Origin of the sequence: Pseudovibrio sp. JE062, from assembly GCF_000156235.1 — a bacterium.
Taxonomy (GTDB): Bacteria; Pseudomonadota; Alphaproteobacteria; order Rhizobiales; family Stappiaceae; genus Pseudovibrio.
This window is the reverse complement of record NZ_DS996805.1, coordinates 932,926-1,048,268: the sequence shown is the minus strand read 5'-3', so window position 1 is coordinate 1,048,268 and position 115,343 is coordinate 932,926. Positions and strand designations below refer to the sequence as shown.

The 115,343-nt window shown below is 52.9% G+C and carries 93 protein-coding genes (2 of these 93 only partly in view); 44 read left to right on the top strand and 49 right to left on the bottom strand.

What is annotated here, in order from left to right:
- Window positions 1-57: the 3' end of an ABC transporter ATP-binding protein gene (locus PJE062_RS04350; RefSeq protein ID WP_008547139.1), read on the top strand. The gene continues 705 nt to the left of window position 1, outside the view; the window shows 57 of its 762 coding nt (coding positions 706-762); the start codon falls outside the window, past its left edge; its stop codon occupies window positions 55-57.
- A gap of 9 nt (window positions 58-66) precedes the next feature.
- Here PJE062_RS04350 and PJE062_RS04345 read toward each other — a convergent pair whose 3' ends face one another.
- The 8 genes from PJE062_RS04345 to cofG all read right to left on the bottom strand — a co-directional run bounded on the left by PJE062_RS04345 (window position 67) and on the right by cofG (window position 7,431).
- On the bottom strand, window positions 67-696 hold the full coding sequence (locus PJE062_RS04345; protein ID WP_014285378.1) for a TetR family transcriptional regulator C-terminal domain-containing protein: 630 nt from the start codon (window positions 694-696) through the stop codon (window positions 67-69).
- Between the two features lie 203 nt (window positions 697-899).
- Window positions 900-1,934, bottom strand: coding sequence for a TIGR03842 family LLM class F420-dependent oxidoreductase (locus PJE062_RS04340; RefSeq protein ID WP_008547329.1), 1,035 nt, complete (start codon window positions 1,932-1,934; stop codon window positions 900-902).
- A gap of 33 nt (window positions 1,935-1,967) precedes the next feature.
- On the bottom strand, window positions 1,968-2,636 hold the full coding sequence (gene npdG / locus PJE062_RS04335; RefSeq protein ID WP_008546587.1) for an NADPH-dependent F420 reductase: 669 nt from the start codon (window positions 2,634-2,636) through the stop codon (window positions 1,968-1,970).
- Window positions 2,633-3,403, bottom strand: a complete 771-nt coding sequence (gene cofE / locus PJE062_RS04330; protein WP_008547125.1) for a coenzyme F420-0:L-glutamate ligase — start codon at window positions 3,401-3,403, stop codon at window positions 2,633-2,635. The genes npdG and cofE overlap by 4 nt, the downstream gene beginning before the upstream one ends.
- The gene (gene cofC / locus PJE062_RS04325) at window positions 3,403-4,053 is read right to left on the bottom strand and encodes a 2-phospho-L-lactate guanylyltransferase (protein WP_008546404.1); all 651 of its coding nucleotides are present in this window, start codon (window positions 4,051-4,053) and stop codon (window positions 3,403-3,405) included. The genes cofE and cofC overlap by 1 nt, the downstream gene beginning before the upstream one ends.
- Window positions 4,050-5,024: a 2-phospho-L-lactate transferase gene (gene cofD, locus PJE062_RS04320; protein WP_008546994.1), complete on the bottom strand. Its 975-nt coding sequence runs from the start codon at window positions 5,022-5,024 to the stop codon at window positions 4,050-4,052. Before cofD ends, cofC begins: the two co-directional genes overlap by 4 nt.
- Window positions 5,021-6,295, bottom strand: a complete 1,275-nt coding sequence (cofH, locus tag PJE062_RS04315; RefSeq protein ID WP_008547104.1) for a 5-amino-6-(D-ribitylamino)uracil--L-tyrosine 4-hydroxyphenyl transferase CofH — start codon at window positions 6,293-6,295, stop codon at window positions 5,021-5,023. Before cofH ends, cofD begins: the two co-directional genes overlap by 4 nt.
- A complete protein-coding gene (gene cofG, locus PJE062_RS04310) occupies window positions 6,292-7,431 on the bottom strand; it encodes a 7,8-didemethyl-8-hydroxy-5-deazariboflavin synthase CofG (RefSeq protein WP_198136816.1) in 1,140 nt (379 codons plus the stop codon). The genes cofH and cofG overlap by 4 nt, the downstream gene beginning before the upstream one ends.
- A gap of 840 nt (window positions 7,432-8,271) precedes the next feature.
- Between cofG and PJE062_RS04305 the strand changes: the two genes are divergently transcribed.
- The 4 genes from PJE062_RS04305 to PJE062_RS04290 all read left to right on the top strand — a co-directional run bounded on the left by PJE062_RS04305 (window position 8,272) and on the right by PJE062_RS04290 (window position 13,104).
- Complete coding sequence (locus PJE062_RS04305; RefSeq protein ID WP_008546730.1) at window positions 8,272-9,543, top strand: Zn-dependent hydrolase; 1,272 nt, start codon at window positions 8,272-8,274, stop codon at window positions 9,541-9,543.
- Between the two features lie 31 nt (window positions 9,544-9,574).
- Complete coding sequence (hydA, locus tag PJE062_RS04300; RefSeq protein WP_008547102.1) at window positions 9,575-11,029, top strand: dihydropyrimidinase; 1,455 nt, start codon at window positions 9,575-9,577, stop codon at window positions 11,027-11,029.
- A 210-nt stretch (window positions 11,030-11,239) separates the two neighbouring features.
- The gene (locus PJE062_RS04295) at window positions 11,240-12,739 is read left to right on the top strand and encodes an NCS1 family nucleobase:cation symporter-1 (protein WP_008546312.1); all 1,500 of its coding nucleotides are present in this window, start codon (window positions 11,240-11,242) and stop codon (window positions 12,737-12,739) included.
- Between the two features lie 77 nt (window positions 12,740-12,816).
- Window positions 12,817-13,104 carry a DUF1330 domain-containing protein gene (locus PJE062_RS04290; protein WP_008546710.1) on the top strand — a complete coding sequence of 96 codons (288 nt, stop codon included), beginning with the start codon at window positions 12,817-12,819 and terminating at the stop codon, window positions 13,102-13,104.
- Window positions 13,105-13,181: 77 nt separating this feature from the next.
- Here PJE062_RS04290 and PJE062_RS04285 read toward each other — a convergent pair whose 3' ends face one another.
- Window positions 13,182-14,816 carry an AMP-binding protein gene (locus PJE062_RS04285; protein WP_008546313.1) on the bottom strand — a complete coding sequence of 545 codons (1,635 nt, stop codon included), beginning with the start codon at window positions 14,814-14,816 and terminating at the stop codon, window positions 13,182-13,184.
- Window positions 14,817-14,875: 59 nt separating this feature from the next.
- On the bottom strand, window positions 14,876-15,544 hold the full coding sequence (locus PJE062_RS04280) for a TetR/AcrR family transcriptional regulator (RefSeq protein WP_008546516.1): 669 nt from the start codon (window positions 15,542-15,544) through the stop codon (window positions 14,876-14,878).
- 133 nt (window positions 15,545-15,677) lie between these two features.
- On the opposite strand from PJE062_RS04280, the gene dctP reads away from it, so the two are divergent.
- The 6 genes from dctP to PJE062_RS04250 all read left to right on the top strand — a co-directional run bounded on the left by dctP (window position 15,678) and on the right by PJE062_RS04250 (window position 22,356).
- On the top strand, window positions 15,678-16,676 hold the full coding sequence (gene dctP, locus PJE062_RS04275; RefSeq protein ID WP_008546933.1) for a TRAP transporter substrate-binding protein DctP: 999 nt from the start codon (window positions 15,678-15,680) through the stop codon (window positions 16,674-16,676).
- Between the two features lie 52 nt (window positions 16,677-16,728).
- The gene (locus tag PJE062_RS04270; protein ID WP_037035911.1) at window positions 16,729-17,217 is read left to right on the top strand and encodes a TRAP transporter small permease; all 489 of its coding nucleotides are present in this window, start codon (window positions 16,729-16,731) and stop codon (window positions 17,215-17,217) included.
- Window positions 17,214-18,476 carry a TRAP transporter large permease gene (locus PJE062_RS04265; RefSeq protein ID WP_008546774.1) on the top strand — a complete coding sequence of 421 codons (1,263 nt, stop codon included), beginning with the start codon at window positions 17,214-17,216 and terminating at the stop codon, window positions 18,474-18,476. Before PJE062_RS04270 ends, PJE062_RS04265 begins: the two co-directional genes overlap by 4 nt.
- Window positions 18,477-18,488: 12 nt before the next feature.
- Window positions 18,489-19,910 carry an amidase gene (locus PJE062_RS04260; RefSeq protein WP_008547090.1) on the top strand — a complete coding sequence of 474 codons (1,422 nt, stop codon included), beginning with the start codon at window positions 18,489-18,491 and terminating at the stop codon, window positions 19,908-19,910.
- Between the two features lie 185 nt (window positions 19,911-20,095).
- Window positions 20,096-21,466, top strand: a complete 1,371-nt coding sequence (locus tag PJE062_RS04255; protein WP_008546998.1) for an alpha-glucosidase/alpha-galactosidase — start codon at window positions 20,096-20,098, stop codon at window positions 21,464-21,466.
- A gap of 119 nt (window positions 21,467-21,585) precedes the next feature.
- Window positions 21,586-22,356 (top strand): SDR family NAD(P)-dependent oxidoreductase, encoded by a 771-nt coding sequence (locus PJE062_RS04250; protein WP_008546924.1) that lies wholly within the window; start codon window positions 21,586-21,588, stop codon window positions 22,354-22,356.
- 28 nt (window positions 22,357-22,384) lie between these two features.
- Here the strand turns inward: PJE062_RS04250 and PJE062_RS04245 are convergent, their stop codons facing one another.
- Complete coding sequence (locus PJE062_RS04245) at window positions 22,385-23,272, bottom strand: helix-turn-helix domain-containing protein (protein ID WP_208608690.1); 888 nt, start codon at window positions 23,270-23,272, stop codon at window positions 22,385-22,387.
- 222 nt (window positions 23,273-23,494) lie between these two features.
- Between PJE062_RS04245 and PJE062_RS04240 the strand changes: the two genes are divergently transcribed.
- The 4 genes from PJE062_RS04240 to PJE062_RS04225 all read left to right on the top strand — a co-directional run bounded on the left by PJE062_RS04240 (window position 23,495) and on the right by PJE062_RS04225 (window position 29,378).
- Window positions 23,495-25,519 carry an ABC transporter substrate-binding protein gene (locus PJE062_RS04240; protein ID WP_008546725.1) on the top strand — a complete coding sequence of 675 codons (2,025 nt, stop codon included), beginning with the start codon at window positions 23,495-23,497 and terminating at the stop codon, window positions 25,517-25,519.
- A gap of 76 nt (window positions 25,520-25,595) precedes the next feature.
- Window positions 25,596-26,621, top strand: a complete 1,026-nt coding sequence (locus tag PJE062_RS04235; RefSeq protein WP_008547168.1) for an ABC transporter permease — start codon at window positions 25,596-25,598, stop codon at window positions 26,619-26,621.
- Window positions 26,621-27,763, top strand: coding sequence for an ABC transporter permease (locus PJE062_RS04230; protein ID WP_008547233.1), 1,143 nt, complete (start codon window positions 26,621-26,623; stop codon window positions 27,761-27,763). The genes PJE062_RS04235 and PJE062_RS04230 overlap by 1 nt, the downstream gene beginning before the upstream one ends.
- The gene (locus PJE062_RS04225) at window positions 27,717-29,378 is read left to right on the top strand and encodes an ABC transporter ATP-binding protein (protein WP_371256225.1); all 1,662 of its coding nucleotides are present in this window, start codon (window positions 27,717-27,719) and stop codon (window positions 29,376-29,378) included. Before PJE062_RS04230 ends, PJE062_RS04225 begins: the two co-directional genes overlap by 47 nt.
- A 41-nt stretch (window positions 29,379-29,419) precedes the next feature.
- Here PJE062_RS04225 and PJE062_RS04220 read toward each other — a convergent pair whose 3' ends face one another.
- The gene (locus PJE062_RS04220; protein ID WP_157039041.1) at window positions 29,420-30,718 is read right to left on the bottom strand and encodes a DUF3422 family protein; all 1,299 of its coding nucleotides are present in this window, start codon (window positions 30,716-30,718) and stop codon (window positions 29,420-29,422) included.
- Window positions 30,719-30,930: 212 nt separating this feature from the next.
- On the opposite strand from PJE062_RS04220, the gene PJE062_RS04215 reads away from it, so the two are divergent.
- Both PJE062_RS04215 and PJE062_RS04210 read left to right on the top strand, forming a co-directional pair.
- Window positions 30,931-32,427, top strand: coding sequence for an alkaline phosphatase (locus PJE062_RS04215; RefSeq protein WP_008546226.1), 1,497 nt, complete (start codon window positions 30,931-30,933; stop codon window positions 32,425-32,427).
- A gap of 152 nt (window positions 32,428-32,579) precedes the next feature.
- Window positions 32,580-33,272 carry an HD domain-containing protein gene (locus PJE062_RS04210; RefSeq protein WP_008546636.1) on the top strand — a complete coding sequence of 231 codons (693 nt, stop codon included), beginning with the start codon at window positions 32,580-32,582 and terminating at the stop codon, window positions 33,270-33,272.
- Window positions 33,273-33,275: 3 nt separating this feature from the next.
- On the opposite strand, the gene PJE062_RS04205 is transcribed toward PJE062_RS04210, so the two are convergent.
- On the bottom strand, window positions 33,276-34,328 hold the full coding sequence (locus PJE062_RS04205; protein WP_008546830.1) for a LacI family transcriptional regulator: 1,053 nt from the start codon (window positions 34,326-34,328) through the stop codon (window positions 33,276-33,278).
- A gap of 206 nt (window positions 34,329-34,534) precedes the next feature.
- Between PJE062_RS04205 and PJE062_RS04200 the strand changes: the two genes are divergently transcribed.
- From PJE062_RS04200 to PJE062_RS04185, 4 genes are all read left to right on the top strand, one after another.
- Window positions 34,535-35,785, top strand: coding sequence for an ABC transporter substrate-binding protein (locus PJE062_RS04200; protein WP_008546428.1), 1,251 nt, complete (start codon window positions 34,535-34,537; stop codon window positions 35,783-35,785).
- Between the two features lie 64 nt (window positions 35,786-35,849).
- A complete protein-coding gene (locus PJE062_RS04195; protein ID WP_371256224.1) occupies window positions 35,850-36,794 on the top strand; it encodes a carbohydrate ABC transporter permease in 945 nt (314 codons plus the stop codon).
- Window positions 36,794-37,675, top strand: coding sequence for a carbohydrate ABC transporter permease (locus tag PJE062_RS04190; RefSeq protein ID WP_008546447.1), 882 nt, complete (start codon window positions 36,794-36,796; stop codon window positions 37,673-37,675). Before PJE062_RS04195 ends, PJE062_RS04190 begins: the two co-directional genes overlap by 1 nt.
- Window positions 37,676-37,680: 5 nt before the next feature.
- Window positions 37,681-38,796, top strand: a complete 1,116-nt coding sequence (locus PJE062_RS04185) for an ABC transporter ATP-binding protein (RefSeq protein WP_008546540.1) — start codon at window positions 37,681-37,683, stop codon at window positions 38,794-38,796.
- 54 nt (window positions 38,797-38,850) lie between these two features.
- Here the strand turns inward: PJE062_RS04185 and PJE062_RS04180 are convergent, their stop codons facing one another.
- Window positions 38,851-39,492, bottom strand: coding sequence for an MBL fold metallo-hydrolase (locus PJE062_RS04180; protein WP_008546349.1), 642 nt, complete (start codon window positions 39,490-39,492; stop codon window positions 38,851-38,853).
- A gap of 92 nt (window positions 39,493-39,584) precedes the next feature.
- Between PJE062_RS04180 and soxR the strand changes: the two genes are divergently transcribed.
- Window positions 39,585-40,052 (top strand): redox-sensitive transcriptional activator SoxR, encoded by a 468-nt coding sequence (gene soxR, locus PJE062_RS04175; protein ID WP_008546811.1) that lies wholly within the window; start codon window positions 39,585-39,587, stop codon window positions 40,050-40,052.
- 55 nt (window positions 40,053-40,107) lie between these two features.
- Here the strand turns inward: soxR and PJE062_RS04170 are convergent, their stop codons facing one another.
- The 8 genes from PJE062_RS04170 to PJE062_RS04135 all read right to left on the bottom strand — a co-directional run bounded on the left by PJE062_RS04170 (window position 40,108) and on the right by PJE062_RS04135 (window position 48,574).
- Complete coding sequence (locus PJE062_RS04170) at window positions 40,108-40,836, bottom strand: SDR family NAD(P)-dependent oxidoreductase (RefSeq protein ID WP_008546911.1); 729 nt, start codon at window positions 40,834-40,836, stop codon at window positions 40,108-40,110.
- Window positions 40,836-41,642, bottom strand: a complete 807-nt coding sequence (locus tag PJE062_RS04165) for a cyclase family protein (protein WP_008547106.1) — start codon at window positions 41,640-41,642, stop codon at window positions 40,836-40,838. Before PJE062_RS04165 ends, PJE062_RS04170 begins: the two co-directional genes overlap by 1 nt.
- Window positions 41,643-41,644: 2 nt before the next feature.
- Window positions 41,645-42,904, bottom strand: a complete 1,260-nt coding sequence (locus PJE062_RS04160) for an SDR family NAD(P)-dependent oxidoreductase (protein WP_008546285.1) — start codon at window positions 42,902-42,904, stop codon at window positions 41,645-41,647.
- A complete protein-coding gene (locus PJE062_RS04155) occupies window positions 42,904-44,082 on the bottom strand; it encodes a thiolase family protein (RefSeq protein ID WP_008546989.1) in 1,179 nt (392 codons plus the stop codon). Before PJE062_RS04155 ends, PJE062_RS04160 begins: the two co-directional genes overlap by 1 nt.
- The gene (locus PJE062_RS04150; protein ID WP_008546174.1) at window positions 44,079-45,698 is read right to left on the bottom strand and encodes an AMP-binding protein; all 1,620 of its coding nucleotides are present in this window, start codon (window positions 45,696-45,698) and stop codon (window positions 44,079-44,081) included. The genes PJE062_RS04155 and PJE062_RS04150 overlap by 4 nt, the downstream gene beginning before the upstream one ends.
- A 16-nt stretch (window positions 45,699-45,714) precedes the next feature.
- Entirely contained in the window at window positions 45,715-46,197 is a 483-nt protein-coding gene (locus PJE062_RS04145) for an aromatic-ring-hydroxylating dioxygenase subunit beta (RefSeq protein WP_008546673.1), read from the bottom strand.
- Window positions 46,178-47,533, bottom strand: coding sequence for an aromatic ring-hydroxylating dioxygenase subunit alpha (locus tag PJE062_RS04140; protein ID WP_008546532.1), 1,356 nt, complete (start codon window positions 47,531-47,533; stop codon window positions 46,178-46,180). The genes PJE062_RS04145 and PJE062_RS04140 overlap by 20 nt, the downstream gene beginning before the upstream one ends.
- An 81-nt stretch (window positions 47,534-47,614) precedes the next feature.
- Window positions 47,615-48,574: a 2Fe-2S iron-sulfur cluster-binding protein gene (locus PJE062_RS04135; RefSeq protein WP_008546861.1), complete on the bottom strand. Its 960-nt coding sequence runs from the start codon at window positions 48,572-48,574 to the stop codon at window positions 47,615-47,617.
- Between the two features lie 199 nt (window positions 48,575-48,773).
- Between PJE062_RS04135 and PJE062_RS04130 the strand changes: the two genes are divergently transcribed.
- The 10 genes from PJE062_RS04130 to PJE062_RS04085 all read left to right on the top strand — a co-directional run bounded on the left by PJE062_RS04130 (window position 48,774) and on the right by PJE062_RS04085 (window position 61,061).
- Window positions 48,774-49,802 carry a TRAP transporter substrate-binding protein gene (locus tag PJE062_RS04130; protein WP_008546330.1) on the top strand — a complete coding sequence of 343 codons (1,029 nt, stop codon included), beginning with the start codon at window positions 48,774-48,776 and terminating at the stop codon, window positions 49,800-49,802.
- Entirely contained in the window at window positions 49,799-50,308 is a 510-nt protein-coding gene (locus PJE062_RS04125; RefSeq protein ID WP_008546461.1) for a TRAP transporter small permease, read from the top strand. The genes PJE062_RS04130 and PJE062_RS04125 overlap by 4 nt, the downstream gene beginning before the upstream one ends.
- Window positions 50,308-51,594: a TRAP transporter large permease gene (locus PJE062_RS04120; protein ID WP_008546800.1), complete on the top strand. Its 1,287-nt coding sequence runs from the start codon at window positions 50,308-50,310 to the stop codon at window positions 51,592-51,594. Before PJE062_RS04125 ends, PJE062_RS04120 begins: the two co-directional genes overlap by 1 nt.
- A gap of 32 nt (window positions 51,595-51,626) precedes the next feature.
- Window positions 51,627-52,100, top strand: coding sequence for a MarR family winged helix-turn-helix transcriptional regulator (locus PJE062_RS04115; protein WP_008547272.1), 474 nt, complete (start codon window positions 51,627-51,629; stop codon window positions 52,098-52,100).
- 119 nt (window positions 52,101-52,219) lie between these two features.
- Window positions 52,220-52,741, top strand: coding sequence for a MarR family winged helix-turn-helix transcriptional regulator (locus PJE062_RS04110; protein ID WP_008546380.1), 522 nt, complete (start codon window positions 52,220-52,222; stop codon window positions 52,739-52,741).
- 62 nt (window positions 52,742-52,803) lie between these two features.
- The gene (locus tag PJE062_RS04105) at window positions 52,804-54,957 is read left to right on the top strand and encodes an indolepyruvate ferredoxin oxidoreductase subunit alpha (protein ID WP_008547247.1); all 2,154 of its coding nucleotides are present in this window, start codon (window positions 52,804-52,806) and stop codon (window positions 54,955-54,957) included.
- Window positions 54,957-56,519 carry an indolepyruvate oxidoreductase subunit beta family protein gene (locus PJE062_RS04100; protein WP_008547171.1) on the top strand — a complete coding sequence of 521 codons (1,563 nt, stop codon included), beginning with the start codon at window positions 54,957-54,959 and terminating at the stop codon, window positions 56,517-56,519. The genes PJE062_RS04105 and PJE062_RS04100 overlap by 1 nt, the downstream gene beginning before the upstream one ends.
- Window positions 56,520-57,099: 580 nt before the next feature.
- Complete coding sequence (locus PJE062_RS04095) at window positions 57,100-58,377, top strand: aromatic amino acid transport family protein (RefSeq protein WP_008546652.1); 1,278 nt, start codon at window positions 57,100-57,102, stop codon at window positions 58,375-58,377.
- 70 nt (window positions 58,378-58,447) lie between these two features.
- A complete protein-coding gene (locus PJE062_RS04090; RefSeq protein ID WP_008546484.1) occupies window positions 58,448-59,818 on the top strand; it encodes an L-serine ammonia-lyase in 1,371 nt (456 codons plus the stop codon).
- 154 nt (window positions 59,819-59,972) lie between these two features.
- The gene (locus tag PJE062_RS04085; RefSeq protein ID WP_008546527.1) at window positions 59,973-61,061 is read left to right on the top strand and encodes an endonuclease/exonuclease/phosphatase family protein; all 1,089 of its coding nucleotides are present in this window, start codon (window positions 59,973-59,975) and stop codon (window positions 61,059-61,061) included.
- 80 nt (window positions 61,062-61,141) lie between these two features.
- On the opposite strand, the gene PJE062_RS04080 is transcribed toward PJE062_RS04085, so the two are convergent.
- From PJE062_RS04080 to tssA, 23 genes are all read right to left on the bottom strand, one after another.
- Entirely contained in the window at window positions 61,142-64,291 is a 3,150-nt protein-coding gene (locus tag PJE062_RS04080) for a hypothetical protein (protein WP_008546409.1), read from the bottom strand.
- Between the two features lie 30 nt (window positions 64,292-64,321).
- Window positions 64,322-67,585 carry a hypothetical protein gene (locus tag PJE062_RS04075; RefSeq protein ID WP_008546208.1) on the bottom strand — a complete coding sequence of 1,088 codons (3,264 nt, stop codon included), beginning with the start codon at window positions 67,583-67,585 and terminating at the stop codon, window positions 64,322-64,324.
- A 46-nt stretch (window positions 67,586-67,631) separates the two neighbouring features.
- On the bottom strand, window positions 67,632-70,370 hold the full coding sequence (locus tag PJE062_RS04070) for a hypothetical protein (RefSeq protein ID WP_008547205.1): 2,739 nt from the start codon (window positions 70,368-70,370) through the stop codon (window positions 67,632-67,634).
- A gap of 51 nt (window positions 70,371-70,421) precedes the next feature.
- Complete coding sequence (tssM, locus tag PJE062_RS04065) at window positions 70,422-74,051, bottom strand: type VI secretion system membrane subunit TssM (protein WP_008546403.1); 3,630 nt, start codon at window positions 74,049-74,051, stop codon at window positions 70,422-70,424.
- Window positions 74,048-75,469: a type IVB secretion system protein IcmH/DotU gene (gene icmH, locus PJE062_RS04060; protein ID WP_008546594.1), complete on the bottom strand. Its 1,422-nt coding sequence runs from the start codon at window positions 75,467-75,469 to the stop codon at window positions 74,048-74,050. The genes tssM and icmH overlap by 4 nt, the downstream gene beginning before the upstream one ends.
- Window positions 75,470-75,497: 28 nt before the next feature.
- Window positions 75,498-76,835 (bottom strand): type VI secretion system baseplate subunit TssK, encoded by a 1,338-nt coding sequence (gene tssK, locus PJE062_RS04055; RefSeq protein WP_008546392.1) that lies wholly within the window; start codon window positions 76,833-76,835, stop codon window positions 75,498-75,500.
- Window positions 76,835-77,329 carry a type VI secretion system lipoprotein TssJ gene (tssJ, locus tag PJE062_RS04050; RefSeq protein WP_008546270.1) on the bottom strand — a complete coding sequence of 165 codons (495 nt, stop codon included), beginning with the start codon at window positions 77,327-77,329 and terminating at the stop codon, window positions 76,835-76,837. The genes tssK and tssJ overlap by 1 nt, the downstream gene beginning before the upstream one ends.
- Window positions 77,319-78,134 carry an FHA domain-containing protein gene (locus PJE062_RS04045; protein ID WP_208982128.1) on the bottom strand — a complete coding sequence of 272 codons (816 nt, stop codon included), beginning with the start codon at window positions 78,132-78,134 and terminating at the stop codon, window positions 77,319-77,321. The genes tssJ and PJE062_RS04045 overlap by 11 nt, the downstream gene beginning before the upstream one ends.
- A gap of 4 nt (window positions 78,135-78,138) precedes the next feature.
- Window positions 78,139-78,429 (bottom strand): PAAR domain-containing protein, encoded by a 291-nt coding sequence (locus tag PJE062_RS04040; protein ID WP_037035904.1) that lies wholly within the window; start codon window positions 78,427-78,429, stop codon window positions 78,139-78,141.
- Window positions 78,426-79,019, bottom strand: a complete 594-nt coding sequence (locus tag PJE062_RS04035) for a hypothetical protein (RefSeq protein WP_008546483.1) — start codon at window positions 79,017-79,019, stop codon at window positions 78,426-78,428. Before PJE062_RS04035 ends, PJE062_RS04040 begins: the two co-directional genes overlap by 4 nt.
- 8 nt (window positions 79,020-79,027) lie before the next feature.
- Window positions 79,028-81,136 (bottom strand): type VI secretion system Vgr family protein, encoded by a 2,109-nt coding sequence (locus tag PJE062_RS04030; RefSeq protein ID WP_008546309.1) that lies wholly within the window; start codon window positions 81,134-81,136, stop codon window positions 79,028-79,030.
- A gap of 41 nt (window positions 81,137-81,177) precedes the next feature.
- Window positions 81,178-81,459 carry a hypothetical protein gene (locus PJE062_RS04025; protein ID WP_008546758.1) on the bottom strand — a complete coding sequence of 94 codons (282 nt, stop codon included), beginning with the start codon at window positions 81,457-81,459 and terminating at the stop codon, window positions 81,178-81,180.
- Between the two features lie 21 nt (window positions 81,460-81,480).
- Window positions 81,481-83,478, bottom strand: a complete 1,998-nt coding sequence (locus tag PJE062_RS04020) for a type VI secretion system contractile sheath domain-containing protein (RefSeq protein ID WP_008546252.1) — start codon at window positions 83,476-83,478, stop codon at window positions 81,481-81,483.
- Window positions 83,471-84,358, bottom strand: a complete 888-nt coding sequence (locus tag PJE062_RS04015) for an ion transporter (RefSeq protein WP_008547162.1) — start codon at window positions 84,356-84,358, stop codon at window positions 83,471-83,473. The genes PJE062_RS04020 and PJE062_RS04015 overlap by 8 nt, the downstream gene beginning before the upstream one ends.
- Window positions 84,359-84,488: 130 nt before the next feature.
- Window positions 84,489-87,170 (bottom strand): type VI secretion system ATPase TssH, encoded by a 2,682-nt coding sequence (tssH, locus tag PJE062_RS04010; protein WP_008547131.1) that lies wholly within the window; start codon window positions 87,168-87,170, stop codon window positions 84,489-84,491.
- A gap of 8 nt (window positions 87,171-87,178) precedes the next feature.
- On the bottom strand, window positions 87,179-88,345 hold the full coding sequence (tssG, locus tag PJE062_RS04005; RefSeq protein ID WP_008546470.1) for a type VI secretion system baseplate subunit TssG: 1,167 nt from the start codon (window positions 88,343-88,345) through the stop codon (window positions 87,179-87,181).
- Entirely contained in the window at window positions 88,342-90,219 is a 1,878-nt protein-coding gene (gene tssF / locus PJE062_RS04000; RefSeq protein ID WP_008546297.1) for a type VI secretion system baseplate subunit TssF, read from the bottom strand. Before tssF ends, tssG begins: the two co-directional genes overlap by 4 nt.
- Window position 90,220: 1 nt before the next feature.
- The gene (tssE, locus tag PJE062_RS03995) at window positions 90,221-90,727 is read right to left on the bottom strand and encodes a type VI secretion system baseplate subunit TssE (RefSeq protein WP_008547231.1); all 507 of its coding nucleotides are present in this window, start codon (window positions 90,725-90,727) and stop codon (window positions 90,221-90,223) included.
- A complete protein-coding gene (locus PJE062_RS03990) occupies window positions 90,720-91,571 on the bottom strand; it encodes a type VI secretion system accessory protein TagJ (protein WP_008546690.1) in 852 nt (283 codons plus the stop codon). Before PJE062_RS03990 ends, tssE begins: the two co-directional genes overlap by 8 nt.
- A gap of 85 nt (window positions 91,572-91,656) precedes the next feature.
- On the bottom strand, window positions 91,657-92,187 hold the full coding sequence (locus PJE062_RS03985; protein WP_008546218.1) for a type VI secretion system tube protein Hcp: 531 nt from the start codon (window positions 92,185-92,187) through the stop codon (window positions 91,657-91,659).
- A gap of 133 nt (window positions 92,188-92,320) precedes the next feature.
- Window positions 92,321-93,826, bottom strand: a complete 1,506-nt coding sequence (gene tssC / locus PJE062_RS03980) for a type VI secretion system contractile sheath large subunit (protein WP_008546363.1) — start codon at window positions 93,824-93,826, stop codon at window positions 92,321-92,323.
- The gene (gene tssB, locus PJE062_RS03975) at window positions 93,819-94,352 is read right to left on the bottom strand and encodes a type VI secretion system contractile sheath small subunit (RefSeq protein ID WP_037035899.1); all 534 of its coding nucleotides are present in this window, start codon (window positions 94,350-94,352) and stop codon (window positions 93,819-93,821) included. Before tssB ends, tssC begins: the two co-directional genes overlap by 8 nt.
- A gap of 42 nt (window positions 94,353-94,394) precedes the next feature.
- The gene (tssA, locus tag PJE062_RS03970) at window positions 94,395-95,441 is read right to left on the bottom strand and encodes a type VI secretion system protein TssA (RefSeq protein ID WP_008546940.1); all 1,047 of its coding nucleotides are present in this window, start codon (window positions 95,439-95,441) and stop codon (window positions 94,395-94,397) included.
- 251 nt (window positions 95,442-95,692) lie between these two features.
- On the opposite strand from tssA, the gene PJE062_RS03965 reads away from it, so the two are divergent.
- A complete protein-coding gene (locus PJE062_RS03965) occupies window positions 95,693-96,451 on the top strand; it encodes a protein kinase (protein WP_157039038.1) in 759 nt (252 codons plus the stop codon).
- Here the strand turns inward: PJE062_RS03965 and PJE062_RS03960 are convergent.
- The 4 genes from PJE062_RS03960 to PJE062_RS03935 all read right to left on the bottom strand — a co-directional run bounded on the left by PJE062_RS03960 (window position 96,405) and on the right by PJE062_RS03935 (window position 101,498).
- Entirely contained in the window at window positions 96,405-97,355 is a 951-nt protein-coding gene (locus tag PJE062_RS03960; protein WP_208982127.1) for a hypothetical protein, read from the bottom strand. The genes PJE062_RS03965 and PJE062_RS03960 overlap by 47 nt on opposite strands.
- Before the next feature lie 140 nt (window positions 97,356-97,495).
- On the bottom strand, window positions 97,496-98,671 hold the full coding sequence (locus tag PJE062_RS03950; RefSeq protein ID WP_008546935.1) for a hypothetical protein: 1,176 nt from the start codon (window positions 98,669-98,671) through the stop codon (window positions 97,496-97,498).
- A 29-nt stretch (window positions 98,672-98,700) separates the two neighbouring features.
- A complete protein-coding gene (locus PJE062_RS03945; protein WP_008547119.1) occupies window positions 98,701-100,086 on the bottom strand; it encodes a cytochrome P450 in 1,386 nt (461 codons plus the stop codon).
- Between the two features lie 365 nt (window positions 100,087-100,451).
- Entirely contained in the window at window positions 100,452-101,498 is a 1,047-nt protein-coding gene (locus tag PJE062_RS03935) for a LacI family DNA-binding transcriptional regulator (RefSeq protein WP_157039037.1), read from the bottom strand.
- A gap of 459 nt (window positions 101,499-101,957) precedes the next feature.
- Between PJE062_RS03935 and PJE062_RS03930 the strand changes: the two genes are divergently transcribed.
- The 11 genes from PJE062_RS03930 to kduI form a co-directional block, all read left to right on the top strand.
- Entirely contained in the window at window positions 101,958-103,859 is a 1,902-nt protein-coding gene (locus PJE062_RS03930; RefSeq protein WP_008546306.1) for an ABC transporter substrate-binding protein, read from the top strand.
- Between the two features lie 97 nt (window positions 103,860-103,956).
- Window positions 103,957-104,943 (top strand): ABC transporter permease, encoded by a 987-nt coding sequence (locus PJE062_RS03925; RefSeq protein WP_008546926.1) that lies wholly within the window; start codon window positions 103,957-103,959, stop codon window positions 104,941-104,943.
- Window positions 104,944-104,949: 6 nt separating this feature from the next.
- Window positions 104,950-106,092, top strand: a complete 1,143-nt coding sequence (locus tag PJE062_RS03920; protein WP_008547204.1) for an ABC transporter permease — start codon at window positions 104,950-104,952, stop codon at window positions 106,090-106,092.
- A 12-nt stretch (window positions 106,093-106,104) separates the two neighbouring features.
- Window positions 106,105-107,103, top strand: coding sequence for an ABC transporter ATP-binding protein (locus PJE062_RS03915; protein WP_008546906.1), 999 nt, complete (start codon window positions 106,105-106,107; stop codon window positions 107,101-107,103).
- A 13-nt stretch (window positions 107,104-107,116) separates the two neighbouring features.
- Window positions 107,117-108,157, top strand: coding sequence for an ABC transporter ATP-binding protein (locus tag PJE062_RS03910; protein ID WP_008546281.1), 1,041 nt, complete (start codon window positions 107,117-107,119; stop codon window positions 108,155-108,157).
- Entirely contained in the window at window positions 108,147-109,382 is a 1,236-nt protein-coding gene (locus PJE062_RS03905) for an HAD family hydrolase (RefSeq protein WP_008547054.1), read from the top strand. Before PJE062_RS03910 ends, PJE062_RS03905 begins: the two co-directional genes overlap by 11 nt.
- A 37-nt stretch (window positions 109,383-109,419) precedes the next feature.
- On the top strand, window positions 109,420-111,933 hold the full coding sequence (locus PJE062_RS03900) for a hypothetical protein (protein ID WP_050773828.1): 2,514 nt from the start codon (window positions 109,420-109,422) through the stop codon (window positions 111,931-111,933).
- Window positions 111,926-113,017, top strand: a complete 1,092-nt coding sequence (locus PJE062_RS03895; protein ID WP_008546419.1) for a glycoside hydrolase family 105 protein — start codon at window positions 111,926-111,928, stop codon at window positions 113,015-113,017. The genes PJE062_RS03900 and PJE062_RS03895 overlap by 8 nt, the downstream gene beginning before the upstream one ends.
- The gene (locus PJE062_RS03890) at window positions 113,007-114,392 is read left to right on the top strand and encodes a glycoside hydrolase family 28 protein (protein WP_008546792.1); all 1,386 of its coding nucleotides are present in this window, start codon (window positions 113,007-113,009) and stop codon (window positions 114,390-114,392) included. Before PJE062_RS03895 ends, PJE062_RS03890 begins: the two co-directional genes overlap by 11 nt.
- 11 nt (window positions 114,393-114,403) lie before the next feature.
- Entirely contained in the window at window positions 114,404-115,162 is a 759-nt protein-coding gene (gene kduD, locus PJE062_RS03885) for a 2-dehydro-3-deoxy-D-gluconate 5-dehydrogenase KduD (RefSeq protein ID WP_008547196.1), read from the top strand.
- Window positions 115,163-115,253: 91 nt separating this feature from the next.
- On the top strand, window positions 115,254-115,343 hold the beginning of the coding sequence (kduI, locus tag PJE062_RS03880; RefSeq protein WP_008546953.1) for a 5-dehydro-4-deoxy-D-glucuronate isomerase. 747 nt of this gene lie beyond the right edge of the window; the window shows 90 of its 837 coding nt (coding positions 1-90); the start codon lies at window positions 115,254-115,256; its stop codon lies off the right edge, out of view.

Genomic DNA, 115,343 nt, shown 5'->3' with positions numbered 1-115,343 from the left:
GCACATATTCTGGAAACAGAGCAGGGGCCAGTCATCACCCCCACGACACGCTTGTAAAACAGTGACTTATTCAGCTGCAAGGCTTTTGCGGAACATCCGGTCCAGGTAAGACGCTGCTTCTTTGAAGCGGTCCTTGGACTTGTCTGCAGGTAGCAGCGTTTGCACCTGACTGTCAAAGTCAGCGTAATGCTGTGTGGTGGACCAGATGGAAAACAGCAGATGGTAAGGATCTGTTTCCGCAATCTTGCCAGCGTCCATCCAGCCCTGAATGACAACGGTCTTCTCGTCTACCAGTGACTTCAATGGTCCAGCAATCAGAGATTTGATACGTGGAGCACCCTGCAGGATCTCATTAGCGAACAGACGGCTCTCACGCGGATAATCGCGCGCCATCTCCAGCTTGCGCCGCACATATGCGCAAATCTCTTCAATCGGCTCGCCTTCAGGGTTGAGCTGATGCAGAGGATCCAGCCACACATAAAGCAGACGCTCAATCAGCTCTGCATGAATGGCGTCTTTGCTGTCGTAGTAATAGAAAAGGTTGGGTTTGGATAAACCCGCTTGCTGAGCCACCTGATCAATCGTAGAGCCACGAAATCCATAGGTTGAGAACACATCCAACGCCGCAGCGAGGATCTTCTCGGTCTTTTCCATCTGAATTCGTGTTTTACCTTTTGCCTCAGAAGCTTTAGCCATACTCTTTTCCAAAATTACATAGGCGCCGAGCCTCAAATACACGCTCAGCTAATAAGTAAGTTAGCACCTACGAAAACAACGTGCTCTTATCAAGCTAAACTCTGGTAGAAAAGTTGTGATGCGACAGCTCACTCTAATGATTGTTGTTTTTCTGCAATAGATAGAGAAAAGGCCGAGCTCACGTGGAGCCCGGCCTGTTTTTATCAGCTGACAGCTTCCGGTGTTTTCGCGTTGTCCGCGTTAAAAGCCGGAATGATCTTTTCGCCATAGTCCGCGATGATCTTCTCTTCATCGCCGCTGTCCAGATAGATGTTGAATTGCGTGATGCCTGCATCCTTCAGCTTATTCAGCTTCTCGATGTGGTTCTCAGGTGGGCCAAGCACCGCAAAGCTCTCGACGATATCATCGGTAATGAAGTCCAGGAACGGGTTGTCGCTCTGACCGTGCTTGGAATAATCGTAACCACGACGGTTCTCGATGTAAGAGGTCAGAGAAGCTGGTACCTGATCGGTGTTAGAACCGTACTTCTCAACGATATCCGCCACGTGGTTGCCCACCATTGCTGGGAACCACTTGGTTTTCTCAATGCCTTCTTCCAGAGTACCTGTATGCGCTGGAGCAGCTGCCATGATGCCGAAGTTGCTCATGTCACGGCCAGCTTCTTCACCAGCTGCAACAGCCTGATCACCCAGCCATTTACAGATGCCTGGTTCTGCGATTTGCAGAATAAGACCATCACCAACGCGGCCAGCAGAGCTCAGTGCTTTCGGGCCATAAGCAGCAACCCAAACAGGCAGCTCATAGCCATCTGCCCAAGGGAACTTCACTGGCTCAGGGCATTCGCCGTATTGTGCTTCATCGCCGCGCACCAATGCTTTGACCACATGGGTGAACTCTTCCAGACGCTTCAGTGGCGCAGGCTTTTTGCCCATAACGCGCACAGCACTGTCACCACGGCCAAGGCCGATATCAAAACGACCACCGGACTGCTTGGCAAGGGAGCCAAACAAGCTGGCAGCATGAGACCAGTCACGGGTGTTTGGGTTGGTTACACAAGGTCCAAAGCGCATGTTTTTGGTGTGTTCCATGCACATTGCCATGGCCACGAAGCTCTCACGCCACAGAATATGGCTGTCATAGAACCAGCAGTATTTAAAGCCGGCATTTTCGGCCTGACGAACCAGCGCTTTTGCGCGATCAGGTTCCACAAACCCTTTAAAGCAAATACCAAAATCCATGTGTCTCTCCTCCACGAAAGTTAAGTTCTGGAATTAATGATCCGGTGCCCAGATGCGGATGCCCGCATGCGTAAATGGCACGGCTTTTGAAATATTCTGACGAATGAGAATTGGGGTGATCGCCTCAATGCAGCGTGCTGCTTTTGCATTGCCGCTGTTGTAGGTTGTCACATCCAGTTTATTGACCAGCTCCATCACCACCTTGCGGGCAGCAAGGCTGTCACCACAAACAAGGATGTCGCAGTTGATCGCCCAATCCAGATTGTTCAGTGTTGTGGCAGAAACATTGTGCAAAGCGCCTACAACAGGAATATCCGGGCCAAGCAACGCCTGAGCAGCCTCAGTGGCTGAGCCTTCTGGTGGCATTTCAACCGTCTTTGGATCACCCGGCGCCAGCGGCACAACAATGTCGATGAGGATCTTGCCAGAAAGATGCGGTTTCAGAGCTTCCAGCGTTGCATCATGTGCCACATAAGGCACAGCCAGCATTACGCATTCGGTGGATGCAGCCACAGCTTCTTCATTGCCCATACCTTCAATCTTTGCAGAGCCTTCCGGAAGCTTTGTCATAAGCTCATCAGCAATGTCCTTGCCGCGGGCCGCATCACGGGAGCCAAGTGCAACGGGCACCCCAGCCCGGGCAAACCTGAGCGCAAGCCCCTGACCCTGCGGCCCGGTTCCTCCGATAATCGCTAATGTCATCGGAACATGTCCTCCTTCTTCGATCTTATTAAATCCTGTGCTGAACTTGCTTCAAACGACCAGTTGAGCCCGCGAAACAGAACCACGGGTGTCTGTCCGGCCTTGCTGATCACCAATCCGGAGGCCGCTGCCAACTCATCTGCAAAGGCAGGCTCTGTCACACTGAGCAAGCGCCCATGCGCATCCGAGTTGCCTTGTTCTTTGATGGTGGCCGGAACACCTGCAAGGCCTACCGCCACATTCACCTGACCAAGCCGCCAGGGACGTCCAAATGTGTCGGTTATGGCAAAACCGATCTGCGCATTGAAGCGCTTGGAAAGGGCTTCCTGCATGCGGGCAGCGCTGGCATCGGGATCTTCCGGCAGCAAAATCAGCGTCTCATCCGCGCCGCTGTTGGATTCATCCACCGCGGCATTGGCGGAAATGAAGCCCAGACGATGCTCACAAATCATCGTTCCTTCATTCTGTGTTGGCCGCTTGAAATGACGAACCACACGCGCGCTTTCCTGCAGGATCACCTCAACCTTGCGGGGATCCTTGTTCAGCTCATCCGCATAACCTTGGGCTTCTTCAGAAGGGGTAACTTCCGCCAGATTGACAATGCGCCCCTCGGCCTTGGAGAAAATCTTGTGCGCCGAGGTCAGAACGTCTCCGTCCTGCAAGGAAAGACCAGCCGCTTCAATTGCATCACCAAGAATAACTGCCAGATCATCGCCCGGCTTGATCTCCGGAATGTTCGGAATCGCGTGTAAAGATAAAGTATGCATCAAACAGCTCTCCGGTCGCCATGTTTTGCAAGAAGCCGGGGCTGAAGGTCTGCTAGATCTTCCATATAGTCGATATCTTTTGAAAAGGAGGAGGAGGGGGCAATCACACAGTCCAGACCATGTTCCGCAGCCTGAGCCTGATGCTTCTGGAAAGAAGCATTGCCATAAGTGAAGGTGATCGCATCCGGTGGCGTCGCAATCAGCACGTTGGTGCCGTAGTCATGAGCAGGGCACAGCACGAGAGAACGCGGTGAACCTGCAAGGCTCAAAAGCCGCTCAAACTCATCAAAGTCAGGTGCAGCAATATCCGCTGGCAGAACGCAAAGCGTCTCATAATCATGAGCCTTAGCCCAAAGGGCTGCAGTCGTCAGCGCAGAGTTTAGCCCATCTTCCTGACCTTCAAGGATCAGATGAACAGAGCATTCGTTCACAGTACCTGCGATCTCAAGCGAACTGGTCACCACAGCAATATCAAAGGTTATGCTGCACTGTTTCTGCGCGTCCTGCAAAAAGCAAAGGGTCTGCGCGAACAGGTTCGCCGCCACAGTTGCGCGTTCAGTGGCATCAAGATGTGGCCCAAGACGAGACTTCGCTTTGGCAAAATCTTTCACCGGCACAACAACCAGCGTTTTAGGAGCTGATCCGGTCATGCGCTCAGCTCCTCGCCAGAGCGATCAACGACGCCGGAAATAGTAAGCAGCTCAGCAGCAAGCCTTACCTTGTCTTCCCGCGTCTTCATCAGGATTGCATCTTGTGACGTGCTCAGACCCAATCCGTTGATGGCAGAGATGTGCTGCTCATCCGCATGATCAATGACAAAGCAGTCCAGAAAATCAGCATAAATCTGCGCAACACCAAACGCCGTGGATTCGAAGCCAAGGGAGGCCAACATCCGGTCCGCTGGACCTTTCACAACGCCGCCATTAATGATGGGCGAAACACCAATCTTCGGGGCTTTCGCAGCCTTCACCGCTTCTAGAATGCCTGGAACCTTGAGGATCGGCAGAATGCTCACCAGCGGGTTGCTCGGTGCAATCACAATCAGATCAGCCTCTGCCAACACCTTCAGGGCTTCCTCGGTCGCATGAGCCTCTTCAATATGGTCGTAATGCAGCTCCCGAACCTCAGGGGCACAGCGCTCTTTGACAAAGTACTCCTGAAAACTCAGCCAACCCGCATCGGTTTTTACCCGTGTCTGCACCACATCATCCGTCGGCAGAATGAGGTCACAGGTCAGCCCAAAGCTCCTGGCGATATCCTGCGCAATCAGCGTCGGCCGATCGCCCTGGCGGCGGCGATGCGTGCGGTAGATGTGCAGACCGACATCGCGATCCCCCAGAGACATCCATGTATCGTCGCCAAGTTTGGAAAGTGTCTCCAGAGCGCGATGGCTCTCATCCGCCACACCCCAGCCTTGCTTGCGGTCAATCACGTCGGCCAGTGTGTAGGTGAGGGTGTCGATGTCCGGCGAAACCCAAAGGCCGTGGAAGGCATCATCATCGGCAATGTTGCCAATGATGGAGAGCTCCACATTCTCCAGATGATAAAGGCCTTCCGCCATCTTGGCGCCGCCAACACCACCGGCAATCAGGGTAACTTTAACAGGTGCGTTTTGCGTCATCCGGCACCTCCAACCACCTTTGCGGGAGCGCCATCCTCTTCTGTCAGGAAGCTGAGAAGAGTAGAGTTGGCGCGCGCAATCAGCGGTGCTTGTTGCTCTGGCAGGCCATCGGCAAAATCATTGATCACATCATAGACAGTATTGCGCTGGATCGGCTGACGGCCCGCATCCTGAATGATCTGGCACATCTCATGTGCGGTGATCTCCTGACCATGCGCTGCACCAGCAGAACGGGAGATGCTCTCGTTCATCAACGTGCCACCCAAATCATTAACCCCGCATTGCAGCAGATCAGAGGCAAACTCTGGTCCCAGCTTGGTCCATGACACCTGAATATTGTCGATCCAGCCATGTAGCATGATCCGAGAAACCGCATGCATCTTGCGTACTTCCAGATCTGTCGGGCCGGGGCGTACGTTCTTTGGATCAAGCGTATAAAGCGGGCTCTCTGAATGGACGAAACTCAACGGAACCAACTCCGTGAAACCGCCAGTTTCCTTCTGAATGTCGCGCAACAAGGCAATGTGTGCGGCCCAATGCTCAGGCCCATCAATATGGCCATACATAATGGTCGCCGTGGTGGGAATGCCCACCTCATGAGCGGCCTTGATGATCTCCACCCACTTCTCGGTGCTCAGCTTGTTGCGTGTCAGCTGCTGGCGAATGTCGGTATCCAGAATCTCTGCAGCCGTGCCGGGCAGGGAGCCAAGGCCGCAGTCTTTCAAATCCTGTAAAAACGCATGATAAGACTGTTTGGTCTTGGCCGCGCCATACCACACCTCAAACGGTGAAAACGCATGGATATGCATATCCGGCAGGGCTTTTTTGATCGCCAGAACAATCTCACGGTAGTAGGTGCCTTCCATCTTCGGATGCAGACCACCCTGAATGCAAACCTCTGTCGCGCCGCGATCCCAGGCTTCCTGCGCGCGAGCGACGATCTGCTCAGGCACCAGCCATTCCGCGTCGGGATCTTCCGTTCGCTTGGCAAATCCGCAGAACTTGCAGCCCATGTAGCAGATGTTGGTGAAGTTGATGTTCCGGTTGACCACAAAGCCAACCTTGTCGCCATTCACTCGCTGGCGCAGCGTGTCCGCCACATAGGCAATGGCTGGAAACTCTTGCGCCGGAGCGCGGAACAGGTGCTCACCATCTGCCTCTGAAATTTCAATGCCAGCCAGTGCCTTGCTCAAAATATCGTGTGTTGGTGCGCTAAGCTCATGTGAGCGCAAGGCATCACTGGCAGAGTGAGGGAAACTGTGAAGCGTCATAGGGAGCCTCCTGACTGAACTGCGGCGGAGGAACCCATTTGCTCCCAAAGCCCCTTGGATTTTGAAAGCACGACAGGATCCACAAACTCGGTCTTCTCACGCAGATAGCTCGGGTAGACGGTCAACCGCTCCTCCAGCTTCTGCCCGGCTTGCTGCGTTGACTGGGCCAGCTCGTCAATCACAGGCCAGCGATGCTGCGGGTTGATGAAATCAATGGTCACCGGAGAAATTCCGCCCCAGTCATTGATGCCAGCGCTCAGGTACTCCATATGCCGTTCGCTCAGGTTCGGCGGTGCTTGCAGGCTGATGTCTGGCGACAGGATCAGGCGCGCAACGGCAAGCGTGCGCAGCATGTCATCCAGTGATGGCTCCGGATGGTTCTCCATTCCGATTCCTGGCTTGCGCTGGAAGTTCTGGATGATCACTTCCTGAATATGCCCGTGACGTGCATGGCTTTCGTTGATCGCCTCCAGCGCCTCAATACGCTCTTCCCACGTCTCGCCAATGCCAATCAGCAAGCCAGTGGTGAACGGGATCTTCTTCTGACCAGCCCGCTCCAATGTCCGCAAACGCTGAACCGGTGCTTTGTCCGGGCACCCATAGTGCGGTTGGCCCTTCTTCATCAAGCGGCGACTGGTCGTCTCAAGCATCATGCCCATGGAAGCTGCATAGGGGCGAAGCTGATCAATTTCCTCGTCGCTCAGCGTACCTGCATTCACGTGGGGCAGGAGGGTTGTTTCCCGCAAAACCATCTCGCAGACATCCGCTAGATAGCTGACCATGGACCCGTAACCCAGCTGTGCCAGCGCAGCTTTTGCTTGCTCGTAACGCAGCTCGGGCTTCTCACCCAGGCTGAAGAGAAGCTCTTTGCAGCCGGTCTCTTCACCTTGGCGCGCAGTCCGCGTCACCTGCTCAGGTGTCATGATGTTGGCTTCGGGCGAGCTGGGGTGTTTGACAAATGTGCAATACGTACATGTATCGCGGCACATGTTTGTCAGCGGTACAAAAACTTTACGGGAGTAGGTGACAGTATCGCCCCAATACTGGCGCTTTACTGTAGCGGCCTGTTGCATCAGATCCCGAAGATCTGAGCCTCGCACTTCCCCCAGGTGTCGCGCTTGGTCAGCAGTCAGCATAATTTTTTACCTCTCGGTCAAAAAAATATCTGCAACTATCAGTTAGTCAAGCGTGAAATATCTCTTGGGTAGAATAATTATGCTGCAATGCAAATAAAACAAGCACAATAAAAGGCGTATTTGAGCAAAGAAAATCTTTATTTTGCAATGCATTCTGTAAAGTTGCTCTGCAATATTTATGAAGTTTAAGCTCATTTGCGCAAAAGTTTAGCAGTACATGCAAAAATATGCACCTTTCCAGATTGCTATTTTTTTTTGTAAGCAAATGAGGAGGTTTTGATTCCGATAGATCGGATATTTTCATCGAAAAAACTTAGGAACCTGTGGAGTTTTCTTGTCTGCAATACGCTTATTGTCTGGATTTGGCAGGGCTTCTAAGTGTTTTACCTATTGGAATATCAGGAGAATTTTTGAAGTTGGCTGGTGAAATTGATCCATTTTTGAAGGTGGGTTGACAGATAATTGACTGTTTGGTCCAATTTACCCCAAGTTTTGGGAGGGGAATATCCAAGATTTAAGCTGAGTTAAGCTGTTGCAAGAGCGAAAGATCTCTGCAAACTACATCTATCTGTTCCAAATGGGAAAAATAACCCTGCGGGAAATCTAGAAGATTGAATTTTTGACATAATTTGCCTGCAACCTGTCTTTACGCGGTTGCAAACCGTCAGGCATGTCAAAAAAGAGATAGAGCTTGAATCCTGCGAATATCCTCATCGGTTTTATCAGTTTTATGCTCCCTCGGGAGATTAAATAACGACAGCTAACCCGTTGTATTTCAGAAGAATATTTCTCGGGTAAGTTAAATAAAACGGCGTTGAAAAGACGTTATCGGAGAGACCTATGAGTAAACTTGGCTCAAATCATCGTATTAATGGTGACAGACTGTGGCGTAGCCTGATGGATATGGCCCAGATCGGACCCGGCGTCCGTGGTGGCAACAACAGGCAAACGCTGACAGATGAAGATGCCGAGGGCCGTAAGCTTTTCACCAGCTGGTGTGAAGCCGAAGGCATGACAATGCACGTCGACACAATGGGCAACATGTTCGCCCGCCTAGAAGGGGAAGACCCAAGTCTCGATCCGATTATGATTGGTTCTCACCTGGATACGCAGCCGACCGGCGGCAAGTATGATGGTGTGCTTGGCGTACTCGCAGGTCTGGAAGTGATCCGCTCTATCCGTGAGCGTGGTATCAAAACCAAACGTCCAATCGAAGTGGTCAACTGGACCAATGAAGAGGGCACCCGCTTTGCCCCGGCCATGCTGGCCTCCGGCGTGTTTGCAGGCATGCATACGCAGGATTGGGCTTATGATCGTGAAGATGCGGAAGGCAAGAAGTTCGGTGATGAACTCAAACGCATTGGTTATGTGGGTGAAGAGCCTGTTGGCCAGCGCAAGCTGCATGCCATGTTTGAGCTTCACATCGAGCAGGGGCCAATCCTCGAAATTGAGGAGAAGGACATTGGCGTTGTCACCCATGGTCAGGGTCTCTGGTGGCTGCAGGTCACTTTGACAGGTAAGGACAGCCACACCGGCTCAACCCCAATGCCAATGCGCAAAAACGCAGGTCTGGGCATGGCACGCATCACAGAGCTGGTGCACCAGATCGCCATGGAAAACCAGCCGGAAGCTGTAGGCGCTATTGGTCACTGCGATGTCTATCCAAACAGCCGCAACGTGATCCCGGGTAAAACCGTCTTCACCATCGATTTCCGTTCCCCACATCAGGACGTTCTGGATGGCATGAAAGCCAAGCTGGAAGCTGAAGCGCCAAAAATCGCAGAAGAACTCGGCCTCGGCATTGAGATTGAAGCAGTTGGTCACTTTGATCCAGTCACCTTCGATGAAGGCTGTGTCACCGCTGTACGCAACGCAGCTGAGCGTCTGAACTATTCCCACCGCAACATCATCTCCGGCGCAGGCCACGATGCCTGCTGGATCAACCGTGTTGCGCCAACGGCCATGATCATGTGCCCATGTGTGGATGGTCTGAGCCACAATGAAGACGAAGAAATTTCAAGAGAGTGGGCAACTGCAGGTGCCGACGTACTGTTCCATGCAGTGCTTGAGTATGCCGAGATCGAGCAGGATACCACAGAGCCAGCCGAATAACCCTTAGATTTGAAAGAGTTGAGAGACCAAAATGTCTACAGTGATTAAAGGCGGCACGATTGTAACTGCCGATAGAACTTACAAGTCTGATGTCCTCGTAGATGGTGGCAAGATCATCGAAATCGGCGAGAACCTCTCCGGTGACGAAACGCTGGATGCCTCTGGCTGTTACGTCATGCCGGGCGGTATTGACCCGCACGTGCATCTGGAAATGCCGTTCATGGGAACGCATTCCGCAGACAACTTCGAGATCGGCACAAGAGCAGGGCTTGCGGGCGGCACCACCATGGTGGTGGATTTCTGTCTGCCAGAGCCGGGCCAGTCCATGATGGAAGCACTTGCCATCTGGCAGCAAAAATCCGGCGCAGCCTGTTCTGACTATTCCTACCACATGGCTGTGACCTGGTGGGGCGAGCAGGTCTTTAATGAAATGCAGGAAGTGGTTGATCGCGGCATCAACACCTTCAAGCACTTCATGGCCTATAAAGGCGCACTAATGGTGGATGATGACGAAATGTTCGCCTCCTTCCAACGCTGTGCAGCCCTTGGCGCAATGCCGCTTGTGCATGCCGAAAACGGTGATGTGGTCGCCACCATGCAGCAAAAACTGCTGGCGGAAGGCAACAACGGACCAGAAGCGCACTCATACTCCCGCCCACCAGAGGTGGAAGGCGAGGCAGCCAACCGCGCTATCATGATCGCGGATATGGCAGGTGTACCGCTCTACATCGTGCACACCAGCTGTGAGCAGGCCCATGAAGCTATTCGTCGTGCCCGCCAGAAGGGTATGCGTGTCTATGGTGAGCCGCTGATCCAGCACCTGACACTGGATGACAGTGAATACTCCAACCCAAGCTGGGATCATGCCGCACAGCGCGTCATGTCTCCTCCATTCCGCAACAAACAGCATCAGGACAGCCTCTGGGCTGGCTTGCAGTCTGGTTCCTTGCAGGTGGTGGCAACAGACCATTGTGCCTTCACAATGGAGCAGAAGCGGTTCGGCGTCGGCGACTTCACTAAAATCCCGAACGGCACTGGCGGCTTGGAAGACCGCATGCCAATGCTCTGGTCAACCGGTGTGCGCACTGGCCGCCTGACCATGAACGAGTTTGTAGCTGTCACTTCCACCAATATCGCCAAGATCCTGAATATGTATCCTAAAAAGGGTGCAATTTTGGAAGGGGCGGACGCAGACATCGTTGTCTGGGATCCTAACCGCTCAAAAACAATCACTGCAGCCAACCAGCAGTCCTGCGTTGAGTACAACGTGTTCGAAGGCAGGGAAGTGGTCGGTCTGCCGCGCTTCACACTCACCCGCGGCAAGGTCGCGATTGAGGAAAGCACGGTCAAGACTGAACCTGGTCACGGTGAGTTCGTTGGTCGCGAGCCAAATGCTCCGGTCGGCGCAGCTCTGTCAAAGTGGAAAGAAATCACAGCGCCGCGCAAAGTTGAGCGTCGGCCAGAATTGATGCCAGCAGGCGTATAAGCCTGACCACAGAGCGAACGGCGTATCTCCGAAAAGAGGGCACTGGCTTTCGGAACCAGATGCGCCTGGAAGCAATAATTAGAGCATGTCGCGGGCTTGAGAGCGCTGCGATATGCCATCAGGCCCACGTGGGGTACGCGGGCTGGTCATTAATCGCAGCGGTATTTTTAGAGGGGATTTGCTGCTTTTAAGCTGAGGGGGTAAAACTCAATGTCGGATTCAACTCTAGGCTCAACCGGGAATGTAGTACCGGACGAGTTTGGTATTATCCATCAGGAACTTGTCGGAATTGATGCCGATCTTTACAACGAAGATCAGTTGCCAACCGCACCTGTTGCACGCACATGGAACTGGGTTTCCATTTCCGCGCTCTGGGTCGGTATGGTGGTCTGTATCCCAACTTATTTGCTCGCGTCCTATCTGATTGGCGCAGGCATGAGCTGGGATCAGGCGGTCATGACAATCCTGCTCGCCAACGCGATCGTTCTCATTCCAATGGTTCTGATCGGCCATGCAGGCACCAAGTACGGTATTCCGTTCCCGGTCCTGCTGCGCTCGTCCTTCGGTCCAGCTGGCGCGAAATTTCCAGCTGTTGCCCGCGGTATCGTAGCCTGCGGTTGGTTCGGTATTCAGACATGGGTTGGCGGTTCCGCGATCTATGTGATCCTGAACACGCTCATGGGCGGAGGCCTTGCAGGTGATCCGCTGCCAATCCTCGGCATCAACGCAGGCCAGTTTGCCTGCTTCATGGCGTTCTGGGCACTGCACCTGTACTTCATCAAAAATGGCACAGAATCCATCCGCTGGCTGGAAACCTATGCAGCACCATTCTTGCTCGCAATGGGTCTGGCTCTGCTGGCATGGGCATACGTCAACGCAGGTGGTTTCGGCGCAATGCTCTCCACGCCAAGCCAGTTTGCTGAAGGTCAGCCGAAGGAAGGCCAGTTCTGGTCCGTCTTCTGGCCAAGCCTGACAGGCATGGTTGGCTTCTGGGCAACACTTGCTCTGAACATTCCTGATTTTACGCGTTATGCGAAGAGCCAGAAAGACCAGTTCATGGGACAGGCGATCGGCCTTCCAATCCCAATGGCACTGTTTGCGTTCATCGCGTCTGCTGTGACGTCTGCAACTGTTGTGATCTTCGGGGAAGCCATCTGGGATCCAATTGCGCTGGCCGAGAAGATGGGCGGCATGAGCATCATCATCGCTCTGTTCGCACTCATCGTTGCAACGCTGACAACCAACCTGGCAGCAAACGTTGTGGCTCCGGCACACGGGTTCTCCAACCTGGCACCAAAAGCCATCAACCTGCGCATGGGTGGTTACATCACCGCAGCGATTGGTCTGGTGATGTTCCCATGGATCCTCGTGAACCACATCATCGGCTGGCTGATTGCATACTCAGCGCTGCTGGGTCCAATCGCAGGTGTGATGCTGGCAGACTACTACCTGCTGCGCAAAACCAAGCTCAACGTGGAAGATCTGTTCAAGCACAACGGCATCTATGCTGGTTCCAACGGCTGGAACTGGGCAGGCGTGCTGGCGCTGGTCATCGGTATCCTGCCAAACCTTCCAGGCTTCCTGGCGGGCGTAGGCCTCACTGGTCCGGCATCTCCACTGTTCGCAACCATCTACACATACGCTTGGTTCGTCGGCCTGTTCGTGGCTGGCATCGCTTATCTTGCTCTGGCAAAAATCCTGAACAAGTAACAGCGAACTAAGCTAAATAACGAGAAGAGGGGGCGGCGTATCAAGCGCCGCTTCCTCCTGTTTTAAAGGAAGAGAAAATGCCAAAAGCCTATTGGGTCGCTCACGTCACAGTCACAGATCCTGAGCCATACAAGCTCTATGCAGACGGAGCCTCTGCCGCTTTCAAAAAGTACAACGCCAACGTTCTGGCGCGCGGCGGTAAGTTTGAGGATCTGGAAGGCACCAACCATCCCCGCAATGTAGTCATCGAGTTTGCTGATATGGAAACCGCGATGGCTTGCTACAACAGCGAAGAGTATCAGGCAGCCAAAAAACATCGCGAAAACGCTGGCATTGCCAACATCATCATTGTGGAAGGCGCATAACGCACACCATACCAGATGAAACGAAAAAAGCCGCAGCGATCAAACTGCGGCTCTTTTTATGTCGTCTGACAGGAAACTTACTTGTCCCGCAGCTCACGGCGCAGGATTTTACCCACGGTGGATTTTGGCAGCTCTTCCAAAAACTCCACGTGTTTCGGCACTTTATAGGCCGCCATCGCTTTATGGCAGTATTCCTGAACCGCTTCCGGCGTCACATCCTCACTGCTGCGCACCACAAAGGCCTTCACAGCCTCACCAGTCCGCTCATCGGATGTTCCTGCAACGGCGACCTCAACCACGCCCGCGATCTCGGCAATCACTGCCTCAACCTCAGCCGGATAAACGTTGAAGCCGGACACAAGCACCATGTCCTTCTTCCGTTCCACGATCTTGAAGTTGTTGCGCTGGTCCATGATCGCGATATCACCGGTGCGGAAGAACCCATCCGGGGTCATCACAGCAGCTGTTGCATCCGGCTTGCGCCAGTATCCCTGCATGATCTGCGGGCCGCGCGCGCAAAGCTCGCCCGGCTGGCCAAGCGGAACTTCATTGTCCTCCGCATCCAGCAACTTGATCTCCGTCATCGGCATGGACTGGCCGACAGTCTCGGTAAACTCGGTGCTGTCAAACGGGTTCACGGACAGGATTGGCGACGTCTCACTCAGGCCATAGCCTTCAATGATGTGATGGCCGGTCACCTGCTTCCATCTATCCGAAATCGCCCGCTGAATGGCAGAGCCACCACCCATGGCGAACTTGTAGTTGCTGAAGTCCAGCTCATCAAAGCCCGGCGTATGCAAAAGGCCATTGAAGAGCGTATTCACACCGGTAATGACACTGAACTTCCAGTTCTTCAGCTCACCCACAAACCCCGGCATGTCTCGCGGGTTGGTGATCAGGACGTTCTGAGAGCCAAGCCAGTAGAACGACAGGCAGTTCACCATCAACGCGAAGATATGATAGAGCGGCAGCGCCGTGATCACGATCTCTTCGCCCGCCCGCATAAAGCCATCAGTCGCCGCATCAAACTGCGCAATGTTTGCTACCAGATTGCCATGGCTGAGCGCGGCACCTTTGGATAGGCCAGTTGTGCCGCCTGTATACTGCAGGTAAATCAGATCGCTTGGATTGATTTGCGGGGGCGTAAACTCCAGCTGCTCGCCCTTCGCAAGCACGTCTTTGACCGTCAAACGATCCGCAAACATCTCATGCGCAGGCGGCGAGGGCATATCCACCCCGGTGGCATCTCCCACATTCGCGATTAGCACATTCTTGATCGGCGTATCAGCAACCACTTCTGCCAGAGTTGGGCTGGAGCCTGAGAAAATGAAGATGGTATCCGTATCCGCATCATTCAATTGATGTTTCAACTCGCGCGGTGTGTAGAGAGGGTTGACGTTCACCTGCACAAGTCCGGCGCGCAATATGCCGAACATGATAACCGGAAACGCCAGAATATTCGGTAGCATAATGGCGACGCGGTCGCCTTTTTTCAGGCCCAGCTCATTCTGCAAATAGGCAGCAACTGCGCGTGACTTCTCATCAACATCTTTAAATGTAAGTGACTGACCAAAGTTGGTGAAGGCTACATTATCTGCGAAGCGGCCATTTGCCTCCTCAAATATTTCCACGACAGATCTGTAGCCATTCACGTTGATTGGCTTGGTAAATACAGTAGGTGTCCACGCTGGAGCACTAAGTGTATCAGTCATAATTCCTCCCAAAATTAAAACTTATACGCGTATATTAGAATATTCTTTCAGCTTACGCTTTAGGAATATCGGTCATCCTTCAATATCTGATGGATTTTCTCTTTTTGGCTCTCAAACTCTTTTGATGGAGTACGCCCCAGCACGCCCATAGCGGCCAGGAAGAGCATGTCGACCATCGCTTGAGACCCAAAATGGGCAGGGCCTGCATCACGGATCGCCTGATTGGCCGTAAAGCCAGTGATCAGCTGAATCGCCTGACGCACCTGAAGCTCCCAATCTTCAAAAGGGATCTCATCTTTATAAGGCTCACAGAGGGTCAGAATACGCTCTGCAGTGGCCAGAGTCAGCTGTTGGAATCGCTTCCAGGTTTCAGGCTCTTTGGCGGAAACTTCATGGGCAGCACGGTAAAGCCCGACATTTTCCTGAAGCAGTTGCTGGTTCAGGGCTGTGACAAAGTAAATGGTGCTCTCCAAAGACCCCAACGGGTCCTGCAAGTCCTGAATAAGGCCTTGCGCATGCTCCTCGTATATTTCAAAAAGGCGCTCGAACAACATCTCTTTGTTCTTGAATCGAAAGTAAAAATTGCCCGTTGAAGAGCCCGCGAGTTGAACGATATCTGAAACCCGCGCCCGTGCCACACCTTCCTTGGCAAAAATCGTTTTTGCAGCTTGCAGGAAATTCTGCTCCGCCTCATAGCCTCGTTTTTGTTTTGGCTTATAAGATTTCATTTTACACTCAAACTAGACGATAAGTTCTGTTTTTGATAATGAGAATAGAGTTGCCAAACTATAGCATCTCTCAGGTTGGGGCCACCGATAATAGCAGAATGCATGTGTGATTTGGGAACATATAGGGGGGACGATGAAAATACATGGTTTATTGCTGGGTGCTGCCGCATCTATCGTTGCGTCAGTTGGGGGCGCTGAAGCCGCGAAAGAACTGAAGTTTGCAACAAGTGCACCTCTGGGTACCCCTTGGGTAAAACATGTTGATGCCATCGCCGAAAAGATCAGCACAAATTCTGAAGGTGAAATAAGCGCGAAATTATTTCATGCAGGCCAGCTCGGCACTGAACCTGTGATGGTTCAAAAGACCATTCGCGGACGTATTGATATTCTCGGCTCTTCCATGACTGCGTTTTCAACTGTGGTGCCCGAAATGGCGCTCATGGGCGTCCCGTTCTTATGGGACAGTTATGCCCAGATCGATTGCGCCATGGACAAGCACCTCACATCTGTTTTTGAACCGCTTTTTGAAAAGAAAGGCCTGAAGTTCCTCCAATGGAATGAACTCGGCTGGATCCACGCATTCGGAACTAAACCGCTGGTCACGCTGGATGATGTCAAAGGCGTCAAAGTGCGGGCCGCTCCTGCAAAATACTCCGCCAACTTCTGGCAGGGCATGGGTGCAAACGGGGTTGTGTTGCCATTGGCGGAAACCCCATCTGCCATCCAGACCGGAATGGTGGAGGGCGGAACACTGCCAGCCATGACCTATGTGGCCATGGGCATGGGCAAATTGGCACCCCATCTCACTCTTTCCGCCCACCTGCATCAGTCTGGCGCGCTCGTTATGAGCATGCGCACCTGGAAGAAGCTGAGCGCAACGGAGCAGGAGAGCATCACCAACGCACTGGTGCCTGTTCAGGGCTTGCGGGATGAAGTGCGCAATATGGCGGACGGCATGGTCGCAGGTTTTCAGGAAAACGGTGGTCACGTCCATAAGCTGTCAGCGGAACAGCGCGAATCTTGGAAGACAGCCGTTGTGCCACTGCGAGAGCAGTTGGTCAGCTCAATTGGTGGTCAGGCAGAAGAAATCTGGCCGAAAATTCTGGAGGCAAGACAAGCCTGCACACTTTGACTTGAACCAGAAAGGAAGAGCCCGCCCGTTTTAAGGGCTCTTTTCATTTTGCATGAAGCGATTTTTCCATCTGCTCTACCGCTTTGAAGCGACCTTTGCGGCACTGGCCTACATCATTGTTGTGGTAGCCATGCTGGCAGATGTGGTCGCGCGTGAGTTCTTTGAGACCTCGTTGATGCACAGCAGCAAAATCGCTTTGTTTTCCGCCATATTTGCAGGCATGCTTGGCTTGGGGCTGGCAACGTCCTCCGGCACCCACATCCGCCCCAAGTTCACGGATAATGTGCTGCCACACGCATGGCAGGCCCTGCTGCAAAAACTGGGAGATGTCTTGAGCGGATGCCTCTTCCTGCTTGCTGGCTACATCTCTTTTGAGCTTGTACGCTCGTCCTATGAGATTGGCTTTCTCGTGCCCGTTGTGGATTGGCCACTGTGGTGGTTCCAAACCATCATGCCCTACGCCTTCTATTCCAATGCGCTCCGCCATTTTGGCTTTGCCGTGATGCCCTCGTTGAAACCAGCGGAGGCTGATCTGGAATGAGCACCGCTGTCCTTCTAACACTCGCTGTCATCCTCATGCTGGTCTTGCGCCAGAACCTGATCGTGATCCTGATGGTTCTGGGCGGTGCTGTGCAGCTGTTTTACAGCGACGGCGAGCTGATGTTCATGGCAGAGGACTTCTGGGCGGCACTGGACCGTGAGGCGCTGCTCTCAATCCCGGTCTTCCTGCTTTGCGGGTCCATCATGAGCCGCGGTGCCATCGCAGAGCGTCTTGTAAATGTGCTAAAGCAGCTCACCGGCTCGCTGTCCGGCGGCCTTGGGGTGGCAACTATTTTGTCCTGCGCCTTCTTTGCAGCGATTTCCGGCTCTTCAATGGTCACACTGCTGGCCGTGGGCACGGTTCTTTATCCAGCTTTGAAGGAGCAGGGGTACTCAACCCCATACGCCCTTGGAGCGCTCTCCAGTGCAGGCACACTGGGTGTCGTTATTCCGCCCAGTATCCCGATGATCATCTACGGACTGGTTACGGAAACGTCGATCACCGACATGTTCCTGGCTGGTATTGTTCCGGGGTTGCTGCTCACACTCATTCTGGCCTCTTACTCGGCATGGGTGAACAGAACCATACCGCGCATTGGTTTTGACCTAGCAGAGGCAGGCTCAGCCATATCCAATGGCGTCTGGTCATTGCTCATGCCCGTCATTCTGCTCGGCGGCATCTACTCCGGCTACTTCACCGCAACTGAAAGCGCGGCCATTGCATTGGCATATGCGCTCGCTGTTGAGCTGTTCATCTATAAGGAACTGACGCTATCGCAGCTTTGGGACGCTGTCATTCACACCACCCAGTTACTCGGTGGTCTACTGCCCATTGTCGCCATCGCAGCAACTCTGAACATGGTGCTGACCACCGAGCAGGTGCCGGGCCAGCTGGCAGATTGGTTGTCTGCCCATGTTGAGGAGAAATGGCTCTTCCTGATTGGCCTCAATATCCTGCTCCTGCTGGTTGGTTTCTTTATGGAAATCATCTCAGCACTGCTGATCATGGCACCGATCCTGCTACCCGTTGCCGTCGCTTACGGCATCGATCCGGTGCATCTGGGCATCATCATGATCATCAATCTGGAGATTGGCCTGCTTACGCCGCCCGTCGGCATCAACCTTGTGGTGGCCTCGCAGGCCTTCAAAGAAAGCTTCTGGACAGTCACCAGATCTATCGTGCCGTTTGTCCTGCTTATGCTCATTGTACTGCTGCTCGTCACTTTCCTGCCAGAACTCTCCTTGATCTTCGTTAGCTGAGGAACCTGCAAAATGACCGACAACATCTTTAAACTGACAGCTACCGAAGTTGCAGCCGCGATCCGCAACCGCCAGATTTCCAGCGCTGAGGTGATTGATCAGCATCTGGCCCGCATAGATGAAAAAGCTCATCTGAATGCAGTGACCACCAGATATGACGATAAGGCCCGTAAAGCAGCTGAACTGGCAGATCAGGCCATTGAACGCGGTGATGAACTTGGCCCACTCCACGGCGTACCCGTGACTATCAAGGAAAATGTTGATCAGGAAGGTGCTTCAACCAACAACGGTGTCAAAGCCTTCGCAGGCCTGATCGCCAAACAGGATGCACCTCTGGTCGAGCGCCTGAAACGGGCAGGGGCCATCCCCATTGGCCGCACCAACACGCCGGAAATGTCGTGGCGCTTCCATACAGACAACGTCTTGTTCGGCCAGACATTGAACCCGTGGAACCCGGCTCTCACGCCGGGCGGTTCAAGCGGCGGAGCAGGCAGCTCACTAGCTGCTGGCATCGGCTATATCGCCCACGGCTCAGACCTTTCGGGCTCCATCCGCCTGCCAGCTTTTTGCTGCGGCGTCCTCGGCCTGCGTCCATCCCACGGCCGCATACCGTTTTACAACGCCACCAGCCCGGCAGAGCGCCCCATGACCATCCAGCTGTCATCCGCCCAGGGCCCGCTCGCACGATCCGTCGATGACCTCAAACTCGCCTACGATGTCATGCGTGGTTATTCTGATCTGGATACGTGGTCTCTGCCAGACATGGACGAGGATAAGTCCTATCCCAACACCGTCGCACTCATCACACCGCCTGATGCCGATCCGAAAATTAACGAGGTGCTGAAACAGGCTGGAGAGGTGTTGGCGCAGCGGGGATACAAGGTGGAGAGCAGCTCAATTGACTTCATTCAGGAGGCCTTCGACCGCTACTCTTCTTTGCTGATCACCGAAGTGGCGCTGCAAAAAGAGACAATCATCGACAAGTTCGCCTCAGAGCAGCTGCGCACCGTGTTTGAGTACTATACACAACTATCCCCGCCCATGGACTATCACGGCTATGCACGCGCTTTGGCCTCCAGATCCCACTACCACCGCCTGATTGACCAATTTCAACGCAAATATCCCGTAATCATTGCACCCGTTTGCACAAAAAACGCATTTGAGGCAGGCGCCGACGTCAAATCGGTTGGAAGCCTTGAAGAGATCATAAAAACAACCACTTACCTCGGATCGATGAATTTCCTCGACCTGCCGTCCATGAGTGTCCCAAGCAAAGAGAAACACGAGGGCATCCCAATCGGCATCCAACTCATTGGCCCGCGCTACGGCGAAGAGTATTTATTCAAAACTGCTAAAGTACTGGAGCGAAACGGCTTTATCTCTTCACAGCTGGCAGGTGAAGACGCTGCGTCAAGCATGGCAGATACTGCGTAACTTCCCTCATTTGCCGTGGTTTCCGGAAATTTAGAATAGAAAACGGGAAGAAATAGACGCCGCCGCCCCATAGGTTTTGCTCAAAGGTGAGCTGCAGGACGTTCGTCTCAAGGCTTTCCGGTTATCCCCTCAAGAACTATGCAACCTGAAGCGCTGGCGAGCCCTTCGGGAAATGGGAGAAAAGCATGGCCCGAAACCCCAAAATTACCTTTGTTGGTGCCGGTTCGACCACCTTCATGAAGAACATCATCGGCGATATTCTGCAGCGTCCGGCGCTGTCCGGAGCACACGTTGCTCTCATGGATATCAACGAAGAGCGCCTTGATGAATCTGAAATCGTTGCCCGCAAACTGATTGCGACGCTGGGAGTGAGCGCAACTGTTTCAACCCACACCAACCAGATGGAAGCTCTTGATTCCGCTGACTTTGTTGTGGTCGCCTTCCAGATCGGCGGCTACGAGCCGTGCACTGTAACCGATTTCGAAATTCCAAAGAAATACGGCCTGCGCCAAACCATCGCTGACACCCTCGGCATCGGCGGCATCATGCGCGGCCTGCGCACCGTTCCGCACCTCTGGAGCATCTGCGAAGATATGCTCAAGGTTTGCCCGGAAGCGGTCATGCTGCAATATGTGAACCCAATGGCGATCAACATCTGGGCCATCGCGCAAAAGTACCCACAAATCAAACAGGTAGGCCTCTGCCACTCTGTTCAGGGTACGGTGAAAGAACTGGCCCACGACCTTGATCTGGATCCTGCAAATATCCGCTATAAATGTGCAGGTATCAATCACATGGCATTCTACCTGTATCTGGAAGAGATCAAGGAAGACGGTACTTTCGAAGACCTCTACCCACGTCTGATGGAAGGCTATCGTGAAGGTCGCTATCCAAAGCCATCCACTTGGAATCCACGCTGTCAGAACGTGGTGCGCTACGAAATGCTCACCCGTCTTGGCCACTTCGTGACTGAAAGCTCAGAGCATTTTTCCGAGTATGTGCCGTGGTTTATCAAGCGCGACCGTCCCGATCTTCTGGAGAAATACTCCATTCCGCTCGATGAATATCCGGTTCGCTGCGTAGAGCAGATCGAACGCTGGAAGTCTCAAGTGGAAGACTACAAGAACGCCGAGAGCATCGAAGTGGAGCGCAGTCAAGAGTACGCCTCCACCATCATGAACTCCATCTGGACGGGCGAACCATCCGTAATCTACGGAAACGTACAGAACAAAGGCTACATCACCTCACTGCCTCAAGATTGCGCGGTGGAAGTGCCTTGCCTCGTTGATCGCAACGGCATTCAGCCAACGCATATCGGCAAATTGCCTGCACAGCTGGCCGCACTTATGCGCACCAACATCGGCCCGCAGGAGCTGACAGTTGAAGCTCTCATGACCGAGAACCGTGAGCATATCTACCACGCAGCCATGCTGGATCCGCACACCGCAGCGGAGCTGGATCTGGAGCAGATCTGGGCAATGGTGGACGAGCTTCTGGAAGCGCACAAGGACTGGTTGCCAGCATGGACGCAGAAGCAAGTGCTTGAAACTGCGTAAAAAGAACCTGTGCTTGTTAGAGTAATGCGATGACATAAGCGGTTGTCTGGAACGAGGCAGCCGCTTATGTATATTCTGATATATCAAAGAAGAGTGCCAAGCACTCCCTGGGGGAACAAATGTCTGGGAATGTCACCTTTCATGATCTGAAGGATGCAAGTGTATTCATCACGGGCGGTGGAGCAGGGATCGGCGCAAGCCTCACTGACGGCTTCATGCAACAAGGCGCCAAAGTCGCTTTCGTGCAGCGCTCAGATGCTTCCGACTTTGCTGAGCAGATGAAAGAAAAGCACGGCGTCGCACCTTTGTTCATCAAGTGTGATGTCACCGATGTTGATGCACTGCAGGCTGCCATCAAACAGGCTGAAGAAGCGCATGGCCCAGTCACCGTGCTGGTCAACAATGCTGCAAACGATACCCGCCACAGTCTGGAAGAGTTCACGCAAGATCAATGGGATGCATCCATGAACGTGAACCTACGTCCACACTTCTTCACTGCTCAGGCAGCAGCAGCCGGTATGAAAGCGGCAGGCGGTGGTTCAATCATCAACTTCTCCTCCATCTCCTACATGATGGGCAACGCTGGCTATCCTGCCTACGAGACCTCCAAAGCAGCGATCACCGGCCTGACTCGCGCACTGGCTCGAGAACTGGGGCCAGACAACATCCGCGTGAACGCTTTGATGCCGGGTTGGGTGCTCACACAGCGTCAGAAGGACCTCTGGGCCACACCGGAAGACCTGAAGGCACATCTGGGCCGTCAGTGCCTGAAGGAGCATCTGGAGCCAGACGATATCATTGATGCGACACTGTTTTTGGCGTCCAAGGCTAGCCGCATGATGACCAGTCAGGCACTTGTGATTGATGGCGGCGTCGTCGTCACTGGCTAAAAGTAAAGAACGGGTGGGAAACTGCCCGCTATATTTTTCCGATGTTCCGCGCCTGCTTTCGAAAGGCTGCAGGAGACGTGCTGAAGTGGTTCTGAAACGCCTCGTAAAAGCTTGAGAGCGAACGGAAGCCGGAGTCCATAGCGATGGAGAGGATCTTCATTTCAGACTCTGCAAGCAACATGCGCGCATGAGAAAGCCGCACACGGGTCAGATGCTCCTTGATGGGCAGCCCCACAATTCGCTTGAACAGCGTCATCGCATGGCTTGGCGATAAGCCAACAAACTCAGCAACATCTGTAACGGAAATATCGGAGGTGTGGTTCTCGGAAATGAACCGCAACATCTCTTCCACATGCAGCATGGACTTCCCGCGCCCCACCACCGTGCTTGACTGACGATAGTCATGATGCAGCGTGTTCCAGCCATCCAGTGCCAGTCTGGTAAAGCGCGATGAGATCTCACTCAACACCAGCTTGCGCCAGTTGATGTCATCTCTTTTGAACTCGTTTGCCCAATGTCCAAAGCGAACAGCATCAATCGGGCAGGGCGCTTTGTTGCAAATCACATCTCCGGAAATGAGTGCATCTGTGATGCGTGTTGGCAGCCCCCATTGCAATATTTGTGCAAAGGAGATGTAAAGGTTGACCATATCACCATCACCGCGCACATCCACAACACCGTGCGGCGCAGCCCCCCAGAAACAAATCATGTAACCGGGATGTACCGTCACATGACTTCCCGAGAAGGAATAGTCCATTTCACAGTTGATCAGGAAGTTGACTTCAATAGAAGCATGGTGATGGTACGGTCTTTTGGAGAATACATGAGGTTTATGGCGCATAATTAGGAAATTATCTGTCGACGGGATAACGCTCTGGTCCAGATATTGGCGATATAGATCGTCGCTAATACTCAATTATACATCCTCCTCTTACGTCAATATTCAAAGATCCTAATGAATCGATATTTATGCGAGAGTTCGGCTCTCTGTATTCTCCCATGTGTATAGTATAGAGAAATACGCAGTTTAAAAGCATCTACGAAGAAAATCGGAATTTTTGAGTAGAAAGCCGGAGGAAAATGAGCTGCACCGGTGGCCATGATGGTGTTGGGAGTAACGTAAAAGGGGGAGGAATTGATGTCTTCAACAAACCTTGTGTCTAAAATTTGCTTAGCTGCAGGCGTGAGCCTCTGCGCTGTCATGGCAAGTTCGGCACTGGCCGATAAGATGCCGGTTGAGCAGTCCATGTCCACATTGGAATATGAGCTGCTGTCACGCGGTGATCTGTGGACCTACAAAAAGCTGGATGGCTACAGCGAAGCACCATTCCTGAATGATCTGGTCAAAGCAGGCAAGCTGCCACCAGTTGAAGAGCGCTTGCCAGCAGAGCCGCTTGTCATGAAAACCATGGCAATGTCCGATGGTGTCGGCGTTTACGGCGGCGTGTTCCGCCACGTGATTGGCGGTCGTCCGGAAGGTTGGAACTGGCTCGCTGGCCAGCATCAGGGCTGGGGCGGCATCAACATGGCCGTTCAGGAATGTCTGGTCCGCAATGGCCCGCTCTGGCAGGTTAAAGCAGAAGAACAGTCTGGTCCGCTGCCAAATCTGGCTAAAAGCTGGGAGTGGAGCGAAGACAAGACCGAGCTGACCATGCATCTGGTTGAAGGTATCAAATGGTCAGATGGTGATCCGTTTGATACAGAAGACATCCGCTTCTGGTGGGAAGACAACGTTCTGGATGAAAACGTTGCATCTCGTTTGCCAAAAGGCGGTCTCGGTGACGGCACCACTCTTGAAGTGATTGATGCTTACACATTCAAGTTCACCTTCACCAAGCCGCAAGGCCCGGAAATCCTCAAATCTCTGGCTTACATTCAGGGCTGCCCTGGACCAGCACATGCTCTGAAGGCAAAGCATCCGAAGTACAACAAGGATGCATCCTACGAAGAATATCGCAATGCAATGCCAGCAGATGCGGTGCCACCAGCCGTGCTGGGCGCTTGGGTGCCAGTACGCCACAAAGCAGATGAGTTAGTTATTCTGCGACGCAATCCGTTCTACTGGAAGACGGATGAAGCTGGTAATCAGCTGCCATATCTGAACGAAATGCACTTTAAGCTGACCACATGGTCAGACCGCACCACACAGGCAGTGGCGGGCACCGGCGACTTCTCCAACATGGAAAATCCGGGCAACTACGTGGAAGCGCTCAAGCAGACCCTTTCTGCAGATGCGCCAGTTAAAGCCAACTTTGGCCCGCGCGTTCTCTCCTGGCGTCTGGAGTTCAACTTCTCTGAGACCAACGGTGTTCAGGACGAAGTCGATGCAGAACTGCGCAAGTTTTTTAGAAACAAAGACTTCCGCGTTGCAGTCAGCCATGCGCTGGATCGTCAGGCAATCGGTCAGTCCGTTGCGCGTGGTCCGTTCATGTATCCGTACTCCGGCGGCTTCTCCAGCGGGTCTCCGTATTACGACTACGACAGCACCGTTTACTATCCATACGATCTGGCGAAAGCCAACGCCATGCTGGATGCTCTGGGCCTGAAAGATACAGATGGTAACGGCATCCGCAACATGCCGGGCACGGGTGCTGATCTGGAAATCGATATGATGACCGATCGCCAGCAGGTAACAGACAAAAAACAGGCAGACGCTGTCATCCTGATGCTGGCAGAAGCAGGCATCCGTGTCCTCATCCGCAATGTGGACGTGATCGACACAGCCTCCAAGAGCGGCGACTTCAACATGTTGATCCGCCGTAAGGAATGGAACCTGCCGACTCGTGAGACCTGCTATCAGCTTCCAATCGCCAACAGCTGCCCATCGCGGCACCTGCCGGGCTCAGATGGCTCACGCAATCTGATGGATTTCGAAGTTGAGATGGTCGACGCCTACAACACCATCCTGTCCAGCTGGGACGCCGTTGAAGCAGCTGAAGCTGCCAAGACAATCCAGCGACTGTGGACTGAAAATGCCTACACCATTGGCACCGTTCAGGCTCCTGCTGCGCTTCTCGTCAACAAGCGCATCAAGAACGCTCACCCTGGCACACCAGTCAACATGTTCGAATGGGCAGAAGACGGTGTGGTGCGTGAGCGCCTCTGGACACCAAAGGATCAGCAGTTGAAAGAACTCCTCCCAGGAACAATCGCTGAATACTAAGGAGAAAGGGCGGGCCGCTTCTGGCCCGCCCTCGAAATAATAAGTAAAAATGCTCATAGCTGGGAGGGCTAGACAGATGGGCCTGTTACGCTTTTTGGCGCAACGTGCAGCTGCAACACTGGTCTTGTTGATTGGGATCTCCATTGTATCCTTCGCAATCATACAAGCCGTACCGGGCGACTACGTTGACATGTGGATGTCAACCACTGCCGCACAAACCGGGCAATCCCGTGCAGCTTTGGAACCTCAAGCAGAAATTCTTCGCGCGCAGTTAGGGCTGGATCAGCCCGTTGTTGTGCAGTACTGGCGCTGGGTCGTCGGCATCGTCACCGCTGGCAACTTTGGGGACTCGTTCTTCTTCTCCAAACCAGTCACGGAAGTCATCGGCCTGCGTTTACCACGCACATTGGCTCTGGCATTCACCGCAATGGTACTCGCCCAGTTCATCGGTGGTGCGCTCGGTGTTTACGCAGCAATGAACCAGTACAAGCTTGGCGACACCATTTCGACCATCGTTGCTTTTCTCGGCATCGTTATCCCGAAATTCGTGATCTCGCTGATCATTCTGTATTATCTGGCCTTCGTCTGGCACTCACCTTATATCGGCGCGCTCCAGTCGCCTGAATATCTTCTGCAGGATCATTGGTCCCTTGATAAGCTTTGGGACTTCCTCAAACACGTCTGGCCAATCTTGCTCATCTCCATCTGGGCAGGACAGGCATACACGCTGCGCATGATGCGCGGAAACCTGCTGGACGTGATGAAATCCCAGTACATTGAAACCGCGCGCGCCAAGGGTCTGTCCCGCCGCCGCATCATCATGGTGCACGCCATCCCGAATGCGCTGCATCCCGTCATCATGAACATCGGCAGCCGCTTTGAGTACATGATCAAAGGTGAAATCGAGATTGCAATCGTTCTTGGCGTTCCAACAATCGGCCCGCTGATCCTGTCTTCAGTTGCTGAGCGAGACATGTATGTGGTCGCTGCCATCTTCATGCTCGTCGCCACCATCATGGTGGTTGGAAATCTGGTCGCTGACCTGCTTCTGGCCGTTGTAGACCCACGTGTCCGTCAGGCTGCAATGGAAGGAAACACGTGATGACCCAGATTGATAGCGATGCAATTGAACACGGCAGTGTAGATGCGCAGCAACTGGCAGAAGACCGGCCTTCCATTTCGTACTGGGGCCTCGTCGTTCGCCGCTTCGTCCGCAACAAATACGGCATGGTCGGCTTCATTGCCTGCATGCTGATCTTCCTGACGGCCATTTTCGCGGGCTTTATCGCGCCATATGGACCGCAGACAGCCAACCGTGCGGCGTTGTACTCACCGCCGCAAACACTGCATTTCTTCACACCAGACGGCAGTTTGACCACGCCATACGTCACTGGCTTCAAAGAAGAAATGAACATGCAGACCTTCGAGATCACATTCGTTCCCGATCTCGATAAGATCTCCTATGTCGCTCTGTTCGTGGAAGGGGAGCCCTGGCAGTTTCTGGGTATGACCTTCAACACCCACCTGTTTGGCACAACAGACGGCAGCAAGTTCCACATTCTGGGCACGGACAATCTGGGCCGTGATGTGTACTCCCGTATGATCTACGGCACTCGCATCACATTGCTTATGGCACTGCTGGTGATGGGTTCCGCTTGCGTGATTGGCATCATTATGGGCGTCAGCTCAGGCTATTTTGTCGGGCTTTATGATCTCGTCGTCCAGCGACTGGTGGAGTTCATCAAAGCGTTTCCGGATCTGCCGCTCTATCTGGCTCTTGTTGCCTTGCTGCCGCGCCGCGCTGAACCGATCACCATCTTCATCATGTTCGCATGCATTCTCGTGTTGCTAAGATGGGCGGACCTCTGCCGTGAACTGCGCGGTAAAGTCTTTTCTATGCGCAATCTGGAGTATGTCCGGGCCGCCGAAGCTGTGGGCGCATCCAACAGTCGTATCATCGGTGCTCATATTGTGCCGAACACATCGTCACACATCATCGTCTGGGCAACCTATCAGCTACCGGAAATCATCCTGCTGGAGAGTTTCCTGTCGTTCCTCGGTGTGGGCATCCAACAGCCGATGGTCTCCTGGGGCAGCATGCTCAACCAGATCCTCGACTTCCAGTCCTTCAGTGCAGCGCCATGGATGATGGCACCAGTTGCGATGATCATCATTTCCGTACTCGCCTTCAACGCCGCTGGCGATGGCCTTCGTGATGCAATGGATCCCTACAGCAATGCCTAGTATCGATCAAACACAACACAAAGACCTTCTCACCATCCGCGATGTGGCCGTCAGCTTCAAAACAGTGACGGGAACAGTGGAGGCAGTGAAAGGCGTCAGCTACTCCGTAGCAAAGGGCGAAACGCTGGCCGTGGTGGGAGAGTCCGGCTCCGGCAAGTCCGTCACCGCCCGCGCCATCATGGGTATGCTCGCTGAAAACGCCACATTGGCGGAAGGCTCGCACATCGAGTTTGATGACCGTGATCTGGCGAATATGAGTGAGCTGGAGCTGCAAAAGATCCGTGGCAACCGTATCTCCATGATCTTTCAGGAACCGCTCACCAGCCTCAATCCGGTCTATCGCATCGGTGACCAGATCATTGAGATGATCCGCTCTCACCGCAAAATCTCGAAGGCAGACGCTAAAGTCGAAGCCATCCGCATGCTGGATGAGGTGAAGATCCCGGATCCGGAAATCCGCTTCAGCCAGTATCCGCACCAGCTTTCAGGTGGCCAACGCCAGCGTGTCATGATCGCCATGGCACTGGCAAACGAACCGGACCTTCTGATCGCAGATGAGCCAACCACGGCATTGGACGTTACCGTGCAGGCCGAAATCCTGAAGCTCATGAAAGAGCTGCAGCAGCGCCACAACATGGCAATCATCCTCATCACCCACGACCTCAATGTGGTACGTCAGGTGAGTGATCGTGTTTGTGTTATGCGGGCAGGGAAACTAGTGGAGACCGGAACGACCAAAGAGGTCTTTGAAACGCCATCTCACCCGTACACCCGGCACCTGATCGCCAGTGAGCCAACAGGCTCGCCGGATGAGCTGGAAGAGGGGCTGTATGATCTGCTGCAGGCAGATAAAGTGCGGGTCACGTTCAAATCCAAACACGGCAGCTTCTTCAGTCGCAAGACCAAGGAACTGGTCGCGGTCAATGACATCTCCCTCAAGATCAAATCAGGTGAAACGCTTGGGATCGTAGGGGAGTCTGGATCAGGTAAATCCACTCTGGGCATGTCGATCCTGCAGCTTCTTAAAGCGGATGCTGGTGCCATCACCTTTGATGGCAGCCGGATCGATAACCTGACCAAGAAGGAGCTGAAACCGCTCAGAACAGACCTGCAAGTGGTCTTTCAGGATCCGTTTTCTTCGCTTAACCCGCGTATGGTCGTGGGTGAGATTGTGGGCGAGGGCCTCAAGGTCAATAGTATCGGCAGCAGTCATAAAGAGCGGCAGTCCATGGTCGCAGAAGCTCTGGACGCCGTACAGATGCCACGCAGCACCATGGATCGCTTTCCCCATGAGTTCTCTGGCGGTCAACGTCAGAGGATCGCTATTGCGCGCTCCATCGTTTTAAAGCCCAAGTTCATCCTGCTGGATGAGCCTACATCTGCTCTCGATCTGTCCATTCAGGCGCAGATTATCGACCTGCTGAAAGACCTGCGCAATAAGCTGAAGCTGAGCTATCTCTTCATCAGTCATGATCTCAAGGTGGTTAAAGCTTTGTGCCATAACGTGATGGTCATGCAGCACGGCAATGTGGTGGAAGCTGGCAAAACGCTGGATGTCCTACACAGGCCGCAAACCGAATACACGCAGCGTCTGGTTTCTGCGGCGTATCTCTAAGAGTTCCGATGGCGGCGTGCATCGTCGCCATCACTGCCCCTTCAGTGTGCTGCCTTGAGTTTTCTGAGGAAGTACCAAAGTACCCCAACCACCAAGGGCACGGATGCAGCCATGCCCACAGCGGGATCAATCGGCGACCCAAACGTCTTGGCACCTTTCAGCGCATACCCAATCAGACTGATCACATAATACGAGATCGCCGCGATGGAGAGACCTTCCACGGTCTGCTGCAAGCGCAACTGATACTTGGCACGCTGATCCATCGAGCTCAACAGATCCCGGTTCTGCCGTTCCAGCTCCACATCCACCCGGGCCCGCAGCAAACCAACCGCGCGCGTCAACTTGCGAGACAGATTGGCCTGTCGCTCCTCAATGGCCCGGCACGTCTGCATGGCAGGGGCGAGCCGACGGTTCAAGAAACGCCCGACCATGTCGTAACCAGAAACGCTGGCCTCTCCCAGTGTCTCAAGACGACGCCTCACAATGTCAGAGTAAGCTCGCGTCGCACCAAACCGGAAAAGGCTTTCCATGGCAGAGGCCTCCAGATCAGCGGCCAGCGAGGAAAGATCTGACAAAAGCTCTTCGTTTTGAGCCAGTGACTGCGGCTCTTTACTGCCGGAACTGCGAAGTTGCGAGGTGATCTGAACCAACTCACTCTCAATCCGGCTGACGATGACCTGCTGCTTACGCGCTTCATAAAGCCCTAGCAGAGAAAGCGTCTTGTAGGTCTCCAACTCCAACACTCGTCGCACCGTTGCACCGAGCTCCAATGGAGACAGCCCATGATCCAGCAGCAGAAAAGAAACAATGCCCTCATCGTTGGCTTGAAAGTCAGTCACCAACGTCGCGCGCCCTTCAATCACCTCAGAGACACTGAGACTTGCTGCGTCAAACTCTTCAAACAGGTCTTCTGAGAGTGGAGAGACTGCGGTTTTTACGGTGAGCTGAACGGCAGCAATCAGCTCGCCGGGAGGAGAGAGTTTGCCACTGGCGAACAAAGAGGAGTTGATAGACCGGCCATCGCTAAGAGCTGCTTTCAGAGACTTTTCAATGGCATAGGTGGAGAACTCGCTGTGTTGCTCCCAACGCAGTGAATAGCCCTCAAAGGCATGGTGCAAATAATGCTCTGAAGCCTCATCAGTAAACGTGGAAAGCGCTTGTCGTTCTGCGTGCTTCCGGTCCTGATCCACCATGAAGGCATACTGCACAATCTGCCATTCACCTTGGATCGGCACAAAGGGGCGTGCATGGACTTCTGCAAGAATTGCTTGCCGAAGCGGATGTTCAGCAAATAGCTGAGTTGTAGGTGTTGCCTCCAACAGATCGTCTAGTTCACTCAATGCGCCCCTCATGATCTTCATGCCCGAAAGGTTGAGTGTGAAGTAGACTGCTTTTGCGATCTACATAAAATTACGTATTGCGCGCGATTGTCGCAGGGCAGTCGTTGCAAACAATATGAAATCTAAGTCGAATTCTTAGGGTTCATCACAGTGAACTCTAAGACTTGTAAACTACACACTGCGCCCAAAATAACACCTGTTGAGGGCTGAATATGAGAGTGCCACTTGCTGCGGTCCTGTTGACCTGTTCCACCGCTCTGGCTTGGGCAGAGCCTGATTTTCCTCAAAAAAACAATCGATGGTTTGAAGCAGCAGAAGCTGAAATCCAGAGTAAACTGGCTCAGCAACCCATCACAAAGCCAGCTAAAAACATCATTCTGATGATTGCGGATGGCAACGGCATCGCAACCAACTACGCCACACGCATCTTTCAGGGTCAGCAAAACGGTTTGCTGGGGGAAGAAAACGTTCTGCCTCAGGAGGCCTTTCCTCACAGCGCACTGGTCAAAACCTACAACGTCAATGCGCAATCACCAGATTCAGCTGGAACGGGAACGGCCTTTCACTCAGGGGTCAAAACCAAATCCGGTGTGCTGGGTGTCGATGAAACAGTGAACTTTGCCGATTGCTCGGCAGTGAAAGCGGGCAGTGTCGCGACAATTGCAGAGGTTCTGGCTGCCCAAGGCAAAGCTGTCGGCATCATCACGACGGCCAGCCTGACAGATGCAACTCCAGCCTCAGCTTATGCTCACGTAGCCTCAAGGCGTTATGAGGATGATGCCAGCGTGCCGGACGGCTGTGATGTTCCAGATATCGCTGTACAGCTGCTGGATCAGATCAAAAACGGCACCATCGACATCGCTATGGGAGGAGGGCGCCGCCACATGCTCCCTGAAACGGCGACAGACAAAGACAGCAAAGATAGAAACCGCAGAGATGGCCGCAATCTCATTGACGAAGCCAAAGAGTTTGGCGCCACCTATGTCTGGGATGAGAAGTCCTTCAGCGAACTTGATCCCTCAGCTGGCAAGCCAGTGCTTGGTGTTTTTAGCTCAGGTCACATGGATTACGACTATGATCGAAAAGACCAGCCATCCCTCGCAGAAATGGTGAAACTGACCATTGAATCGCTGCAAGATAACGAAAATGGCTTCTATATGCTGGTGGAAGGAGGCCGTGTTGACCATGCCAACCATGCCGGAAACCTCTTCCGGGCGCTGACGGACGGCGTTGCTTTTGCAGAGGCTGTAGCTATGGCTGAGCAGATGACCAGTGATCAGGATACGCTGATCATCGTGACAGCGGACCATGCTCATACACTTTCCTTCAATGGCTATTGTGGACGTGGGTCACCCATCAACGGCCTGTGCATGGGCATCGACAACAACGGCGTCAAACACACTGATGAAATGCTTCTGGGGCTGGATGGCAAGCCCTTCACTGTTGCAGGTTACTTGAACGGCACAGGCTCCATTCTGACAGAAGAAAACAACTGGTTTGGCACACGTCCTGTTGTCTCTCAGGAAGAAGCGCTGGATCCGGACTACAAACAGCAATCGCTGCTTCCGCTGGACAAGGAAACGCATGCGGGAACGGATGTTGCTGTCTATGCCAAAGGCCCGTGGGCGCACCTGTTTGATGGTACAATTGAGCAGAACTACATCTTCAACGTCATGAACTACGCCGCCAACGCCAAAGAAGAGGAATGAAGGCGCCTGGTACCTTGGTGTATCATGCACAATATCGACTTTGGCGTCTCTCGGACCTCGCGAAAATTTGTCGGGGGATCAGGTTAGTTTAGCCTCGAAATGCACACTGACCTGACGTAGGTTTCGGGCTCATTTTGCAAAAGTGAGTTCCGATGATTGAGTTCGAAAAGAAGTTGGAAGCCGCGCTGAAAGCGCATGATCAGAGTGATGATGCCAGTCATGATCTCTACCACGCCCGCCGTGTAAAACTAGCTGCGCTGGATATCGCTGCACGCCGCGGCGAAGGGGACGAGGAAGTACTTGTCGCTGCGGCCTATTTGCATGATCTGGTCAACGTTCCCAAGAACTCCCCGGACCGTGCAAAAGCCTCCAAACTGTCCGCAGACGCAGCTGAGCCGATCCTTCAGGAACTCGACGTAGCTGCTGATAAAATCGAACGGATCAAACACGCGATCGAAGCGCACAGCTTCTCAGCGGAAATCGAGCCACAAACCATCGAAGCCAAGATTCTGCAAGATGCAGATCGTCTGGAATCCCTCGGTGCTATTGGTATCGCGCGCACGTTCTACATCGCTAAAACCATGAACTCCAACCTGTTCCATGGTGGTGATCTGTTCGCCAGTGAGCGTGAGCTTGATGACAAGGCCTTCGGTGTCGATCACTTCGCCCTGAAGCTCCTGAAACTGCATAAAACCATGCAGACCAAGGAAGGCTGCGAAGTCGCGCGCGAACGCACCGACTACATGATCGGCTTCCTAAAGCAACTGGCCGCTGAAACAGGCTTCACCTATCCTGAAAGTCACGATCTTTGGATTGAAGAAGAAACGTCGAAAGTCGCCTCCTGAATCTCAGTCCTGAAAGGACTTGAGAGACGGGAAAGTGATATCCGGATCCTGGATGGTCTGCTCAAACGGGCCATCCGGATGTTCCATGGTTTTCAGCAGGTTGGTACCCAGCAGAACGCCAGCTTCCTGAATGTCTTCACTGATGTTGTCGATGTGCGGATCAATCTGATGCAGCGTCTGCGAACTTGACTTCACCACCGCATCAAAATCCAACCCACGCGCTTTCCCGGCCTGACGATAACCGTTCGCAATCGCAAGGAATGATGTTTCACCCGGACAGATGAACCCATCAGGCGCTTCCGGTGAGCTGGCGATGTTCTTCGCCCACTCAAACACTTCCGGCATATCCGAATCCAGACTGATCCCACCCGGAATATAGCTCTGCAGCCCTTCCTGACGGATGGCGCGCATATAGCCGTAGTTCAGATGCTGGTGGAACGTGAACTGGTTAGGGGGCAGGATAATGCAAATCCGCCGCCGTCCTTTCTGCATCAATCGCAGCACGGACTCGTAGGCAAACTTCTCGTTGTCATAGTCAACGTAGGAGTGCTGATAACCGAATTCAGTCCGTCCATGCGTGGTGAACGGAAAACTGCGCTCCCGCAGAAACCGCACCCGCTCATCAAAAGGGCGCGTCCGTGAGAAGATGATTCCGTCCGCCAGCTTATTGCGCACGATGTACTCAACCGGCTCAATCGGGTCACCGCCAAGAAACTGCGGTGTCACGTTCAAATGATAATCCGTCCCCGCCAAAGCATGAGCCACACCGGTGATCAGGGAGTTCCCAAACCCAAGGATTTCGTTGTGTGGATCGAGAATCAGCGAAACAACTTTGGTCTTGCCCGTACGCAACCTTTGAGCGGCGCGATCAGGAACATAGCCGATTTCTTCAGCAACTTTACTTACGCGCAGGCGGGTTGCCTGTGCAATCTTTTCATCCCCCTGAAGCGCCCGCGAGACAGTTGTCACCGCAAGGCCGGTGATTTCCGCAATTGTCTTCTGCGTCGGTTTCGAAGCGGAGTGAGAGGAGGAAATTGTTGGTTTTTTCGTCGGCATATGAAACCAGTTTACCTACCGTAAGTCAGTCAGATCTTCATTATAACGATGCAACAAATTCAGTGAGTAGCATTTGATACAAAAAAGATCATTCAAGTCAATGGCTTCACTTTTGGCATTGACAGATCCGATATTTGTAACGTTATAAGTACTATGTTAGTCGTATTTTTGTGTAGAAATTTTAAGTTGTGATCGGGAGGCAACACATGCACAAACTACTAGTGAAAACCACATCCGCTCTGGCACTGCTGGCTGCAACAGCAACCACATCCGTAGCGGCAGACGTGGAAGTTCTGCACTGGTGGACTTCAGGCGGTGAAGCGGCTGCGCTGAACGTACTGAAGAAAGACTTGGAATCTCAGGGCATCGGTTGGGCTGATATGCCTGTAGCAGGCGGCGGCGGTGAATCCGCAATGACCGTTCTGCGTGCACGCGTTACAGCTGGCAACGCGCCAACTGCAGTTCAGATGCTCGGTTTCGACATCCAGGACTGGGCGAAAGAAGGCGCTTTGGCTGACCTGAACGCAGTTGCTGCAAAAGAAGGCTGGGACAAAGTTGTTCCTGCTGCTCTTCAGCGTTTTGCGAAGTACGATGGCAAGTGGATCTCCGCGCCAGTAAACGTACACTCCACCAACTGGGTATGGGCAAACAAAGCAGTGCTGGACAAGCACGGCATTGCAGCTCCAACCACTTGGGAAGAGTTCACCGCAGCGCTTGATAAGCTGAAAGCAGCTGGCGTAACACCACTCGCACACGGCGGTCAGGCTTGGCAGGACGCAACCCTGTTCGACGCAATCGTCATGAGCACCGGTGGCGCAGACTTCTATAAAGCTGCATTCATCGATCTGGACGAAGCTGCTCTTGGTTCTGACACCATGAAAGAAGCGTTTGATCGCATGGCTGTCCTGCGCGCAAACGTTGACGAAAACTTCTCCGGTCGTGACTGGAACCTTGCAACTGCAATGGTCATCAACGGCGAAGCTGGTTTCCAGATGATGGGTGACTGGGCAAAAGGTGAGTTCCTCGGCGCTGGCAAAAAGCCAGGCGAAGACTTCCTCTGTTTCCGCTTCCCAGGCACGCAGAACCAGGTCACCTTCAACGCTGACCAGTTCGCAATGTTCGATCAGGGCGGTGAAGTGTCCAAAGAGCAGGCAGCTCTGGCAAGCGCGATCCTTTCTCCAACCTTCCAGTCTGCGTTTAACGTAGTGAAGGGTTCTGTTCCAGCACGTACCGACGTTTCTGACGAAGCGTTTGATGCATGTGCAAAACAGGGCATGAAAGATCTGGCAGCAGCTGCAGCAAGCGGTAACCTCTTCGGTTCCATGGCGCATGGCCACTCTGCACCAGCATCCGTGAAAAACGCCATTTATGACGTTGTAACTGCACACTTTAACGGTGAGTACGACTCCGCTACTGCTGTTGAAGAGCTGGTAGACGCTGTCTCCATCGCGAAGTAATTTTAAGTGGGGCCGATGCGTCGGCCCCATTTTCGAAAAAACAACATAATATCTGGGGGCAGGGATCATGGTCGACCAGACCACTTCATCCGTTGCCATGGCCGCTGACTACCAAGCGCCAACGGCAGTAAAACCGGACCTGCGGACAAGACTCCAAAATCTCATTCCAAAACTGGTGCTATCACCCTCCTTGGCTCTGATCTTGGTCTTTGTCTATGGATTTATCATTTTCTCCGTATATCTCTCCTTCACAGGAAGCCGCATCCTGCCGGTTTACGATTGGGTAGGGCTGGAGAACTATGAAAAGCTATTCCAGCTGCGGCATTGGTCCATTGCCATCAAAAACCTCGGCATCTTCGCCGGTCTGTACATCGCAATCTGTACAGCCATCGGCTTGAGCCTTGCGATTTTTCTGGACCAGAAGATCCGCGGTGAGGGCTTCTTGCGTCCAATCTTCCTGTATCCGATGGCGCTCAGCTTCATCGTGACAGGTACGGCATGGAAATGGTTCCTCGATCCGGGCATCGGCCTTGAGCACACCATGCACCTGTGGGGCTGGGAAAGCTTCGAGTTCGACTGGATCAAAAACCGCGACTTTGCAATCTACACCGTTGTGATTGCTGCGGTCTGGCAAACATCCGGCTTTGTGATGGCCATGTTCCTTGCTGGTCTACGCGGCATCGATAATGAGATCCTCAAAGCAGCTCAGATCGACGGTGCGTCCAACTGGAACATGTACCGCCGCATCATCATTCCGCAGCTGCGTCCGGCATTCCTGTCAGCCTTTGTGATCCTGTCACACCTCGCCATCAAGTCCTACGACCTTGTCGTGGCATTGACTGGTGGTGGGCCTGGCCGCGCTACTGAGGTGCCAGCGACCTTCATGTACTCGTACACCTTCACGCGCAACCAGATGGGTATCGGTGCCAGCTCCGCTGTTATCATGCTTATGACCATTGCCGCGATCATGGTGCCGTACCTCTATGCCGAACTGCGGGAGAAAAAATAATGTCCGTAGCCTCGACAGATAATGCCATCAACACAGGGCGCATCACGCGCGCATTCATCTACCTGATGTTGATCCTGTTCGCCACGTTCTACCTGCTGCCATTCGGCATCATGGTCATCAACTCCGTAAAGCCGCTCTCTGAAATCACGGGTGGCAACATGATGGCGCTGCCTCAGGCCTTTACGCTGGAACCATGGCTCAAAGCCTGGAACAGCGCGCAGATCGGTGTTGAGCCAACAGGTTTGAAACCATACTTCTGGAACTCCCTGAAAATGGTATTCCCGGCAGTTGCAATCTCAACCGTTCTGGGTGCTTTGAATGGCTACGTGCTGACCAAGTGGCGCTTTAAGGGTGATACCATCCTGTTCGGTCTGATGCTGTTTGCCTGCTTCATTCCATTCCAGATCGTGTTGATCCCAATGGCGCGTGTGCTTGGTTTCCTCGGCATCGCGGGTTCTACACCGGGTCTTGTTCTGGTGCACGTGGTCTACGGCCTTGGCTTCACCACGCTGTACTTCAGAAACTACTATCAGGTGTTCCCGACAGAGCTGATCCGCGCAGCACAGATTGATGGAGCAGGGTTCTTCCGCATCTTCTGGCGCATCATGCTGCCAAGTTCAGGTCCAATCATCGTGGTTTCCGTCATCTGGCAGTTCACCAACATCTGGAATGACTTCCTGTTTGGTGCGTCCTTTGCGGATCTTGATAGTCAGCCAATGACCGTGGCTCTGAACAACCTCGTCAGCTCTTCAACGGGCGTCAAAGAATATAACGTTCATTTTGCCGGAGCGATCCTCGCCGCATTGCCGACATTGCTCGTGTACATCGTGGCTGGCCGCTACTTCGTAAGAGGCCTGATGGCCGGATCGGTGAAGGGATAAGTACTATGAGCTTTCTGAAAATCAACAATGCGACCAAGTCTTACGGCTCTACAAAGGTGCTTCACAACATCGATATCGACGTGGAAGAAGGGGAGTTCCTTGTTCTCGTCGGGCCGTCCGGTTGCGGTAAATCCACTCTGCTCAACATGATCGCTGGTCTGGAGGACATCACCTCCGGCACCATCGACATCAAAGGGCAGACTATGAACGGGGTCCACCCGTCCAAGCGTAACATCGCCATGGTGTTCCAGTCCTACGCGCTGTATCCAAACATGACCGTAGGCCAGAACATCACGTTCGGTCTGGAAATGCACGGCGTTGCCAAGGCTGAGCGCGACAAGTCCATGAACGAAGTCGCTGAAATGCTGCAGATCAAGCAGCTGCTGAACCGTAAACCGGGCCAGCTCTCAGGCGGTCAGCGTCAGCGCGTAGCCATGGGCCGTGCGCTTGTGCGCGATCCGGACGTTTTCCTGTTCGATGAGCCGCTTTCCAACCTTGATGCAAAGCTGCGTGTGGACATGCGCACTGAGATCAAGAAGCTGCACCAGAAGCTTGGCACCACTATTGTTTACGTGACCCACGACCAGATCGAAGCAATGACGCTGTCCACGCGCATCGCTGTGATGAATGGCGGTTACGTACAGCAGTTGGGCACGCCAAAAGAGATCTATGACACGCCTGCGAACCTGTTTGTGGCAAGCTTTATGGGTTCTCCAAGCATGAACCTGGTGCCTGCAAAGGTCGTCGCCAACGGCGATGGCATTTTCGCGCAGCTGCCAACCGGTTTGAGCGATCAGGTGAATCTCAAGTTCTCCAACCCGACCGAAGCTCTGAAGGGCTTTGATCAGAAGGAAATCGTGCTGGGCATCCGCCCAGAAGCGATCACTGATCCTGAAGGAGCGGACCGCAAGGCCAACCACATCGAGCAGATCACCAACCGCGTCATCGTCACCGAACCAGCGGGCTCAGACACCTACGTGATGTCTTCTCTGGGCGGAAAGGACTGCAACGCACGCATGCGGGCTGATGCGCAGGTAACTGCAGGTCAGGACGTCCCGTTCGCGATCAACATGGATAAAGCCATCCCGTTTGATCCATCCTCTGAAATGCGCATCGCGTAGTTTTAAAGGTAAGAGCATGTTCAAAAGCCGGAGTGGTTCACTCCGGCTTTTTTGTTAGTCCAAGATCTCCCAGATTTTCTCGTCGATCAGGTCGTGCCATTCAGACTGTGTAACTTCAACGATCTCATAGTGGCCCATGGCAACGCTGCAAAGGATCACGTCCACGGGCAGCTCTCTCAGTCTGCGCAATGTTGCCACCAACTCCTGTCTGTTACCCCCATCACTGGTCATCACCAGCGTTCTGAAACGGCCATTATCCAGATAGATCGTATCGCCGGTAAACAGGTAGTTCTTGCCAGTGGGCGAGGCATAATAGAAGCACAGATTGTTGTCCGTATGCCCGGGCGCATAAAGCGCCTGAAATCCGTCGTCTCCGGCAAATGGCCCGTTGCCTTTAAGAAGTCGATCTGGAGCGACATCACCAGAAAAGAACTTGGCAATGTTCTCATGCCCGATGAGCTTTGAGCCAAGCACGAAACGCAACTCTCCGAGACTCTCTGAGATTTCGTGATTGTGAGACAGATACTGCTCATCAACGCCGCCCATCTCACGTAACTGATGTGCGACATCCTGATTTTCAAAATGTGAAATCAGGATGTTCCGATCTGGTGTTTTCAGAAAATAGGCGTGGGAGAGCAATGTCGTAAATCGCTTCTCCAGAGGGACCTGCCACAGATCATCGTAAATCTTCTTCATCAGTTATTCCTTATTGGCTCTTGATTACTGCCATGATCTCTTCTAATTCCTCAAGTAATGTTGAGGTCAAGGCAAAAAATGAAGGAATGACAATGGTCTCCTTGCAAGGGCTAACCGTCGGGCAGGTCGCCGAGCGCAGCGGCATCGCAGTCTCCGCCGTTCATTTCTACGAAGAAAAAGGGCTCATCACCTCCTGGCGCAACAACGCGAACCACAGAAGATACTCCGCAGCCGTGCTGCGCAAGATTGCGGTGATCAAGGCCGCGCAGAAGCTGGGAGTGCCGCTTAAAGAGATCAAAGCGGCTATGGATCAGCTGCCCAATGAGAAGAAGATCTCAGCAGGTGACTGGGCCAAGCTCTCCACGTGGTGGCAGAAGGATCTGGACAAACGCATCGCGGAACTGCAGGATCTGCGCGAAGGTCTCAACGAGTGCATTGGCTGCGGCTGCTTGTCGATGACAGACTGCCATCTCCTCAATCCAGAAGATAAGATGAAAAGTCAGGGGCCAGGTGCGCACCTGCTGGGATGGCGCAGAAAACCATACACTGAGAACGCCTGACTCAGCGGCATCAAGTGGCTACACGCCCAACCTGAATCTGATTCAGAACTTTAAGTTAGAGCAGAGCTGTCCCCACGCTCATGCCACCACAGACAAACAGTGTCTGCCCAGTGATGAAGCTGGACTTGGGATCAGCAAAGAACATGAAGGCATTGGTGATGTCTTCCACCGTACCAATGCGTCCAATGGGAATGCCATCAGCCAACTTCTGCTCCTGTTCACTCCCCTTGGGAATGATGCCCCAAAAGTTGTCGGTCTTCACCGGACCAGGCGCGACCACATTCACAGTGATCTGATGCTGCGCCAGCTCCAGCGCCCATGTGCGCGCCATGCCAATCATACCCGCTTTGGAAGCACTATAAGCCGTCCGCGTTTTTGCCCCCAAGGCCGCACGCGACCCATTAAACAAAACCCGCCCAAACTGCCGCTCTTTCATGCTCGGCAAGAACGCCTTAAGCAGTGTCAGAGCTGATCCCAGATGAAGCTGAGCCAAGCCCGTAATGTCATCCGCTTCAGCCTCCTCAATCAGGTTGGGAAAGATCAGCCCTGCATTGTGAATGAGGTGTGTCACCTCATGCTCACCCGCAATCGCCTCCGCCGCCGCACTCACTTGCGCCTGATCCAGTAGGTCCGTCTTATAAAAATGCAGGTGAGGGTGCTCAAACTCAGGCTCTCGGCGTGACAAGCAAATCACCGTATAGCCAGCCTCCAGCATCTCCTTCGCCAAAGCCGCACCAATGCCCTTGTTGCCGCCAGTGATGACCGCAGTGAACTTTTCAGACATCAAGGTTTCTCCTTCGGCACCAACGCTAGCACACGCAGCGGGCTGCCAGTCCCGCCCTTAATCTTCAGCGGTGCACACAGGATCATGGCGCCTGTTGCTGGCAGCTGATCCAGATTGCACATGCATTGCAGCCCATACTTGCCAGCGCCATGCAGGTAAAAGTGAGCCGGATAGGGCGGCGTATAATGCGCGCCTTGGCCCGCATCCGTCCCCACAGTCTCCGTGCCAAACCCACGGATACCGCGCTCGTCAATCAGAAACCGGATCGCCTCTGGCGTTGGCCCCGGCGAATGCGGCCCGTCATCACGCATATTCAGGTAAGCCGCACCACTGCGCTTGCTCCAGTCTGTGCGCATGAACACCCAGCTGTCTGCTGGAATACGCCCGTGCGCAGCCTCCCATGCCGCAATAATCTCCGGTGTCAGCTCAAAGTCATCATCCTGCGCAGACCCTTGCGAGCAATCGATCACTACAACAGAGCCAACAAAATGCTCGGGAGGAATGGAGTCCACCGTATTGTTGGGCAGATCCTTCCCGGAAATCCAATGGATCGGCGCATCAAAGTGGGTGCCGGTGTGCTCTGAGCAGGTGAAGGTGTTCCACTTCCACGCCGGGCCGCGATGGTCATAGGAAGAAATCTCTTCCATCCGAAAGCGCGCGCACTGGCCAAACTCAGGCGGCAGAACGATCACCGGAAAATCCGGATCAAGCGTGTGCGTTAGGTCCACGACTTCCACGTCGCCAGAAAGCAAAGCAGAGCTAAGCATCTCAACCGGATTTGCCAGTTTCTCTTTCAAGGCTTCCATGGTCACAGCGCCTCCAGACTTGTCATTTCTTTTTCAAGCACCTTGGGGCTTTCCATGAATTTGCGCCGGATGTCCTTGGCAATGTCGCCCACATACACATCCTCCAACCCTGCTTGCAGCGCCTTCACCAACTCCCGCGCCAGCGTACCAGCAGGCACCTTGGGCGGCGGCAAAGGTTGATGCCACTCATCCTCAGTTGGGCCACAATACACATTCACCACCCGAACGCCAGATGCTGCCATCTCCGCCCGCAAACACTGCGAGAGGGAATGCGCGGCGGCATTAGAGGCGGAGAAGCTGCCAAAGCCGGGATTGTTCACCAGCGAGTAGACCGAGAGCACATTCACCCAGGCCACCGCGCTGTTCACCCCATCTGCACTGCGTCCCGCCATTGCTGGAGCGAAGGCCTGCGCCAGACGCATCATGCCGAAATAGTTGACCTGCATCTCATCCATGGCAAAGCCCACATCTCCGCGGCCCTGAATGCCACCGGGGCGCACAAAACGGGCGTTGTTGATCAGGATATCGACTTTGCCACCAAACTCACCAGCAAGCTCCTGAACAGAGGAGGTGTCAGTAACATCTAAAGAAACCAGCTCAACACCCTGAAGTGATTCAAGTTTTGCGCGGTCAGGGTAGGGCCGCCAACTCTCGGCTTCTCCCACAAACACGGTAGAGGCCCCAGCCTCCTGCAGGCTCTTTGCCAATGCATAGGCATTTGGATTGCGTGCATCCGTAATCAGAATGCGTCGGAACTTCGGATCACAGGTAAGCTCACGAAGCTGCATATCATCCTCCTGCAACTGGGCTCTCTCCAGCGGTAAAGCAAGCAGAACGCTTTGCCCGGATTTATCCAGCCGATTGATCAACTGAACCTCATCACCAACCGCCACTTCACTGTGCAGATGACACATAACGGAAGGCCCAATATCCAGATGTACCGTTCCCAACCGCCACGGCGTGCGTTCGCGGAAATAGGTGTTTGTGCTCGTACGCACCGTGGATGTCGCAATCAGCTTCCCGCGCGGCGAAACATCCTGCCAGACCAGCTTCTCTGATAAACAACAGGCACAAGCATCTCGTGCAGGGTATTGGACGGACTCGCAATCAGGTTCCGCACAGACCTGCAGCATAAACCGGCCCTCAGCAGCGGCTGTGGCCATAAACAGAGCAGAACGGCTGCGATAATGGGAAGGTAAGGTCGGTACACGGGTGCGCACCTGTGGGTTCTTTTTTGGAGGTTTTTGAAGCGGTGTCACCATCAGCTCGCGCCCTCCAGAAGTGCCGCACTGGTACAGACGCCGCGATCATAGTTGATCACTCCAAAGCCAGAGACCAGCGCACGCTTGGCATCCGCAACCTGCGTCGCCCCAGCCGTGCCCGTCACCTGCCGGATTGCTTCCACAAGCCCGATAAACCCGCCGGCAGCCCCGGCCTGACCAGCCGAAAGCTGCCCGCCAGAGGTGTTGTGCGGAAAGTCGCCGGAAACCGTCAGGCCTTTGTCTGCAATGAACCGCGCCGCTTCACCTTTTGCGCAAAAGCCAAGGTCTTCCATCTGCATCATCACGATGACCGGATAGTCATCATAGGTCTGCAACAGGTCCACGCTTTCTGGCCCATGTCCCGCCATGCCATAAAACTCATCAATATCCATCGCCCAGCCACCACGCATCTGGATCGGATCTTCAGGAAACGCATTGTGCCGCTCAATGGTCGCACTGATATGCGCGTATGGAATACCAGCGGCCACCGCATCTTCCTCCCGCATCACCAAAAATGCCTCAGCCCCAGCCACCGGCATCACGCAATCAAACAGGGTGATTGGATCGCTGATTTCACGGCCCGCCAGATAGGCATCCATAGTGAGCGGCTTCTTCATCACCGCATTCTCGTTGCGCAAAGCATTGTCTCGCTGAGAAACGCAGATCCGGCCAAAGTCCTCGCGGCTTACCCCAAACTCCCGCATGTAATAGTCAGTCAGTAGCGCAAAGCAGGCATTCGGTCCACCAGAGCCATAAGGGTAGGAGGCATCCTGTGCGAACCGCGAAAAGCTGGAGAGCATACGGCGGAAGCTGTCTACGTGATTGGTATCGCCCGCAACGCAGGCCACCACAGAGGCATCCCCGCATTGCACCGCCCGCGCAGCCCGGCGTAGAGCGCTCGGCCCACTGGCACCGCCTTGCGGAATGTGATCCAGCCAGCGCGGAACCAGCCCCAGATGCTGTGTCAGCCCCACAGCCGTGTCAGGAAACAGCGAAAAGCTGGCGACAGAAAACCCATCAATATCGCGCGGTGTCAGCCCAGCCGCTTGAATGGACTGCCGCAGCGCCTTGGCAATCCACCAGTGGGCGGTTTCAGTAGAATAGCGCTCATAAGGTGTACTGGCTGGTGCCGCGACCACAACCCCATCATACCCCATGCGTTTGCGTGGCTTGATCATGAAACCAACTGCCTCCGCTTCAAATGGATGGTATCGAACGCCTCGGATTTCTCGAGCAACTCCAACGCCATCTGCTTCTGCGCGGCCCGCTGGATTTTCTGTGTCCCCGTCAACTTCAATGAGCTGCAAAACGCGATGTAGCCGGGCACTTTGTAGTACGCCATGCGCTCCAGCCCCCAGCGCACAATCGCTTCTGCTGCGTCCTTGCTTTGCTCGCCGTGCCAGACGATGGAGGCAAACACCTCATCGCCGCGCATGGCATCCGGCACCGGACAAACAGCGACCGCTTCAATGTCCGGGTGCTGCATGAGCACGGACTCCACATCCACCGCTGCAATGTTCTCGCCACTACGCCGGATCACGTTCTTCTTGCGGTCCACAAAGAAGAAATCACCATCCTCATCACGGCGAACAATGTCACCCGTATGGAACCAGCCGTCCGCCCAAGCCTCATTGGTGGCTACTTTATCCTTGAAGTAATGAGAGAAAAAACCGACGCGCGGATCATCTCCCTTACGTCGCACCAGCAACTCTCCGGGCTCGGTGCCTGCAATCGGCACACCATCATCACCCATGATGCACACATCCATCTCAGGGCCGGGCTTACCAAGGCAGTTCATGCCACGTTTGCGCGGCTCCTGATTAGCAGCAATTACAGAACCTGCGCCAGATTCTGTCATGGCCCAGGCTTCCACCAGAGGAGTGCCAAAACGCTCCTCAAACGGAATGTGCAGCTTGGCATCAATACCAGCGCCAAAGCCGAAACGAACCGAATGCACCTTATCTTCCGGCGCTTCCGGCAAACTCATTAGAATGGAGGGCATCACACCCAGATAGTGCAGACAGGTCGCACGGCTATCGCGCACGTTCTGCCACCAGGATCGTGGATGGAAACGGTCCAGAACCGTCAGACAGCCACCAACAGCCACCATCGCCATCGCCGAATACGCCATCGCATTCATATGGAAAATTGGCAGCGGCGTGATCATCCGCTCACCATCATCGGTCAGCGTGCACGTGCCACCTGCATTGGCGTACCAGTGACCAGCCTCCAGAAAATACCGATTGGCCAGCACGCAGCCTTTGGGACTACCCGTCGTGCCCGAGGTGTAAAGCATTGCTGCTGGATCATCCTGCGCAGCAGAATAGTCTTCAGAGGCAGGAGAGCGCAAAACGGGCAGGGCGTCTGCCAGTGTCACGCAGGCAAAGCCTTGCCTACTGTCGCGCGCAGCCTGTTCCATATCGGCCTTGCGTTCAGGCGTAGAGATCGCCAGAACTGGCTCAGCGTGCCTGCCGATATACTCAAGCTCAGAGCTTTGCAGGTCTGGATTGATCGGAACAATCACCACGCCAAGAGCGTTCAGCGCCAACCAATGCAGGAAGAAGGCCGGGCGGTTTTCCAACAGCACCAGAACTCTGTCACCAGCCTGTAAACCAGCAGCGCAATATCGTTCCAGAGCTTCTCGCGTCTGCATCAACGCCTCAGCGTAAGACGTTTCACCCGATGCAATGCCGTAGACCTTTGCGGTTTCCGGTAAAATATTCAGAAAAGGTCGCTCCGGCCACTTTTCAGCAGCGGCACAAAACGCACTGAAAACAGATTTATGCTCAATCATTCAAAAACCTGTTTTCTTAAATGAACAGCTGAATGTTGCCAAAGGCAGCGTCGCAGTTGAGCAGATCAACCCGCTTCAGTTTGATCTTCAGCTCATCCTCAACCATCTCAAAATGGTGGTGAACGGTCGCTGCCAGCAAAAACTGATCATCCAACCGCGTTTCCACATAATGAACGGCAGTGCGGGTCACGAACTCCCCCGCCTTTGGATCAAAAGCCTCGACACTTGGGCGGTTGAGAACATGAGAACAGCGGCTCTTTGGTTTTTGAGAGAAGGTGCGCAGGCCCTTAAGGCGCTCAACACGAAGCTTCCGCAAAAACGCATCCTCATACATAAGGGAGGTCATGTTTTTCGGGTCTTCCTGCTGATAGTCCAGCGGCATCCAGTAGTAGCTGTCTGCAGCCCACAGCTCCAGCCACTCATCAAAGCGGCCTTCGTCAATCACACGGGCTTCATGGTAGACAAGGTCGATCAAATCATCACGCGTCGGCAAGGTCACGAGCTTCGGCCTCCATGCTTTCAACAGTAAACTTCTTCCAGGCGTGGAACTGATTGCGCATCTGTCGTTCCGTGGTGCCGTTCTCTACAGCCTCAAGCTCGAGGTCTTCGCCTTCTTCATAAAGGCGCTGCACATTCACCCACTCAAGCTCCTGACAATGCAGGCCTTCTTGCGCCCGCTCATACATCTCCAGATCATCATGCCCCACAATGGAGGTTGGCGCGTTGATCAGGCGGTTGTACATGGCCGTGCGCTCCAAAAGCATGTCCGGCGCTCCCACAAGGCGGAAGATGTAACTCTCAACCAGCGTCTTATTGGCAGCCAGCGGAATGAACACCCGCAGCTGCTGGATAGGGCCCTTGATCATGATGTTCGGGAAGTAGACCGTGTTGTGCCGGTTCTCACCCAAAATGGCCTTGGCCCGTTCTTCGCCATAAGCCTTTTCCATCATCTCCAGATAACCGGGAATGGCGGAGTAATCTGAGTGAATGGAGTGATGCACACCCGTGTGACCATGCCCATTCGGCCAGGTGCGAATGCCCATGTCCTCAAAAAACTCATAGGGCGACATGAACGGCGCAATCACTTCCATCGCCATAGGCGTTTTGGTGTTCTCGTCCTTCTCAAGGGATTCCCAGATTTCAACGGCAGTACCCGCCGAACTTTCATGAGCAACCATCGGGTGGCAAGTGTCCGTCTGGTTGTCGACCAGCATCTTCCAGTTACAGTTGTGCATGTAGCGCAGTGGTGGGCCTGCCACCTCCAGCTTTCCAACCGGAGAGCGATCAATCATGTTGTCCAAAGAGGAGAGGGAGCCACCGAAGAAGTCTTCGAAGCTGATGCCGTCCTGCTTCATGCGCACAAAGATAAAGCCGCGGTAGTTCTTCACCGCTCCCACAGGCGGCAGGCCACTTTGCCCGGCCTCGCTCTGCTCAAATCCGGTGTCTTTGTAGCCCTTCTTCAAAGGGATCGCGAGCAGCTTGCCATTGGTGCGGAACGACCACGCATGATACGGGCAGCGGAAAAACTTGCCCGTATTACCAGCACGATCAATGACGATCTTAGTGCCTTTATGCGGGCAGCGATTGTGTAGCACATACACCTCGCCATCCGTATGCCGCGCCAACAAAATTGGCTGCGCCGCCACTTCAGTTGCGAAGTAATCGCCCGCATTCGGCACCTGACTTTCATGCCCCACGTAAACCCATGTGGAGGCAAACAGGTGCTTCATTTCAAGGTCAAAAACTTCATCGTCTATATAAAGGTCACGATGCACCTCGGCAGGGCGTACAAGATCAGCCACCGCCTGCGGGTTATCTTTGTATTTCATGGTCATAAGCTTCCCTCCCCAAAAGCTTAGATCGCAAGTTCCGGAGCTAAAATTGCGTCCCTCCTAAACCTGCGAGAAAAAGGTCTTCTACAAATCCAGCACCAATCGTTTGGACTTGGCCCGCGATACGCAAATATGCATCACGTCACCAGCCGCTTTTTCATCATCAGTCAGCACCACGTCCCGGTGGTCTGGCTCACCTTCCAGCACATCCACCTGACAAATCCCGCAATCACCACGCTGACAGTCATAGACAAGGTCCACGCCGCCATCTTCCAGCACGTCTACGATGGATTTATCCTTAGGCACCCAGAACACCTCGCCGGAAGACTTCACCTCAACTTCAAACCCGCCTCCAGCATCATCACCGGAAGGGGCAGGGCTTGCAAACAGCTCAAAGTGGATCTGCTCTTTGCTGAACCCGGCACTCAACGCCTGTTCGCGCACCGCTTCAATCATGCCTTTGGGACCGCACACATAAATGTGGCTGGAAGTATCGAGCGTCGGAATGAGGGCGCTAAGATCGAGACAGCGCGCAGGATCAACATCGTGGTGGAGCGTCAAAGCCTCACCACACAGCTCGGAGAGTTCCTCCTTAAACGCCATGGTCTCAAGCGTGCGGCCAGAGTAGTGCAGGGCGTAAGGTTTGCCCGCGCGCTTCAGCGCAGCTGCCATGCTGATGATCGGCGTTACACCAATGCCGCCTGCAATCAGAACAGCGGGTCTGTCGTCCTCAATCAGCGGAAAATCGTTCTTAGGGGCCTCCGCCTGAATCGCATTGCCCACCTGCAAAGAGTGCATGAAAGCCGAACCGCCACTTCCGTCTTGCTCCAAAAGTATACCAAGAGTGTATCGTTGATTCTCGTAGGGTAAGTTTTCACCAAAATCGATCAGCGAATATTGGCGTGAGGAGCCATCCTTAAGTTGAACTGCGATATGTGCACCAGCTTCAAATTGTATGAGCGGCCCATTATCTTCGGCTTTTAAATCAAATCTTTTGATTTTCGGGGCGACCGTCCGAACCCCCTCAATAATAAGTGTTTTCATGCTTTTTGGCGTCCTCCCTCAGAGCCAAAACAAGGAGAGTCTCCTCTCGCATAAATGATAAATATAATATGCGATATCATATAAAACGATGTCAATGCATGAATCGGAATTAGTTTCCATTTCATATTTGTGCTTGATTAACGTACGGTATGTGTGCACATTTTTCTCATTCATCCTGTATTCTCTGGGGAGGGAGAACATGAATAAGAAGTTCAAGATATTTGCAGCTGCAACTATTGCCGCGCTCTCCGTCAGCGCATCTGCCATGGCGCAGGAAACCGTATTGCGTATGTCCAGCTGGCTGCCACCGGCACACCCAATCGTAAAAGGCATGATGGTGCCTTGGGCTGCCAAAGTAAGGGAAGTGACAGAGGGGCGCGTCTCTGTTCAGATCCTCGACGCACCGCTTGGCCCGCCACCAGCCCACTTTGATCTCGCCGCAAACGGCATTGCAGATCTCACTTACGGCGTGCACGGCTACACACCGGGCCGCTTCAAGCTCACACAGATTGCCGAACTGCCATTCCTCGCAAAGGATGCCACCAGCCTGTCCGTAGCGTACTGGCGTCTCTATGAAAGCACGCTGGCAAAAGCCAATGAGCACCGTGGTGCCAAGGTGCTGGGCGTCTTTACCCACGGCCCGGGCCTGCTGTACACCACTGATCGTGCCGTCTCACCTCTGAGTGAGCTGAAAGGCGCCAAAATCCGCGTGGCTGGCAGCATTACCAACCAGCTCGTGCAAGCCATGAACATGGTCGCCATTCAGGCACCAGCACCGCAGTCCTATGAGATCCTTTCAGGCGGTATCGCGGACGGTATCGTGTTCCCAACTGAATCCATCCCGTTCTTCAAACTGGATGGCCTGCTCAGCAATGGTCTGCGCGTTGACGGCGGACTTTACAACGTCTCCTTCTTCTTCATCGCCAACAACGCCAAGTTCTCCAGCTTGTCTGAGGCAGATCAGAAGGCCATCGAGGCCATCTCTGGTGAAGCATTCTCCCGCCTGGCTGGCGCGGCCTGGGATGCAGCAGACGCTTGGGGTCTTGAGCAGATGCAGGGCAAAGTGACCATTCACGACGCCACCGCAGATGAGCGTACTCAGCTGGAAGAGGCCACCCGTCCAATGTTTGACGGTGTTGCCAAATCCTACGGCGAAAAAGGCCTCGACTTCGAAGTTGCCATGGACATGCTCCAGAAAGAAGTTGCAGCGGTTGCCTCTGGAAAATGAGTGGGAATCTGGTTGATATAGCAGCGCGCGCCCGGCGAAAGCTTCGTTCGGGCGCCTCTGTTCTCTGCGGACTACTGCTTCTGGCGCTGGTTGCTGTAACAGTGATCGACGTAATCGGTCGGTACTTGTTTGCAAGCCCATTGCCCGGAGCGCCGGAATACACCGAACTGCTGCTCATGGCGGTGATCTTCACCGGTCTGCCTGCGGTCTGTCTGGATGACGGCCACATCACAGTGGACCTGTTCACCTCCAAATTCAGAGGCGGTCTCGCCTCTCTGCAGCTGTTCTTCTCCCGCATCTTCGTTGCTATCGTGCTGGCCGTGGTGGCGTGGGAGCTGTGGAAGCATGGAAACCAGCTGGCGAGCTATCAGGAAGTCACGGTCTATCTGCGTGTGCCGCTGGCACCGTTTTCCAAAGCAGCCGGTGTCATCAGTGCCTTTTGCGCATTCATCACATTTGTGCTGGCAGTTCTGAGAATTCCAAGAGGTGTTGGGGGCGGTTCCTGATGGAATGGTATTTGGGTCTTGCCATCCTGATGGCATTGATTTTTGTGGGCGTGCCCATTGCCTTTGCAATGGCAGCCGTTGGTTTCTTCGGAGTGGCCTCCATTATTGGTCTTCCTCCGGCATTTCACCTTGTCGGGCAGGTCTATTTTGACAGTGGTCGCAGCTACACCTTGTCTGTGGTGCCGCTGTTCCTGCTCATGGGCAATCTCATCGTGCAGTCCGGCATCGCCAGCGACATGTACACAGCAGCGAACGCGTGGCTGCGTCACCGCAAAGGCGGTCTGGCCATGGCGACAATCGTGGCCTGTGGTGGCTTTTCTTCCGTTTGCGGATCATCTTTGGCAACCACCGCAACCATGGCCCGCGTCTCGCTGCCCGCCATGCGCCGCTTCGGCTACTCTGACCGTCTGGCCGCATCCTCCATCGCAGCAGGCGGAACACTGGGTATTCTGATCCCGCCTTCCGTAATTCTCGTCATCTACGGCATTCTCACACAGCAAAACATCGGCGCGCTGTTCCTGGCGGGCATCCTGCCGGGCCTTGTCGGTGTCATCGGCTATATGCTCGCTGTGCGCCTGTCCCTTGTTATGTACAAGGAAGAGCTGGAGGTTCAGAGCAAACTGCCATTGATAGAGCGCATCATTGCACTGCGTGGTGTCTCCTGGGCGCTGCTGCTGTTCATCTGTGTGCTCGGCGGTATCTATCTGGGTGTCTTCACCGCAACCGAAGCAGCTGGCATTGGAGCAGGGGGTGCGCTGGTGCTTACTGCTGCCCGAGGCAAACTGACGTATCGTGATACGCTCAACACCCTGTTTGAGACAGCAAAAACCACCGCAGTGATGTTCTTCATCCTGTTTGGAGCGCTGTACTTCCTCAACTACGTCAACATTTCCGGCCTCACCACCGATCTGCGGGGCTGGGTCAATGCGTTGGGTGTGGGGCCATACGCCATCATCACCATGATCGTGCTGATCTATCTGGTGCTGGGATGCCTGCTGGAGAGTCTGTCCATGGTGACACTCACCGTGCCGATTCTCTTTCCAATCGTGACAGGTCTTGGGTTTGACCCAATCTGGTTCGGCATCTTCGTCATCATTGTTACGGAAATGAGCTTCATCACCCCGCCAATCGGCATGAATGTCTTCGTTATGCGCTCGGTTGCCCCTGAAGTGCCGGTCGAGAAGATATTTGTCGGTGTAGTTCCGTTTGTAGCTATGGATGTTGTGCGCTTGATCCTGCTAATTGCAGTTCCGGGACTCGCACTTATTATTCCGTACTCAATGTAGCGCGGCGCAAAAACAAAAGAAGAGGTAGGCCGGTGGACGCAGACCTGAAAGAGATCGAAGCTCACGAAAAGGAGCCCGGCTTTGTTGATGGATACCTTTTGTATCTGTTGGCATCTGCAAGCCATCTGGCTTCCGGGCAATTTCATGAAGAACTCCGGGGCGCAGGCATACGCGTCCCGGAATGGCGTGTACTGGCCTGTCTGCGGGACGATGACGGGCAGATGGTCACCCAGCTCGCACGCTTTGCTCTGATGGAGCAATCTCACCTGACCAAAACCATTGATCAGATGACAGATCGTGGACTGGTCACAAGACGTTCTGATGAGGTGGACCGCCGCCGCGTGCGCATCTTCCTCAGTGACAAGGGCAGGGAGTTGGCCAACGGGCTGGTGTCACAGGCCAAGGCGCATGAGGATCGGCTGGTCCGGCAACTGGGTGCCAGCGACATTGCTCAGATCAAAAGTTTTCTCTCTCATATGGTTGAGACTCTCGAAAACAATGAATGATCACATATTTAAGCTATAATCTACAGGATTGCAGTTGCTATAAATATGTAAATGCATATAATCATTTTCAAGCTTCATGAAACAGATGGAGCTTGTTCAAAAAAGAAAGAGTGCACCTCATGAACGAGATTCTCGGTGATCAAGCTCCCGAAACTGAACAGGACGGACAGCACGCAAAACCGGTAACTGCACCAAGAACTCTGGGCGAGGTCGGGCTCAATCATTTTGCGCCTTACCTGATGAACCGGATCATGGGCAGGTACAATGAGAGTTTGCGTGAAAAACTGACACGATCAGGGTTGTCGGTCGCCAAAATGAGAGCCTTGGCTGTGTTGTCAGTAGTGGACGGACTGATGATCAACGAGCTCTCTGTCTATTCGGTGATTGAGCAATCAACCCTGAGCCGCACGCTGGACGCCATGGAAAAGGAAGGCCTTATCCATCGCAAAGCCAGCGAGCAAGACAACCGCGTGCGCCATATCTTCCTGACGGAAGCTGGACGCGCAGCGTTTGCGCAGATGTGGCCGCATATGCGCGACGAGTACACCGCAATGTTCGAAGGCGTCTCGCAAGCCGAGCATGATGCCTTTCTGATGACACTGCGCAAGGTACTGACAAACATTCGAAAGCACGACTTCTAGGGCGCGGAACTCCTAACAAAGCTCGCGTTCACGGGATCTGTCATGCTTTCGCGGGAGGGAGTATGGCAGAAAGATCCTTTGTAAAAGAGGTCGAGAAACTTCGCGCAGGCGAGGGCGAGGTTTTCCGCGGTGAAGGCATTCTGGCCATCACCAAAGCATTGCTGGAAAATGGCGTAGGCTATGTGGGCGGCTATCAGGGCTCTCCCATCAGCCACCTCATGGATGTACTGGCCGACGCGCAGGACATTCTGGGCGAGCTCGGCGTGCATTTTGAGGCCAGCGCCAGTGAAGCCGCCGCCGCTGCCATGCTGGCCGCCTCAGTTCATTATCCCATCCGCGGCGCCGTCACGTTCAAATCAACAGTGGGCACAAACGTGGCCTCCGATGCTCTGGCGAACTTGTCATCAGGCGGCGTCACCGGCGGTTCGCTTGTGATTGTGGGCGAGGACTACGGCGAAGGCTCCTCCATCATGCAGGAGCGCAGCCACGCCTTTGCCATGAAAAGCCAGATCTGGCTGCTTGACCCGCGCCCCAACCTGCCATCCATCGTGAAAGCCGTGGGTGATGGGTTTGAACTCTCCGAAGCTTCAAACACGCCGGTCATGCTTCAAGTCCGCATCCGCAGCTGCCATGTGCATGGAGAGTTCACCACCAAAGACAATGTGCGCCCATCCATGACAGTGGCTGACGCACTGGAAAACCCTCGGCGCGACCTCAATCGCATCGTTTTACCACCAGCGTCGTTCCTTCATGAGCAGGAGAAGGTCACCAAGCGCCTGCCAGCAGCGCTGAACTACATTCAACAGCACAAACTGAATGAACTCTTCGGACCTCAGGACCGTAAGGTCGGCATTGTGCTGCAAGGCGGCATGTACAATGGTGTGATCCGTGCACTGCAACGACTTGGACTGGCAGACATCAACGGTGAAACCCAGATCCCTCTCTATGTCATGAACGTGACTTACCCACTAGTCCCCGCAGAACTCATGGATTTCTGCAGGGGCAAAGACGCAGTGCTTGTGGTGGAAGAGGGCTATCCTGACTACATTGAGCAAGCTATTGGCGCCTTGCTGCAAAAAGAGGGCGTCAACACCAAACTCGAAGGCAAAGGACCATTCCCAGAAGCTGGCGAGTATACAGGGCAAGTGATGCTGGACAGCATTCAGACCTTCCTCGCCGCCCATTCAGATGCACTGCCCGGCAAAGGGCGCGCACCAAACACACCAGGGCCACTGCCAGATGTCGAACAGCTGAAAGAAGTCGTCCCCATGCGTCCACCGGGGTTCTGTGTCGGATGCCCCGAACGCCCGATCTTCGCCGCCACGAAACTGGTGGAAGAGGAACTTGGCCCGCATCACATAGCCTCTGATATCGGCTGCCATCTGTTCTCTATCATGCCGCCCTTTGGCATCGGCTCAACAACCATGGGGTACGGACTGGGGCCAGCGTCTGCCTCAGCCTTCAATACCAATGAAACGGATCGCCGCTCCATTTCCTTTATCGGCGATGGCGGTTTCTGGCACAACGGCCTGACCACCTCCATCGGCAATGCGGTCTTCAACCAGAATGACGGCGTGATTGTCGTCGTCGACAACTACTATTCCGCAGCCACTGGCGGGCAGGACATCCTTTCATCGCGGGCTAACAACAAGAGCAAATCCACCAAGCACCCAATCACGGAAGCGGTGAAAGGCGTAGGCGTCAAATGGGTTCGCCAGATCGATCGCACCTACGATGTCACTCAGATGCAGTCTGTCTTGAAAGAAGCACTGACCACGGACGTCAAAGGCCCGAAGGTGATTGTTGCTTCCTCTGAATGCATGCTCAACCGTCAGCGCCGCGAAAAGCCAATCATCAATCAGGCGGTCAAAGAGCTAAAACGCGTGGTGAAAACCCGTTTCGGTGTTGATGAAGACGTCTGTACCGGTGACCACGCCTGCATGCGCCTGTCCGGTTGCCCATCTCTGACCGTCAAAGAGCTGGATGACCCGCTGCGCGATGATCCGGTCGCCCATGTCGACCAGAACTGTGTCGGCTGTGGCAACTGCGGGGAGGTGGCAGACGCCGCCATCCTCTGCCCATCGTTCTATCAGGCCGACACCATCCATCACCCGAGCAAGTCTGAGCGGTTCTTCCGCAAGATACGCGACCGTATCATCAGCGCCCTACAAAACTGGCGCGAACGCCGTACCCTGATCATTGAGGAGGTAAACTGATGGAAGTCGATACTCAATGGCAGGCTATGGGCACAGGCGAAGACGCAACCCGTACCATCACCAAGATCGCCATTTTCGCCGTCGGCGGGCAGGGCGGCGGTGTTCTCACCGACTGGATCGTCAATCTGGCTGAAGCCAATGGTTACAAAGCCCAGTCCACCTCCGTCGCAGGGGTTGCCCAACGCACCGGCGCGACCATTTACTACGTGGAAATCGCACCTGATAACGGCAAAGCCCCGGTCTTCTCGCTCAGTCCATCACAAGGCGATGTCGACATCGTCATCTGCGCCGAGCTCATGGAAGCAGGCCGTGCTGTCATCCGTGGTTTCGTGACCGCTGACAAGACAACGCTCATCGCGTCTTCCCATCGTATCCTCGCAGTCTCAGAAAAGATCGTGCCGGGCAAAGGCGAGCAGGACAGTACTGCCGTTCTCTCCCGCCTTGGCAGCGCCTCGCAAAAGCTGGTCGCCTTCAACATGGAAGATGTCGCCGCAGAAAACGGCAGCGTCATTTCCTCCAGCCTCTTCGGTGCACTCGCGGGCTCCGGCGCACTGCCGTTCCCAAAAAGCACTTATGAAGAAACAATCCGCAAAGGCGGTAAAGGCGTCAACGCCAGCCTAGCCTCTTTCAACGCCAGTTTCGATCATGCTCAATCTGCAGGAGCAGCCGGATCGCCTGTTACCATGCGATCAGAGCAACCAAGGCCAGCAACTTCGCTCACAGCTCGTGGACCAGCTCGAAAACTGGCCGCCTGGCAACTGCTCTTATCCCGCATTGAAGCTCTTCCGGAACAGACCCGCGACATGGCTCTGGCAGGCCTTCGTAAGACGGTTGAGTTTCAGGATCTGGAATACGGCGAAGAGTATCTCAACCACCTCGAAATCGTGCTCGCCAGTGATACCGAAAATGAGAGTTGGGAGCTGACCCGAACAGCAGCCAAGTATATCGCAAATGCTATGTGTTATGACGACACAATCCGGGTCGCCGACATAAAAACGCAAAAAACACGCTTTCAACGCGTTCATCGGGAAGTGGGCCCAGTGGCGGGTAGTCAACTGGAGCTGACTGAATATCTTCACCCTCGCATGGAGGAAATCTGCGGCACACTGCCAACACGACTTGGCAGATGGATCGAAGCGCGTCCTGCAGTCTTCAACTGGTTGGACAGGCGCATCAACAAAGGTCGGCGCATCAGGACCCGATCCATTCGCGGGTTCCTAAGTCTCTGGCTCATCAGCAGCTTAAAGCCGTGGCGCCGTAGTTTCCTGCGCCATCAGATCGAGACGGACCACCTGCAAAGCTGGCGCGATCTTACGCTCAAAACAGTTCATTCAGACTACCAGCTTGCCGTAGAAATCCTCAAATGCCGCCGTCTCATCAAGGGGTATTCAGATACACATATCCGCGGTCACTCCAAATTTGACCGGGTTTTATCCTCTCTTGCCCTGCTGAAAGGGCGAAAAGACGCTTCAGAGTGGCTCAGACGGCTTCGGGAAGCTGCGTTGCTGGATGAAAAAGGGGATGCTTTGGAAGGTGCATTGAAGACAGTTCAAACCCTCTGATTGAAATCAGGGGGAAAGAATGACGCATTTAAAATTTTTCCTCCGATTATAATTAATGTATGCATTTGTGTGCCTTAGCGAATTTTGACGATTTTGCCGGGCGCACAAAATGCGTACGCAAGAGGCAAATTGTCGTCATTTGAAGGAAAGTAAGCGCGCTCGTTTAAAGCATACAGCAGCATGCAATACTACGTAGTTTCAATACTACAGATGCCTTAAAGTACCTCTAGGTCAGTGATATACCGTTGTGAAACAGTATGTTGACTGCATATATTAGCGGGGCGTCATATTTAAGTAATGTGAAGTCTTCAGTGACGCAAACGGCAATTAATTGGGTTTCCGTGAAAAATACTATTTAATGGAGTGATTTACGCGTCCGCGGCAGATTGTTGCACGCTTCATGGTGGTTTGCGATATTAAACGGAAGTCGTATCTTGTATCGCTGCGTTATTATGGCGCGCGTGATGTGTATTTAAACGTATGGTCTTAAAATTTTAACATAAGTATATCAGGTCCCCGTCCTAGAGAGACTGGGAAATTCTCCTAGGGCACATGAGTGGCACATGGGGATACAAAAGAAATGTCAAGCATAAATGCGACCGAAGTCGAAGTCGCCCCTAAAGAAACGGCAAAGTTTACAAAAGAAGATCTTACCTGGTCTTTGTCCATGTTCGGTACTGCAGTAGGTGCCGGCGTTCTGTTTCTTCCAATCCGTGCAGGTCTTGAAGGCTTCTGGCCGCTGATCCTGATCGCAGCTCTCGTAGGTCCAATGACCTACTTCTCTCACCGCGCACTGGCTCGCTTTGTTCTCTCCTCCAAGAACAAAGATGCAGACATCACTGACGTGGTTGAAGAGCACTTTGGTAAAACAGCAGGTCTGCTGATTACCTTCTTCTATTTCTTCGCGATTTACCCAATCGTGTTGATCTACGGTAACGCGATTACCAACACCATCGACAGCTTCATCGTCAACCAGCTCGCTATGCCTGCAATCCCACGCTGGCTCCTGTCTGGTATTCTCGTTGCAATGATGATGGGCGTGATGATCCTGGGCCGCCGCCTGATGCTCGTAGCAACTGAGCTTCTGGTATACCCACTGGTTCTCATCCTGTTCGGTATGTCCGTTTACCTGATCCCATCCTGGTCTTTTGAAGCAATGAGCTTCGACAACATTCCAGAAGTTGGAACTCTGCTGACAGTGGTGTACCTCACCATTCCAATGCTTATCTTCTCCTTCAACCACAGCCCAGCCGTCTCCTCCATGGCTCTGGCTCAGCGTGAAGCGCATGGCGATAACGCAGTTGCAAAGTCCGACATCATCCTGAAGCGCGCTTCTGTGATGCTCCTTGGCTTCGTGATGTTCTTCGTATTCAGCTGCGTTCTCGCACTGTCTCCTGAACAGCTGATGGAAGCAAAACAGCAGAACCTTCCAGTCCTGTCTTACCTTGCAAACGTGTTTGACAGCCCACTGATCTCCTTCATGGGTCCACTGGTTGCGTTCCTTGCAATCTTCTCCTCCTTCTTTGGCCACTACCTCGGTGCAAAAGAAGGTCTTGCAGGTATTGCGAAAAAAGCAGCTCCAAAGGCTGTTGAAGGCCTCGGCGAAAAGAAATTCAACACTCTCCTCGTTGCATTCTTCTTCTTCTCCGTCTGGGGTGTTGCAATCATCAACCCATCCGTTCTTGGCATGATTGAATCTCTGGGTGCTCCGTTCATCGCAGCTATCCTGTTCCTGATGCCAATGTACGCAATCAAAAAAGTCCCAAGCATGAAGAAGTACGACGGTGCGCTGTCCAACATCTTCATTACCGTAATGGGCGTCATCGCAATCTCCGCGATCGTAAAAGGCCTCTTCTAAGAAGGTCGACCGACAAAATTGAACCGGTGTCTTCGGACACCGGTTTTTCTCTCCCACTGAGGTTCACGTTATGTTCAGCGTTTTTGACATCTTCAAAATCGGTGTAGGTCCATCCAGCTCCCACACAGTCGGGCCTATGAAAGCGGCAAAGCAGTTCATTGATAGTCTGCGTGCTCAGGATAAACTACGTGATGTGACGCGTATTGCAGTCGACATATATGGCTCGCTGTCTTTGACAGGTAAAGGTCACCACACAGACACAGCGATCATTATGGGACTTGGTGGAAACTCTCCCGAAACCGTTGATATTGACAGTATTCCAGAGTTCATCCAGCGCGTAGAACAGACAGGACGCCTTCCGGTTGGCATGCACTGCCACGTGGTTGACTTCCCAAATGATGCAATCACATTCCACCGTCCAGCGCTGGAGTTGCACGAAAACGGCATGCGCATTCATGCCTTTGCAGGTGGAGAAAAGATCTTCTCCAAAACCTACTATTCCATCGGCGGTGGCTTCATTGTTGATGAAGAGAATTTCGGCAAGGAAGCAACCAACGAAGTTGCTGTCCCTTACCCATACAAATACGCAGCAGAATTGCTTGACCATTGCCGTCAAAACGGCATGAGTATCTCTGCTTTGGTTCTGGAAAACGAAAAGGCATTCCGCAGCGAAACAGAACTGCGTGAGAGCTTCGGTCGTGTCTGGAACGTCATGCGCGACGGTATAGAGCGTGGCAGCAACACAGAAGGTTTGCTGGCTGGTCCTTTGAAGGTTCCACGCCGCGCCGCTGCATTGCGCCGTCAGCTCACAGCGACAGAGCGCAGCAGCAACGACCCAATGGCAACTGTTGACTGGGTCAACATGTTCGCACTGGCTGTATCTGAAGAAAACGCTGCTGGTGGCCGTGTCGTAACAGCCCCAACCAACGGCGCAGCAGGCATCATTCCTGCGGTTCTCGCGTACTATGACAAGTTTATCGAACGCCTTGAGCCAGAGCACTACACCAAGTTCTTCCTCGCTTCAGGTGCTATCGGAGCGCTGTACAAAACCAACGCATCCATCTCTGGTGCTGAAGTTGGGTGTCAGGGTGAAGTTGGCGTTGCCTGTTCCATGGCCGCAGCTGGTCTTGCAGAGCTTCTGGGTGCAAGTCCGGCGCAGGTCTGCATCGCAGCTGAAATCGGCATGGAGCACAATCTGGGCCTCACATGTGACCCGGTTCTGGGGCAGGTACAGGTGCCATGTATTGAGCGCAATGCAATCGCATCTGTTAAAGCGATCAATGCGACACGCATGGCAATGCGCAGAAACTCAGATCCATGCGTTTCCCTAGATAAGGTCATCGCGACCATGTACGAAACCGGCAAGGATATGCTGGCCAAGTACCGCGAGACTTCGCAGGGCGGTCTGGCACTGAAAGTGGTGCCGATTGCAGCCGAGTAAACACGGCAGTCAAACCTATGAAGAAAGCTGGCCCTCGGGTCAGCTTTTTTGCTTCTGAGCCTTCAAATCCCTGAAACATTTAAAACTGCACGGGCACTCGGAACCGGCCACTAACTCCTGTTTGGTACTCCCAAAAGAAAAAAGGGAGAAACCCATGAAATCCTTGTTATTGGGCGCAACGATCCTGGGGCTGGCGACGCCGGCAGCTTATGCCCAAGACAAACCCGTCACGGTCGTCAGTTACAACGTCCAAAATCTCTTCGATACGATCGACGATGAGAACAACCCACAAGATGACACCTATCTTTCCAAAGAAGAGAAAGAAGCTCGTGGCAAGGAACATGAGGAAGCATGTGAGAGCTACAACGAAAAGGGCTCCCACTATTACAAACAATGCATCGAGCTAAACTGGGGTGAAGAGAGTTACTCCAAAAAGCTGATGACCCTTGGTGAAGTTATCCGCTCTTTCCCGGAAACGCCCGATATTCTCGTTTTGCCTGAAACAGAAAACAAACAAGTGCTGGATGATCTGGTCAATAAGGCTCTCTCAGGATTGGACTACAAATCTGTCGTTCAGTTAGACACCTCCAATAACGAGCATAACCGCGGTATCGACGTCGGCATCATCTCCCGTCTTCCGCTGAAGGGTGAGCCGGAAACCATCACTGTGTTCGGGGAGGGGGATGAGAACACTCACGATTGTAAGCCCACCCGTGACATCGTGAAAGCAGAGTTTGAAATGCCGGACGGTGAAAGCATGTACGTCTTCGGTGTCCACTTCCCATCAGGTGCTGCTTATCAATGCCGCAAAGATGCGATGGAAGTGCTCAACAAAGAGCGGGCAAAGCTTCCAGAAGATGCCAATGTGGTGGCTGCGGGTGACTTCAACTTCAACTGTACAGACGTGCAAAATGGCGAGTTTCAGGCCTTGGCGCGGGAAGGACACTGGAGCTATCCGCCCGAGATCGTAGGCTGTGCAGCACCCGGCAGTGCGTTCTATTACAGGGACCAGAGCTGGTCATTCCTGGACATGATCCTCGTCTCCAGCGCTTTGCGACCTGATCAGGACAGCAACAGCACATGGTTTGCAGATCTGGGAAGCTTCCATACAGTCGTCACCCACCCAAGCCAATATGCGCAAGATGCCCGCAATAAGGTGCGTCCGAAGCGTTTTGATGCTGACAACAATCAGGGTGCCAGCGACCACTGGCCAGTCCTCATGCGGTTCCTGAGACGCTTCTGATAGCGTCTCTCAACTGGTACAGACACAAAAGAACCGGCCTGAAAGTTCAGGCCGGTTTTTACATGCCAGATTTTTGGGTTCTATGCGGTGTTATAGAGCTTCAGGTCCGCTGTAATCTCACGATGCACCAGCTCAATCTGCGCAGACATTGCATCTACAACAGCTTCCATCTCTGAATGACGTTCACCGGCAGTCCACTTCTCAACCTTCGGGTCAGTTGGCTTAGCAGCCACAGGTGAGTAAGCATCCAAAGCCTTCTTCAAGTTTTCCAGCTCCGTATCCACCTGAGTGGCATACTCAACAACAGCTTTCATGCCATCCGGCTTGCTAAGCTGTTCATCGCGCACTTCTGGGTACTTGAATGGATCACCATGACACAGATTGTGCAACTCTTTGATAGACCGATCGATATTTGGTGTTAGACGACTATCCTGCGACATTCGTGGATAAGCACGGGTAATTGCCGCCTTCTTAAACAGGAACCAGGACTTCAGCGTCAGATCCGGCGTGCAAGGATGCCAGTTCTCGACTTTTGGAACACGGCGTAGGACCACGGGGTCATCGCTGTAAAGTGTCTCAAAATACCGGACAACAGCGGAGCAAACATCAGTGCTGGAAACCAGCACCTCTGGTGTCAGACCGCAGTTTCGTCCAACCTGACGGGCAATAGGGTCTTTCTCCTCCACGATGCCATAGGCAAGAACACACTTGGCGAGAGTAGAGTTGCCGGCAATCGCAGCGCGGGCTGCTTTACGGTTGGCCGGGTCTTTGCGGGCTTCCTGATACTTCTTCCAACCATAAATGATCTTTGCGCGACCATAGGTTTTGTAGCCAAAGTCAGAAAGTGCACGGCCCATGTTCATACCGGCAGAAATACCGGCAGAAGCTTGGGTTGCGTCAGCCAGACGCGCGATCTCGGCAGCCACACCAACAACAGAGAAGAACGTATTGAGCGTCTTCTGGCTCACCTGAATGGCAGCCTGCGTATGGCGCTCTTTGATCGCATGGTAGTAAACCGAGTTACTGGCTTCTGCGAGATTGACGTTCTTCCGCCACTTCTCAACTTCCGCTGACTTTTTCGCCAGTGCTATCGCATCCATAGTCAGCTTGCGAATAGCCTCAGCAAGACCTGTGACCGGGAAGATGGTCGTGACCGCTTTCACACCACCATTGGCGATGGTCTCGATCATTTTCATCTTCATCTGAGATGCCTTGATATCTGCAAGCAGAATATCGATTGCTTTTAAAGACTTCTCTACGGCCTTCGCATCATTGGGATCTTCAGGAGACGAAGCTTCTTCGATCAGCTGTTGAAGCGCTTTATGCTCTTCTTCCGCTTCCTTCTCGATCTTATCCATATACTCTTTGCGTTCTTTTGGATCAGCGAGTTTCGTCTTCAAATCAGCAAGAGCGTTACCTGTCTTTTGTTCTTCGATCTTTTTCAGCGCAGCAGCCGTGTTTTTCTTGACGATCTCTGCGTCTTTCTCATCGCGGCCCGGTTTTTGCAGTTTACCGATACCACCAGTCAGCAGCGCATTGACGTTTGCCATAATGTCATCGTCAGAAAGCAGCGCCATGCTCTTTTCAACGCTTTGCACACCTGCACTTGGTCCTGCCAACTTCAGCTTTTTCTCAAGAATTTGCTGCGGGGTCAGACCTTCAGTCTCTGCTTCACCTTCTTCCGTCAGCTCGCCTTGGTCAGGCTGGATCTTCCCGGAAATCGCATCACCGATCGCATCAGACCCAGTTGCACTGGCAAGGTTCGCAAGACCACCCGTCAGCGCCTCGGCAAAGGCCTGATAGTCACCATCAATCAATGCTTTTGTCGCTGCCCCGGCATCCGTCGTGGCAATCATCGCGGCTTTAAGCGCCTCACCAACAATCTCAGGTGTTGAGGACTCTGTTCCGCTCAATTGTGCGCCAGAAGAAATCGTCGTGCTCAAGGAATCTGCCAGTGTTCCTATAATGGACATAACAGCTTCCTGCGCACCTTCCTTATCCGGTGCCTGAGTGGCTTGCAGGATCTTTTCAGAAACGCGGCCACCCGCCATAGCAACGTCAATCAGGCCAGAAACGCCCTCAAAAATGTTGCCGTGATCGTCTTCGCCTTTTCTGTCTGAAGCAGATTTGTCAAAGGCAGCACCTGCAGAAAGAACATTCTTGATCTGCTCACCAATCAGCTCTCCCGCTTCATTGGCAAAGCTCAGCTTATCCGCCGCGGTCTTACCTTTCTGTTCGGAAAAGACGATACCTTTCTCAGCCGCTGCCAGGCCTGTATCAAGCAGAGTGGTTGTTGCAGTGAAGAGCGCGCGCTGTTCGGCAACCCAGTTGGCGTCTTTGGAAAGGTTGTCACTCAGCGAGTTCAAGGCATTGTCAATGTTGGAGACTTTCTGAAGCTGATCTCCGTAAGATCCGGCTTCCTTCGCTGCCTTTAACACATCTTCGGAACTCGCATTCGCATCCATATTGAGCGACTTGCGCAGGTCTCCGGTCACCTGACCTTTCTGATTGTTCAGAACTTCCTGCTTGGCAGAAATCTGATCTTTGTCTGGTGCACCTTCTGCCACTGTGTTCAGGTTGGCCAGAGTGATGGCATTGGAACCGATGGCTGTCGCAAGGGTAACCACATCACGCGCAAATCCGATTGCCTCGAGCGCATTCTCATGTTTGGAGGCTGTCTCGCTATGCTCTTCAAGCTTTTGCTCGTAGATCTTGGAGCCGCCTTTGAACATCTTCTCAAACTGGCTGTATCTGGAAGGCACCAGATTGGATGGAATAATTCCTTCACGCACCAAAGGTGTCCAAAGCTCCCGCGTAATGTCCTCTTCTGAGAACATATCGTTGCCGTCTTTGTCTTTTGCGGCGATCATCTCAGCCTGACGAGCCAGTATGCGCTCGAAAGCGGCATTCAGCTTCTTTAGTGTTTCTGCATTGATTTCACCGCTGTCAGCGCGAATGTCAGCACGGGTATCGATTTCTGTCTGCATATCCCCGGTCATCCAGGGCATCTTGGTGCCGGAGCCGGGAAGTTTGAACCACTTCTCATTTCGCGCCAGCGTGACTTCAAAATTCTGGGCCTCGCGAATGGTTTCCTTGTCCCCATCCAGCTTGGTCATAATGTCATTCAATCGGCCTGCTTTGGCGGCAACACGCTCGGAGTTTTGTTCAAACTCGCCGGCGCCTTGTTGCGCTGTTTTGAGCCAATCAAGCTGCTTTGAGGTAAAAGTCATGACAAACTCCAAATCACAGAGGAGAACGGGTTAAGCTGTGTAGGTTTTCAGATCTGAATTCACATCTCGAAGGATCAGTGTGGCCTGCGCTTTCAAAGCATCAGCAACTTCCGACATTTCGACGTGTAACTTTCCACCTTGCCACGCCTGAGTTTTAGGATCTTTCGGCTCAGCGTTGACCGGCCGGAATCCTTTGAACTCTTTCTCAAGGGTTTCCAGATGCTTTTTCACGTCAGTGGCCAAAGCGACAATCTTTGCCTGCCACGCTTCATCGGACATCAGATCATCACGTACGGATGGGTAATTGAAAGGGTCACCACCACACAGAGTGTGAAGTCCCTTCAGGGCCTGATCAATGGCCGGTGTCTTACAAGAAGCCTTCGCCATCAATGGGTAAGCCTTTGTGGAGGCCGCACGCTTGAAGCTGAACCAGCTCTTGAGGGTAAGATCAGGCGTACCTGGATGCCAGTTGGTGACCTTCGGAACGCGACGAAGAACAACGGGGTCTTCGCTATAAAGCGTCTCGAAATAGCGGACCACCGCCGCACAAACATCCGAGTTGGAAACCAATACTTCAGGTGTCAGGCCGCAGTTACGGCCAACCTGTTGTGCAATCGGATCGCGCTCCTCAACAATGCCATAGGCCAACACACACTTGGCAAGCGTGGAGTTCCAAGCAATAGCTTCACGAGCCTTCTTGCGGTTCTCAGGGTTCTTGCGCGCATCAAGATATTTCCGCCACCCAAAGACAATCTTGGCGCGGCCATAGGTCTTGTAACCGAAGTCAGAAAGAGCCTGCCCCATGTTCTTGACCATCGACATGCCGGTGGCGGCCTGTGTTGAGTCAGCAAGACGAGCCGCTTCAGTTGCAACGCCAATCATGGATAAGAATGTGTTGATTGTCTTCTGGCTCACCTGAACAGCCGCTTGCGTATGGCGTTCTTTACAAGCGTGGTAGTAGGGCGAGTTAGAGGTTTGCGCCATCTTCACATTACGGCGCCATTTCTCAACCTCAGCCGCCTTCTTACCAAGGGCGATTGCGTCGAAAGCAAGCTTCCTGCAAGCTTCCACCATACCAGTGGCAGGAACAACGCGCACAAGCACCTGAACACCGCCCTTGGCGATTTTCTCAATCAACTTGTACTGCATCTCAGAAGCCTTGATGTCTGCAATCAGCTTCTCAACAGCTTCCATTGATTTGGCAAGCGCCTCGCCATCCTTCGGATCGGGTGGAGGAGAGGCTTGTTCGATCAGGTTCTTGAGAGCCTTGGTTTCGGCTTCCACGTCCGCTTCGAGTTGCGCCATAAACTCTTCGCGGTCTTTCTTTTTTGATTGTTTCTTTTTGAAATCAGCAAGAGCATCCCAAGACTTCTTGGCTTCAAGTTTCTGGATTGCGGCATTGGTGCGCTTCAGCGTTTCAGCATCCATCTTCTTCTTTTCATTCGCCTCGCGAAAAGCGTCCTGCATCTCACGCATATTGTTGGTGATTGTGTGCAGGTAGCTTGGATCCTGAAATCCATCGAGAAACTTTTCTCGCTCCGTTCGCACAAAGGCACAGCCAGACCGATCCAGTTTCCGTGCCATCAGTTCACGGGGAGTGAGATTGCCGAGTTCTTCTTTTTCTTCTTCAGTGTTAAGCGCAAGGTCAGGCTTAGCCATAGCGGCGAGGGGGCCTGTAGTCGCAGATGAGGCAGCCTGCATGAGACCCAAAACGAGGGATTCTCCGAAGGCTTTGTAATCTTTATCTTTTATCGCCTTGACAGCTGTGCCGACATTAACGCCTGCTACAAAAAATGCCTTGATTGAAACACCGATAAGCTCGGTCTGGTCAGCTGCATTTCCAGGACCTGGACCGGAATCGGGATCACCATAGGCGAACGTCTTACGCTCATCTTTGAGAGTGTGTTTGGAATCTTCTTTGCCGGTGTCGACGTATCCCTGAACATCACCTGCTGCAAAAAGCGCTTCAGCGATTGTATCGGCAACTGAACCAGCAATCTGCAAAACAGCATTTTCTATATCTTTAGTGGTTTTTGCTTGTGTTGCTAATACAATTTTCCGCGCAACCTGATTGGCCTCAATAGCTGCAGTGATAGCACCAGATGCATAAGACAGGTTCTGGAGAGTTTCCTTATCAGCTGCGCCTGCAAACTCAATTTTGTCTGTTGTTTGATGTTCCTCGTGCTCATAGGTTTTGCTGGTTGCTTCCAACGCAAGTTTCACCTGACTGGCAACGACGTCTGCCGCATCCTGTGCAAATGCAAGAGTATTCCTCGCATTCTTTTGCCGCTCTGAGAACTGGATGCCTTTCTCAGCCATCGCCAGACCACCATCCAACAATGAGGTGGACATGGTCAGCAAAGCCTTCTCTTCTTCGAATAGCTTGGTTTGCCCCATCAGCTGTTCAACCAGCTGTGTTTGAGCGAGTTCAACATTCTGGTAGCTTTGGATTTCACAGGCGTACTTGCCATCTGGGGCTGCTGCAGCAGCATCCAGGACTTCTCCGTCTGTCGTATTCGGTCCAAGTTTCAACTTAGTGCGAAGGTCACCTGCGATCTGATCCTGCTTGCTTTTGAGAACCTGACGCTTGGCGGCAATCTCGCGCTTTTCTGCCAATGACTGAGATTGGTCCTCAAAGTTTGCAATTGTAATTGCTGTGCTGCCAACGGTACCGGCCAGAGAGACCACGTCACGCGCAAAGCCAATGGCCTCGAGGGTATTCTCATATCTGGAAGCTGTTTCACTGTGCTGTTCAAGCTTGTTCTCGTAGATCTCCGAAGCACCCTGAAACATCTGCACAAACTGGCTGTACTTATCCGGAACCAGGTTGGAAGGGATGATCCCTTGACGAACTAAAGGAGTCCACAGCTCACGGGTGATGTCCTCATCCGTGAAAAGTCGTGTTTTTCCATCCTTCTTTTTGGCAGCAAGCATTTCTGCCTGCCTCTGAAGGATTTTGTCGAATGCAATGTTTAATGCATCAACATTCTCGGCAGGGATAAGGGGTGTTTCGGAGGTCACATCGGCATAGGAGTCGACCTCTGTCTGCATGTCACCCGTCATAAAATCCATTTTGGTTTTCTGTAGCTTCCGCTTGAAAAAACCGGGGTCACGAGCCAGTTCAATCTGGAAATCCTGAGCCTTTTGGATGACTGCTTTGTCTGCATCCAATTTGGCTAAAATATTGGTCAGTTCTCCAGATTTTTTCTCGTCGTTTTCGCTATCTGCTTCGAAGCTTTCAACACCGCCCTGGGCTTGAGAAAGCCATTCGATCTGGGAGGGAGTTAAAGACATAACAAACTCCACGATGAGGCCGTTTTCGGCCCTTCTTGTTTATATTTTAGCCGCCAAGCGACAGAAGTTTCACTTCAAGCTGAACCAGCTCAGGACGCAGAATGTTCAGATCATTCGGCAAGTCACTGAACGGGTGCCGCATATAGAGCTGAATGGCCTTACTGTTATCGAGCTGCGCAATCAGTGGACGCACCTGTCTAAGGGCGTTCTCACGTGCTTTCTTGCGCTCTTTCAGGTCTTTTGATTTATCAGCGATCACAGCAACATTCTTTGGCAGTTCTGCAAGGGCCAGAGGCTGAGAGATGCTAGAGGCGAACTTACGCAAAGCCGCCACATCCACGGCTTCTTCACCTGCATCCTGCTTGTCCTTCACTGCATTCACAAATGTGCCGTCGATGTACTTCTTGGCTTTATCAAGACGCGTGAGACAGTTGTCAGAGAACTTGGAAATGTCCTTGGCAATATCTTCGCGGAAACCGGTGATTTCACCGCGCATTGCATCCAGAGCACTTTCCAGCTCTTTAAGTTTGGCTAGGTTCTCTTTGTGCGAATGAGCCGCATCAGAGTTCTCTTCAAGATCCGCAATTTCCAGCCGAAGTTCCTTCAGCCGTGAGGTATCGAACTTGCTTGGATCAACACGTTCAACACCCTTGTAGTAGGCAAGGATACGCTTGATGGAGATGTCTTTCGAGGTCATCATATCCAGCTCGTCTTTGAGCGGGCCGGACTTGGCGAGGAAGGCTTCCTTCGCTTCCTTCTGCTCTTTCTTGCGGGCAACGCCCTTCTTGTAATCGTCTTCCAGCTTCTTGAAGTGTTTCAACTCTTCTGCGCTGAAACGATCTGCGTCAGTGATCTTCTCACCTTTAGCTTCCATTTCGGCAAGCTTATGCAGGTGGCTCAGCTGGCCTTCCAACTCAAGCACGAAACGATCAACACGAAAGATCAGGCGGTTTGCCAGATCCAGTGAGTGAGCGAGTTCATCGTTCGTGGTTGCGTTGTAGGCAAGGTCTTTCGCCTGATCGAAGAAAAGATCCAGTTCACCGTGGTACTGCTTGACCTCATCAGGGGCGAAGAGAGAACCAATCATCTTGGCCAGCTTAGGATCAGCCTTGCCCATCTGAGCCAGAAGCTTAGGTATCTCCGTAAACTGGTTCTCGATAATCTTGACCTTGGTGTCGAACAGCTCGCGGTTCTTCACGGCTTTTCGAACGCCTTCCTCAAGCGGATGAAGCTGCTTGGCTTCCATATCGGTACAAGCAGTCAAAGCCTTCTCAATGTTCATGGAAAGGGCTTCATCTTCCAGCTCGTCAATGTCATCCTTCAGGCGCAGGCGTTCCTCAATGTAGTAGGCGCCTTCTTTGCCTTTCGAGATTTTGTCGATCTTTTCGCGAAGCTTATCGAGGTTTTTCGTGAGCTTCTTGTAGCCGCCAGGATCTTTCTGAATGCCAGAAAGAATGGCCTCAGCTCTCAAAAACTCCTCAACGGCGATATCTTCCACGCCGGTTACGCCAGAGGCTTTCAGCTCATCCAGGAAGTCAAAGGTTTCAAGCAGACTATCAATGGTCTTGCGAGGAATTTCCTTGGCATCTTTGGGCCGGCGCGGGATCTGGATCATCACATCCTTATCCAGACCGGGCACATCACCCGCCCGCTTAACTGCGCGGCGCTCATCCGGTTTCGTGACGAGATTGCCGTCCTTGTCGTAAAGAACCAACTTCTTCAGGTCATCACGGAACCGTTCAGTCCGTTCGCTCAGTTGGGCCGCATCCCACTTTTCTTCCTTCCGCATGCTGTTCTTGTGTGCTGCAGAAGCTTTGAGGGACGTCAACAGACTACGAATAGTTGGAACTGTATGCGCAGAGTCAGCCATGTACTTGTCGAGGTCAGACTCAACATTCCCGGCGGCATCCGTCAAACCTGAGTTTCTCAAGCTGGTCGAAAGCTTCTGAATGTGAGTTTTAAGCTGATTGAACTCAACAACGGCTGCAACCGCCATCTCCGTCTCATAAAGCAGGATTTCCCATGCAGGGTCATCTTTCCCGAGTTGGGCAGCTCTCACATCCTTGAGGGTTTTACCAAGCCGTTCTGCTGGGCCGGAAAAGCCGATAGCGGTCATGGCCTTGATGCCATGGCCAACTTCCATCACATTTTGCTTCAGCTCTGCTGGAACTGGCGGCTCTGTAGGCTGGCTCTTGGCAGCTGCGACGACGCCTTGCCAGAGCGTCTGCATGTCATCAATGGTAGATTCTGCATCCAACAGGCTGTTGTGCGCACCATCTGTATCTTTAGTTTTGATTTCCAAAGCAGCGGTCTGGATAAGCGCTTTAGCGTTCTCATAGCTCTTATCAAAAGCAATCGCTTCACTTGGATACTTCTCAAAATCCTTCTTATGTCCATAAACAGAGTTCAGTCGCTCCAGAAGCTGCTTGCTTTGAGTTGCAAGCGCTGCCATTGCGTCTGAATCTGTGTCTTCATTCTCATGGACAAAGTGATCTTTGACGTCTGCTTTCAGATCGGTGAGCTGAGCAGTAACGTCTTTGAGCTTTTCATCACTCTCTTGCTTAATGCGCTCTGCAGTTGCTTCAGTAACTGCTGCGCCAATCTTCTTGTCGTCTTCAGCTTTGGTTTTGGCAGTGGCCTGTGCAATCTCTTTTTCTTCTTTTTCTTTGATTGCGGCAGCTGTCTCACGTTCAGCCTCTTCCTTTTCCTTGAAGGTCCAGCCAAGAGCTTTATAAACCGCTTGCACCCATTGGAGTTGTTCGGGTGTTAGTTGATCGTCAGACATTCGAGGCTCCACTTAGTATTGTTATTTTAGAGAACCACTTAACCCGGTGTTCTATGCGTCGAGCTCCTTGGGGCAGGTGAAATTCTGAAGTAGCCTTGCGGAGAATGGATTGTTCACGCTGTTCGCGATGAGATTGAAGGTGGCAAAACGATTTCCAAGCGAAAATCTCACCTTGTATTGATCAGGTATCTCAGTCTTCGTTACGCGTGCCTTTTCCAATAATCTAAAGAGGGACCAGGGTCCGCTGAGATTGATGGAGTTAGCTTCTCCGGCAACCTCAGGAAAAAATGCCAGGCTAGCAGAGGGGACGCCATCGCCGGGCCAACTCAGTTCAACGGGGCGAGACGGGCCATGTGCATAGCTTACTGTCGTCCCATCCACGGTGAGCGCGACACGAGTAGATCCGATATCCAGATCCAGTGGGGTCATCGTGAATGCAACAGATGGTTTATCCCCCCCATTTGCGAAATATGCGTTGCGAATATCGTTAGCTTTTTCGAAGACTTGAAGGCTGTCTTTGGAGACCCCAATCCTAGCGTTCTCACCATCTCTCCATTTCCATGGCGTGCTGGATGTATCGACGAAGGATTTGATGTTGGTATTGAAAAACGCTTCAATCTTACCACCGGGTTTAAACAGGGTCGAAAAGTCATCCAGCATGACAGACGCTTTTTGCCCATCAGCCACCGGATACCGGTTTGTCAAAGCTGTGCTGCAAAGTGGCAAAACTTCAGAATCCCAGGCCGCATTGATTGCTTTTTGTGCATCATTAGAGGTCACCTGAGATGAAAACTGAAGCATCTCCTGTATCCAGCTCTGCAACGGCATCGGCAGGTTAGGGGCCTCGTCCTTAAGCGTCTTAACCGCATCACTACCGCCGCCAAGGATATAGCTAAGAGCATCCTGCTGACTGTTGTTGGCGAGCAGTATTCGGTTCAATTCACGATAAAGATCAGTGACCTGCATCAGTAGCGCATCCAGAGGTGTCGTGCCGCTTCCGCTGCCCAATGTATAGTTATCAAGCGCCTCAAACCGGGCCTGAACGGAGGAGCCCGGAGGTGCTGTTCTCGGACCACCTTCACTGGTCGGGACAGCCTCACCAAGAACTTCAACCAGCTGCTGCTGTCTCAGGTTGGTTGTTGCGCGGGCTTCTTCCTGTGCAATCCGCGCAGCACCACCAGCCACATTCTGGGCAATACCAGTCGCACTGGAAGGAGCTTCAGTACGGGTCAGTTGAGTTTGCTCTGCCACAGAAACAAGCATGTTACGGATTGGCGAGTTTGGACCGGATGCGGTGTTAATGACGTCGGTGGCTTGTGCCAAACTACCGAACTTCACGATCCTCAGGTCTGCCAGCATCGCATCCCACATACGTGCATAGTCATCCAGATAAAGCCCAAGGACACCGCGTTCGATACGAGTAACCGTCTCTTCCTTGTTCTCCAGTTGCCCATTAGGACCTAACACCCAGCTTTCTCGAACGAAGCTCTGAATGCTATCCACCAGTTGAGGCAGGAAGACACCGTGAAAGCCATCATAGGTGTAAAGCCCAGGAATTCCTTCAGTCAACGGTTTCCCAGAGGAGCGGGTAAAGACGCGTGTTGTGGCAGAGCCGCCAGCTTCGTCAGGACGCCATTCAGGTAGGTTTTGTGCAGCTTGTCCGGCCTTAATAAAGGAGTAGGCGAGCTCTGCAATTGGTTGCGCATTCAGGATTTCCCGAACTTGGCTAACCAACTGTGTATTCACATCAATCCGAACCTTGAAAGGTTGTTGCAGCAAAGCGGCAAGGTGATTGGAGAGCTGTTCGCGTTCTGTGACCTGACGTGGATCACTGTAGAGCGTTTGCCAGTCTGTTTCTTCCCAACGCTGAATGATCTCAGGTTCAATCGGTCCTTTATCAGCAAGCTCGAGATAGATGCGCAAAGCCTCGAACAGAAACTCAGGATTGTCGATGTTCGCAACCATCTGCTGCTCAAGACGCAGCATCATACGGGGACGGAGGTAGCGTTCCAGCCCGTTGTGATAGAGCGCATCAGCATCCTCAGCGACAATCGGAATCTGGTTAAGACCCCACCGCTCATTCTGAGGCGGTTTCTCTTGCTGATCAGAGTATCCTCCAGGCAGATCGCGCAGGTAGTTCAGCAGCGGCAACACCGCCAGATAGTTCGCATCATTCACTCGCACTGCATCAATGCGATCAGCAAACTTCGGAAATTCTTTCAGGTCCGCATTCGCGCGATTGATGATATTTTCCTGATTGAGTTCATAGCTAATGACCCAGACGGTCGTCAGGAATGCCAGAGCTATAAAGCAAGCGGCCAGTGAAAGACGTTTCCTGATCTTTTGCTTGCGCATCACTTGCTTGCTTTCGCCTGCAAGGTTGCCTTCACCAAAGATCAGGTCAAAGAACAAACGCTCGAGAAAGTAAGCATGCCGCTCATATGGGGCTGAGGGAAGGGCTTGCCGGCCAACACCATAAGCCTGTGCAATAGAGCCTGCTAACAGATCAACCGGCTGCCCTTCTTGAGTTGCTGAGGTGAAGTAAACACCACGCAGGAAGCTGCGATCTTCATAACGATTAGGCCGGAACATCTCAGTAAGAAAATCGTTCAGCACTGTCTGTAAAGACGCCATTTGCTGCGGGAAACTGAAGATCAGGCTTCTGTGTTGAATGTCGGTTTCTTTATTGAGGTAGTCGTATACACGCGAGTTAAGCTGCTCCATCAGCAGCTCATATTCTTCGTCAAAATGACTGATCGCATTCTCTGAGGACTTCCCATCATCAACAGGGAAGGTCATACCCCAAACCTGATGCCGTTCATCACGGCCAAGGATCTGGAAGTAATCTGTAAAGCCAGCGATCAGATCGAGCTTGGTGAACATCACATAGATCGGAAATCTAAGCCCCAGCTGTTTCTCAGCCTCTTTGACACGTTGTTTGACAGTCCGGGCCATATCAAGGCGCTGGTCGGACCTCAACGTCACCAGTTTGGCCAGATTGATCGCAATGATCATGCCGTTGAGTGGCTGGCGGCGTCGATTTTTCTTAATCAAAGTGAGAAGGGTGTTCCAGCCGGACGCATCAATGACCTCGTCCTGATCCTGCATCGTATAACGACCAGCACTGTCCACGATGATCGCGTTATTGCTGAACCAGTACTCACATTCTGCCGTCGGCTCCACGGTCGCAGCATCCACTTTCTGACCCAGCTTGTGAGCCAATGGAAACTTCATGCCAGAGCGGAGCAGGGCAGTGGTTTTGCCGGATTCTTCCGGACCAATCATCAGGTACCACGGAAGCTGATAGATAACGCGGCGCCCGAGCTTCCCATCAACACTGGCTGTTTTAAGAATGTTCAGGCTCTTTTCCACCTTGGTGGTAACAAGAGCAGCTTCATTCTTTGCCAGCTCGTCTGGGTCGACCTCAGGCTCTTCTTCCTCTTCTTCCTCTTCGTTTTTCGCCTCAGCTTCCCGTGCACGGCGAGATAAGCGCGCAATGTTGATGGCCGCCCAAATCATAAGCAGGCCCATCACGACCAGCATACGCACCACAGCCATTGCAAATGGCTTGGCGCCAAAAATGGAAAGGCTTGGACCATAGATCCAGACAACTGCACACAGGATCAGTATGATGAGGAGTGTAACGAACCAGAAGGGGAAAAAGCGTTTGAGTCTACTCATTGCTGACCTCCCTGGCCAGTGCTAGGGATCAGCGTAATATCTATGCGCCTGTTCTGCGCACGCCCTTCAGCCGTTGCATTGGAAGCAATTGGATCAGCAGAACCTCTACCTATGGCTCTCACACGGTTCTTGTCAGTCAGACGAACCTTGATCAGATCAGCCACGGTCTGCGCGCGTGCTTTGGAAAGCGCCACGTTGTTTCTGAACTGGGCGTTCCGGATTGGGATGTTGTCAGAATATCCAACCACGTTGATCCTGCCCGGACGTGTGTTGAGCGCCTCTGCCACACGGTTCACAACTGGAATAAACCGGGCTGTCAAAGTATCGCGTGCCGTTGCAAACATGCCTGAACCAGTCAGACGGATAACAACATTCCCATTGGCATTCATCACAACCACGAGGCCCTGCTGGATCTCAGTGGCCAGGAAGGCGCTGATCTGCTGATACGCCGTTGAACTGCGAACAACCTGTGGTGATGAAGGACTACCCGGTGTGCCGGGAGTAGCCTGCTGCTGAGGCAGATTAGGCAATGCTGCGCGTGGTGGTGCTGGTTGATGTGTCAGATCGATTGGGCTGGTGTTGATGAGAGATTCATATTGAAATGCAATACGCTCACTCTTCTCACCAAGCCAGAACAACAATATGCCGTAAATCAGCAGTCCGAGCACAGCAGCACCGAAGAAGATCCCCCAGACCGGAACAGACCATTTCAGCGGCCTGTAGGCATCCTCTACACCGCGCCAATGGAGTGAAAGATCTGTTTCCTGATCTCCACGTAAGGAGCGAATGAGGCGAGAGATACCATAGCGCAGCCGCGACATGGTGTTGGTGCCTTGCGGCATGATCCGCAAGCGGCCTTCGAACCCGAGTGAAATACAAAGATACAACAACTCCAGAAGATCTTTGTCACGACTTGGATTGGCCTGCGTCTTCCTCAATAGATCATAAAATCTGTCACCACCGGATACGTCCTTATGGAAGTTGCTCACAAGGCTCTGCGTTGCCCAGATACTGCGGCTCCCCCATGGGGTGTTGAGAATGATGTCATCAAGCGTGGCACAAAGAACGTATCGTGCGATGCGAATGGTCTTGGACGAAAGGCCACCCAGCATCGAGTTGTGTTCAAATGCACGAATTTCAGAGATGACGTGAGATCGAAGAGCGTTCACATCCCGGTGCTGCGCATGGTTCCGCAGGCGTGCGGCAAGCGCAAGCAAACTGCTTGCGGCTTTCACGAGCGCATTGTTGCCAAGGGGCACGAACTGAATGTCATCCGCGCCAAGGAACCAGTAGCCCGCAGGCGTTTGAGCTGGAAGATTGGTGGCACCCGGCTCCATATGATCCGGATTAGGGGCATCAGTCGAGATGACAGTGTCGATCGAATCCACCGAAAGGGCAGTGAAATCCTTCTTTGCCATAATCTCAGCTCCTCTGTCCGTTCATTGCCTACTGCTCTCTGATCGCCCAGAGTTCCATCACAAGTTTCGGGAAGTCGCCCGCAACATGCAGCGCTAGGCCGCCTGAAACGCGGATTTCGTCCCAATGTGATGAGGCCGGATCCAGTTCGAAATATGCTGTGCCCGTGTGATACGGGATCTGCCGAGGCGCGACTGGCAACTGCTTCACCGCAATGCCTGCCAGCGCCGAGTTCACAAAGTCGCGGATTTGCTCCACTGAGCCGATCGTGATCTGACCTGGGAAGTGACGATTGATCACCTCAGATGGCAGATCAGCACTAACCGCAAGCACAAAGCGCGCTGACTTGATCAGGCTGCGGTCGAGCAACATACCAACCCGCACACCGTACTTGCGCTCCTCCAGTGGGATCGGAACAGCTGTCTGCTCCAGAACCGCTGAAAGATGCTGCCTCAAATGAGCAATAACCGGTGCAAACGACTCCGTCAGAGCCTCATGGCGATAGGGCTGAAGTGTTGAGGGACGTCGAGCCGCCGCTGTAAATGTTGCTAGTTCACCCACTAACTGAATGGAGATGCGATAGAGCGCTTCCGGATGAAGGGAGGGCGTCTGAGCAAAGTGCGCATAAAGTGGCTCGTACCGATTGACCGTTTGCAAAAGCAGGAAGTCTGAGATCTCTGCAACACCCTTGCTGCCAGAGTTGGAGACACGACCCGCAAGAGCATCCGCACGGTGGCTCAACATACCCCAGATTTCGCGAATATAACCGTAAAGTACTGAGGAGGAATGCGAAGCAAGGCAAGTGGAGATGTACTCGTCATCCAATATGACTTGCTTATCAGCCCGCACCTCAATCACACGCGCAATAGGTAGGCAGATCCAGCCATCCAGATCCTCAAAGTCAAACTTGAACGTGAAACGCAGACGTCCGGTTTCCATCTGCACGCTGGCATCACTGCCGGTAATGGCATCCCGCACTTCAGATTCATGCACCACATAACGCGCCGCAGTTTCCTGAACGCCTGGATATTCGTACTCATAAGCGCCAGGCTGTCGAATAGGCAGAGCCAGATAAATGACTGAGTTTTTAACGCTCTCAGGTACTGGAATGGACGCAGGAGCGTCACATTCCTGTGGCATCTTGAAGGGAGTTCCATCCGGCATGACGCCGCTGGCAAAATTGAGCGCGAATTGTCCTAGTTTCAGAGCTTCTTGATTGATTTTCAGCTCTGTATGCCCCCATGGGTGAGGACGAATGCTCGAGATACTGTCACTGACCAGCTGTTCCAGATAGCGATCATGCTGCTGGAAATGCTGCGGCTGTAGAAACAGGCCTTCTGACCAGACAACTTTGTTATGAGTGGTCATTAATAGAACCATCCTTCTTTTACTGTCTTGTCGGGCTGCAGAGTAATTTCAAGCTTGCTCAAATAAGCGATGAGGCTCGATGGTTTGTTGTTTGGAACCGTAATCACCGAGCTCCATGTCCCTGTATCCACTTTCCGAAAGGCACCAAGTACAGCAACGAAAGCCACACTCGGATCAACCTTGACTGCTACCTTCATGATCTTTCCGGGAGCTATGAAAACTTCCTTCATATCCAGCAGGTTTTTGCCGAGAACCTGGTCTCCTTTTTCAAACAGAGTGAAAAAGTCATGAGTTTTAAACTCGGCATCAGAAGTAAGATAAAAGATCTTGACCTGAACAGGTGTCGACATGCCTTCTGCGTTCTGGTTCAGTTCCTTGTCCGCAATGACAGTAGTCGTGATCATGACAGGCATTGGCATCTCGGCGGAGCAGGAAGCCAGGCCGATACTCAAAAGCAAAATGTACGCAATGCGTTTGATGTGGCTAATCGTCATGTGGTTTACGAGCTTTGTTCTCAATGTCTTTTTTCGGTTCTACATCCCAGTCCTCCGGAATGGTCTGGTGATGCGTTCTAGGTAATTTAAAGGCGTCAGATTCAGTACGATTGTGGTCCCAGGCACTTGCACCTTCTTCGCTGGAAATACCGCTGTCGCTTTCAAAAGGTACAGAGCTTGAGTATTTGTAACCTTCAAAGCCATAACTTACTGGTGGAATTGGCTCTTTTCCTTCGCTAGCAGGATAGGAGTCCAACGTTTCAGTAGCTTTGCGAAGGATGGACTCAGGAGACTCAAGCGGGTCATTCAGAACTTCAGAGAGTTCGTCCTCAGAAGATACGATCTGGTCATCAACCCAGTCATCATCTTCACTCTCAAGTTCTTTGGGAAGTAGATCCGCAAGAGGATCTGGATTTTCTGGTGCATCCAGGAAGTCATCGGTTTTCAGCCGTGCATCGGCACCTTCGGGCAGAAACTGGGTGCTGATGTAATAACCTCCAATGCGGATGATATCGCCTTCTTCCAAACCACAAGCCTCGCCGTTCGGAATAGGCTCATCCCAGTCATTAACGAAGGTTCCGTTGGAGCTGGTGTCAACAACGCGATACCCGCCTTCATGCCATTCAACAATGCAATGACGGCGTGACAATTGGTTTGCAGGATCGGGGAGTATCCAATCCGCAGTACTGCCACGTCCTATAACGCAGCGTTCCTGTCGCAATATGCGCGTGCATTTCCCTGTATCGACCAACTCATGCCCCTTGGTCAAAATGAGTACTAAAACGATGCTCGTGTTATCAGCCATATCCTCAGCCCCCGATAAGTACTGTGGGCCAGCCAAGGATGATGGTGCCGCCATGGGCAGTGACATCCAGCATACGCGCCGCCGGCAATCCGACGATCAAAGTGGTGACACTGCCTTTCATTATCGTGTCCGGAGGCCCAACGCAGACGCACATATCCGACATGCGTGCCGCCGGAAGGTTTCCGATTAAGACGGTCGGTGCTCCTAGGGATATCGGGCCTCCAACGTGAGGAACGATACCGTTCACCATTGGACAGACATGCATGTCTGTCATACGTGCTGCCGGGAAACTCATAGGGCCTCTATTTCATTATCTGCGAGTGCTCGTCCCAACTTGAAAGCTTTGACTAAGAACTCTTTGGGGTCCTCCACGTTGCTGTCATATACAGACAAAACTATAGATGACCCTACGGCAATACTAGTTAGGTTTTCTGGGGGAGGCGCAGGATCGAACTCGGGGGAACCCATACTTCCACCGCTCCATCCCGCTGCTGCGGCAGCCAGACAAGCGGCAGTTTTATATCCTCCATCATCAGCAATTTTCATTGCTGCACGACGCAGGTCTTCTTCAGGCTTACGGACCCAGTCTTCCGCAGCTTTCAGCGCTATTTCCTCATCATCCGTAGGCACAGTGCCTTCCGGAAAGGACGCTCTGCTGACTTGACTGGCCCACCACACTGCACGTGGTTTACTCAGGGCGTGAGCAAGTACCTTAACGGCATCTGACAGGAGTTCTGCATCCGCCAGGGTATCCACAACTTCGATAGAAGACTTGTTATCTTCTACAAGTGGTGTTGCCTCATCTCCAAGTTCTAAAGGTCTCTTTTCGAGTAGTTCCTTGTAGGAATTGAGGAGCAATGTAGTATTTGTCACGCTATTTTCCATAATGCGCCTCAATTAATCTTGACGAGGGCACCTTGTACCGTCGTGATGCCAGCACCTTTTAAGGTGGTCAGAGTCCCGTCGACGGTCGCCTGAACATCACCCTTAACGGTCACCATCAAACCTTTCAGCTCTGCCTGAGCTGCTTCCAGTTTGAGAGAACTTGGGCCAGCTGTCAGAGTGATCGACATGGGATCCATTTTGATTGAGCTGCCGCCGCACGTCAGTTCGATGGCCTGAGTACCAGACACTTTGACCGAGCCTGCTGAAGCATCGACCTTCACATCGCCTGTTTGCGAGGTGACACCGATGTCTTTCATAGCTTCAACGGTCTGCGCGCCTTGTTTCATGGAGATCGACTGATCTCCGCTCTCAACCGTGATGGTGTGATTGCCGGATTTGACGGACAGGGCGTCATCTTTTTCAACCGTGGTCGTACGGCCACCGGTCTTGATGGTGTAGGTCTCGTCACCTTGATCAACGGTCAGGCTACGGTTGTTGTAAACCTCAATGGTTTGATCACCATCCTCCTGCTTGTCGAACCCGATCTTGACCGTCTCGTTGTTCTTGACGGTCCGCTCGTAGTCCTTCTCGGCAGTAAGCTGCACGAGTTCCTCGTCCTTCTTGTCTTCAAACAGGAACTCGTTGTTGCCTCCACCTTCTTTGGAGGTTTCACTCTTGATCGTGGACTTGGTCGCTTCGCTAGGCAGATCATAGGGAACAGTTTGCTCACCATTGTAGACGCTGCCCACTACAATAGGGCGATCGGGATTACCATCGAGGAAGTCGATAAGCACTTCCTGTCCAACGCGTGGGATATGCAAACCACCCCAGCTCTTACCGGCCCACATTTGGGCGACGCGTACCCAGCAGGATGACTTGTCGTCTTTCTGTCCGTCGCGGTCCCAGTGGAATTGGACCTTGATCCGGCCATACTCATCAGTCCAGATCTCTTCGCCATCGGCGCCTGTAACAACAGCAGACTGCAGGCCGCTCATATTTGGCCAAGGTGTCGTTGAGGCTCTGCGGTACTGAACACTGGAGTCAATCGCTTCAATCTCATAGGTGATCGCGTCGTAGAACTCTTGTTCCTCATCGCGTGCAACCTCAATGGAGATCTCGCAGACCGCTTTGGTGATCAGGTATTCTTTTTCCTGACTTGGATCATCCGGGAACTGGTCCAGCTTGAAGAGATAGCCGGGACGCATGCCTCGCACGTTGCCGCGCGCATAAACCTTGGCGTAGGCGGCTGAAGCTTCTTCCACGCGGATTTTCGCCCGCTTTTCACCAGCGCTGACTTCTTCATAAATGCCGGGATACATATAGCGTGTGCGACCAGAAAGCTGATGTGATTTCTTATCACTCGCGTTGGCTTTCAAGTCACTGGTTGGCTTGGTGAAGTCATAATCGTTGATCTCAACTTCATCCGTCTGAATCTCTTCATTATGCCGCCAATCCCAAAGGTGGTCTGCTGCACGGCGGAAGTGATCTTCCTCTGAGTAGAACGGAAGACTGGATTCTCCCTTGATGTTCTCGTGAGCACTATAAGCATCCGCAAGAACCATGGTGTGCTGGCCGTCCTCATGTTCAAAGTAGTAGTAAATCCCTTCCTGCTCCATGAGGCGGCAGACAAAGTTGAAATCGGTCTCCTGAAACTGCACGCAGTATGGGCGTGGATCGTAACTGTCGCTCAGCTTGTTCTTGAAGTCCGTAAACCCAGCGTCCTGGAACACTTCCTTCAAAATATCTGGTGTCGACTTTTCCTGAAAAATTCGGCAGTTGCTGGTCAACGTCAAAAACCACAGCCAGGGACGCACGATGAGACGATACGTCGAGTATCCGTGATCCTGACCCGTATAGATCGCTTTGGTCACAAATCCGTTCAGATACTGATCTGAAGACAAACTGGTACCAGAGACCTTTTTCATCTCCAAAGTGAGGGACTGCCCAAGCATTTTGTCGAGGGGCAGGTCATGCTCAAATGATCGGCAATCGACGACCATTTCATAAAGCTCACTCATTTCGCTGGTCATTTTCATCTTCCAAAGATGGAAGCTGTCATCTCCGCCATCGAAATTGATCGTGAACAGCCGGTTCTCAGTTACTTTGCTTGCACACATTCCAGGACCTGCCTATCTCAGAAACGGGTTACAGTCGGGTCTCAGGCGTTGAAGCTGTCTGAGGTCAGTTTGCGATTGTCACGTTCCATCCGTTCAACGATGCCCGGATTAAGAATCCAGGGCATGGAGCCGCCGGAATTCTCCCAGTTTAGGAGGACTTCATCCCAGGTTTTGACGGATTTGATCAGCACCGGAAAACCCAATGGCTCTTTGCCAAACAGGATCTGATCCAGATACTGGGCACCGCGCACAAGGTAGTAATTGCCACCGAATTCCATGACGTAAATTTCAGGAAGATTATCTATTTCAACGACTTCAGCCATATCGAACTCCAATATTTATAGTTATAGGTCGGCAAGCAGCGCTTCGAGCTCTGGGTCCATACCTTCTTCGTCTGCCTCGTCTTCATCATCTGCAGAAAGATCAGCCAACAGGTTGTCCAGCTCAGATGTGTCATGGGCAGGTTCAGGTGGAGCAGCTGCTGCTGCAGGTTTTGGTGCAGGAGCTGGAGCTGCTTCTTCGACGTCTTCGTCCTCGTCGTCTGCAGCCGCAGGTTCTGTAACTTGAGGTTCTGGTGTTTCTGTTTCGATCCTGAAGACGGTTTCCGGGGTCTTCTTAGGATCCACGATGGTTTCAACAACCACAGCACCCTTCGTTGCCTGAATGGCAGGGTTATAGCCGTCGCCGCCAGCAATGCTGACGCGGGCACCAGCACTTGCGCTCGGGGTTTCTGCTGCTTTGGAAACCGCAATCTGATCACACCAGCGACCGGAAACAATATCTCCGGCAAGGCCGCTTAGAGAGGCAATCCGGACTTCCGGCTGTCCCTTCATGGAAACAATCGGCATGAACCGCTGTCGCATCAAAGGTTCAACGCTGCGGTGACTGATCATGCGGTCCGTACACGGCAGGGCGACTTGATCGCCGTATTGGTCATGCACGTAATGGAACGGCATATCGTTGATCGTCAGGATCGAACCTGGCCGCATGCCGCCACCATTGGTCTCGTAGTCTTTTGCGAGCACAAGGCCAACCAATGCTGCCGGGTTGCCCCACAACATGGCTTTCAGGCCAATTTTCTCGTCAAACTCTTCAAAATCGAATGCATCAATCGGATCGGTTTTCGCTCCATAGGGCATCCGAAGCATGAAGCGTGGCAAGCTCAGACCAATGTAATTGCTCTCTGGCATAGCCTTAAGACTCTGCCACGTCTTTTCGGTAATCTTAGGAAGCTCATCAAATTTTCTGTTTGCGTTGTTGCGATCCAGAGAAGTCAGGAATGGTGCGTGAGCATGCGCACAGATCTTGGATATGCGGCCAAGAAGCTCTGCATGCGGTGGTGTCATGTCGAAGGTGTAAAGGCCCACGATAGCACTTGGCGTGCCAACCCCTTCATCCTGCAGCGCATTTTCTACGAACAGACGATACAGACCTGTTTCTTCCAGCTTGTTGGTTGCGCTCAGGTCACGAGCAAAATCTTCCGCAGAAATGTCGTAGAGCGTGATCTTCAAGGATGTGGAAGTCTCAATCCGGCGTGACAACATATCAATGACCCGCCAGACACTCTCCAGTGCCTGAAAATCCGCATTTTGCAGGATCTTGCGAAGGGTTGTCGTCATCACTTCCTCAACGATCTCAAGATAATCGTCGAGTTGCGGATTGTCGGCAGGCTTGATGTAAGGCGAGACCATCTTTCCAATAAGCTCAGAAAGATCGTCTGCTTCTTCATGCTCTTCGACAGGCCGGTCGATCAGAGCTGAGAAGTCACTCAGTTTCTTGTCAACGGCAATCACAGAACCACGTGAATTTCTCTGAGAAACAGGCTTCTCGCCTTTGTTTTCCAACCATTCATCAATGGTTGCAGCTGCACCGCTGAAGGTGCCAGGGTTTTTCAGAGAAGACCGCAGTGCCTTCAATTCATCGAAGATTTCAAACTCCTCGATGATCTCATCGGGATGGAAGTCTTCAATGCAGCGTGGCTCAAACCGGATGACCTTGTCGTCACCGGCAAGATCCAGTTCGATGTTGATCTTGAAACGGGCAGGGAGATCTTCAGCCGTATCAACATCAACATTATGGCCTTTGAGCACAGCAAGCTCATCTGCCGTGTAAAGCGCCATCCGATTGGCACGGCCTGAGAAATCGCCGATGACCGCCAGATGGAAGGGGCTCTCTAGAGTAATGTCCAGCTTCGGCGCTTCACAGTCGATTTCGCCAAAATCTGGTTCAAACACGCTGGCAGAAGCACTCTCGGCACTTCCACCTTCGGCAGGGGCGTCACTTTCCTCGATGATGTCGTTAAGCAGCGAGTCAAGGTCATCGTCTTTTTCAGCGTCACTCATCACGATCTCTCTTGTTATTTTCTATTTGTTCTTCAAGACGTTCGAGGGTTTTGATCACTTGCAGCTGTGCAGCCTCCAGCTGGTGGGCAATCGCGCGGTTTTCTGCGGAAACGAGGAGGCGAAGACGTTCAACATCTTCACTGTGTTCTTCCTGATAGATGCCCTGCATGGAGCTGACGATCAGACCGATGAAAAGGTTGAGCACTGCAAAGGCTGTCAGGAAGATGAAGGGTATGAACAGGGCCCAGGCGTACGGGTAGATCTTCATCACCGGTCGCACGATCCCCATGGACCAGCTCTCCAGCGTCATGATCTGGAAGAGCGAGTAGAGGGACCGGCCAATATCGCCAAACCAATCCGGGAAACTTGCCCCAAACAAGCCCGTCGCCATCACGGCAAACACATAATAAATCAGCGCCAGCACGATCATCACGGAGAACATACCGGGCAGAGCGTCAAGCAGCGCCTGCATCACCTGCCGGTATTGCGGCAGGAAGGAAAGCACGCGCATGGCCCGCATGACACGAAGGGCACGCAATACGCTCAGGTAGCCGGATTGTGGGAGGAGCGAGAAACTGACAACCGAAATGTCGAAAATGTTCCACCAGCTTTTGAAGAAGCGAACGCCAAAAGCCATGATCTTCAGGACAAACTCCAGAATGAAGAGCCCGATGATCACGTCATCAAAGATCACCTGACCATCACCAGTGATCCGGCGCACGGAGGGGGACGTTGCCAAGCCAAGACTGATGGCATTGACAATAATCAGGAAGAGAAAAGTGTACTGAAATGCATCAGAACGAACAATACGGCGCAGAGTGAGGCGCCACGCAGGAATGCGCGTCGACCGTCTCCTTGCCGATTGCTTGACTTTCTGCATCGTTGGACTCCTCGTCACTTGGAAAAGTAGTTCCGACGTGTTTTGTTTCAGTTAGTTTCTGTGGTAAAAAAACTGATAAGCCTATGTTCCTATTTTTCTTTTAGGTTTATTAGGTTGTCAGGTCAGGCTCTCACTTCTTCTTATGCTTATCCTTTTTCGCCACAGGTGACTTCTTGAACTTGTAGTCAAAGGCATCACCATCTGTATGCACTTTGAGCTCTGTGATCTTCTTGTCTTCGCTCATGTTCTTGAGGAACTCGGTGCTGATATCAGGCAGCAGCGTGTTGGTCAGGATCGCATCAATCATGCGGCCACCACTCTCAATCTCAGCACACCTGCTTTCAATCAGCTTCACAACAGAGTCATCCCAGGTGAACTTCACATTGTGGTTCTCAAGAATACGATCACCAATGCGGCCAAGCTGCAGGTTGATGATCTTATGAATAACTGGTGAGCTGAGTGGGTAGTAAGGCACAGTCACAAGACGACCGAGCAAGGCGGCTGGGAAGGCCTTGAGAAGCGGAGGTCTCAAAGCCTTGGCAATGCCATCCGGATCCGGCACCAGATCTTCGTCAGCACACATATCCAGTATGAGATCACTGCCCACGTTCGCGGTGAGAAGGATCAGCGTGTTCTTGAAGTTGATCTTCCGCCCTTCACCATCTTCCATCATACCTTTATCAAAGACCTGGAAGAACAGCTCGTGCACATCTGGGTGGGCCTTCTCAACCTCATCAAGCAGCACGATGCTATAAGGTCTGCGGCGCACAGCTTCTGTCAGAACGCCGCCTTCACCGTAACCCACATAACCCGGAGGTGAGCCCTTCAGAGTCGAAACAGTATGGCTCTCCTGAAACTCACTCATGTTGATTGTAATGAGGTTCTGTTCTCCGCCATAAAGCGTCTCGGCAAGGGCCAGAGCGGTTTCAGTCTTACCGACACCACTTGGACCCACAAGCAGGAAAACACCGATTGGGCGGCTTGGATTATCCAGATTGGCGCGGGAGGTCTTCACACGGCGTGCAATTACTTCCATCGCATGGTCCTGACCAATAATCCGCTTGCGCAGAATATCGCTCAGATGGAGGACGGTGTTGATTTCATTGGAAACCATTCGGCCTGTTGGAATGCCAGTCCAGTCAGAAACAATGGTGGCAACCGCCTGAGCGTCTACCTCTGGCAAAATGAGCGGATGCTCGCCTTGAAGCTCCGTCAGCTCTTCTAGTTTCTCGTCGAGCTCTTTCTTAACTGGCGCTGTATCGGCATTCTCATCGCCATTGGTTTGGCGGAATACCTCACGTAGTTTCAGAATGTCCCCAACGAGCGTTTGCTCTTTGATCCACTCAGCTTCTAGACCTTCGCGTTCTTTCTCAAGTTCGGTCAGTTTCTTTTTAACGTCGGTGAGCTTCTCACCTACATCAAAACCAGATTGAGACTCGCGTTCCAGAATGTCTCGCTCTGTCTCCACCATCACTTGCCGCTTTCGGCAATCATCCACTGCTGCCGGTGTGGCGTGTTGGGAAAGGGCAACGCGGGCACAGGCCGTATCAATCAAACTGATTGCTTTGTCGGGCAATTGCCGAGCTGGAATAAAGCGCATGGAAAGGTGAACTGCAGCTTCCAATGCTTCATCAAGGATCTGCACCTGATGGTGCTTTTCAAGCATTGCTGCTACTCCACGCATAATGGCAACGGCTTTATCCGGATCTGGCTCTTCAACCAGAATGTTCTGGAACCGGCGAGCAAGAGCTGGGTCTTTCTCAATATGCTTCTTGTATTCTGACCATGTGGTCGCCGCGATCGTCCGCAACTCACCACGAGCCAAAGCCGGTTTCAGCAGGTTCGCGGCATCACCGGTACCAGCGGCGCCACCAGCACCAATCAGTGTATGGGCTTCGTCGATGAACAGAATAATCGGCTGTACAGAGGAGCGAACCGCATCCAAAATCTTGCGCATACGATCTTCAAACTCACCTTTAACACCAGCACCGGCCTGAAGCAGACCCACATCCAGCAGCAGAACACGAACGTCTTTGATGGACGGTGGCACATCGCCCTCTGCAATGCGGATCGCCAGACCTTCAACAACAGCAGTTTTACCAACACCGGCTTCACCCGTCAGGATAGGGTTGTTCTGGCGGCGGCGCATCAGCGTATCAATGATCTGCCGGATTTCTTCTTCGCGGCCAATAACAGGATCCAGCTGGCCTTCTTTTGCCTTGGCAGTCACATCCGTGCAGTAAGCATCAAGGGCTTCATCTGCAGTCTTTAATCCAGGAGCTGCAGCATGTTGCTCACCTGCATCCAGTTGCGTACCATCCTTGGCTTTACCTTCCTCAGGAGAGCCTTCCGTAATCTTCTTGTAACGGGCTGCTGTATCGTCTGCAGATATGTTCTCAAACAACCGAGAGATGCCAAACAGGGTGTTGCGCAGACCTGGGGTCTTGAGAATGCCAATCAGGAGATAGCCACTGCGGATGGCGTTGTCGCCAAACATCAGCGTGGCATAAACCCAGCCACGTTCAACCGCTTCCTCCACGTGTTGGGATAGGTCGCTAACGGAACTTGCACCGCGCGGGAGTTTGTCTAAAGCTTTGGTGAGATCCGACGCAAGCCGTGCCTCATCGATACCCGCATCGCGAATGATACGGTGTAAATCTGAATCCTGCGCACTCAGCAGCTGCTGGAACCAATGTTCCAACTCCACATAAGGATTGCCGCGCATCTTACAAAAAGTCGTAGCGCTGTCGATTGCCTGATAACAGGTCGGATTTAATTTACCGAAGAGGGACGCTCGTTTGATATCACTCATGGGAACTCCTAGGCAGCCTTCGCACTACCGTTGCTATGAACAGACGCTTTTTTTGATTTTTCAGTAACTTGACGGGGGCGCAAATTGAGATCTCGAACCGGGCCGCCCTGTTTCTTGGGCGAGAGCCACGTGGTCCAACCAAGTTTTCCGTATTGACCCAGACGAGTTGTAGGCACCTGGTTGCGTTTCAGCACCAAAGCCACATCCCATTCCAGCTCATCACCACAATAAGCACGAACAGCAGAAAGCAGCCGCGGCATGGAAATGCCATCAGGTAGCAAACCCTCATAATCGCGCAGAGAAAGCGGTCCAAATGCAACGCGGAACTTGGTGTCGCTGGACCAGACACGACCACCCAAAGCTGCACCAACTCCAAGAAGGCCAGCGTTGCGGAAACCATTGAGCGCAGTCACCTGCTTTTTGGGCAGATAAAGCCACTCACCAATAAACTCTTCAAGCTCAACGGGGAGGTTGAAGTAACAGCTGAGGATGGCCAGCAAGCCATCTGCTCCGCGTGTTTGCAGCGCTAGCCGACCCGCAAAATGGTACTTCACCACGTCTGGTAGATCATCTCTGTGCCGGAACTCTGTCGGCCCAAAGCCAGCCAATGCACCGGTATAGATTGAATACCGATCCTGCTCAGGTCGATCAAAGCTGAAAGCAGGTTCACCGGTGATCGCAGCCCGATAAAACAGGCTGAGAATACGATGATGGAATACATCCGCGAACGCCCGCATGGTCGTATCGCGGTGCTGATGCTCTCGCTTAAACGCATATTCGGTCAGATGCAGGGGCATCGGTCCATTAGGACCAAAGAGACCGAGGAAACGGCTGGTCATTCGACTTGGATTAGTGCCGACGCCCTGCTTGAAAGCTGTGATCGTCGAAGCTTCAAACTGCAAATGCGGCTCATGAGAGAACCGGACAGGATCATCCTGACATCGGCGGGATGTCCCGATGCGGGGCTTGTCTGGATTAGCACATTCAATAAGCCGGACCAGAGGCAAAAACTCGTAGTCGAGAAAGTCTTTCTCGGCCGAACGCAAACGCCCCCTCCAGCGCGCTTCCTGTGTTGGAGGCTGCTGTGTAACCGCAGGGACCTTGTTTGCACCATTGGAAGGTGTTGGTTTTGGCGGCGGACCTATGGAAGGAGGAGGTGTCTGGGAACCGGTCATAGCCTATGACGCCTCCCAATCTGACATGGCCAACGCATCACTTCACCACGAACGCTCGATCTCACCACGGTTTCCGTGAAGCTGTTGATCGATACGTAACGCGCGAAGAACTCGTTGAGCACTGCTCCCAAGAGAAACACACCCGTGCCTTCAAACGCGGCTTCATCGAGCGTAATGTTCAGCTCCAGACCACGGGCAACAGAAGAGAGGCCACGCCCAGGGAGACGACGCACTGCTCGGGTAGATTTGATAGATCGAACACCATCTATCTGCTGCGTCGTAGAGGTATCTCCCAGCGGCGCATAAAGATGCAGAATGGAACGCAGGGCCTGCGCGCCATCGGTATCGTTGTTATCCGCTATACTGAGATAGTTCAGTGACAAATGGTTGATGAACCGCCATGCAGTTTCGCCAAAGATGTTGGAGGGGCGAGGGCGACTTGGTCCGTCAATACACTTCACCGCGTTGACTGGACCACCTTCCGGCAGAGAAAAGTCAGACTTGCCCGCACCAATCGGCATCATCAACGGCAAGTCGCGGTTAGTGCAAAGAGCGCGAATGCCCAGCTGATTGAGTGACAGATTATAGGGAGCATCTTTCGCATCCACGAGGCTGATGAAGATCTCGGTGCCCAGATAGTTACTGCGACCACCAGTAATCTTCCGCTTTGCCGTCGCCAAGCGTTGTTTTCGATGAACTGTGTAGTAGGCGCTCTCACTGCGAATATCCTGAGAACTTGAGAGGCTGTAAAATGGCTTGAAGATCTGCGGTGCATCACCCTGAGAGCTGTAGCCTTCCACTTCCTCCAACTGATAGATCTCATAATCCAGCGGCTTGGAGCGATCCGGCACCACATGGTGATCGCTTCGTCTGTCGTTTATGTGCAAGCGATCCAGTCGCGTCGAGAACAAATTGATGGCTGGCGTACAAAACAACGCAATATTAGCGCGATCAACGGCGCGCTCCAGATCCCTGTCAACCCGATTGAAGAGCAGGAAAACATCCATCTCATCGGTTTCACATTGGCGAACAGCTGGTTGCAAATTTGTCAGTTCAGCAAACAGGAACCTATGAGGGAAAGCAAAGTATTCCTGCAGCAAACGATACCCGCTGAAGGATTGAGGGCCGTAGGGGAGCAGAGCATCCTCATCGCCATAACCGCGCGTGTTCACGATCTCAGAGGGGAGATTGATTTCCCATGGCGTCGGCAGGCTTGTCGGGCGAATGGCAACGCCCGCACAGTTACCGATAATCTGCTCGTACAGCTTCACCGGCTGTGAACCGCCACCTCGCAAATAGAGAGGGAGCTCATCCAACGCCAACTCGTTGAAGGGAATATTGCCAACGGTTTTCAGCCGTATGCGAAGTCCAGCCTTTGCACCGTTGCGAACTTCAACCTTCTGTGCAGCCAGTTCACTTGGGCTTGCAAGATAGTCGACAGCTTCTACGCTAACGGGCCATAAGGTCGTGTCATGAGCAGTCTTGTAGGTACAAGGTGTCGCTCCGCGTGCACTTTTCCGGCTGCGCAATTGAGTTCCGCGAGGAACCAGATAGCCTTCCTTCAGTGAGCCCTGTGTCATGTCCGGCTCAAGGCTGGCAATCAGCATGGACGGCACGGGCGCCAGAAAATGCGGATACACCATCTCCAAAAGATGCTGCGTAAACTGAGGGAACTGAGCATCCAGCTTGTACTGAACACGCGCAGTCAGAAACGCAAAACCCTCAAGCAATCGCTCTACATAAGGGTCTGCGCAGTCAAAGCCACTCAGCCCGAGGCGACCTGCAACCTTGGGATATGCCTCTGCAAATTCTGAGGCACTTTCGCGTATATGCTGTAATTCTCTGTTGTAATAAGGAAGCAGCCAAGGCTTCATGTCAGGAACCTCGCTGGCGCGGTTTAGCTATCTGCACTGCATGCACATCAAGATCGAACTCAGTGCGCAGATACAAAGCTTGTGGCAAAGGTTGAGACCACAGCTGCCCTTCAATCTGAAAATCCAGACGGTTGGAACGACGTGGCTTATTCGGTTCAACGATGGAAACCAGCAGACTTTCTTCTATAACGCGAGGCTCGAAGTTGACGATGGCCTCGTGCAGAATGTCTTCAATTTCCTCAGCGCTTTTGGTTGTCATTGCACCAAGGTCTGGAATTCCAAAGTTTAAGACGGAGGACTGAACTTCAGGGTAAGGTGTCAGATCGATGTCTGAGCCAAGCCGCGTTGTGTTAAAAAGCCACTCCAAATCACGCTGAATGGAATACCGAAGATTAACCGAGCTGGTGACGCGGGCTTCACGGGGCTCTACCTGCTGAAACGGGTTATCATCTGTTAGACGGTCCAGCAAAGACGGGACCAACCGATCAGCAAGTGGCCGTTCAGCCATGGCCGCCCTCCGTTGAAGTAGTAGTATCGCCGCTACCCACGACAGGACCAATGTCCTTGTGAACGTCTACTTGAGTGTCGAAGTTGATTGAACGGACCTCAAGAAGGGGGATTTCGGATGTCTCATGCGCAAACATGCGCTGCCCAATCGGTCTGTCTCCGTTCCAGGCGGTAAGGCGAGAAAGTTTCAGATTGGCATCATCGGAATGCACTGTTTCAACATAACGTGTTGGAATGAAACCATTTGCAGGTCCGCCGTTCACCCACAGGAGATTGACTGGTGTCCAGCACATATCTCTCAGGTCACGTGGCTCAGGAATTCGGATGGATTTGATGGCAGAGTAAGGAACCCAATAATAAGCATTGCTCATCATGAGCTCTAAAACCGGCCCCAAACGGGGATCGGCGTCAGCAAGCCATTCAAACTTCTCGCCATTGATTGTTCCAGAGATCGCTTCTGCTTCCTCAAAAGCCTGATCACGAAGCTCTACGGCAGCTTGTTCGTTCTTTTCAACGTCAAACTTCAGCGCCTGGATAAGAAAGGAAAGCCACTCTTTGGGTTCACCAAACAGAAGAGGGGTCTTTACGCCTGAAAAGACTTCCTCACGCAGTTGCTCCATATCGAGCAAGCGAGAATAAGTCTCCACCATCGGAATGGCGCTATCATCAAACTGTCGAATGATTGGAAGTTGTTTCTTGGCCTTCAACCAGTCTCCATTCACACAATAGAGCTGGAAGAGGAGGATACGCTCTTTGACGTCCTCAGGATTTTTTCGCACTTGCTCCTGAGTGATTTCGAGTGCTTCTTTCAGGTTACCTGTGGCTAGATGTTCCTTCGCAGGCATACGGGATCACTCCGGACTAGGGCGCATTGAAAGTTTGCCGGGGGAGCCCCGGCAAACACACAAGGGGGGAAGAAAAATACTCGGTTTATTTGACGACCAAATCGCGAGTATTCTTGATGCGGCTCCACTTTTCGGTAAGTGTTTTGCCCATCGCACCAGTGGTATCCATCATGGTGTAATCAATCTGAACTGCACCATATTCCATCTGGATGGATTCTTTACATTCTTCGTCGTTGCCTTCCCAGCTGATTTCTTTGATAGCAACCAGCTTCATGGTGAAGGTGAGGAAGATCACACCCGCCTTACCGGATGCACCACCTGAGCGGCGTAGTAAGAGCGTCACTGTTTCGTAAATACCGCCGTTACAACAAGCAAGGAAGAGGCCTGGTGAACCACGGTCACTCTTCTTTTCAATCTGGAACTCTTTAAACTTCACGCGGCCGGCACCAGAACCGCCACGCATGGAACCGATGTCCATGGTGTTTTCAGCACCCATGCTGAAAGTCGCGATTTCGAAGGCTTTTTTCGCTGCCATTTCATCATCTTGTGTTTCGCCTTCAATGGCGATAGCACCGGCACCGGGCCCCTCGAAGATTACATATGCATCAATTGCCATGACGCTTGCTCCACTTTAGGTTTCTTTTTTGTTGTGGCACTAAACGGCTTGCCGCATGAGGCGTAGTGCCGATGAACAGCGTTTTGGATGGGTACTTTGAAAAACGCTGTCGTCCTTCTCGCCAGCCTAGGACTTAGCCTCCCTTGGCTGACGGAAGTTTTGAAACCAGTCGCAAGGACACAGTCAGTCCTTCCAGCTGGTAATGCGGACGCAGGAAGAACTTCGCGCTGTAGTAGCCTGGGTTTGAATCGTCTGCTTCAACGACTACTTCAGCCGAGGCCAAGGGTTTTTCTGCCTTGGTCTGTTCACTTGAACCAGCAGGATCGCCATCTACGTAACGCATGATCCAATCCTGAAGCCAGTTCTGCAAATCCTGACGTTCTTTGAACGAGCCAATCTTGTCCCGAACAATACATTTTAGATAGTGAGCGAACCGACAACTTGCAAATAAGTAAGGTAACCTAGCTGCAAGGTTGGCGTTTGCTGTCGCATCCGGGTCTGTATACTCTGCAGGTTTCTGCAAAGACTGTGCTCCAATAAAGGCAGCCAGATCCGAATTCTTGCGGTGTAACAATGGCATCATGCCATTCTTTGCAAGCTCTGCTTCGCGCCGGTCGGTGATCGCAATCTCGGTCGGACACTTCATGTCCACGCCGCCATCATCCGTTGGGAAGGTGTGAGCAGGTAGTCCTTCAACAGCACCACCAGATTCAACACCGCGGATACGGGAACACCAACCGTACATCTTGAAGGATCGGGTGATGTTGGTCGCCATCGCAAACGCTGAGTTGGACCAGACGTATTTCTTTGAATCGGCACCTGAGGTGTCTTCTTCAAAGTCGAACTCTTCCACCGGCTCCGTGTTTGGACCATAAGGCAAACGAGCCAGGAAGCGCGGCATTGCAAGGCCAATATAGCGAGAGTCTTCGGCTTCGCGCAGAGACCGCCATGCTGCATATTCTGGTGTCTGGAAGATTTTGGTGAGATCGCGAGGGTTGGAAAGTTCTTGCCAGGATTCCATCTGGAAGAGAGTAGGGCTGGCACCCGCAATGAAGGGAGCATGTGCCGCCGCAGCAATCTCAGCCATCTCATTGAGAAGAGCTACATCCGGTGGGGTGTGATCGAAGTAATAATCACCGATCAGCACGCCATAGGGTTCGCCACCAAACTGGCCATATTCTTCTTCGTAGATCTTCTTGAAGACCGGGCTCTGATCCCAAGCAGTACCCTTATACTTCTTCAGGGTTTTGCTGAGGTCTTTCTTGGAGATGTTCATCACTCGGATCTTCAGCATCTCGTCGGTTTCAGTGTTGTTGACGAGATAATGCAGACCACGCCACGTACCTTCCAGACTCTGGAAATCTTCGTGGTGGAGGATCTGCTGCATCTGCTCAGAGAGTTTCTTGTCTATCTCAGCAACGATTGCCTCAATCGACTTAAGCGTATCATCCGAAATCAGTGTCGTGTTTGCCAAAGCCTGTTCGGCCAGTGTTGCCACTGCACCTTCTACGGCTTCTTTTGCACTGTCTGATTTTGGCTTGAATTCTTGTTTGAGAAGAGATTCAAAGTTATTGGGATCAATAGCTTCAACCTGCGCCTCTTCGGCTTCGACTTCCGGTTGTTTTTCAGCTTCAGCCATTATTCTCGTCCTTCTCTTCAGCAGCAGCATCACCTTCCTTCGGTGCAGCAGCTAGTGTTTGCAAAAGGGCAGGATCATTCAAAACCTTGCCGATCAATTCCTCGGCGCCGGACTTGCCGTCCATGTAGGTCATCAGGTTTGCGAGCTGGGTGCGGGCTTCTAGCAGGGTGCGCAGGGCATCAACCTTGCGGGCAACCGCTGCAGGCGAGAAATCGTCCATGCTCTCGAATGTCAGATCAACGCTGAGGTTGCCTTCACCTGTAAGTGTGTTGGGAACACGGAACGCAACACGCGGCTTCATAGACTTCATGCGTTCATCAAAATTGTCGACGTCAATTTCGAGAGCTTTTCGATCTCCTACAGGAGGAAGCGGATCCTCTGGCTTACCTGAGAGGTCAGCCATAACGCCAGCTACAAATGGAAGCTGGATTGTTTTTTCCGCGCCATACAGTTCAACATCGTATTCAATCTGAACTCGAGGGGCTCTGTTCCTCGCTATAAATTTCTGACTACTTTGTTTTGCCATGTGATCGTGTTCCCGGTACTTTTGTTCTTATTCGGACCTGGGTTAGTCGATTGAACCGTGTTCGTCATCGTCCTCGGGGCGTGACCCTCGGATATTCAAAACTTGTGCCTCCCCATCAGGAGCGAGGTCCTTGATGATGGAATAGAAGTCGAGATCAACGAGACGTCGGGCCCGACCCAGTAGAAGAGGAACCGGACTTGAAGGTTCACTACGCTTGTAATACGCACAAACTTCATCAAGAGCCCTTAACACGTCAGTTCGGTTTATAACTGTTCCGGTAAAACTTGCGCTTTTCTTGCCGGAACGGGCTTTAACTACGCCTTCTTCCTCAGAGGAATCCTCTTCCTCTTCTTCATCTTCCTCCTCTTCCAACTCCAAGGCTGGAGCCAATAAAAACTGGGCCTGCCGCAGTTCGCGAAGCAGATCATCAAGGATCAGGCCACCATGTTGGGCAAAGAAGTCGCGAACGTGCTCGGATGTTTTGATCGCGGTTTCGATTGCATTAACGACCTCTGCAATGTTTTCGCGATCTGTCTCCCTGAGGGCTGCATCGTAGGAAGCGATGTCTGGTCGGTCGCGACCTTCAGGCAGTTCTGCCTCACCGCGGGCGATAGCAATCTCGTTGAGAGACCATGCTCCGAAGATGCGCGACTGCACCAGGGCAGTGTTTCGGAGCAAGGTGAGGGTAGTGCGTCTGTCATTGAGAGCGGACAAGACATTTGCACGCATGATTGGGTCATGCCCCTCAGCCGGATCCAGTTCCGGGTGCAGAGTATCCCAGAAGGTGTCCAGCATTTGTGCAATGAATTCCAGGCCTTTGGCGAAACCTGGAAAGCCTTCAATTGCAATCAGTGCTTGTGCATGGATTATGGCAACCCGAAGATCATAGGTTCTTGTGAGAAGCTGCGTTGAAAGTCGTAGAGCTTCCTTCCAGTCGGGTTCTTCACCCTTGATAATGGCTTCCCCGATCTGGTGATCTTGGGTGCCACTGGCAGCAGTTTCCATCGTCAGGAAGTCAGGATCGTATTCAAGATCCGGCCCGCAAGGTGCGTTCTCCTCAATAGGTTGAAGGGAAGCCGTTGGATCCATTCGAAATCTATCCCGCTCTGCTACTGCTTAATGGGACTGGAAGTCCTAAAACTACCAAGTATTTGCGCATAATATTGGTAGAGGTTGCCAAAAGAGTGGTTAGCCCACTCCAGATGAAATCATAATATTCCGCAAGGTCATTTCATTGTGTGTACGGCATCGGAGGAACTGGTAATATCGTTATTAACTGGTTGACTTGATGGAGAAAAATAATCCTGCAACCAGAAGGTCTTGAGACATAAGAGGATATCGTGAACGAGCCTGCAAAGCGCACATCAACCAGCACTGTCAGGTTTTACAAGTGTCCCACGTCAAATCGCATGTTGGCGGAAAAGAAACTCATCTCAAAAACGGCGCCACAGCAACTTTTAATGCGTGAAGCAAAGGCGTTACAGCAGCTTGCCGGCTCGATTGCACCAACGTTTGTTGAGTTAAAAGAAGAGGGGGGGGAAATCAGTCTGATCATGGAGAAGATAGAAGGTGAAACCTTGTCCCATGTGCTGAAGGAAGCGTCACTTTCTTCTGGCGAGATGGCCAGACTTTGCAGCTGTCTGATTAAGACAATCAATCAGCTTTACAAGAATGGAGTTGCGCATCTGGATCTGGCTCCAAACAACATCTTACTCAGCAACCAGAGCGCGTATGGTATCGTTCTCTTGGATTTTGCCTACTGCGCTTTCGCTGAGGAATTGCCTTTTATGCGTCCACGCAGCAGCTTTGCCGGTCATTTGAACTATGCTGCACCGGAGCAGCTGGGATTGGGGTCCAATATGATTTCTGATAAGGCTGATCTGTATGCTTTGGGTCTGATCATTCGAGAAATCTTCGGATATCAGGACCATGTAAAAGACAACTACGATGACGCAATTGAGTTTCGCCGGTGCAGCCTTGATCTCCTTAAATTGCCGCCTGACTGGCGGCAAATGGTTACTCAGCTGCTGAAATTTGCACCAGATGAACGTGTCAGAATATTAACGCACAGCGACTACAGCACCGGGTCGTCGGTTTAATGTTAAGGGCAGCTGATAGCGCATAAGCAAGCCCGATTGCAGCCTCTGTTTTGGCAAACAGTCCGGCATTCAACCGAGCGGACGCCCGCAGTGATGCACGTGCAGATGCTCTGACAGAAATGCGGTTGGCATTCCGCAACCAGTCTGCCTGACCGATGTTCAGATCCAAATCACTCAAGTCAACTTTCGCGGTTGGAAGTTTCAGGTTGAGCTGCGGAAGCAATCTGGAAAAGAGGGCCAGTTTTGCTGTGATGCGCGCCCAAGCCTTGACGTTTCCTGAAAAAAGGCTTTCACCAAATGCCAGTTGAAGAAGACCAATGATGTTCAGCGCTGCGAGAATTTTGAAAGCGGCTTTCAAATCGAACTTGAAACCAAGGTTCCAACGACCAAAATCAGCCAGCATCTTGGCAAGAGCTTTCACATCAGCCTGAGCATGCATATTCAGGTTCTGCTTCAGCCCAAGATCAACGAGCCCAAGCAGTGGCAAGTTTATCCGTGCTTTCGGAAGAATGAGGTTCAACCGCCCTAGGTTCAGATTGAACGGGTTCAGTCCCAATCCTTTGATCTGCAAAATAAGCTGAGCAGCAAGCCCCAGTCTTGCAAGGATGTGTCCAGGCAGCTTCCCAAGCTGCAAAGCAAGCGGAAGCGCGAACTTTGCTGTCGTCTGCGCAAGCTTTTTCAGCTTTATCTTGGCAGCGGGCAGAGTAGCAGATTCAGTGACACGAAGCGCCAGATCAGCTGCGGCAGTCAAGCGGTGATTGATACTTGCGTTGAGGGCCAACAATTGCGCAAGGCTGAGAAAGTTGAAGGGGCGAAACCGCATGAAGAGATGAGCGGGAGTAACGCGAAGGGAAGGCCCTTTGATACGGGGAAGCGCTGTTGCCTCACCTGCTTTAAGGACCAAGGGCAGCAACAGGTTCAGATTTATGTCTGGAATAATGTCTGGGCAAAAACAGAAGCAAGGCAATGGGGTGTGCTCCTTCAGCTTGTTCCCGAAAACAAAGGTCGCCCCATGTTACATCACGCGCAACATGGGGCTGCTTATTAGACAGACATCTTCTGTTCGATATCTTTGAGAGCAGCTTCAATAGGTTTCTTGATTGAAACTGAGACCCCAAGCGGGTTCTTCTCAAGCAAATCGATCAGCTTGTCTGAGTTCATGTGATTGTTGAGCGTTGCGATACTTGCAGAGAGTTTTTTAGCGATAGCGTCTTTCTGCTTTGCATCAGCTGCACCCCATTCCTTCAGGTTTCCAATCACTGAGTCCAGATTCCCTTGCAGGACACTGGCAGCACCGGTGAGGGCTTGTGATGGACCTTTTGCTTTGATGAGACGCATGCGCGGATCGTCATGAGCTCCTAGTTTTGCAAGAAGGCTACCGATTTCCGCTTCAACATTTGCACGTTGAACTGTAAAGGCTTTGATCGCAGCAAATACTTCTTGCTGGTCAACCTTAGGTGCTTTAGGCGCCTGTGCCAGCAGAGCCAGAACGGCCTTCACTCCTGCCTGTGTGCCAGGATCATCTAGTGCTTTGACTGATGCCTGAACTGCAGCAAGTTGCTGTTTCAGGTTGCTGTCATACTCTTCGTCCACTCCAAGAGCGCGCTCGACCTTACTAGCGAGGGCAGCCAGAATGGCCGTGAGCTTGTCGCGAAGAATTTCTTCCTGAGCTGCATCTTCAGCCGCGGCTGCCGCTGCATCTTCTGCAGAAGTATCCTCATCGTCTTCGGTATCTTCCAGATTTTCGCCACTGGCAGCCAGCTCTTCATCGGTGAAGGCTTCATCACTGCCTGTGTCTTGAACCTCATCTGTTTCATGAGAGAAGGTATCCAGCAGATGATCTGGGGTCTCCGCACCTTCTTCCTCGGCATGATCAGAATGAACTACATTGCCGTCTTCATCCTTCACATGAATTTTGAAGTTCAGCTTCTGACTGATAAGGAACTTACGCATCATCTTGATAAGGCCTTGGGTCGGCGGCTTACCAATACATTCGATGGTCATTTCCTTACTTTTAATGGTCACAACCCCACACATACTCTTGGGGTTCTGAGTCTGCTTCTTCACCGCGACCAGAAGCATTTTGGGCTTCTTGCGTGGGTGGATCATTAAAGCGTCGTCTTCCTTTGGATTCTTGTTTGGAGAGTACGCAAAGTTGACTTCTTGTTTGCGAGCCTTCTGAATGCCTGCTTTGAGCTGTTGTAGTTCTTTAGCGTCCATTGGGTGACCTCGGTGTTTGACCTTCCGACCTACTTACTAAACTTCCTTTTGTGTACTTTACATAAAACTGGTCTCGACGGTTTTAAATAAAGAGTACTGTCCGGACGTACTTCATCTGTATTGACCGTTTCAAAATCAAACATACTACACAATCTCGCGATTACTTTGATGCCTAGGAAGGTGACGTAGCTGGCGCCCGTACACATTCTTGGTCCTAATCCGAACGGAAAATAACTTCCCAGTGTTGCCTTCGCTTCGCCGCGAGAAAAGCGATCCGGATCGAACATATCCGGGTTTTCCCAGAAGGAGCGGTGGCGATGGACAACCCATGGACTGATAATCACCATGGATTCCTTAGGGATGAGTGTGTCTCCCAGCGTGGTGTCTTCGCGAGCGATACGGGAGAGATACAGAACAGGCGGATAAAGACGCAGAACCTCTTTAAACACATCACGTGTGAAACGAAGGCGCGGCAAATGCTCGTAGGAGATGCGACCACAAGCGGTTACCAGCTGAACTTCGGTTCGGATGCGCTCCACAATCTCCGGACATTGGGCAAGAATATAGACTGACCAGCATAGCGCAGCGGACGTTGTTTCGTGGCTGGAGAGGAAAATACTCGCGACCTGATCAACAAGTTGTGACTTCGTAAAGCGCTTACCAGTGGAAGGAACACGTGCTTCTTGGAAGATCTGAAAGAAGTTCTGAGTGTTGGGCGGCTTGTTGTACATGTGCTCATCGATGATCTGGGAAATCACCGCACGCACGTTCTCAGCAGTCTTCAAAGCAGCCTCAGTAAAGGCCGGCTGACCTCCGCCGGAAAAACGTTTCAGATCCAACGCAGTCCCAGCAACTTCCTCCTCATACTTCATAATGGAGTTGAAGCACTGATGCTCCAGCTGAATCTCAATGGGCTTAGAGAACACACAGCGAAAATTGACGTCAGCCACGAGGAAATTGATTTCTTCAGCCAGTTTGATGGTTTGGCCGGTTTCAGAATAAGTCAGGAGCCGTTCCACAAAGGAACTCAGGGCTTCCTGCAAATAGCCAAATGAAATCCGAACGCTGGAGTTGGAGAAAATTGGTGCAACCATCTCATGCTGATCTTGCCAATCAACACCTTCGGCTGAAACAAGGCCGTTGTGCAGGATTGGCTTCAAAAGCTCAGCAATTCCGCCGCCTTTTGGGAAAATAGCTTGTTGTTCTTCTAAAACTCTGGACAGCAGCTTGGGCTCGTTCACAAGGAACTTGCGTGGATCATCATCATCGAACTGAAAAATCGCGCACTCGTAGAGCTCCTTAGGAATGACGCCAAGAGGGTCTGAGCTCAAATAATTGCTGAAGTTTCTCCAGCCTTCTGCGGCTTCTCCCGGATAGGGTGCTGGTGGTCGATATAATGAAATCTTGTTTTCCATTATCTACATTCATGTTGCGGCGGAAATTGGAATACTTCCGCACATTTCCCAACATCATCAGCGCGAGCCGACAGGAGAAGTAGGTGAGAACCCATGCGCAATAGTGCTTTGCGGGAATATAGAACAGCCCCCTTAGAGATTTGCTTTCGGGACTCTGCAAATTTTGTTTGATTACTAATCAAGAGAAAATACTCTGAGTAACCAATGGGTTTGGCCCTCTGAGCCGCACCCGTAAAAGCAAGCGCCATAGGGCTTTAGCGCTATTGGAATGAGCACGAAAGCCCAGGAAAAACCACTCGTAGGTGACGTTAGGAAATGTCTTGTAGCCTTACCTGAATCTAAAAGCAGGCAGCAAAAGCACTGGGTTACTCAGAATATGCTGGGTTTGGCGCGGCAGTGCTATTCCGCAAAATCAGACGGCAGCCGAGCTCGACGCGGCGTGCGCTCCGCTCTCCATCTGGCAAGGTCAACGCTTCTTCCAGAAGGTTCAGGGCCACGTGTCCGATCTCTTCCATTGGAACATGAATGGTTGAAAGAGATGGGTTTGAGAGCTCTCCGAATAACGCATTGTCAAAGCCCATAACAGACACATCGTTTGGAATGGAATATCCAAGGTTCTGCAAGGCCTTCATCGCCCCAAGCGCAACGTTATCAGCTGAACAGAAGAAGGCAGAGTAGGGGGCTGGGCCTTCGTGTTCACTCAGCCAGCGGCTGAAGTTTTCTTCCACCACATCCTGCTGATAATCGCCAACATCAATGATGTCTGAAAGGGGGGCTTCAAGCCCTGCCTGACGGTAGGCGTCCAGAAAACCCTCCATACGCTGCTTGGCAACGCGCCGGTTGCCCCAGGTCAACAAAGCAATCCGTTTGTGGCCCAGCTGAAGCAGATGATCTGTAGCAAGCTTCGCGCCAAAGCGATTGCTCGGTGCCACGGTGTCCACGCGCATGGACTGGTCCTGACCACTCAGGATTACGGCAGCGGATGGCAACTTGTACAGCATATCGATCAGGCACTGTCGGTCATCCTGCATCACTGCGATGCCTTGAGGTCTGTGCTTAGCGACGGCCTGAACAATGTTGTCCGGGTTGATCTCATCCTCTTCTTCAATCTGAGGAATAAGCCGAATGCCTCGGCTTTGGCATTCCTTCCTGAATGCGTTCAGCATGGTCCATGCCACGAAGTTCCGGTCAGATTTTGGGAAGGCTTTTTTTGTGCCAACAAGCAGAACGGTTGAGAGCAGGGAGATGGAAGCTTTGCGTCGTCTCTTCGCCAGATATCCTGTCTCACGAGCAATGCTCAGCACACGTTCCTGCACCTCACTGCCAATGGGAGCAGAGGCGTTTAAAACATGAGACACAGTGCTGATTGAGACGTTTGCGAGTTTCGCAATCTGCTTGATACCCGTTGTCACGAGACTTCCACCATACATCAATAGGACGGGCAATTATTGAATGAAAAACTTTTCATGTGCAACGCCCACGTGCGTGCTGTTGTGTATCACTGACACCAAGTAATTGATGAATCTGTCTTATCCAATAAATCAATTTTGGCTCAGATTTGAAACTTTATCACGGTCAAATAGTCAATAAGTAGTTGAAAATAAAAGATATAAATGCGATCAATCTACTTTGTGCTGAGGTTGAGGCAGATTGAGCTATCACCTAAATGCAGTCGCGAGAGCTAATCATGAAAAAATTTTCATAAAGTCGTCTTGTTGTCAAACGGCGCTCCTGTCATCTTCGCCGGGTAACTGATTGTCAACAAAGGCTGTATTCGGGCTGCCAAGTGCAGTGGTGCGGGCTTGTTGCATATATGGAAGTAACTCGTTTTGCCAGGGAGGATCTGGGAAGGCGAGTTGGGGGAGAATTTGATGAAGAGCGTTACACTCACGTCGATTGTTGCTTTGACGCTGCCGTTTTTGGCCGCCAATGGCTGGGCCTATAATGAGGCACCAATGCTCAAGCAACTGGTCGAAGCCGGTCAATTGCCACCGGTTGAAGAGCGCCTGCCGAAAAATCCACGCGTCATCCCGGTCTACGACAGCATCGGCATCTATGGTGGTGTCCTGAAGCGTGCCTTCAAAGGCCCAAGCGACCGCTGGGGACCAACCAAGCTCATGGAAGAGCGTGTGGTGGAAACCTACATGGACGGTGAGAAAAACCTGTCCCTGGTTCCGGGCTGGATCGGCGAATACTCGGTGAGTGAAGACGCCCGCGAGTTCACCTTCAAAATCCGCGAAGGTCTGCGCTGGTCCGACGGCGCGCCGGTCACCACTCGTGACGTACGCTTCTGGTATGAGGATGTGTTCCTCAACGAAGACCTGATGCCATCCATCAAGGCGCTTTACACCTCCAACGGTGTGCCAATGAAGCTGTCTTTTGCCGATGACTACACTTTCACCGTCTCTTTTGAAAAGCCATACCCGCTGTTCCTGACCGTTCTGGCCAAGGAAAGCACCGGTCGTCCGGGCCTTGATCGTCCGGGCTTTATCGAGCCATTCCACTACCTCAAGGACTACCATCCAACCCACGCAGACCCGGCCAAGTTGGACGCGGCCATTGCCAAATATGGCGCTAAGAAGTGGACCGATCTCTGGGACTCCAAAGGCCAGATCCAGGCCTGGTGGTTCAATCCGGATATGCCGGTTCTCACCGCATGGCGTGTGAAAACTCCTCCGCCATCTGACACCGTGGTCATGGAGCGCAACCCTTACTATTACGGCGTGGATGCAGAAGGAAATCAGCTTCCTTACATCGACCAGATCGAACACCGCCTGTTCCAGGACCCGGAAGCCATCAACTTCATGGCGATCCAAGGCGAAATCGACCTGCAAAACCGCCACATCAACGTAGCTGACTTCACGCTCCTAAAGGAGAACGAAGCCAAGGGTGATTACACCATTGAGAAATGGACCAAGGCACTCACATGGTCGATCATCCCGAACCTCAACTCCGCCGATAAGGTGAAGCAAGCACTGTTCGAGGATATCCGTTTCCGTGAAGCTCTGAACATCTCCGTAGATCGTGAAACCATCAACGAACTGGCGTTCTCAGGTCTTGGTGAATCTCGGCAGGCTTCCCCAATTTCTGGCTCACCGTTCTACGATGAAGAAGCGGAGACACGCTGGACTGAGTACGATCCGGATAAAGCCGCTGAACTTCTTGACGCAATCGGTCTCACAGAACGTGACGATGATGGGTTCCGCTTAATGTCTGATGGTCGCCGTCTCAGCCTCGTACTGGAAACGCGCTGGGACATACAGGGCGAGCTTTTGGAAGTGGTTCGCACTTACTGGCAGGACGTTGGTATCGAAGTGCTGGTGCGCATTATCGACCGCACGCTCTACCAGCAGCACGTTGATACAGCTGACTTCGATATGGTGCTCGATACCTTCGACCGTTCCTCTGTCATCACCGCTGATCCGCTCCGCTTCCTCGGTCGCTACGGATTTGCGCCAAGCTACTTCAACTGGTGGAGCACCAACGGCAAATCCGGTGAAGAGCCACCAAAAGATCACCCGATCCGTGACGTCTGGAAAGCATGGGAGAATGCCCAGACCGCTCACAGCCTGGAAGAGGCAAATGCCTACGCTCAGGAAATGGTGACATTGCACAAACAGTACGGCTGGCATGTGGGGCTCGTGGGTGAAACTCCAGCAGTCTATGTGCGCAAGAACAGCTTGAAAAACTTCCCTGCGGGGTTCGTCCACGACGACGCGTTACGCGGCGTTGGCCTCGCATATCCGCAGCAGCTCTATTTCTCCCAAGATTAAACTGCCTTGCGGTTGAGTTGGTGGCGGCGCTCCCGATGCCGCCACCGGCTCAATACTTCAAAGCTTCCTTGCAAGTACAACAAAACGGAAAAGGGAAATGGCAGGTTATATTGCGCATCGCCTTTTGTGGTCGATCCCGACATTGATCGTTATTACGATTGCCACATTCGTTATCATTCAGCTTCCACCTGGAGATTATGTAACGGCATACATTGCTGAACTGGTGGAAACTGGCGAAGTTATTGATGCGGAAACAGCTGCTCACATTCGTCATGAGTTTGGTCTGGATCGCCCAATGTACGAGCAGTTCCTGACCTGGATTGGCGGCATTCTGCTCCATGGTGACTTCGGACTGTCTCTTGACTGGAAACTCCCGGTTTCCGAACTGATCTGGGACCGCATCGGCCTCACACTGATGATCTCCGTGCTCTCATTGCTGATGACATGGGCGATTGCTATTCCGATCGGTGTCTATTCTGCGACCCGTCAGTACTCTTTCTTTGATCACCTCTTCACGGTTCTCGGCTTCCTTGGTCGCGGTATTCCGGACTTCCTGCTGGCCTTGGTGCTGATGTGGATGGGTTTCCTCTACTTCAACTTCCATGTCGGTGGCTTGTTCTCTCCGGAGTTCGAAAATGCTCCGTGGTCCATTGCCAAGTTTGTTGATCTGCTCTCCCACCTCTGGGTGCCGGTTCTGGTGCTCTCCACCGGTGGTGCTGCTGGCCTGCTGCGTATCATGCGTGCCAACATGCTCGAAGAGCTAGGCAAACCTTATGTTGAAACCGCCTATGCGCAGGGCCTCAGCGAGCGACAGGTTGTCTGGCGCTATCCGGTTCGCGTTGCGCTTAACCCGTTCATCTCAACCGTAGGCTGGGCACTGCCGGCACTCATTTCCGGTGATGTGATCACCGCTGTGGTGCTGAACCTGCCGACAACCGGTCCACTTCTTCTGCGCTCCTTGCAGAACCAGGACATGTATCTGGCTGGTGGCTTCATTCTCATACTTAGCGTCTTCACCATCATTGGCACGTTGCTTTCAGACATCCTGCTGGTGCTGACCGATCCACGCATTCGTCATTCGTGAGGCACTATGTCAGAGCAAACTCTTAGCAATACCGCTGTTGAACCTGCTGTAGAGGTGAAGGAAAACTCCTCTTACACCGCCAAGCCGCTGACATTGATGTGGTGGCGTTTCAAAAAACACAAACTGGCCTTGTGGTCTCTGGGCGTGATCATCGTGCTGTATCTGGTCGCTGCATTTGCAGGCTTCCTGGCACCGTATGATCCATTCAAACACAACCGGTTACATCCGTTCGTTCCACCTCAGTCCATCCACTTCTTCAGTGAAGATGGCACGTTTCAGGGGCCGTTTGTTTATGGCCTCAAGCGTCAGCGCGATCCGAACACCGCTCGTTTGTCTTTTGAAGAAGACACCAGCAAGATCAACCGTATCCGCTTCTTCGTGGAAGGTGACAAGTATAACTTCTGGGGCTTCATCCCAACCAAGCTGCACTTGTTTGGCGTAGAAGGGAAGCGCAATCGCATCTACATTCTTGGCACAGACAAACTTGGGCGTGATCTGTTCTCCCGTCTGGTCTACGGCGCCCGTGTCACGCTCTCTGTCGGCCTCATCGGTGTGTTCTTCTCCTTCGTGATCGGCATTACGCTTGGCAGTCTTGCAGGTCTCATTGGCGGAACTGTCGACACTATCATCCAGCGCATGGCAGAGCTTGTCCGCTCTATCCCAACCATCCCGCTCTGGCTTGGTCTAGCTGCAGCGCTGCCGGTAAACTGGGATCCGATCCTCGTTTACCTGCTCATCACAGTCATTCTGGCACTGATCGGCTGGACCAACCTGGCACGTGTTGTACGCGGTCACTTCATGACAATCCGTAATCAGGACTTTGTGCTGGCCGCTCGCCTGTCTGGTGCAACCAAAACCCGCATCGTGACCCGGCACATGCTGCCATCCATGACCTCCTATGTGATCGCAGCAATCTCTCTGGCGATCCCGGAGATGATCCTTGGTGAGACAGCGCTGAGCTTCCTTGGTCTGGGCCTGCGTCCTCCGGTCATCAGTTGGGGTGTGTTGCTTCAGGATGCTCAGAACCTGCGCTCAATCGCACTGGCTCCGTGGCTCCTCATTCCGGGCGTTGCGATTGTAGTGACAATCCTTGCTTTCAACTTCCTTGGCGATGGCTTGCGTGACGCTGCCGATCCCTACCAAAAATAAGGAGAACGGATCATGCAGGATGAAACCATTCTCGAAATCAATGATCTCAATATCTGCTTTGAGATGCGTGAGGGAACCGTCAATGCCGTAAATGGCGTCACCTTCTCGGTGAAACCGGGCGAAGTACTTGGCATCGTAGGCGAAAGTGGTAGCGGTAAGTCCCTGAGCGCACGCTCCATCATGAACCTGCTGCCCCGCAACGCAACGGTCACCAACGGCTCCGTGAAGTTCCGCAAAAATGACGGTGAAGTCGTCGACATCCTCGCTGAAAAACGCGAAAGCCGCAAAATGCGTGAGCTGCGTGGTGGTCATATAGGTATGATCTTTCAGGAGCCTATGACTGCCCTCAGCCCGGTGCATTCCATCGGCAAGCAGATCATGACAACGCTGAACCTGCACACAGACCTTTCCAAAAAGGCACAGGTGGAACGGGCTGCAGAACTGCTGGCTATGGTGCAGATGCCAAAGCCAATGGAGATGCTGAAGAAGTACCCACACCAGCTCTCCGGCGGTATGCGGCAGCGCGCCATGATTGCCATGGCTCTGTCCTGTAATCCAAGCCTGCTGCTGGCAGATGAACCGACGACAGCGCTGGATGTAACCACAGAAGCGCAAATCCTCGATCTCATCATGTCCTTGCAGGATGAGCTGAACATGGCGGTGATCTTCATCACCCATAACTTCGGTGTGGTGGCAGAAATCGCAGATCGTGTCTCGGTTATGTATCTGGGCAATGCGGTGGAAACGGCCTCGGTGGATGATATCTTCTATCATCCAAAACATCCGTACACCCGTGCGCTGCTGCAGTCCATTCCGCGTCTGGATGGTCAAAAACGCCGCCGTCTGCAAACCATCGAAGGCATGGTGCCGGATCCGTTCAACCTGCCAACAGGCTGCGTGTTCCATACCCGCTGTGCTGAAAAAATGGCAGGCAAATGCACAAGCCAGATCCCTGAGCTGACGCATTTTGAAAACGATCAGATGGCCCGCTGTCATCTCCATCAGGCATAAGAGCGATACTCCCATGACTAATTTTCATATACCTGATGATGCTCTGATCAGCGTTGAAAAGCTGCAGATGCACTTTCCCATCAAAAAGGGTTTTCTGGGCCGTGAGCTGGGCGCTGTTAAAGCCGTTGATGATGTGTCGTTTTACATCAGAAAAGGCGAGACCCTAGGCATTGTAGGCGAAAGTGGCTCCGGCAAATCCACCACGGCACGCGCCTTGCTGCGAGCCTACGAGCCAACCGGCGGCACAATCCGCTTTAAGGACCCAGCAGGCAACTGGCATGACCTGACCCACAAGAGCGAAGCAGAAATGCGTCAGCTCCGTCAGTACATGCAGATGATCTTTCAGGACCCTTACGCCTCACTCAATCCGCGCATGACGCTGTTGCAGCTGGTCAGCGAGCCGTTGGTCAATAACGGCATCACCAATAAGAGTGAGCTGGAAGATCGCGTTGCCGACTTGCTCATCAAAGTGGGCCTGCGTCCGGAAAATATGACCCGTTATCCGCACGCCTTCAGTGGCGGTCAGCGTCAACGTATCGGCATCGCCCGTGCTTTGGCTCTGAACCCGACCTTCATCGCAGCCGATGAATCCGTGTCCGCACTGGATGTATCCATCGCCGCGCAAACCATCAACCTGCTGCAGGATCTGCAGGAGCAGATGGGGTTGACCTATCTCTTCATCACCCACGATTTGAGTATGGTTGAGCACATCAGTGATCGCATCGGCGTCATGTACGCAGGCCGATTAGTGGAAGTGGCAGATACTGCAAGCTTCTTTGAACAGCCACTGCATCCATACTCAGAAGCATTGCTGTCCGCGATCCCGATCCCTGATCCAAAACGCGCCCGCGCCAAGAAGCGTGGACTCGTCAAAGGGGAGGTGGCCGATCCAGCGAACCTGCCAGTGGGCTGCGCATTTGCAAGCCGGTGCCCTCACGCATCCGAGCTTTGTCACATGTCCAATCCGGAATTGACTGAAACAGCAGAAGGCCGGTTCGTCCGCTGCCACCATTCTGCTGACCTGAAGCTACAAGGGGCCAACTATGACCAATAAAAACGGAAGCCTCATTGCCTTGAGGCAGGGTCTTCAGGAAACTGACGAACTCAATCTTGCGCGTAAGTTTGCACCAGTCCTGCGACTGGACAGATCCGAACCATGGCGTCCAACCGCGATCGGCTTTACTGTCTTCGCCAAAGCGGGCAAATCCCCAAGCAGCAAGTTTGAAATTGCACCCAAAGCTGACCGCGTCATCGAATATGCGATCTTCTGGGACTACGACATCCAGCATTTGTATGATCTGGAGCACGTCTGGGTTCATCTGAACGCGGAAGATCAGGTTATCGCTGTTGAAGCATCTCAGCATGGCAAGCGCGTTGAAATGAAAAACGGCGACGCTCTGCCGCTTGAAAATGGCCGCGTAACGCTATGGGCAGAACCTGGCAAACACGCCCATTTTGCATCCCGTGATGCCATGAAGGAACGTGAAGCACACACCCGTTACGAGTGCTCGTTGGGGGCGGGGCTACATGGTGTTCATATGGGGAATCCATTCTCGCAGGAGTTTGGTGAGGTCACTCCATATGAACACCGCCTCGCACGCCTGCAAATGCAGCGTTTGGTGCTGGAGCCATCCTACGGTGAAACACTGCGCTGGGATTGTGCTGAAGGCGATCTGCTGCCATGGGCTCGTGTTGAGAGCTGGATTCCGGAGCGTGTAAAGCACCTCATCAGCGACCTGCGTGAAACCCTTCCGCATTTCAAAGCCATCTTCCTGGATTGTGGTGACACACTCATCGATGAAGGCACTGAAATCAAAAAGGAAGGCAGCGATGTCGCTTATGGCGCTGAACTGCTGCCCTATGCCCGCGAAGCGCTGAACACGCTTGTTGCCCGTGGCTATCGTCTTGCCCTCGTGGCAGATGGCCCACGGGCAACCTTCGAGAACATTCTGGGACAGCACGATCTTTGGGATCACTTTGAAAGCCACACAATTTCAGGTGACGTAGGTGTGCTGAAGCCTGACTTCCAAATGTTTGGATCAGCAATGACATCACTCGGCCTGAGCGAAGCTGATGCACCGAACATCGTCATGGTGGGCAACAACCTTGAGCGTGACATCAAAGGCGCAAACGGAGCAGGCCACAAGAGCATCTTCCATAAATGGACGCAGCGCCGCAACGTGGTGCCGACGGATGCCAGTGAAGAGCCTACACGCACCATCGCCTCCCTTCATGAGTTAGTGAGCTGTATCGAGCAGATCGAACTGTCGCTCTCCTGAAACCCTGAGAAATACCCCATTTACAAGGAGTGGTTTTGTGCCAAAGACACAATTCCCCTGGCAAATCAAAAAGGGTGAGCCCTTAAGCTATTGGGAGGTCTCTGGACTGACGGAGACGCCCTTTGCTGGTGAGGCAGATACCCTGCCGGATAACGTGAACTACACCTACATCAACGGCTTTACGGATGTAGGCGATTTGCCGTGCCGTATAGCCTTCTGGAATGATATGAAGGGCAGGGAAGTGCCATGCCCCGCGGGTGTTGAACTCCCTGAAACCCGCATTCAGCCTTCGCAATCTGTGCTGGATTTCAGCGGCTTCTGGTTCTGCCCAACCCATTTACAACGCGTCTTGCGCTGTGTGGTCAATGCCCCGATTGCGGGCAATTATCAGTTCCGCGTCCGCACCGCTGGTGGTGTGCGCGTCTGGGCCAATGGGAAGCTCGGCTTCGCGTTTGAGCCTTTGGTGCGCAACAAACCACAGGAGAGCATCGAAACGCTGGCTCTGTCTCAAGGCGCCAACGAGATCCTCGTGCATCTGGAAGACATCGCTGAGCGCGATACCGTCTACTCTCTGGAACTTATCTATGAGGGCTCTGAGGCAACAGACGCTGATCTTCAAGTTGGTCTCAGCGCCACATATGATGCAGAGGCGCTCAAGGAAGCTGAAGCGTTCATCTCCAGTGTCCAGCCGGATAAGCTCTACTACTCTGAAGGCCACGTGGAGCTTCAGTTTGACGGCGCCTTGCCGGAAGACGCACAGATCCACGTTGAAACGCTGCCATTGCTCAAGCCAACGCTGGCCGGAAGCAAGAACACCTATACCCTGCCAAAAGGCTCCAATCGCCTGATCGGCCCAAGCATTGATGAGCTGGCACCAGCCACCAACCTCGTGCGGGTGACCCTTGTCACGCAAGGGCTTGGCGTTGCCCGTGAAGTCGGCGTCGTATGCCTCAAAGATCTGCAGCAAGGTTCTGGCACAACGCTGGAAGAACGCCGTGTAGAGCTCTTGGCATTCAGTGCGCAGACTGGGGGAAGCCATCTCTCCCACGCTCTATCAAAGCTGCATATGGGCTCTGATCTGGAAACTTCTGAGAGACTGCTTTTAGAAGCTCTGAGCAAGATCTCCCGCCGCGAGGATTGTGCAGACTTTGCCTTCCTGCCACTGCTTTGGATCTGGAAAGACCATGCTTGGACACAGCTTTCAGAGCAAACCTGGCGCCGTGTCCGCTCCACCATCCTTGGTTTCCGCTATTGGTTCGATGAGCCGGGCAATGACGCTATGTGGTTCTGGAGTGAAAACCACACCCTCTGCTTCCACGCATCTCAGTATCTGGCGGGTTCAATGTTCCCGGAAGATCTGTTTCTCTGCTCCAGTCGCAAAGGCCAGCAACAAAAGCAGGTTGGTTATGAGCGGCTGTTGAAGTGGTTTGAAACTGTTGAGCGGGATGGTTTGGCAGAATGGAACTCCATTCCATACTACCCAATCGACTTTATCGGCCTAACAGCTCTGTATCATCTGGCACCGGATGCTGACATTCGTGATCGCGCCAAAGCGCTGATGGATTCTATCTTTCAGATGATGGCGCTGCACACCCAGTCTGGTCTGCCAGCTGGTACCATGGGCCGGTGTTACGACAAGGATATCTTTGCCGGTCCAGCCAGTGAACTGGCCACGCTCTGCCACTTTGCGTGGGGCGACGGCTTTGTCTCCTCCGGCAACTTCGCCTCAACCATGATTGCGTTGAGTGATTACACGCCGCCGGAGGAAACAGGTGCCTACGCGTCTGTTCCACAAGGCCGTGCGCTGGAAACCAGCTACACGCAGGGCCATGAGCATGCAGGCAAGCTGAAACTTTACAAAACGTCAGAGGCGCAGCTTTCAACCGTGGTAGATCACAAAACCGGTCAGCACGGCCATCAACAGCACGTGCAGGATGTGATGCTCGCAGGCAATCCGTATGCGCGGTTCTGGGTCAATCATCCCGGAGAAACGCAAGTTTGGGGCAGTGGACGACCATCCTATTGGTCTGGCAACGGAACGCTTCCTCGTGCGGATCAATCAGGCCCAGCCGGTTTGATGATTTTCAACGGAGATGAGGACGAGGCAGACTTCACTCACCTCTACGCGCCACTGCACGTGTGTGATGAGCATGAACTCACCGGCAATTGGCTCTTTGCCCGCGTCAAAGATGGCTTCACCGCCTTCTTCGCTGCAAACGGTATTGAACCACTGCAAACCAGCTGTTTCGCAGGTGTCGAGTTCCGCAGTGCAGGCCGCTGCAACGCATGGGTGACCGTAACTGGCTCAGCGCAAACAGAGACCTTCGCCGAGTTCAAGGCTCGTCTGCTTGCCAGCAAAATCAGCTGGAATGCAGAGACCTTGACCCTGAGCGCTGAGATCGAAGGACAAGGCTCTCTCTCCCTCAATTGGGAAGGGGAACTGAAAGCCAACGGTGAGTGCATTAGCTTCGAAAACCTCAGCCCCGTTCCTCGCATCGGCTTGAAACGGTTGGATCAATCTTGCTCAACTCAGGAGGCAGCTCATGTTTGAAGCATCCAGACTTGAAGAAGCGCTGGCCCTGACAGCAGATGGGTTCCGCAGCCTGAAGGGCATCAATGATGCGCCATCAGAGCTTGATTGCGATGGGTCCATTCATTTTGACGAGTGGGACTGGGAAGTCGGTGTCGGCCTCTACGGCTTTTACAAGCACGCCTGTAAAACGGGCGATGAGCGCATGAAGCGCAATCTGGCCAACTGGTACGACATGCAGATCGCGCGCGGCCTGCCACCGCGCCAGATCAACTCCACAGCGCCCATGTTGTGCCTGGCCTTGCTGGCGCGGGAAACCAACAACGAACGCTGGAAGCAGATCGTAACCGACTGGGCCGAATGGCTGGTCAACGACATGCCGAAGACCGTTGATGAGGGCTTCCAGCATCTGGTCAAGGAACGTGAAAACGACGGTCAGCTCTGGGATGACACGCTCTTCATGGCGGGCCTGTTTATGGGCGTGGCCGGGGATTGGCTGGATCGCCCGGATTGGGTGGAAGAAGCCTACTACCAGTTTCTGGTCCATGGTCGGTATCTGTCAGATCCGGTAAGCGGCCTCTGGTATCATGGCTGGACATTCCTCGGAAACCACAACTACGCCGAAGCCTTCTGGGCGCGCGGCAATGCGTGGATCACCATCGCTGTACCGGAACTGTTTGAGCTCGTCGGCGAACGCTATGGCCCGGCAGCTCGCCAAATCAAGGCACTCTATCGCCGTCAGGTGGAAGCTCTGCTGCCGCTTCAGTTGGAAGATGGCATGTGGCCAACTCTGCTGGATCAGCCAGACTCTCCTCCAGAAACCTCCGCGACCGCAGGCTTTGCCTATGGTCTGCTGCGCGGCGTGAGGACGGGAATTCTGCCAGAAAGCTATTTGCAACCAGCGCTCAAAGCAGCTTCTGCTGTGCTGGAGCGGATAGATGGGGCTGGGATTGTTCAGGAAGTCTCTGACGGGACGGCCATGGGGCATGATTTTGAGTTCTACCGGAACATTCCGAACACCCCCACACCATACGGGCAGGCTCTGGCAAGCCTTCTTTTGATTGAACTTCTTGCTGCTAAGGAAATTTTGCAAGATGTCGCTTAATACACACCATGTCACTGTCACAGACGGCGAAAAAGACATAACGCAGGCCGTCCAGCAAGCGATTGACGCAGTTCATGCTGCTGGTGGTGGTCAAGTCGTGCTGCCAAGAGGGCAGTGGGTCTCAAAGGCATTGAAACTCAAATCCTTTGTCGATCTGCACCTGCCAACTGGCTGCGAACTTTCCTGCTCAACCGACTACGCAGACTATGAAGCTGGTAAGGTCTCCGTCATTGCGGAAGATTCTGATCGTGCCTTCATCACAGCGCGTGACCAGCAAGGCATCTCCATTTCCGGCAGCGGAACGATCCACGGTCACAGCGATAAATGGTGCGGTCGTGACGGTCTCTTTGAAGGCACGTTCTGGCCGAAGATGCTACGCCCGCGTATCGTTGTCTTCGAAAACTGCAAAGACATCAGCCTTACTGGCATTTCCATTGTGGAAGCGCCCATGTGGACCATCCACCTGATCGCCTGCCATCAGGTGAAGGTGGAAAGCCTGCGTATTCTCAATGACATGCGCATGCCAAACACCGACGGCGTCAACTTCGACAGCTGTACCGATGCCTCCATCTTCAACTGTGTGATCCGCGCCGCAGATGATGCGGTCTGCGTGAAAACCTGCCGTAAGGAAGATGAGAGCCTTAACGGTCCAGCAGAGCGGATCATCGTCAGCAACTCTATCCTGTCCTCCAAGTCCTGCGCCCTGAAAATCGGCACAGAAACCTATCAGGATGTGCGCGACGTGCTGTTCACCACCTGCACAATCACCGAGTCCAACCGTGCATTCGGTATCTTCTCCCGTGATGGCGGCGATATCGAACGCATCCGCTTCTCCAACTGTACTGTACAGTGTGAGCAGACGCCGGATGGGTTTTGGGGCAGTGGCGAAGCAATCACCATCAACGCTCTGCCACGTGTAGCGGGCGATGTGCCTGGCTATGTGCGTGATGTAGCTGCAGAAGGCATCACCGGTCGTGCGCAGGGGGCGATCAACATTGTTGGTCACGAAACCCAGCAGATCGAGAACGTTACCCTCAGCAACATCCAGCTTTCATTGGAAGCAGGCAAGTTCCCGGATGCCTATTATCTGGACCTGCGCCCAAGCCCGCATGACGTGAACCTGCTCGACAATCCGGAGCAGGGGCGGCGGAATTCTTGGGTCAAAAACGAAGCTGGTCAGATCCTCGGCCTGGAGCCGTACCCGAACGGATTGCCGGGTCTCTGGCTGGATCAGGCCAACAACATCACGTGCAACGATGTTGTCATCCACCGGCCTGCAACGCTGCCGAAAGGCTGGTCTGAACAGGAGACCGAGCTCGGCCATGTAACCAACGTTTGCTTCAGCAAACCTGCAAGTTCTCTTAGTGCTGTTTAGGAATAAGACATATGCTGAACCAGTTTGATTTGAATGGAAAAACTGCAATCGTAACGGGCTGTGACACTGGTCTGGGTCAGGCCATGGCTGTAGGGCTCGCCAAAGCTGGCTGCGATATCGTTGGCGTCAATGTGGTGGAACCAAAAGACACCATTGCCGTAATGGCCGAAACAGGCCGCAAGTTCTTTGATCTACGCGCAGACCTGAGCAACAAAGAAGCTCTTCCGGGTGTCGTCGCTGACGCTGTTTCGGCAACAGGCAAAGTCGATATTCTGGTCAACAACGCTGGCATCATCCGCCGTGAAGACGCACTGGATTTCTCTGAGGACGACTGGGATGCGGTGATGAATCTCAACATCCGCTCGCTCTTCTTCCTCTCCCAGCTGGTGGCAAAGCAGTTTGTGAAGCAAGGCAACGGTGGCAAAATCATCAATGTCGCCTCCATGCTTTCCTATCAGGGCGGCATTCGCGTTCCATCCTACACCGCATCCAAAAGCGCTGTGCTGGGCCTCACCCGCGCGCTGGCAAATGAGTGGGCAAAGCACGGCATCAACGTCAACGCGATTGCGCCGGGCTACATGGCAACCAACAACACCGCAGCCCTGCGTGCCGATGCAGACCGTAATCAGGCCATTCTGGAACGCATTCCGGCAGAGCGTTGGGGTGAACCGAATGACGTGGCTGGCCCATGTGTCTTCCTGGCCTCTGAAGCGGCGTCATACGTCAACGGCTTCACACTGGCTGTCGATGGTGGCTGGCTCGCCCGCTAACTGAACTACAAAACCAAAAACAAAGAACGCGCAGTTGAACAACTGGGCGCACGGAGACCTGCGCCTAAACGCCGAATTTTAGGAGATTATCATGGAAGTCAGACAGGCAATTCACAGCGAGCACGCCAAGACACTGGACACAGAAGGCCTGCGCCGCGAATTCCTCATCGAAAGCATCTTT

Coding starts and splice junctions, on each gene's coding strand:
- PJE062_RS04345 (WP_014285378.1), bottom strand. CDS start 696: ATGGCTAAAGCTTCTGAGGCAAAAGGTAAAACACGAATTCAGATGGAA.
- PJE062_RS04340 (WP_008547329.1), bottom strand. CDS start 1,934: ATGGATTTTGGTATTTGCTTTAAAGGGTTTGTGGAACCTGATCGCGCA.
- npdG (WP_008546587.1), bottom strand. CDS start 2,636: ATGACATTAGCGATTATCGGAGGAACCGGGCCGCAGGGTCAGGGGCTT.
- cofE (WP_008547125.1), bottom strand. CDS start 3,403: ATGCATACTTTATCTTTACACGCGATTCCGAACATTCCGGAGATCAAG.
- cofC (WP_008546404.1), bottom strand. CDS start 4,053: ATGACCGGATCAGCTCCTAAAACGCTGGTTGTTGTGCCGGTGAAAGAT.
- cofD (WP_008546994.1), bottom strand. CDS start 5,024: ATGACGCAAAACGCACCTGTTAAAGTTACCCTGATTGCCGGTGGTGTT.
- cofH (WP_008547104.1), bottom strand. CDS start 6,295: ATGACGCTTCACAGTTTCCCTCACTCTGCCAGTGATGCCTTGCGCTCA.
- cofG (WP_198136816.1), bottom strand. CDS start 7,431: ATGCTGACTGCTGACCAAGCGCGACACCTGGGGGAAGTGCGAGGCTCA.
- PJE062_RS04305 (WP_008546730.1), top strand. CDS start 8,272: ATGAGTAAACTTGGCTCAAATCATCGTATTAATGGTGACAGACTGTGG.
- hydA (WP_008547102.1), top strand. CDS start 9,575: ATGTCTACAGTGATTAAAGGCGGCACGATTGTAACTGCCGATAGAACT.
- PJE062_RS04295 (WP_008546312.1), top strand. CDS start 11,240: ATGTCGGATTCAACTCTAGGCTCAACCGGGAATGTAGTACCGGACGAG.
- PJE062_RS04290 (WP_008546710.1), top strand. CDS start 12,817: ATGCCAAAAGCCTATTGGGTCGCTCACGTCACAGTCACAGATCCTGAG.
- PJE062_RS04285 (WP_008546313.1), bottom strand. CDS start 14,816: ATGACTGATACACTTAGTGCTCCAGCGTGGACACCTACTGTATTTACC.
- PJE062_RS04280 (WP_008546516.1), bottom strand. CDS start 15,544: ATGAAATCTTATAAGCCAAAACAAAAACGAGGCTATGAGGCGGAGCAG.
- dctP (WP_008546933.1), top strand. CDS start 15,678: ATGAAAATACATGGTTTATTGCTGGGTGCTGCCGCATCTATCGTTGCG.
- PJE062_RS04270 (WP_037035911.1), top strand. CDS start 16,729: ATGAAGCGATTTTTCCATCTGCTCTACCGCTTTGAAGCGACCTTTGCG.
- PJE062_RS04265 (WP_008546774.1), top strand. CDS start 17,214: ATGAGCACCGCTGTCCTTCTAACACTCGCTGTCATCCTCATGCTGGTC.
- PJE062_RS04260 (WP_008547090.1), top strand. CDS start 18,489: ATGACCGACAACATCTTTAAACTGACAGCTACCGAAGTTGCAGCCGCG.
- PJE062_RS04255 (WP_008546998.1), top strand. CDS start 20,096: ATGGCCCGAAACCCCAAAATTACCTTTGTTGGTGCCGGTTCGACCACC.
- PJE062_RS04250 (WP_008546924.1), top strand. CDS start 21,586: ATGTCTGGGAATGTCACCTTTCATGATCTGAAGGATGCAAGTGTATTC.
- PJE062_RS04240 (WP_008546725.1), top strand. CDS start 23,495: ATGTCTTCAACAAACCTTGTGTCTAAAATTTGCTTAGCTGCAGGCGTG.
- PJE062_RS04235 (WP_008547168.1), top strand. CDS start 25,596: ATGGGCCTGTTACGCTTTTTGGCGCAACGTGCAGCTGCAACACTGGTC.
- PJE062_RS04230 (WP_008547233.1), top strand. CDS start 26,621: ATGACCCAGATTGATAGCGATGCAATTGAACACGGCAGTGTAGATGCG.
- PJE062_RS04215 (WP_008546226.1), top strand. CDS start 30,931: ATGAGAGTGCCACTTGCTGCGGTCCTGTTGACCTGTTCCACCGCTCTG.
- PJE062_RS04210 (WP_008546636.1), top strand. CDS start 32,580: ATGATTGAGTTCGAAAAGAAGTTGGAAGCCGCGCTGAAAGCGCATGAT.
- PJE062_RS04205 (WP_008546830.1), bottom strand. CDS start 34,328: ATGCCGACGAAAAAACCAACAATTTCCTCCTCTCACTCCGCTTCGAAA.
- PJE062_RS04200 (WP_008546428.1), top strand. CDS start 34,535: ATGCACAAACTACTAGTGAAAACCACATCCGCTCTGGCACTGCTGGCT.
- PJE062_RS04190 (WP_008546447.1), top strand. CDS start 36,794: ATGTCCGTAGCCTCGACAGATAATGCCATCAACACAGGGCGCATCACG.
- PJE062_RS04185 (WP_008546540.1), top strand. CDS start 37,681: ATGAGCTTTCTGAAAATCAACAATGCGACCAAGTCTTACGGCTCTACA.
- PJE062_RS04180 (WP_008546349.1), bottom strand. CDS start 39,492: ATGAAGAAGATTTACGATGATCTGTGGCAGGTCCCTCTGGAGAAGCGA.
- soxR (WP_008546811.1), top strand. CDS start 39,585: ATGGTCTCCTTGCAAGGGCTAACCGTCGGGCAGGTCGCCGAGCGCAGC.
- PJE062_RS04170 (WP_008546911.1), bottom strand. CDS start 40,836: ATGTCTGAAAAGTTCACTGCGGTCATCACTGGCGGCAACAAGGGCATT.
- PJE062_RS04165 (WP_008547106.1), bottom strand. CDS start 41,642: ATGGAAGCCTTGAAAGAGAAACTGGCAAATCCGGTTGAGATGCTTAGC.
- PJE062_RS04160 (WP_008546285.1), bottom strand. CDS start 42,904: ATGGTGACACCGCTTCAAAAACCTCCAAAAAAGAACCCACAGGTGCGC.
- PJE062_RS04155 (WP_008546989.1), bottom strand. CDS start 44,082: ATGATCAAGCCACGCAAACGCATGGGGTATGATGGGGTTGTGGTCGCG.
- PJE062_RS04150 (WP_008546174.1), bottom strand. CDS start 45,698: ATGATTGAGCATAAATCTGTTTTCAGTGCGTTTTGTGCCGCTGCTGAA.
- PJE062_RS04140 (WP_008546532.1), bottom strand. CDS start 47,533: ATGACCATGAAATACAAAGATAACCCGCAGGCGGTGGCTGATCTTGTA.
- PJE062_RS04135 (WP_008546861.1), bottom strand. CDS start 48,574: ATGAAAACACTTATTATTGAGGGGGTTCGGACGGTCGCCCCGAAAATC.
- PJE062_RS04130 (WP_008546330.1), top strand. CDS start 48,774: ATGAATAAGAAGTTCAAGATATTTGCAGCTGCAACTATTGCCGCGCTC.
- PJE062_RS04125 (WP_008546461.1), top strand. CDS start 49,799: ATGAGTGGGAATCTGGTTGATATAGCAGCGCGCGCCCGGCGAAAGCTT.
- PJE062_RS04120 (WP_008546800.1), top strand. CDS start 50,308: ATGGAATGGTATTTGGGTCTTGCCATCCTGATGGCATTGATTTTTGTG.
- PJE062_RS04110 (WP_008546380.1), top strand. CDS start 52,220: ATGAACGAGATTCTCGGTGATCAAGCTCCCGAAACTGAACAGGACGGA.
- PJE062_RS04105 (WP_008547247.1), top strand. CDS start 52,804: ATGGCAGAAAGATCCTTTGTAAAAGAGGTCGAGAAACTTCGCGCAGGC.
- PJE062_RS04100 (WP_008547171.1), top strand. CDS start 54,957: ATGGAAGTCGATACTCAATGGCAGGCTATGGGCACAGGCGAAGACGCA.
- PJE062_RS04095 (WP_008546652.1), top strand. CDS start 57,100: ATGTCAAGCATAAATGCGACCGAAGTCGAAGTCGCCCCTAAAGAAACG.
- PJE062_RS04090 (WP_008546484.1), top strand. CDS start 58,448: ATGTTCAGCGTTTTTGACATCTTCAAAATCGGTGTAGGTCCATCCAGC.
- PJE062_RS04085 (WP_008546527.1), top strand. CDS start 59,973: ATGAAATCCTTGTTATTGGGCGCAACGATCCTGGGGCTGGCGACGCCG.
- PJE062_RS04080 (WP_008546409.1), bottom strand. CDS start 64,291: ATGACTTTTACCTCAAAGCAGCTTGATTGGCTCAAAACAGCGCAACAA.
- PJE062_RS04075 (WP_008546208.1), bottom strand. CDS start 67,585: ATGTCTTTAACTCCCTCCCAGATCGAATGGCTTTCTCAAGCCCAGGGC.
- PJE062_RS04070 (WP_008547205.1), bottom strand. CDS start 70,370: ATGTCTGACGATCAACTAACACCCGAACAACTCCAATGGGTGCAAGCG.
- tssM (WP_008546403.1), bottom strand. CDS start 74,051: ATGAGTAGACTCAAACGCTTTTTCCCCTTCTGGTTCGTTACACTCCTC.
- icmH (WP_008546594.1), bottom strand. CDS start 75,469: ATGGCAAAGAAGGATTTCACTGCCCTTTCGGTGGATTCGATCGACACT.
- tssK (WP_008546392.1), bottom strand. CDS start 76,835: ATGACCACTCATAACAAAGTTGTCTGGTCAGAAGGCCTGTTTCTACAG.
- tssJ (WP_008546270.1), bottom strand. CDS start 77,329: ATGACGATTAGCCACATCAAACGCATTGCGTACATTTTGCTTTTGAGT.
- PJE062_RS04045 (WP_208982128.1), bottom strand. CDS start 78,134: ATGGCTGATAACACGAGCATCGTTTTAGTACTCATTTTGACCAAGGGG.
- PJE062_RS04040 (WP_037035904.1), bottom strand. CDS start 78,429: ATGAGTTTCCCGGCAGCACGTATGACAGACATGCATGTCTGTCCAATG.
- PJE062_RS04035 (WP_008546483.1), bottom strand. CDS start 79,019: ATGGAAAATAGCGTGACAAATACTACATTGCTCCTCAATTCCTACAAG.
- PJE062_RS04030 (WP_008546309.1), bottom strand. CDS start 81,136: ATGTGTGCAAGCAAAGTAACTGAGAACCGGCTGTTCACGATCAATTTC.
- PJE062_RS04025 (WP_008546758.1), bottom strand. CDS start 81,459: ATGGCTGAAGTCGTTGAAATAGATAATCTTCCTGAAATTTACGTCATG.
- PJE062_RS04020 (WP_008546252.1), bottom strand. CDS start 83,478: ATGAGTGACGCTGAAAAAGACGATGACCTTGACTCGCTGCTTAACGAC.
- PJE062_RS04015 (WP_008547162.1), bottom strand. CDS start 84,358: ATGCAGAAAGTCAAGCAATCGGCAAGGAGACGGTCGACGCGCATTCCT.
- tssH (WP_008547131.1), bottom strand. CDS start 87,170: ATGAGTGATATCAAACGAGCGTCCCTCTTCGGTAAATTAAATCCGACC.
- tssG (WP_008546470.1), bottom strand. CDS start 88,345: ATGACCGGTTCCCAGACACCTCCTCCTTCCATAGGTCCGCCGCCAAAA.
- tssF (WP_008546297.1), bottom strand. CDS start 90,219: ATGAAGCCTTGGCTGCTTCCTTATTACAACAGAGAATTACAGCATATA.
- tssE (WP_008547231.1), bottom strand. CDS start 90,727: ATGGCTGAACGGCCACTTGCTGATCGGTTGGTCCCGTCTTTGCTGGAC.
- PJE062_RS03990 (WP_008546690.1), bottom strand. CDS start 91,571: ATGCCTGCGAAGGAACATCTAGCCACAGGTAACCTGAAAGAAGCACTC.
- PJE062_RS03985 (WP_008546218.1), bottom strand. CDS start 92,187: ATGGCAATTGATGCATATGTAATCTTCGAGGGGCCCGGTGCCGGTGCT.
- tssC (WP_008546363.1), bottom strand. CDS start 93,826: ATGGCTGAAGCTGAAAAACAACCGGAAGTCGAAGCCGAAGAGGCGCAG.
- tssB (WP_037035899.1), bottom strand. CDS start 94,352: ATGGCAAAACAAAGTAGTCAGAAATTTATAGCGAGGAACAGAGCCCCT.
- tssA (WP_008546940.1), bottom strand. CDS start 95,441: ATGGATCCAACGGCTTCCCTTCAACCTATTGAGGAGAACGCACCTTGC.
- PJE062_RS03950 (WP_008546935.1), bottom strand. CDS start 98,671: ATGGACGCTAAAGAACTACAACAGCTCAAAGCAGGCATTCAGAAGGCT.
- PJE062_RS03945 (WP_008547119.1), bottom strand. CDS start 100,086: ATGGAAAACAAGATTTCATTATATCGACCACCAGCACCCTATCCGGGA.
- PJE062_RS03930 (WP_008546306.1), top strand. CDS start 101,958: ATGAAGAGCGTTACACTCACGTCGATTGTTGCTTTGACGCTGCCGTTT.
- PJE062_RS03925 (WP_008546926.1), top strand. CDS start 103,957: ATGGCAGGTTATATTGCGCATCGCCTTTTGTGGTCGATCCCGACATTG.
- PJE062_RS03920 (WP_008547204.1), top strand. CDS start 104,950: ATGTCAGAGCAAACTCTTAGCAATACCGCTGTTGAACCTGCTGTAGAG.
- PJE062_RS03915 (WP_008546906.1), top strand. CDS start 106,105: ATGCAGGATGAAACCATTCTCGAAATCAATGATCTCAATATCTGCTTT.
- PJE062_RS03910 (WP_008546281.1), top strand. CDS start 107,117: ATGACTAATTTTCATATACCTGATGATGCTCTGATCAGCGTTGAAAAG.
- PJE062_RS03905 (WP_008547054.1), top strand. CDS start 108,147: ATGACCAATAAAAACGGAAGCCTCATTGCCTTGAGGCAGGGTCTTCAG.
- PJE062_RS03895 (WP_008546419.1), top strand. CDS start 111,926: ATGTTTGAAGCATCCAGACTTGAAGAAGCGCTGGCCCTGACAGCAGAT.
- PJE062_RS03890 (WP_008546792.1), top strand. CDS start 113,007: ATGTCGCTTAATACACACCATGTCACTGTCACAGACGGCGAAAAAGAC.
- kduD (WP_008547196.1), top strand. CDS start 114,404: ATGCTGAACCAGTTTGATTTGAATGGAAAAACTGCAATCGTAACGGGC.